Source organism: Plantactinospora sp. GCM10030261 (assembly GCF_042666615.1).
Taxonomy (GTDB): Bacteria; Actinomycetota; Actinomycetes; order Mycobacteriales; family Micromonosporaceae; genus KBS50.
Genome location: NZ_JBHTDD010000013.1, coordinates 1 through 114,278, shown reverse-complemented (window position 1 = coordinate 114,278; position 114,278 = coordinate 1). Strand labels below are relative to the sequence as shown.

The following is a 114,278-nucleotide window of genomic DNA, read 5'->3' as shown; positions in this document are numbered from 1 at the left end:
GGCAGCGTCGTGCTGGTGGTGGCCGCGGTCGGCAGCGTCCAGGCCGCCCTCGCCGGCCTCGTCACCGACACGGTTTCCGGTTACCAGGCGCTCCTGCTGTTCCGGCACTACCTGGTCGTCGTCGACGCGGGCCCAGACCTGCCCGTGCCGGCACATCCCCGTCCCGTGCCCGGGCTGCGGTCCACAATCGAGCTGCGCGACGTCTGGTTCCGGTACGCCGACGACCAACCCTGGGTCCTTCGCGGCGTGGACCTGCTGATCCCGGCCGGACGGACCACCGCGGTGGTCGGCCTCAACGGCGCCGGAAAGTCGACCCTGGTCAAGCTCCTGTGCCGGCTCTACGACCCCGACCGGGGGGCTGTGCTCTGGGACGGGGTGGACCTGCGGGAGTTCGATCCGGTCGAGTTGCGGGCCCGGATCCGTACCGTGTTCCAGGACGCCGTGGCCTACGACCTGTCGGTGCGCGAGAACATCGCCATGGGCGATCTCACGGCGTTGACCGACCGGGCCAGGATCGAGGGCGCCGCGCGAACCGCGGGCGTCCACGACGTCCTGCGCCGGCTACCCCGAGGGTACGAGACGCTGCTCACCCGAAGTTTCTTCGCCGAGCCGGGCGAGGACGACCCGGACGCCGGCGTGGTGCTTTCGGGCGGTCAGCAGCAACGCCTGGCCATCGCCCGCGGCGTCCTTCTCGACCGGGCGGACCTGCTCATCCTCGACGAACCGAGTTCGGCACTGGACGCCGAGGCGGAACACGACGTCCACACCAGGCTGCGCGCGGTCCGGCAGGGCCGCACCGGACTGCTGATCTCCCACCGATTGGGCGTGGTCAGGGAGGCCGATGTGATCGTGGTGCTTGCCGGTGGCGAGGTCACCGAACGCGGAAGCCATGCCGAGCTGATGGCCCTCGGTGGTGCGTACGCGGGTCTGTTCGAATTGCAGGCGGCGGGCTACCGCCCCATGACGGCGGAGGCCATGCCATGACGGCACCCCTGGTCGGCACGGTGCTACTGCTGCTCGTCGTCAGCCTGGTGGCGTTGCGCCGCCGGGTGGTCCTCGTCACGGTGACCGGGCTGAGCATGGCGCCGACGTTCCTCCCCGGCGACCGGTTGCTGGTACGCCGGGTGCCGACCGGCCGGATCCGGCGCGGTGACGTGATCGTGCTGCGGGTGGCGGAAACGTGTCGACGCGGCGACTCCACGGGGCGTCGGAGCGCGCCGTGGCTGGTGAAGCGGGTGGCTGCCGTGGCCGGCGACCCGGTGCCCGGCGTGCTGCCGGAGTGGTTGCGGGGACCCGGGGTGGTCGCACCGGCCACGTTCGTGGTGCTCGGCGACAACGCCCCGCTCAGCCGCGACTCGCGGCAGTTCGGGGCGGTGCCGGCCACGGGGGTGCTCGGGGTGGTGCGCTGCCGTATCGGTCGCCGATCCGCACCGGTCGGGGATCGACCAAGGGCGGGCGGCCGGTCCGCGACCGCCGAGCCGCAGTACGCCGCCGGGGCGTCACCTCGGCCGGGAGACTGAGAGTCCGGTCCGTGCCTCCGTCCGCACGCCGATGTTCGCCGCCCGGCGGCTGCCTACCGTTCGCACATGACCACAACGCTTATCGTTCGACGCACCGGCCGGGGAACGTGGGCGGCCCACGACGTGGCGGGCCGACCCGTCGGCACGATGCACACCGGCCGGGGACTGGCCACCGCCGAACTCCGCGCCGCGAGTGGTGTCTGGACGGCCCGGGCCGGTGCCCGTGGCCGGTGCCGGGTGACCGCAGGGCCGGCCGACCGGCCGCACCTGCGGCTCGAGCCACCGCACGCGCAGATCACCGGAGTGGGCGGTCCGGTCCGCTGGAACCTGGGCCGGAATCTGCGCCAGTACCGCGGCACGCTGGCGAGCGGCACGGGTCGGATCGCCGCTCGTACCCGGGCTTTCGCCGGTGGTGCCGTCGAGGCCGAGGTGGAGGGCCAATGGCCCGACCTGGTGGTACTCGCCGTGTGCTTCGCGGTGCTCACCCGCAAGCGCCGCGACCAGATGCTGGCTCTCCAGATCGCCGTGATCACTTCGCCCGGCCCGCGTTGACGGCCTCGGCGGTCACGCGGTGGGGTGGGGACCGTCGGGGTGTGGGCCGTGCCGGGTCGGCATGCCCTTGAGCACCAGCGGGGCCACCAGCGCCGCGAGCAGACCGCCGAGCAGTGGGAAGAGGATGAACAGCCAGAGCTGGGAGAGGGCCTTGCCGCCCTCGAAGATCGCCGGACCGAACGACCGGGCCGGGTTGACGGAGGTGCCGTCCAGGGTGATTCCTACCAGGTGCACCACGGCGAGTGCGATGCCCACCACGAGGCCGACGAAGCCCGCGTACTCCGTGCGACTTGTCACCACCAGCACCACGAGGACGAACAGGAAGGTGAGGATCGTCTCCAGCACCATCGCGCCGCCCATGTTGATGTTCGTCCCGTACGAGTTGGTGCCCAGCGCCCCGGTCTGGTCCACCACGTCACCCCAGTTCACCAGCCCCCAGAGGATGAACGACGCGACAAGTGAGCCGAGGAACTGGGCGATCCAGTACGCGATCGCGCCCTGAATGGTGATCTTGCCGCTGAGGAGTACGCCCAGGGTGACGGCCGGGTTGAGATGGCTTCCGGAGAGCGGAAAGAGCGTGTAGGCCAGCACGAGCATGATGAAGCCGAAGCTCAGAGCGACGACCACCACACCGCCCTCGACCAGGGCGGCGATGGCGCTGCCGACGCCGAAGAAGACCAGCAGCAGGGTGCCGAGGAACTCCGCGGCGTACCGGTTGGGGCTCTCCATGACGACCTCCTGGCGTCACACTAGGTGACGTCGGGGCCGTAACCAGGAAAAACACCGGATATTGCGAGGTGGTGTGCGGGCGCGGGTGGCGGCCATGGCGCGCGGCCCTGCCGGCCCGATTTGACGCATCCGGCGGCAGCGGGCATGGTGGGTTGCGAACGGCCGTTGATTTGCCCATTTCGATAACGAACGATCTTGCCCCTTTCCGGGCGCGGTGCGCGCCTGATGCCGGGCATTTCCCCGTGTGCTCGCCGAGGGCTACCGCAGCCCGTGCCGGGTGACCGTGAACGAGAACCCCCACGAGGAGACTTCATGCTTACGCTGACCGACAACGCCGTGCTGGTGATTCGTGATCTGACCACCCAGCAGCAGGTGCCGGACGGCGCCGGCCTGCGGATCGCCACCGACCAGCAGGCAGGCGCACTCACCCTGGCCCTCGCCGAGCAACCGGCCCAGGGCGACCAGGTGGTGGACAACTCCGGCGCCCGGATCTTCCTTGACCCCGACGCTGCCCAACTGCTCGATGACAAGGCCCTCGACGCGGCGGTTGACGAGCAGGGTGCCGTCCAGTTCGGCTTCGCCGAGCAGCCCCAGGCCTGACCGCGCGGACAGGCGAGCAAACTCGTCCGCCCGGTCTCCCCGGTTCCGGGGAGACCGGGCGGACGTATGTTGTCACCGGCTGCCGGTAGCGTGACGCGGGTGGCCGACGTGATCGACGGTGAGACATTCCGCGACCTGGACTGGTACGGCGAGGAGCTGGCGGACCGGGCGTACGCGAACTGCGAATTCCAGCGCGTTGACCTGAGCGAGGCCGATCTCCGCAGTTGCACCTTCACCGACTGCACCTTCGGCAACGTCACGTTCAACGCCTCCCGGCACACCGACTCGGCGTTCCTGCGCTGCACCTTCACTCGATGTAACCTCTTCGACGCCGAGTTCGCCGGGTGCAAGTTGACCGGCAGCGCGTTCGTCGACTGCGATGCGCGCCCGCTGCGGATCACCGGCGGCGACTGGTCGTTCGTCACGTTGTCCGGCGCTGACCTGCGCGGCGTCAGCATCCAGGCGGTGCGGATGCGGGAGGTCGACCTCAGCGGCGTCAACTGCTCCGAAGCGTCCCTCGTGGACGTGGACCTGTCCGGCGCCGTGCTGCGCGGGACCAACCTGTCGGGGTGTGACCTGCGGGGGAGTGACCTGAGCGCGCTCGACGCGCGCGCCGCCACGATCACTGGCGCGCGGATCAACCCCGAGCAGGCCGTGGTGCTCGCCCAGACGCTCGGATTCACTGTGGGTTGAGTCGCCGGCGGGTTCTCGCGACCAGTCGTCGCGCGCGCCGTGCAACTGGTGCCTGGGCAGAGGCGAAACGGGCAGTCAGGGCGGCGAACCCGGCTGAATCAGGGTGAATCTCGCATAGTCCGGCTAGTGGTCGATTCGAGGTCGTCGCCGCCGAACGCGTGTGCCGACCAGCCGGTTCTGCTGCTAGCTTCCTCGCGCCGACTTCGACATAGTGAAGCCGGACGTGGTGCTGGCGGACGATGTAAGGCGGGAGATCATGCGGACCTCGGCTGGCGTGCGGTGACGGCGACCGCCTCGGACTTCGATCTGGCCGCCCTCGGCGCGGCGGTCCGGACCGCCCGTCGCGCCCGCGGCATGACCGTGGAGGTGCTCGCCCGGGCCGCGAACGTCAGCGCCGGCCTGATCAGCCAGGTGGAACGCGGACAGGGCAATCCGTCGTTCCTGACGCTGCGCAAGCTGGCCGAAGCGCTCGGGCTGCCGGTGGCGCACTTCGTCCAGGGGCCGCCCAGCAGCGGCATGGTGGTCCGGGCCGGGCAGCGCAAGCGGTTGCACCTGCCGGAGGGGGATCTGGTCTACGAGTTGCTGACCCCTGGATTGCAGGGCAAGCTCGAAGTCCTGCGGACCCAGGTGCCGCCCGGCTGGACGAACCGGGCGAAACCGTTCCTGCACGACGGGGAGGAGTGCGTGCACCTCCTGTCGGGCCGGATCGACGTGGTGGTCGGCGGCGACCGGTACACGCTCGACGAGGGCGACTCGATCACGTACGAGGCGTCCCGGCCGCACTGGTACGCCAACCGGTCGACCGAGCCGGCGATCATCCTCGGGGTGGTCACGCCGCCATCCTTCTGATCTCGATCGGTTGACATCCACCCTGGTGGCGAGCATGATTCATCTTCATTATCTTGAAGGCCGAGGGGGGACAGTGCTGACGACGACGAGACACCGGTTGGCTGGCGCCGCGCTGGCGCTGACTCTCGGGGTGCTGGCCGGATGCAGCGGTGGCGAAAGCGTCGACGTCGACGGCGAGGGGGCGAACGGCGGCGGTGCCGGCGGAACCCTCAACGCCGCCATCGGCGGCGAGCCGGACCAACTCGACCCGCACAAGACCTCGGCCTACTACAGCTTCCAGGTGCTGGAGAACGTCTTCGACACGCTTGTCGAGCCGGACGCCAACCTGGAGATGAAGCCGTCCCTGGCCACCAAGTGGACCACCAGCGACGACCAGCTCACCTGGACCTTCACCCTGCGCGACGGGCTCACGTTCTCCGACGGCTCGCCGCTGACGTCCAAGGACGTGAAGTACTCGTACGACCGGATCATCAACGAGAAGCTGAACAACGCGTACAAGTTCGGCACTGTGAAGTCCGTGACCGCGCCCGACCCGGCCACCGTGGTCGTCGAGCTCTCCGCCCCGACCCCGAACCTGCTGGCCAACCTCGGCGGCTTCAAGGGCGTCGCGATCGTGCAGCAGGCCAACGTGGAGTCCAACGACATCACCACCAAGCCGGTCGGCAGCGGGCCGTTCCAGGTGGCGAGCTACACCTCCGGCGACAGCATCAAGCTGACCCGCAACGACAACTACTGGGGCGAGAAGCCGAAACTGTCCGGCGTCACCTTCAGCTTCGTGAAGGACCCGACGGTGGCCCTGCAGAACCTGCAGAGCGGGCAGGTGCAGTGGACCGACAACCTGCCGCCGCAACAGGTGCCCGCCCTCAGCGAGAGCGATGACATCACCGTCCAGCGGGTGCCCTCCAGCGACTACTGGTACCTGGCACTCAACCAGGCACGCAAGCCGTACAGCGACGTGAACGTGCGGCGGGCGATCGCCTTCGCGCTGGACCGGGAGGCGATCACCAAGGCCGCGAAGTTCGGGCTCGCCACGGTGAACCAGACCGCGATCCCGCGCAGCAGCGAAACCTGGTACTACGACTACGCGCCCTACAACCGCAATCTCGACCAGGCCAGGCAGTTGCTCGGCCAGGCCGGTGTCAGCGGGCTGACAATGGATCTCATGGTCACCAGCGAGTACCCGGAGACCGTCACCGCCGCCCAGGTGATCGCCGCTCAGCTCAAGGAGATCGGCATCACCGTCAACATCCGTACGCTGGACTTCGCGCAGTGGCTCGACGAGCAGGGCAAGGGCAACTTCGACGCCTTCATGCTCGGCTGGCTCGGCAACGTCGACCCGGACGAGTTCTACTACGCCCAGCACCACAGCAAGGGCACCTTCAACTTCCACAAGTACGCCAACCCCGCCGTGGACAAGCTGCTCGACCAGGCCCGCACGCAGACGGACCAGGGAGCCCGCAAGCAGCTCTACGACCAGGCGGCCAAGCAGATCGTCGACGACGCCAGCTACATCTACCTCTACAACCCGGACGTGGTGCAGGGCTGGTCGCCGAAGGTTTCCGGATACGAGGCCCGTACCGACCGGGCGATCCGGTTCCGCGACGTCGGCCTCGCCGGGTGAGCTGACGTACGACATGGGGCGGTTCATCCTGCGCCGGCTGCTCCAGTCGGCCGTGGTCCTGCTCGGCGTGACGCTTGTCGTGTTCCTGCTGCTGCAGCTGGTGCCGGGCGACCCGGTCCGGGTCGCCCTCGGCACCCGCTTCGACCCGGACACCTACCAGGCGCTACGCGACCGCGCCGGGTTGAACGACCCGATCCCCGTGCAGTACGTCAACTACGTGGGCAATGCCCTCACCGGTGATCTCGGCGTCAGCTTCCGCAGCGGGCAGCCGGTCAGCAGCATCGTGCTCGACCGGTTGCCGGCCACCTTGTCCCTCGCCTTCACCGCCCTCCTGCTCGCCGTGCTGATCGCCCTGCCGCTGGGCGTGCTCTCGGCCGTCCGCAGCGGTTCGGTGTTCGACCACGCGGCGCGGGTGTTCAGCCAGTTCGGGGTCTCGGTCCCCGACTTCTGGATGGGCATTCTCGGCATCCTGCTCTTCGCCGGGGTGCTGGGCTGGTTGCCCCCGTCCGGATACGTGGCGCTGACCGAGGACCCCGGGCGCTGGGCGTCCCACGTCCTGCTGCCGGCGGCCACCATCGGACTCGTCACCGCGTCGATCCTCACCCGGTTCATCCGCTCCTCGGTGCTGGAGGTGCTGGCCGAGGACTACGTCCGGACCGCCGAGGCGAAGGGGCTGCGGGCCCGGATCGTGGTGCTGCGGCATGTGCTGCGAAACGCCCTGATCCCGGTGGTCACCGTGGTGGCGGTGCAACTCGCCAGCATGCTCGGTGGCGTCATCGTCATCGAGGTGCTGTTCGCCTGGCCCGGCATCGGCCGGCTCACCTACGACGCCGTCCAGGCCCGGGACTATCCGGTCCTGCAGGGCGCGGTGCTCCTGGTGGCCGCCCTGTTCCTGCTCGTGAACCTGCTTGTCGACATCCTCTACGCCCGGCTCGACCCGCGGATCTCAGTGCGATGAGCGGGGGTGACGACAGCACCGTGGGGCAGGATCACGACGCCGCCGTGCGTCCGGGTCACGACAGCACCGCGCGCCGTGTGCTGTCCGCGCTGCGACACGATCCGCCGGCGGTCGTCGGCACCGTCGTCCTGGTCGTCCTCCTGGTGGTGGGCGTGGCCGGGCAGTGGCTGGCCCCGTACGGGATCAACGACGTGAACGTGGACCAGATGCTGCGGCCACCCACCTGGTCCCATCCCTTCGGCACCGACGAACTGGGCCGGGACGTGCTGAGCCGGGTCCTCGTCGCGGCCCGCGTGTCGCTACAGGTCGGCGTGGTCAGCGTCGGCATCGCCCTCGTCGTCGGGGTCTTCCTCGGCCTGGTCGCGGGTTACTACCGCGGCTGGGTCGACAACGTCCTGATGCGCTGCATGGACGTGCTGTTCGCCTTCCCGGTGCTGCTGCTCGCGGTGGCCATCGTCGCCGTCCTCGGACCGGGCCTGTCCACCGCGATGGTCGCCATCGGGGTCGTGTACACGCCGATCTTCGCCCGGGTCACCCGCGCCAGCGTGCTCTCCGTCCGCGAGCAGGTGTTCGTCCGGGCGGCGGTTTCCATCGGTACGTCCGACCTGCGCATCATGCGCCGTCACGTGCTGCCGAACATCACCGCGCCGCTCATCGTCCAGACCTCGCTGTCCCTGGCGTTCGCCATCCTGTCCGAGGCGGCGCTGTCCTTCCTCGGGCTGGGCATCCAGCCACCCGACCCGTCCTGGGGACGGATGTTGTTCGACGGACGCGGCTTCGTCACCGACGCCTGGTGGCTCGGGGTGTTCCCGGGCGCGGCGATCTTCCTCACCGTTCTCGCCTTCAACCTGGTCGGTGACGCGCTGCGGGACGTGCTGGACCCGCGGCAGCTCACCGTCAGCGAAGCGCGCCGGAGCACCACATGACGACCGAACCCGTGCTGTCCATCGAGGACCTCACCGTTACCCTCGGCACCCGCCGGGGACCGGCCCGCGCGGTGGCTGGCGTCGACTGGTCGGTGGGTCGGGGCGAGACCTTCGCCCTGGTGGGTGAGTCCGGCAGCGGCAAGAGCATGAGCGTGCTGGCCGCCACCGGGTTGGCTCCCCGTTCCGCCAGCATCACGGGCCGGGTGCGCCTGCTCGGCGAGGACCTGACCGCGATGCCGGCCGACCGTCGCCGCCGGATGCGCGGCCGGCACATCGGCTTCGTGTTCCAGGACCCGATGACCTCGCTCAATCCCGTGCTCACGGTGGGCCGGCAGGTCGCCGAAGCCGGCGAGGAACACCTCGGGCTCAGCCGGGCGCAGGCCCGGGAACGCGCCGTCGAACTGCTGGACCTGGTGGGCATTCCGTCGGCGCGGCAGCGGATCGACGCGTACCCGCACCAGTTCTCCGGCGGGATGCGGCAGCGGGTGGTGATCGCGATGGCGCTGGCCTGCGAACCGGATCTGCTGATCGCCGACGAACCGACCACCGCGCTCGACGTCACCACCCAGGCGCAGATCATCGAACTCGTCGCCGACCTGCAACGGCGGCTCGGCACGGCGGTCGTCTGGATCACCCACGATCTCGGCGTGGTGGCCGGGATCGCGGACACCGTCGCCGTCATGTACGGCGGACGGATCGTGGAGCAGGGGCAGGTGGACGACGTGTTCGCCAGCCCTGCCCACCCGTACACCCGGGCCCTGCTCGCCGCCCGCCCCGACCCGGCACATGCCGGCGGTGATCTGCCCGCGATTCCCGGTGCCCCGCCGAGCCCGCTCGACCTGCCCGCCGGCTGCGCCTTCTGGCCCCGCTGCCCGGTCCGCGGCGACGCCCGCTGCGAAACCGAGCTGCCTCCGCTCACCGAGGTGGGCCCGGGTCACCGGGTCCGCACCTTCTATCCGGGGAGGACGGCGTGACGGGCGAGGACCGGGGAACGGGTTCGGCCACCACGGGCGAGGACCGCGAGACGGGTTCGGCCGGCACGGGGTCGGCCGCTCCGGACGTCGTCGCCGAACTCGACGACCTGAAGGTGTGGTTTCCCGGGCGCGGTGGCGCGGTGCGCGCGGTGGACGGAGTGTCGCTGCGGATCCACCGGGGGGAGACGCTCGGGCTGGTCGGCGAGTCCGGCAGTGGCAAGTCCACGACCGGCCTGGCGCTGCTGCGGTTGGTGGATCCGACGTCGGGGCGGATCAGGGTGGCCGGCGAGGACGTTACCGGCTGGTCCCGGCGCCGGCTGCGCGGTTTGCGGCGCCGGGTCGCCATGGTGTTCCAGGATCCGCACGCCTCCCTCGACCCGCGCCGGACGGTGGCCGCCAGCATCGCCGAACCCCTTGTCGTGCACGGGCTCGCCGAGCGCGGCGCCGCCCGCCGGCGCCGGGTCCAGGAACTGCTGGACATGGTCGGACTACGCCCCGATCTGGCGGACCGGCACCCGCACGAGCTGTCCGGCGGCCAACGGCAGCGGGTCGGCATCGCGCGCGCCCTGGCCGGCGAGCCGGACCTGATCGTCCTGGACGAGCCGATCGCCTCCCTCGACCTCAGCGTGCAGGCGCAGATCATGAACCTGCTGCGGCGGCTCCAGCGGGACCTCGGGCTCACCTACCTGTTCATCGCCCACGACCTGGCGGCGGTGGAGCACATGAGCGACCGCGTCGCCGTGATGTACCTCGGTCGGATCGTGGAGACCGGTTCGCCGGCCCATATCTACCAGCGACCCGCCCACCCCTACACGGCGGCCCTGCTGTCCGCGGTGCCGGTGGCCGACCCGCGGGTCGAGCGGCAGCGCCAGCGCATCATCCTCACCGGCGACATCCCCAGTCCGGTCGACCCGCCGAGCGGCTGCCGGTTCCGTACCCGGTGCCCGCAGGCCCAACCGGACTGTGCCGAGACCGATCCGGTGCTGGCCGAGGCTCCGGGGCAGTCCGACGCGCCGGCCGGTGAGGAGCAGCGGGCGGCATGCCTGTACGCCGTCGACGCGGTCCACCGGATGCGCGCCTAGGACCTAGGGTCCTGGCCTGCCAGCGGCACCGGGTGGCAGGATGGGTGCCACATGACCAATCTTGACTTCTGTTTCGACAGCCTGGACGGGTTGTCGGTGGGCGACAGTCTGGGCGCCCAGTTCTTCGTACCGGGCAACTCGTTCGCGGACCTCGCCGCCGGACGGCTGCCTCCCGGGCCCTGGCCGTGGACCGACGACACCGAGATGGCCTGTTCCGTCGTCGCCGAGTTGCGGCACGGTGGGCCGATCGATCAGGACCGGCTGGCCGCCGCCTTCGCCGAACGGTTCGAGCCATACCGGGGGTACGGCGGTGGTGCCGTCGTCATCCTGCGGCAGATCCGTGCAGGGGTGGCCTGGTCGGAGGCTTCCCGGGCCGCCTTCGGCGGGCAGGGCTCGATGGGAAACGGCGCCGCGATGCGGGTGGCCCCACTCGGGGCGTACCACTGTGGTGATTCTCGTGCGGCGGCGCTGGAGGCGATGCGGTCGGCGCAGGTCACCCACGCCCACGCCGAGGCCGTGCTGGGGGCCGTCGCCGTGGCTGTCGCCGCGGCCGAGGCCGGCTGGGCCCGCCACACGCGCGACCGACCCGAGCCGGGCGTCTTCCTCGACCTGGTGCTGCCGTACCTGGTCGACAGCCGGGTGCGGACCGGGGTCGAGCGCGCCCACCGGCTGCTCGGCGCGAGCGTGGCGGAGGCGGCCTACGAGTTGGGCAACGGTTCCCAGGTGTTGGCGCAGGACACCGTGCCGTTCGCGCTCTGGGCGGCGGCCACGTTCCTCGACGACTATTCCTCGTCGATCAGCGCCTGCGTGGAGGCGGGTGGGGATGTCGACACCACGGCCGCCATCGTCGGCGGCATCGTCGGGGCGTACACCGGACCCGCCGGAATCCCCGCTGGCTGGCTGGACAGCCGGGAGCCGCTGCCGGACTTCGCCCACCGCCCCTTCCCGGTAGCCGGCGCAGCTGGCGGATGATGGCGCGGTGACGGGGGACGAGGCCCGGCCGGACCGAGGCGACATCATCGAGATCGGTGGACCGATCCGGGAGGACGGCACGCCCCGACGGCGGCGACCGCCCTGGTTGCTCTGGCTGCCGCTGGTGCTGCTGGCCGGCATCGGGTTGGCCGTGTACGCACGCACCGACGGCGGGCCGGAGCGACCGGTAACCACCCCGTCCGCCACCGGCTCCCCCGCGGTCCCAGGGGCGTCCACGGCCCCGACCGGGACCGCGCCGGTGGTCACCGAGGTGGGTCGCCCGCTGCTCGGGATCACCGACGGCTACGAGCTGTACGGCCGGGGGCCCGACTCGGTGGTCCGGATCGAGTTCGCCAAGGGCCGGGTGACGGTCACCCCGGTGCCGACGCTGGCCAGCAGCGGTGCGGTGAACTTCCTGGTGGGTCCGGATCTGGTGGTGATCCGGCCGCGCGACGCGGTGCCGGGTTACGTGGTCCCGGACGGCAAGCCGGCGGAACGGGCCCGCGAAGACTTCAACCGCAGCGGCCCGATGCTGCCTGGTCCCGACCCCGGGTCGGTGTGGGTGACTGCCGACGACGTCCGCGGTGCGATGCTCCTGGTTCGGTTCGACGGCAAGCACACGGGGGTCGCGGTCGCGGCCCCGCCCGGCACCGGCGGCTTCGCGGAACCGGACGGCGCGGGCTATCCGTCCATCGCCACCACCGGCGGCGTCTACAGCCTGCGGCCCGACGGGGTACGCCGGATGACCACCGGCGAGTTGCTGGCCGTCGGGCCGACCCACTGGCTGGCCCGGGAGTGTGACGAGCGGCTGCGTTGCGGCGGGGTCCTGATCGAGCAGCGCGGCGGCGCCCGCCGGCCGGTCCGGTTGCCGGCCGGCGGGGTCGGCATGTCCGGCGGTGTGGTGTCGGGTGACGCCGCCCGGGCGGCGCTGCTGGTCGCCGGCCCTGGCGGGTCGCCCCGGGTCCACCTGCTCGATCTGCGCTCCGGAGCCGACCGCCCGGTGGATCTGCCGGTGGACGCCAGCCTCAACCCGCTGGCCTGGTCGCCGGACGGCCGGTGGCTGTTCGCCGCCGGGCTCGACGGCCAACTGCACACCGTCGACCCGGCGACCGCCGAGGTGCGGGACCTCGGGGTGCGGCTGCCGCAGATCGGTCAGGTGGTCATCCGACCGGCCGCCCGGTGACCGCGGTGATCTCCACCTCGATCACCGCGTCCGGCAGGAACAGCTTGTTCACCTCGACCGTCGTGCTGGTCGGTGGGGGACCGGTGAAGTACCGGCGGCGCACCGCCGCGTAGCCGGCCAGGTCGCCCGCCAGGTCGGTCATGAAGGTGCGGATGTTGACCACGTCGGCGAATGTGGCGCCGTGGGCGGCGAGGATCCCCTCGATCAGCTTGAAGATCCGTTCGGACTGGGCGGTGATGTCGCCGGGCTCCACGATCGCGCCGGAGTCGTCGCAGCCGACCTGGCCGGAGAGCACCAGCAGCGCGGCGTCTCCGCCGAGGTCGACGCGGGCGACGTGGGAGAAGCGGTCGCCGAACGGCGCGGCGACGGCGGCGGGATTGTCCAGGGTGACGGACACGGAAGATCCTTTCGTGGGTTTCACGGGCCGTGGGTCGCTGGTTTCACTGACGAGGAGCGGAGAGTCGCCTCGCGGAGATGTCGTTTCACGGAACGAGAGCGGAGATGTCGGCGGTCGGGTCCGGGGCGTCGCGCAGCATCCCGGCCGCCGCCCACGCCACCGGCGTGGCCGCCTGACCGACCTCGGCCAGGGCCAGGTCGAGATCCTTGGCCGCGAGGGCGAGGGAGAACGACGCTCCGGTCATCCGGACGCGCTGGACCGCACCGCCCAGCGGGCCGGCGTCGAGGTGGCCGAGCGCGACGTCCCGGTCGAGGCCCACCGCGTCGGCGACGGCCAGCACGTCGGCCACCGCCGCCACCCCGGTGACCAGGGCGGTGTTCAGCACCAGTTTGAGCGCGCTCCCGGCACCCAGCGGGCCGCACGGGACGATCGTGCCGAGGGCGGTCAGCGCCGGCCTGGCCCGCTCGACAGCCGGGTCGGCACCTGCGGCGAGCACCCGCAGCGTGCCGGCCTCGGCGGCTCCGACGCTGCCGGCGACCGGCGCGTCGACCAGGTGGATCCCGGCTGGCAGCCGGGCCGCCACGTCGCTTACCTGCGCCGGGCCGATGGTGGACATCTGCATCAGGCAGGCTCCGGGGGAGAGGGCCGTCGCCGCGCCGTCGACACCGAACAGTGCCGCGTCGACGGCGATCGCGTCGCTCAGCATGGTGATGACGAATTCGGCGTCCCGGACCGCGTCGGCAGGTGCGGTGACCGCTCGTACGCCGGCATCGGTGAGGGCGGCGGCGCGGGAGGCGGTCCGGTTCCACGCCACGACTGAGTGGCCGGTGGTGGCCAGCCGGCGGGCCATCGCGGCGCCCATGTTTCCGGTCCCGAGGACCGCGATTGTCGTCATGCCGGACACGGTAGGCAGCGCCATGTCATGCGACCAACGAATGTGCCGCATGGTATCCATGCGTTGATAGCATGCCGTGGCATGCAGACGGAACTGCTTGAGGTGTTCCGCACTGTCGCCCGGCACGGATCCATCACCGCCGCGGCGCAGGAGCTGGCCTACACCCAGTCGGCCGTGTCCCGGCAGATCGCCACCCTGGAGGCGGAGGCCGGTGCGCGGCTGCTCGACCGGCTGCCGCGCGGCGTCGCGCTCACCGAGGAGGGGCGCTGCCTGTTGCCGCACGCCGAAGCGGTGCTGGACCGGCTCACCGCGGCACGCCGCGAGCTGGCAGCGGTCCGTGGCCTGACCGGTGGCCGGCTCCGGGTGGGCGCCTTCCCGACGTCGGTGGCGGCGCTGGTGCCCCGGGCGCTGGCCGCGTTCCGCGACGCGTACCCGAAGGTGGAGCTGTCTCTGGTCGAGGGCCGCACCCCCGCCCTGGTGGAGCGGCTGTGGGCGGGCGACGCGGACGTGGCGGTGGTCAGCGCCGCCCCCGACCAGCACCTGGACACCGCCCGGGTGGACCTGGAGCACCTGCTCGACGAGCGGCTGCTGGTCGCCGTGCCGCGCACCCACCGGCTGGCCCGAAGGCGCACCGTGCGGCTCACCGAACTGGCCGACGACGCGTTCATCGCCGGCTCGGCCACCACCGAGGAAACGCTGCTGCGGGCCAGCCTGCGGCCCGGTTTCCGGCCCCGGGTCGACATTGTCGCGGCTGAGTGGACCGGCAAGCTCGGTTGCGTGGCGGCCGGGCTGGGCGTCGCGCTGCTGCCGGCGCTCGCGGTCCGGGCCACTCCCACCGACATCAGCCTGCTGCGGTTGCATCCGGACGACGCGTCGGTACGCCGGATCTTCGCGGCCACGCCCGCCGGGCGCGGCCGGCCGGCGGCGGTCGACGCGTTCGTCCATCACCTGCACGAGATCGCCGGGCAGCTTGGCCGGCCGGCGCCGGTCCGATGATTCGTGCCACCGTCGCTCGGCGGGCGCCGCTGGATCGGCGACGGTAGCGTCAGCCGGATGCGCGTTGTGACGTGGAACGTCTGGTGGCGGTTCGGACCGCGGTGGCGGGACCGGCAGCCGGGCATCGCGGCGGTCTTGGCCGGTCTGCGTCCCGACGTGGTCGGACTCCAGGAGTCGTGGGCGACCGACCGGACGTCCCAGGCCGCCGAGCTGGGTGGCCGGCTGGGCCTGCACGCCGCGTTCTCGGGTCCGTCGCTGCCCCCGGTGCCCGTCCCACCCGAGCACCCGGAGCAGGCCGGCGTTGAGCTGGGGCTCGGCCTGCTCAGCCGCTGGCCCATCGACCGGGTAAGCGAACATCGGCTGCCCGCCACGCACCGCGAGCCGCCGGTGGCCATGGTGGCCACCCTCGCGCACCCGGACGGGCCGCTGCACGTGGTTGTCTCCTGTGTGGAGTGGGAGCCGGAGTACGCGGCCGACCAGCTCGCCCAGACCGAGGCCCTGGCGGCGCTGGCCACCGATCCGGCGCTGGACGGTCCGCTGCCCGTGCTGTTGCTCGCCGACCTGAACGCCCCGCCGGGTGTCGCCCAGGCGCGCCCGCTCTTCACCTCCATGATCGACACCTGGGTCGCCGGGAGCGGCGATCCCGGGGCCGTCACGCTCAGCTCGACCCATCCGTCCGCACCGGTGGAGGCGCGCCACCTGATCGACCGGCGGATCGACTACGTGTTGGCCCGGCCCGGGCGCCCGGGTACCCGGGTGCCGGTGCGCCAGGCGTTCGTCGCCGGTGACGGGCTCGTCGACGGGGTGCACCCGTCGGATCACTACGCGGTGGTGGCCGACCTCGACCTCGACCTCGACCTCGATCTCGATCGGCGTATCGATCCGTCATGGTGAATATCATCTCATATTGACCGATCTAGGGCTGATGCGTTCCTCGTACTGATTGATGGCCATAGTGTGCGGTTCGCCGGTCTGCCGGCCGCCCGAGGACCCGCGCGGCTCGGGCGGCCGGTCGGCCTCCCATCACCAGACGGAGGACGTCATGAAGAACCGCACCAGGGTCATCGGCGCGCTCGCCGCCGCCGCGACCGTGAGCACGCTCGTCGCCTCGGGGATCACCGGCGCTCCCGCCGCCGCCGACAACCGGCGCGGCTTCTCCTTCACCATGGTCCGTGCACAGGGCGCGGAGGCGGCCGACTGCCTGCGTGACGCGCACGCGTCCGTACGGATCTATCCGAAGCGCTTCAACGAGGTGATGACCATCCGGGCGGAGGGACTGCCACCCGATACCAACTTCGACCTGTTCATCCTGCAGTTGCCCAATTTCCCGTTCGGGGTGTCGTGGTACCAGAGCGACATGCGATCCAACCGGTACGGCGTGGCGTGGATAACCGTGGTCGGGCGGTTCAACGTGGAGACCTTCTCCCTCGCCCCCGCGCCCGGCCCGGCTCCCACCCCGCATCCGGAGGATGACGACGCCACCAACCCGGCGTTCGGGCCGATCCACATGCACCACGTCGGGTTCTGGTTCAACTCGCCGGAGGAGGCGGTGGCGGCCGGTTGCCCGGGCGCGCAGACGCCGTTCAACGGGGACCACACGGCCGGCGTACAGGCCATGAGCACGCGTAACTACCCCGACCTGGAGGGTCCGCTCGGACAACTCGTCCCCTGAGTCCGCGTTTGATCAAGAGGTTCGCGTCAGGATCTGCCCGGATCCTGACGCGAACCTCTTGATCGACCTGGATAGCGGCGGCTCAGGAACGGGCGGGCCGGGACACAGAGCGCGCGGCGCCGCCGTCAGGCGTCGCCGCGCTCTGGCCGTCTCCCACCGACGCAGCCGTTGCGGCAGTACACCAGCGGGGACCTGGCTCGGCCGGAGGTTCAACCGGCTCCACCCTTCCGACCAGCACCGATGTCCCCCGCCACGAACCGGTTCAAACCTGCTCGTGCCAGATGTCCCGGCCACGCGTCGAGTGGGCTCAACCGGGGTACCTCGCGAGGCATGGAGCACTACACGATCGCCACCGTCGCCGAAACGAGTCCGGACTTCCGGCGGGTCCTGTGGACCGGGGAGCACACCCAGCTGGTCATCATGACCATCCCGCCGGGTGGGGAGATCGGCGAAGAGGTGCACGAGGACACCGACCAGATTCTCACCTTCGTCAGCGGCACCGCCGAGGCGCGGGTGGCCGGCGAGAAGCGGGCGGTCGCCGCCGGTGACCTCGTCGTCGTCCCGGCCGGCACCAAGCACAACTTCGTCAACACCGGTCCCAACCCGCTGGTGCTCTACACCGTCTACGGGCCGCCCGAGCACGCCGACCAGGCGGTGCACGCCACCAAGGAGGAGGCCGACCGGCTGGAGGCCGCCGGCCAGGACGAACCCCCGGCCTCGTGACCGCCGAGCGGACGGGTGGGCGGCACCCACCCGTCCGCTAACTCCTGATCAGCAGCCAGTTCGGGGACCGGTGGCCGGCCTCGTAGCGACTGTCCCGGCGCTTGGCCACCAACCCGCCCAGCCCCTGCTCCCGGCTCGCGTCCAACGCGTACCGGCCGCCACCGGGGAAGAACGGCGGCGTCTGCCAGGCCGGCCCCGCCAGGCCCAGGCCGTCGAGCAACTCCCGCCGTTGGGCGTACGTCAATTCGACGCTTGGCGCGCCCTCCAGCCAGAGCAGATCCACAAGCAGGTACTGCGTGGCGTCGTCGAAGTCGACAAGCACGCCGTCGAGGACCGCCTCGGTCGGCGCCAACTCCTCGGCGAGCGCCCGCAGCTGCCGGTGTTCCCCGGTCAGGTCCGTCCCGTCCGCACCCACCAGCCGGAGCCGGCCGCCGTCCACGTAACCGATCGCGCGCCGCCCGGACCACCACATCTCGTACGCCCACTCGGTGTCGTCGGTGGGCAGGTCGTCGGCGGTCGTGGGCAGCATCGGGGAGATCCGCCCCGGCATCGGGCTCCAGCCGGCCGGTGGGGGATCCATCCGGCGGATCATCCAGTCCTTGCCGCCGGTGGCGAAGAGAACGTAGCGACCCGACACCCGGCGCCCGCTCAGGGTCACCATCACCTCGTCGTCGGTCCACTTCTCGCAGGTGTACCGGCCCCGGTCGAAGATGTTCATCCGGCCGCCGCCGTACTCACCGGCGGGGATGACGCCGGCGAAGTCGAGGTACTCCATGGGATGGTCCTCGGTGTGCACGGCCAGATGGTTGCGACCCTGATCGCGTGGCAGCCCCCGGGGAACCGCCCAGGAGACCAGCACGCCGTCACGTTCCAGCCGCAGGTCCCAGTGCAGTCGACGGGCGTGGTGCTGCTGGATGACGAAGCGGTCGTCGCGGCCCCGCCGGGGTGGTCGGGCGGGCACCGGCTCCGGGGTCCGCGTGGCGTCCCGCTTGCGGCGGTAATCCTGCAACCTGTCGGCCATGCCCGTATTGTCATCGGTCGCGGGCCGGGCCGCATCCATGCCGGCCGGGGCCGCGTCCGGGTAGCGGGGCCGCGACCGCGTGTGGCCGGGCCGCGTCCGGGTGGCCGGGCCTCCCCGTTGTCGACGGGCCCGGAGGTCGGCGGGCGGCCCGTCCGCTACGGAATCGACGAGAAGGGGCACTTCCTTGGGACAGCCAACCATCGACCTGCCGGGTGACGTCCGACTGCCGCTGGTCGGCTTCGGCACCTGGCAGCTCAGCGGCGAGAGCTGCTATCAGGCGGTGCGGACCGCCCTGGAGGCCGGCTACCGACACCTCGACACCGCCACCATGTACGGCAACGAGCGGGAGGTCGGACGGGCGATCAAGGACAGCGGAGTGCCGCGCGAGGAAATCTTCGTCACCACCAAGCTGCCCGCCGAGCGGGCGGGCCGGGAGCGGCAGACGCTGGACGCCAGCCTCGCCGCTCTGGGCACCGAGTATGTCGACCTGTGGCTCATCCACTGGCCGCCCGGCGGTCCCGGGGTGGAGACGTGGCGGCAGTTCCTCGCCGCTCGGGACGCCGGACTGGTGCGGGCCGTCGGGGTCAGCAACTACGACGCCGACCTGATCGACGCGCTGACCGACGCGACCGGGGAGCTGCCGGCGGTCAACCAGATCCGGTGGAGCCCGACCCTGTACGACGCTTTGATCGTCACCGAGCACCAGGAGCGCGGCGTGGTGCTGGAGGGTTACAGCCCGTTCAGGGCCAGTGACCTACGGCACCCGGTGCTGACGGGGATCGCCGAGACCCACGGGGTGAGCCCGGCCCAGGTGGTGCTGCGCTGGCACGTCGAGCACGGGTTCGTCGTCATCCCCAAGTCGGCCACCCCGGAGCGGATCCGATCCAACTTCGACGTCTTCGGCTTCTCGCTGAGCCCCGACGAGGTGAGTCAGCTAGACGCCATCGGTGGATAGGGGTATCGACGAGCGGCAGTCGACGGTGGCGCAGCAGGTGCAGGGCGCGGTCGCTTACCTGTTCGCCGAGTTTCACCGCACCGGCTCCGCGGTGGGCGTGATGCGGGCCTTCGCCGACACCGGCAGGTTGTTCCCGCAGCGTGCCTGGGGTGGGGCGTGGGCCGGGATTTAGGACCACCACGAGGGGGTACCTGACCTGGGCGCAGTACCTGGACATCGAGGCGAAGCTGGCAGCCAACAACACCCGCGAGCGGGCGCGGCCGGTGCGGGAGGGCACCGCGTTGGGTCAGGGCATCATCTTCTGCGGCGTGTGTGGTGGCCGGGTCGGCACCCGATACGACCGGCGGGACCGCAAGGTCACTTACAGCTGCCAGGTCAAGGACCACCGGCAAGGGCAAGCCCTTCACCGCCCTCGAGGCGGACACAATCGGCGGCACGTCGTGACGCAGCAGGGCAGCGACATGGCCGTGCACCGGTGAGCAGCGATGCCCCAGCCGGGTGGTGCGAGGGCGTCAGCGGTCGGGGAAGAACTCGGCACCCTGGACGTACTCCATCGCCTTGACGAACTCGGGATCGTTGAGCCGCTGATTCATCTCGTCCTCGGTCGGCTCCGCCACCCGCTGGTGGATCCACCACAGGTGCCCGACCGGGTCGCGGAAACGGCTGACCCGGTCGCCCCAGAACAGCTCGGTCGGTTTGGTGACAACAGTCGCGCCGCGTTCGACGGCTCGACGCAGCACCTCGCCGTCGTCGGCGACGTACAGGCGCAGGAAGGCCGGTGTCTGCGGCCAGTCCGGCTTGTCGAACATCATGACGACCGAGTCCCCAATACGGACCTCGGCATGGCCGATCACCCCGCCAACGTCCACACGAGCCAGTTCGGTGGCGTCGAAGACACCCACCACGAAGTCGATCAACTGTGCCGTGTTTCCCGGGGAGATCATCCACGGGGTCACGGTGTGGTAGCCATCGGGAACAACCTTCATCGCTCATCTCCTTTCGGTGCACCGTCCGCGCACCGTCAGAGACCACGCTAGAGCTGATGTAGGTCGGTATCGGTCCTACATCGCGAGGCACCATGGAAGTGTGAGTGACACCTCCGCCCGCCTGCTGCGACTGCTCTCCCTACTCCAGACGCCCCGGGAATGGCCGGGCAGCGAACTCGCCGAACGGCTCCAGGTCAGCCCACGCACCGTACGCCGCGACATCGATCGGCTTCGTGACCTCGGCTATCCGGTCCAAGCCACCATGGGCGCCCACGGCGGGTACCGGCTCGTGGCGGGCAAGGCGATGCCGCCGCTGCTGCTGAACGATGAAGGGGCTGTGGCCATCGCCGTCGGTCTGCGCACGGCGGCGCGGCAGCCGGTCACCGGCATCGCCGAGGCGTCCCTGCGAGCTCTGGTCAAGCTGCAGCAGGTGCTGCCGCCACGGCTGGGCCGCCGCGTCAGCGCCCTCACCTCGACCACACTGCCGACGCTCCCCGCGGCGGCCCCACTGGTCGCCCACACACAGCTGACCGTCCTCGCCGCCGCGGCCACAGCCAACGAACGGGTCCGGTTCGACTACCGCAACCATCACGCAGTCGCCACCCGGCGGCTCGTCGAACCACACCGGCTGGTCGTCGTCGGCCGTCGCTGGTATCTGCTCGCCTACGACAACGAGCGCGCCGACTGGCGAACCTTTCGCATCGACCGCATCGAAAATACCCAGCCCACCGGGACACGGGTACCGCCACGCCAACCACCAGCCGACGACCCAGCGGCGTTCGTAACCACCCAGCTCTACGACTTGGCTCCGGTCTTCCGGGCAGTGGTGACGCTCGCCTTGCCGACCTCGCAGGCAGCTACCCGACTGGGTGACTACGTCGGCGAACTGCAGCCCGTCAACGGCGAATCCTGTCGGTGGCACAGCCCGGAGGACACCGTCGACTGGCTCGCCGTCCGGCTGACCCTGCTCGGCTGCGACTTCACCGTCCACGAGCCAGTCGAACTGATCGACCACATGCGCCAGCTCGGCACCCGCATCACCCGGGCCGTGACACCCGACACCTGAGACGGCCAGCTGGATAGCACCGAATTGACCGGTACGCTTCCGATACCCGCAGCGGCCCGCCGGAACATCTGGCACCGCGGCCCCACCGCCCAGGAAACGCAGAGCACCACACCCGAACACCAACCACAGAGAAGGCAGGATGAAGCGCCCGTCGGGAACTGCCGCCGATCACGGGCATGCCGTTGCGGGCGGTAAGGCTGACGCCTGCTGCGCCACACCGTCCAACAGGGCCCGCAGGCCCAGTTCGAAGAGCCGGTCGAGGTCGAGGTCGTAGCCGTCCGGGCCGAGGTCGGACATCAACCGGGTGAACGCCGGGGACAGGCCGGATGTCGCGATCCGGTCCAGGTCAGGAGCGTTCTTCGCGATGTACTCATCGCCGGAGAGCCCCGACCTGGCCTGGGCGTCGATCTCCCACTCCAGGTGCACCGCCAGGCCCTGGACGTAGCTGTAGATCAGCACTTGCAGGTCGAGCCGGGCGACCGGGGCGAACCCGAGTTCCTGTAACGGACCCAGGATCTGCTCGCCGTGCATGAGGAGGTTGGTCAGCGGTAGTGGCCGGGTGAGCGGACCGATCTGAGCGAGCCAGGGGTGCTTGCGGTGCAGCGTCCACATGGTGCGGGCGGCACGCTCGATCCGAGCGCGCCAGCCGGTCGGATGTGGCGGCGGATATCCCTGCTCGCCAAAGGCCGCGTCGGCCATCAGCAGAACGAGATCTTCCTTGCTCGCGACGTGCCGGTACGTCGACATGGTGGCGATGTCGAGCCGGGTGGCGACGCCGCGCATGGAGAGGGCCGTGAGGCCCTCGGCATCGGCAATCTCGATCGCCGCGCGTACCACCCGGTCCCGGGTGAGGTCGGTCTCGACATCCGGCGGACGGCCGGGACGTCGGGCTGGTGCGCGGCCGGGCCGCGCGGGGTGGCCAGCCTCCTCGGTTCGGCCGGCGCGGCGGGGGCCCGGGCTCGTATCCCGCGGAACGGGCTTGCCTGCGCGGTCGGCGACGACCGTGCCGACCCGCGGCCGGGCACGCAGGTAGCCTTCCTCGCGCAGGGTGGCCATCGCCCTGGTGGCCGTCGCCAGGGCGACCCCCCAATCCCGTGCGACGCGTCGGACCGAGGGTGCCCGGTCGCCGGGGGCCAGTTCGCCGGCCAGGATCTGGCGCCGAAGCTCGGCGACGATGCGTCGGTACGGCGGGTCGGTAGGGCCGGTCATCCGCTCTTCCCTCCGGGCTTCTGTCCTAGCACAGACAACTCTAACGGCACCTTGCTGTCCTAGTACACGACGCGCCATCTATTTGAGATAGTCGTGTGTACGCCGTACTTTGAACAACGAGCGTACAAAGTACGGGAGGATCCGATGAGGACGGTGTTGATTTCCGGGGGCAGCGTGGCCGGTCCGGCGTTGGCCTGGTGGCTGCGGCGGCACGGCTTCGCCCCGACAGTGGTTGAGCGGGCCCCGGCGCCACGGCAGGGCGGGCAGACGATCGACGTCCGGGGCGCGGCGCTGGACGTGGTCGAACGGATGGGGTGGCTCGACCGGCTGCGGCGGATGCGGACCCGGACGCGGGGGATGTCGATGCTGGACGGCCAGGGCAACGAGCTGATGCGCTCCACCGAACACGCCCTGAGCAGCGGCCGGCTGGATTCCGAGGATATCGAGGTGCTGCGTGAGGACCTGACCGCGCTGCTCCACACCGGCACCCGGGACGACGTCGAGTATCTGTTCGGTGACTCAGTCACCGTGATCGAGCAGACGGACCACGAGGTGCGAGTGGAGTTCGAACGGGCCGTTCCGCGCGCCTTCGACCTCGTGGTCGGTGCCGACGGGTTGCACTCGACGGTGCGCCGGCTGGTATTCGGACCGGAGACCGAGTTCGTGCGCCACCTCGGCACCTACCTGTCCGTCTTCAGCGCGGACAACTTCCTGGAGTTGGACAACTGGCAGATCTGGTTCCAGGAGGGGGACCTCGGTGGCGCCGTCCTGCCGGTCCGCGACAACACCGAGCTGCGGGTCAATCTGGGCTTCGCGGCCGGGCGGCTGGACTACGACTACCGGGACGTCGACGCCCAGCGCCGCATGGTGGCAGACCGGCTGGGCGGGCTGGGTTGGGAAGTGCCCCGACTGGTCGCCGACATGTGGCAGGCACCCGACTTCTATTTCGACGCCATGGCCCAGGTGCGGATGCCCACCTGGTCCAACGGCCGGGTGACGTTGCTCGGCGACGCTGCCTACTGTCCGTCGCCGCTGTCCGGGCAGGGGACCAGCCTGGCCCTCGTCGGTGCGTACGTGCTGGCCGCCGAATTGGCCGTGACTGGAGGGGACCACCGACGGGCCTTCGCCGCATACGAGCATCGGATGCGTCCCTTCGTGGCGGCCAACCAGGCACTGGCCACCGAGAACCAGGGCGGCCCACCCAGTCCGGAGTCGATGGACCGGGCGAAATCAGCCATCACGCTGGATCAGAGGTAATCGCGCTCAGCCGTACTCCTTGGCGGCGGCGCGCAACACCGCGCGGGAGGCGGTTTCGTCGAGGGCGACGGCGCCGAGGCCGTCCCAGGCGGTGTCGTACGCCTCGATGTCAGCGGGTTTGTCGAGGTAGGACGCGGCGGTGAGGCCCTCGTGGTAGACGGTGGGTGGTTCGGCCTCGCCGCCGGGTCCGCCCGGTCCGCCGGTGAAGGTGAGGATCGTGAAGGTGCCGCCGGCGGAGGTGGCCGGGTGCAGCCCGGCGTCCAGTGGCAGCACCCGGATGGAGACGTTGGGGCGTTCGGCGAGGGCGACCACGCGATGGATCTGTTCGGCCATGGCGGCGCGGTCGTGCAGCGGGCGGCGCAGCACGGGCTCGCTGAGCACCACCTCCAGCTGGGGCGGTGGCGGGTCCTGCCGGGACAGGGCGGCCTGGCGTTGGGCGCTGACCGCGAGCATCCGGCGGACCGTCTGGTCGGTCAGGTCGGTCTGGGCGGTGCGGATGACCTCCTCGGCGTACGCGGCGGTGCGCAGCAGGCCGGGGACGACTTCGGGGGCGTAGGTGCGCAGCCGGGTGGCGGCGGCCTCCAGGCCGACGTAGAGCTCGAACCAGCCGGGGACGACGTCGGCGTAGGCGTGCCACCAGCCGCGGGCCCGGGTCTGCTTGGCCAGGGACATGAGCTCCTCGGTCACCCCGGCTGGCGCGGAATAGACCCGGCACATGGCCTCCACGTCGAGGGAGCGCATGGAGACCATGCCACCCTCGATGCGCCACAGTTTCGGCGTGGACCACTCCAGGGCGTCGGCGGCGGCCTTGACCGTGATCCCCGCCTCCTCCCGCAGTTGCCGGAGCCGACGGCCGAGCTGGCGGCGTGGCACGGTCGAGCCGGCATCGGTGAGCGTCGGCATCTCGCCACCCCCGCAAAAGATGAGTAACTGATTGCTCTCGCTATGTAACCGCACTTCTCGTCACCGATCAATGGATGTTTGCGGGGATGAATGTCCACAGTGAAGCGGGGTGATTCATCTCCGTGGTCAGGTCCTCGGTCCGCCGGGTCACCGGGCGGCGCCGAGGATCCTCCCGGATGGACTGTCGAGGTCCGCTGATCGCTGATCTGACCTGCCCAAACGGCTCGCCCGAGGGGTACCGGCGGATCCTTGCTCGCGCTCAGGGCTACCAACCGCGCGGTAGCTGAGGGTAGTGTCTTGCCTCCAACGGGTACGGCATTCGCGAAAGGCGTCGCCCCGATGATCGAGTCCTCCCTGCGCGTCCTCATCGTCGGAGCGGGTATCGCCGGCCTGGCGGTCGCCCGGGCGCTCCGGCTCGCCGGGCTCAAACCGGAGGTCGTCGAGCGGCAACCCGGGCCGGGGGCCGCCGAGGAGGGCATCTACCTCCCCGGCAACGCCGCTCGGGCGCTGCGCGAACTCGACCTGGAGGCGCCACTGCGGCCGTACGGGCAGGTGATCGAGCGACAGCGGTTCCTCGACGCGTGTGGCGGGCGGCTGTGCGAGGTCGATCTCACCCGGCTCTGGGCGGGCGTCGGGGAGTGCCGTGCCCTACCCCGTTCCGACCTGCACCGGGTCCTGCTGTCCGGGGCCGGCGGCGCCGTCCGTTTCGACACCGAGGTGTACGCCCTGCGGCCCGCCGCGTCGTCCGTCACCGTCACCTTCGCGGACGGCCGGGAAGGCCGGTACGACCTTGTTGTCGGGGCGGACGGCCAACGCTCCACGGTCCGGGCGCTGGCCGGCGTCGGTGGGCCGCCGCGGCCGACCGGGTTGGTCGCGTACCGCGGGGTGGTGATCGGCGGTCCGCCGCTGCGCGACTGGACGGTGCTGCTCGGCCAGCGGTCCGGCTTCCTCGTCATGCCGATGGGCGGCGGGCGGCTGTACTGCTACGCCGACGAGGCGTCGACCCGGCTCCCCGCCGATCCGCGGGCCCGGCTGCGGGAGCTGTTCGCCGGGTACGGCGGACCGGTGCCCGAGGTGCTGGACGCCGTCGACCGGGTGCACGCCGCCGTCATCGAGGAACTCGACCCGGGGTGCTGGTCCCCCGGCCGGGTGGTGCTGGTGGGGGACGCGGCCCACGCCTGCGCGCCGAGCCTGTGCCAGGGCGCGGCGATGGCCGTCGAGGACGCGGTGGTGCTGGCCCGGGCGTTGACCGCCGCCGGCACGGTCGAGGAGGGGCTGGCGGCGTACGAGAGCCGCCGACGGCCCCGGACCACCTGGGTGCGCAACCGGACCCACGACCGGGACCGGACCCGGGACGTGCCGCCGGCCCTGCGCGACCCGCTGCTGCGCGGCCGGGGCGGCCGGATCTTCGAGGAGCACTACCGGCTGCTTGTCGAACCGGCCTGAGCCCGGAATACGTTCCGCCGGTCGCGGAGCCACCCGGCGACGTGCGGTCCGGCCGCGCGGACTATTCTGCCTCGGAGGTACGCCAGCAGCTCCCGGTGTGCCAGTGGGACGAACGAGAACCGGAGGCCACTCGTGACCACCGTCGCACCAAAGCCGATCGTGACCCGGCCGTGGCCGGTCCACAAGCCGGTCAAGGGATCGGCCATCGCGCGGCTGCTGCGTACGACGGACGCGAAGCAAATCGGGATCATGTACATGACCACCGCTTTCGCGTTCTTCATGATCGGCGGGTTCATGGCCCTGCTGATGCGCGCCGAGCTGGCCCGGCCGGGGCTCCAGTTCCTCTCGCCGGAGCAGTACAACCAGCTGTTCACCATGCACGGCACGATCATGCTGTTGTTCTTCGCGACGCCGATCGTGTTCGCCTTCGCGAACTACATCACGCCGATCCAGATCGGCGCCCCGGACGTCTCGTTCCCTCGGTTGAACAGCTTCGCCTACTGGCTGTACCTGTTCGGTGGCTCGATGGCCGTCGCCGGCTTCTTCACCCCCGGTGGCGCCGCCGACTTCGGCTGGTTCGCCTACACGCCGCTGAGCAGCGTCGAGCATTCCCCGGGCGTCGGGGCCAACCTGTGGGTGATGGGCCTGGCGATCTCCGGTCTGGGGACCATCCTCGGCGCCGTCAACATGATCACCACCATCCTCACCCTGCGTGCGCCCGGCATGACGATGTTCCGGATGCCGATCTTCACGTGGAACATCCTGGTCACCAGTCTCCTGGTGATCCTGGTCTTCCCGCTGCTGGCCGCCGCGCTGTTCGCGCTCGCCGCGGACCGCCTCCTCGGCGCCCACGTGTTCGACCCGGCCACCGGCGGTCCGATGCTCTGGCAGCACCTGTTCTGGTTCTTCGGCCACCCCGAGGTCTACATCGTCGCGCTGCCGTTCTTCGGCATCATCACCGAGGTCATCCCGGTCTTCTCCCGCAAGCCGATCTTCGGCTACAAGGGGCTCGTGGGCGCCACCATCGCCATCGCCGCCCTGTCGATGAGCGTCTGGGCGCACCACATGTTCGCCACGGGCCAGGTGCTGCTGCCGTTCTTCTCGTTCCTCAGCTACCTGATCGCCGTGCCGACCGGCATGAAGTTCTTCAACTGGATCGGCACCATGTGGCGCGGCCAGATCAGCTTCGAGACCCCGATGCTGTGGTCCATCGGCTTCCTGGTGACGTTCCTGTTCGGCGGCCTGACCGGGGTGCTGCTGGCCAGCCCGCCGGTGGACTTCCACGTCTCCGACACCTACTTCGTGGTGGCACACTTCCACTACGTGCTGTTCGGCACCATCGTGTTCGCGGTGTTCGCCGGCATCTACTTCTGGTTCCCGAAGATGACCGGCCGGATGCTCGACGAGCGGCTCGGCAAGGTGCACTTCTGGCTGACCTTCATCGGGTTCCACACCACGTTCCTGGTGCAGCACTGGCTCGGCAACGAGGGCATGCCCCGGCGGTACGCCGACTACCTGCCCGGCGACGGCTTCACCACGCTGAACATGATCTCCACGGTCGGATCGTTCGTCACCGGTATCTCGACCCTGCCGTTCATCTGGAACGTGTGGAAGTCGTACAAGGCCGGTCCGGTGGCCGACATGGCCGACCCGTGGGGCCACGGCAACTCGCTGGAGTGGGCCACGACCTCCCCGCCACCGCTGCGTAACTTCGACCGGATGCCGCGCATCCGCTCGGAGCGGCCGGCCTTCGACATGAAGTTCCCCGAACTGGCCGCCGGCGGTCAGTCCGTGGCCGGACCACCCGAGGGTGGTGCCAAGCCGCTCACCCACGAGTCCGACGGTGGCGCCAGGTACGAGGAGAGCGACTCCCGCCAGTAGCATGACCGCACGTTTCTCACGGGCGCCGTACCCACCTCGGGGTGCGGCGCCCGTCGCCGTTCGCTCCGAACCTGGCGCCGTAGAGCCCGAGCCAGTCCGCCCGGCATTCGGCGGATCGTGGATTCCTGGTGCCCCTGGAGGGGCACCAGGAATCCACGATCTACGTCCCGCTGGCCGCGGACGGGATCCGGCGTCGGCCCAGCGAGCGCGAGACCCGGGCTCGTCCTAAGTCCGGTCCTCGCGAGGTCAGCCGTCAGTGGGACGTGGTCCCCGACGCGGTGAGCGCGGTCGGATCCTCTGGCACCTGCGTCTCGGCCGGCACCGGCACGATCGACTGACGCCGGCGCCGGCGTAGCTCGGCGGGCAGCGCGACAAGCACCGCCAGCAGGCCGATCACGCCGGTGGCGGCGAATCCCCAGGCCGGCGCGGAAGCGTCGATCACGGCGCCGGCCAGCGGGGCGCCGAGCGCGATTCCCACCGTGATGGCGGAATTGTGCAGCCCCATCGCCTCGCCGCGCACGGCCGCCGGGGCGAGCCGGCTCACCGCCTCCGCGGTCGCCGCCATGCTCGGTGCGCACAACGCGCCGGCCGGGATCAGCGCGAGGCAGAGCAGCCACCACTGGCCACCGCCCAGGCCGATCGGGACGGTGAACGCACAGAGCAGCGCGGTCAGCAGGTACGGCGACAGCGTCCGGTGCGTCGCGCCGTAGGCGAAGCCGCCGACCAGCGAGTACGCGGCCCATGCGGCGAGCACCACGCCCGTCCAGCCGACCTGGTCGGCCTCCCGCAGCACGGCCACCACGGCGACGTCGGTGCCGCCCAGCACCAGGGTGCCGGCGGCGCTGACGACCAGCACACCGACCAGCCGGCCGGTGAGCCACTGCCGGCGCGGGACCCGCACACCGCTGCCGGACGCCTCACCGGCCTGCCGGACCGGCGGGTTGAGCAGGAACAACGCGATGCCCGACCCGACGATGCCGGCGCCGACCGCGAGCATCGCCACCCGGGCCGACACGGCGGTGGCCAGCAGCACCGCCAGCGCCGGGCCGACCATGAACGAGACCTCGACGGACATCGAGTCCAGCGCGTACGCCTGCCGGCGCCGTTCCGTCGGCACCAGCGCGGCCAGTGACTGCCGGATCACCGAGAACACGGGCAGTGCCAGCAGCCCGCCGAAGAACGCCGCGACCAACAGCATCGGGTACGGCATGGCCTGCGCCGTGGACCAGAAGACCGCTTCCGCCAGGGTGGTGCCCAGCACGATCGGCCGGAGCCCGTGCCGGTCGATGAGCCGACCGACGAGCGGTGCGCCGACCGCCACGCCGACCGTCATCGCGGCGGCCACCAGGCCGGCCGCGGCGTAGCCTCGATCCAGGTCGAGGACCACGTGCAGGGTGAGCGTGACGCCGGCCGCGGTGAAGGGGACCCGGGCCAGCAGGCCCACCACCAGGAGCGAGCGGACACCGGGCAACGCGAGCGCGGAACGGTACGGGGCGAAGTTCATGGTCGGGCTTACCTCCGAGCCCATCATGGCCCCCGGGTACGACGCCCGTACCGCCGGGCCGACACAAGGCGGGGTCCCAGGTTGACGCTATCCGCGAATTACGGACCCCCGCCGCGCGTCAGGAGGCTGCGACCAGCGGTTTTCCGTCGAGTGTGACGCCCGCCTCAGCCATCTCGGCCAGCGCCGTCTCGGTGGTCGCCGCGGCGACCCCCGCGGTCAGGTCCAGCAGCACCGTGGTGGCGAAACCGGCCCGGGTGGCGTCCAGGGCGGTGGCGCGTACGCAGTGATCGGTGGCGATGCCGACGATGTCCACGGCGTCGACGTCCCGCTGGCGCAGCCAGTCGGCCAGCGACGCGCCGTCGGCGGCGAAGCCCTCGAAACCCGAGTACGCCGCCGCGTGCTCGCCCTTGTGGAAGACCTCCTCGATCCGGTCGGTACGCAGTTCCGGGTGGAACTCCGAACCGGCGGTGCCCACCACACAGTGCCGGGGCCACGAGGTCACGAAGTCCGGCGGATCGCCGAAGTGCGCCCCCGGATCGATGTGGTAGTCCTTGGTGGCCACCACGTGTCGCCACCGCTCCAGCGGCGCGGCCAGCAACCGGGAGATCGCGGCGGCCACGGCGGCGCCGCCGGTCACCGCCAGCGACCCGCCCTCGCAGAAGTCGTTCTGCACGTCCACGACGATCAACGCACGATTCATGATCACTCCTTGCCGCTGGTGGGTACCACGGTGACCGGGACGGCCGGATCACCGGCCGACAGCTTCAGCCCCTCCCAGGGGATCGAGATCAGGCACTGCCGCAGGTGTTCCCGCGACTCGTGGAGGGTGGGCAGCGGCGCGATCTCGCCACCAGCGACGTACGACCGTTGCAGGGCCCGATCGCCCGGTCGCCGCTCCGGCACGCCCTGCGAGACGATGATCTCCTCGGTGGCGGTGCCGGTCGGCTTGTGCCGCCGTACCGCGACCTTCCGCCCGCCCACCGTGGCCTTGTTCTCCGAACGCTTGACCACCGGCCGCCCGTCCACCTCGACCAGCTTGTAGACCAGGTTCGCGGTGGGCGCCCCGGAACCGGTCACCACCGATGTGCCGGCGCCGTACATGTCGACCGGCTCGGCCGCGAGGGCGGCGATCGCGTACTCGTCCAGGTCGCCCGAGACGATGATCTGCGTTTCGCCGGCGCCCAGGGAGTCGAGCAGTTCCCGGGACTGCTGGGCGATGACCGCGAGGTCGCCCGAGTCGATCCGGACGGCGCGCAGGTCGGGTCCGGCCACCGCGATCGCGTTCCGGATCCCCTGGCCGATGTCGTACGTGTCCACGAGCAGCGTCGTCGCCTTGCCCTGCGCCGCCACCTGGGTGGCGAACGCGGTCCTCTCGTCGTCGTGCAGCAGGGTGAACGCGTGCGCCGCGGTGCCGGCGGTCGGGATGCCGTACCGCTGCCCGGCGGCCAGGTTGGAGGTGAACCCGAAACCGGCGAGGTAGGCGGCCCGGGCGGCGGCGACCGCGGCCTCCTCGTGCGCCCGCCGGGAACCCATCTCGATGACGGTCCGCCCGCGCGCCGCGGTGACCATCCGGGCCGCCGCGGCGGCGACCGCGCAGTCGTGGTTGAGCACCGACAGGGCCAGCGTCTCCAACACCACGGCCTCGGCGAACGTCCCGGACACGGTGAGGATCGGTGAGCCGGGGAAGAACAGCTCACCCTCGGCGTACCCGTCGATGTCGCCGGTGAATCGGTAGTCGGCGAGCCACCGCGCGGTCCGCTCGTCCACCACCCCGCTGTCCCGCAGGAAGGCCACCTCGGCCGGGTCGAACCGGAAGTCCCGCAGCAACTCGATAAGCCGACCGACGCCGGCGACCACGCCGTACCGGCGACCGGCCGGCAACCGGCGGGCGAACACCTCGAAGACGCAACGCCGATCCGCGGAGCCGTCCCGCAATGCGGCGCCCACCATGGTCAGCTCGTAGTGATCGGTCAGCAGGGCGGGATGGTAGGAACTCACCGCACCAGCCTAGGCGTTGTCCCGCCGCCCCGACCGGCCATCCTGGTCCGGCAGCGCGCGCAGCGCGGCCCACAACTCACCCCGGCCGGAGACACCCAGCTTGCTGTAGACCCGTTGCAGGTGGTTCTCCACGGTGCGGGGCGAGAGGTAGAACCGCTCGGCGATGCTGCGGCTGGAGGTGCCGCCCGCCGCCAGCACGGCGATCTCCCGTTCCCGGTCGGTGAGCACCGGCTGCCGGCTGCTCAACGCCGGGGTCCGAACCAGGTCGCAATGCTGGAGGAGTTCACCGAGACGGAGATTGGCCGGCCCGGTGGCCGACGCGCGTTCGTCGCGCATCCGGGCCACCGCCATCGCGGCCGCCTCGGCGGCATACAGGTGGAGGTCCGCGGCGGCGAACTCGTCGGCCACGGCGAGCAGTTCGGCCCCGGACCCCCGGGCGGCGGCCCGGGCGTGCCGGGCCAGCAACGACGGCAATTGACCGTCGACCACCTCGGTCAGCATGGCCAGCCGGCGGGCCACGCTCAGCCGCGGGCCGTCCGGGCCGGCCGGACCGACCTCGATCTCCGCCAGGTCGAGCCGCACGAGGTCGTACAGGGCGAGCACCTCGTGCCCGGCGAATCCGTCCGCCCAGAGCCGGCCGACCAGGATGCGCAGCGTCTCAGCAGCCGCCGGCACGTCGCCCGCCGCCGCCTGGGTGGCGGCCCGGGCCTGTTCCAACCACGGGTCGAGCACCTTCATGCCGGGCATCCGCGCCGCGTCCGACTCCGCCATCGCGGCCTCCGCCTGCGCCACGTCACCCCGCAAGGCCGCCGCGTGCGCCCGCTCGGCCTGCGCCAGGCTGGTGTAGACGGCGCTGTTGGCCAGCACGGCACAGGCACTCAGGCTGGTCCGCAGGGCGTCCCCGGTCTGACCGCGCAGCCGGGCCGCCTGGGCGCGCAGGATGGACAGGTATCCGCTGCCGAGCCGGAAGTCCCCGGCGTCGGCGAGGTCGGCGAACTCGTCCGCGATGATCGCGTCGATGCCGGCCAGATTCCCGGCCAGGGCCAGCCCGGTGCCGCGGGCCAGCTCCAGGGCGAGTTGGAGGTATGGCATGTCGCCGCGCCACTGGGCGGCCTCGGCCGCGACACCGGCCACCGCCCGGGCGCTCAGCTCGAAGTGTCCCTGCGCCGCGTGCAGGTGCGCGATGGTGCAGCGGGCCAGTCCGCAGGCGGCCACCGTGGCGGCCGGTCGGTCCAGGACGGCCCGGCCGAGCCGGACCGCCTCCGTGGTCTCCAACCGCTGCAACCGCATGATCGCCTCGAAGGCGCGGACCCGGGCCCGGTCCGCCGGGTCGGGCAGTTCCTCGGCCGCCTTGCTGATCTCCTCCACCGTGGACTCCTGGCGCAGTCCCCAGTACGTGACCATGCCGCGCGCGGTCAGCCAGCGCGCCCGCCGGGCACCGGTGGTGCACTGGTTGGCGACCGCGTCCAGCACCCGGATCGCCTCGTCCGGCTGGTCGCTGAACATCAGGATGGTGGCCAGCAACTCGGCCGCGTCGAATCCGCCGCCGGTGTCCATCGCGGCCCGGGCCAACCTGGCGGCAAGCGGTACGTCGTATCGGCCGAACGCCTGGGCGGCGGCGGCGAGCAGCAACGACGGCTGCTGCGCGGTGCCGGAGTCGAGCCGCCAGACCGCCACCCGCAGCAGGTCGTCGCGGCGGCGGGCGCCCACCGACTCGATGAGTTCGGCGAGTTCGGCCTTCAACCGCCGGGTCCGGGAGACCGGGCACCGGCTCCGGACCACCTCGCCGTACAGCGGGTGGGCCAGGCGGACATTGTTACGCCGGTCGTGCGGCACGATGGCGATCAGCCCACGTTCCTCGGCCAACTCCACGTCCTGCTGCCGGGTGGCGCGGGTGATCAGGTCCAACCCGATCGGCTCGCCGAGGGCGACCAACTCGACGACCGCCTGCACACCGTGATCGAGCTGGCCGATCCGGGCGTCGATCAGGTCGTTGAGGCTGGGTGCCAGTTCGAGCCGCCCGGTCCACCGCCACACGCCGTACGTCTGAGTAAGCTCGCTGCCGATCTGCGCGGCCATCACGAGCTCACGCAACAACAGCGCGTTGCCGGCGGAGAGCCGCCACAGCCGGTCGGCGGACGACTTGTCCACCGAGCCGCCGAGGATCTCCCCGAGCAGTGCCTCGGTGTCCGGCCGGCTGAGCGGTTGCAACTCCGCGTACTCGACCAGGTCGTCGGTCCACAGCGCGCGTACCGGAAGTGGCACCTGCTCGCCGTTGCGGACGGTGCCGAGCACGGTGGCGTCGTCGGTGCGGGCGATCAGGTAGACCAGCGCGGCCGACGACGGGTCGAGCAGGTGCACGTCGTCGATGGCGAGCACGATCGGCCGACCGGCGGCCTGTTGGTGCAGGGCGTCCACGGCCCAGCGGAGGATGCCGGCGGGGGACAGGCCGGCCGGCTGGTCGGCCGGCAGCACCTGCACGAGACCACCGAACGGCAGCCCGGCGGTGGCGATGTTCGCGGAGGCGAACCAGACCGCGTATTTGTCGGTCGGCAGCGACTCCACGCCCTCCCGCAGCAGCCGGCTCTTGCCGATGCCGGCCGTCCCGCTGAAGATGAGTCCCCGCCCGCTGGTGCCGCTTGCCGCGGCGACCAGCCGGTTGAGCTCATCAGTCCGGCCGACGAACCTCCATGGACCCATCGGGCCAGCATATCGATGAAAGTTGCACCTTGCGGTGGTTCGCACACGGTAAGTTGAGTAGCGCGACAGTTTCCGGTAAGTACCGGCGTTGCTCGTTCGGCCCGCGCGGGGACACGTAGCGTTTCGCATACGCCGACCACACCGGACACGGTGTGCGTCGCGCCTCGATCCCGTGCACCCCATGCCTCAGGGAGGCAGATGTGAACCCCGGACCGGTCCGCACCGTCGCGGACGGGGGTGTTGTCCCGATCGCCCGGCAACGCCGACCACAACGCGGTCCGCTGCGCCTGCCTCCGAAGGCGGTGGACGTCGTGCCCGACGAGCCCACCGCCGTCGTCCTCGTGGGACCGTCCGACGAGGCGCGGGCGGCGCTGCGCACCGTGCTGATCGGCGAGGTCCCGGTAGCGCGGCCGGGGAACGGCGGCCTGTTGCTGGTGCGGCACGGCGCGGAAACCGCCGGCCTCGCCCACATCCCGGGTCATCGGCAACCCCGCCCGTGTACGGCGGAGGCCGTCGACGGGCCGGTGCCGGCCCGACCGCCACGGCGGGTGGAGGTCACCCTGTCCGACCCGCTGCTGCGGCACTTCTCGCTTGTCGACACGCCCGAAACCGGAAGTCTCGGGATCGCCGGCACGCGGGTCGTGCTCGACGCGGCGACCCGCGGTGGCGCGATCCTCTACGTCACCTCCGCGACCCGCCGGCCCGCGCCGGCCGACCTGGACCTGTTGGCCGGCGCGGCGCGGGCGGGATGTGACCTGTTCTTCGCGGTGCTGCCCGAGGTCGGCGGCTGGGTGCACCACGGCCGTGACGTGGTCCACCCGACGGAGCACCCGGCGACCCTGGCCATCCGCCGACACCGGGAGTCGGTCGAGGCGGCGGTGCCGGCGGCGGTCGGCCTGCCCTGGTACGCCGTGGACCCGGCCACCGGGGACGTGGCGTACCTGCGCCGGGCGCTTATCGAGTGGGCTGACCGGGAGGGTCTGGCCCGGGCCAGCGTGGATCGTCCGCCGCCGCACCATCTGGGCCGCACCGTCCGGGTGGCCCGCGACGCGCACGAGTCGGACTGGGCGGACCGGCTGGAACGTCAGCTCCGCAACCGGGCCCACCGGCTTCGCCAGCACCTCGCCATCGAGCTGGCGAACATCCACCTGCGCTGTGTTCAGCAGATCGTCTTCGGGGCGGGCCCGACCGCGTTGCCCGAGGCGTTGGACCGAGAGGTCGAATCGCTGTCCCTGCTGGCGGTGAACGAGGGCGACGCAGCGGTGGCCGCGATCGTCGACGAGGCAGTCACCAGAGTCTTCGGTGAAGCTCCGGACGAGGGCGTGCGGAGGCGGGTCGCCGCAGCCGTGCGGCGGGGCTTCGCCGATCACCGGTTGGCCCGGGACCTGGACCGGGTCCTCCTGGTCACCAGCACCGGCGGGGTGGCCACGGTGACCGGACCGGAGGCGGTGGCGGCGTTGGCCGCCTATCCGATCACGCCGGGTCGGACGATCCTCCCGCCGATCGGAGTCGCCCTGTCCGGTGGGTGTTACCAGTTGTGGCGCAACCCCGGCCACGACGAGCCGGGTCAGGCCCGATCCTGGCTGCAACGCGCCCTGCGGGAGATCGAGAACGAGCTGACGCGTGAGGTCACCCGCCGATTCGAGGCGGTGCGGCTCTCGCTGACCGCCGTGCTCGCCGATGCCGTGGATCACGGCATCCTGCTGTCCTGATCGTGCCGGTTTCACGGCGGCATGCCGGCGCCGGCCCGCCGCGTGGCGAACCGGTGCGTCAGTCGCTCGGATCCGATGGCACCATGGGAGGCATGGCGGCTCCACAGGTCGTTCCGGTCGAGACGCCGGACACCGACGAGGTGCCGGTCTCCGACCGGCCGTGGGTGACGATCGTCTGGGACGATCCGGTCAACCTGATGTCCTACGTGACGTGGGTCTTCCAGAAGCTGTTCGGCTACAGCCAGGAGAAGGCCGAGAAGCTGATGCTGGACGTTCACCACAAGGGTCGGGCTGTGGTGTCCAGCGGGGCCCGGGAGCGGATGGAATCCGACGCGTCCCAACTGCACGCCTACGGTCTCTGGGCGACCGTCGACCGCGGCTGACCGCGCCGATGTGGCCGGTGTCGGCGCCGGCTCCCGGGTGCCGGTGTCGCCGGCGGTCAGCCGGACGCCCAGTGTCGTGGGTGTCCGTGGCGGTGTCGCGTCGCCGCCGTCAGGACCGGTCGTCGGCGGGCCAGGTTTGCCAGCCCCGCCGTGGCGCGCAAAGGTAAAGCCGTGAGCATGTTCCAGCGCCAGGGGGCGCACTGCGTGGCCACGTTCGCCCCGGACGAGGTCAAGGTTCTGCGCCGAGTGGCTGGCGAGGTGGTCGGTCTGCTGACCGACGGCTTCGATCACACCGATCCCGTTGTCGGCCGGCTGTTTCCGGACGCCTATCCCGACAACCCGGACGACACCGCCGAGTTCCGGCGGTACACGGAGGGTGACCTCAAGACCAGCAAGATCGACCAGGCGGGCGCGATCCTCGCCGCCCTGCCGGACGACTTCGATGGCGAGGTCCGGCTGGATGCCGAGGCGGCCGAGGCCTGGCTGCGGGCGCTGAACGACGCCCGACTGGCGATGGGGGTGCGGCTCGAGATCGCCGACGGCACCGACATCGGGGAGGAACTCGACCGGGCGATTCTCACCGACCCGAAGTCCTCCCGGGTCTTCCAGCTCTCCGTCTACGCGTACCTGGGCTACCTGCAGGAATCACTGCTCAACGCCCTGATCGATTGACCACCATCGGCACTGGCCGGCTGGTCAGCTCGCCGCGTACCCGGCGGTGGGCCGGGCGAAGCCGTCCGCACCGTGGCCGGCGTCGTGCGGTCGCGATGCCGTGTGCCTCCCGTCACCGTCAGGCGTGACGGGCGCCACGCGGTGGAAGCGGCCGGCGGCGGTACGCGGTAGGCTCGTCCCGTGCTGAGCATCGACCGCTCGATCGTCGACGCGATCGTGGCGCACGCCCGCCGGGACCACCCGGACGAGGCGTGCGGTGTCGTCGCGGGGCCTGTTGGCAGCGACATGCCGAGCCGGCACATCCCGATGGACAACGCGGCCCGCTCCATGACCTTCTATGAGTTCGACTCGATGGAGCAGCTGCGCGTCTGGCGCGAAATGGACGACAACGACGAGGAGCCTGTGGTCATCTACCACTCGCACACCGCCACCGAGGCGTACCCGTCGCGTACGGACATCTCGTTCGCCGGCGAGCCCAACGCGCACTACCTGCTCGTCTCCACCCGCGAGCCGCAGACGGAGGAGATCCGGTCCTACCGGATCGTCGACGGGCAGGTGACCGAGGAGCCGGTCCAGATCCGGGATGCCGCGGTGGACCCGCACGCGGTCCAGTCCTACATGTTCGGGCAGAGCCCCGCGACGGTCGACTACGAGTGTTCGGGCCGCTGACTTTCGTTCCGCGCCCAGCATCATCAGTCAACCCACACCGTCGTATCGACAGGAGCCTCCCAGCATGGCCATCGAAGTTCGCATTCCCACCATCCTGCGCAGCCACACGGGCGGCGCCAAGATCGTCGAGGGTGCCGGCAACACCCTTGGCGAACTGCTTACCGACCTCGACAACAACCACTCCGGCTTGCGCGGCCGGCTGGTCACCGAGTCGGGAACGCTGCACCGGTTCGTCAACGTGTACGTCAACGACGAGGATGTCCGTTTCCTCGGCGCCCTCGACGCCCCGGTGAAGGACGGCGACACCGTCACGATCCTGCCGGCCGTCGCGGGTGGCGCGTTCGGCTTCGCCGCGGCAGCGGCGATCGTCCAGCACCGCGCCGCGGCAGCGGCGATCGTCCAGCACCGCGCCGCGGCAGCGGCGATCGTCGGGCACCGCGCCGCCGATCGTCACGACGCCCTCGGCTGAGCCACCGCCATGGCCAGGTACGACAGTCTCCTGGACGCGTGCGGCGGCACCCCGCTCGTCGGGCTGCCGCGGCTGTCGCCACCGGTGGAGCCCGGCGCTCCGCCGGTGCGGCTGTGGGCCAAACTCGAGGACCGCAACCCCACCGGCAGCGTGAAGGACCGGCCGGCCCTGTTCATGGTCCGCGAGGCCGAGCGGGCCGGGCGACTCCGTCCGGGCGCCACCATCCTGGAACCGACAAGCGGAAACACCGGCATCTCGCTTGCCATGGTGGCCAAGCTGCGCGGCTACCGGCTGGTGTGTGTGATGCCGGAGAACGTCTCCACCGAGCGGGTTCAACTGCTCCGCATGTACGGCGCGGAGATCATATTCTCGCCGGCGGCCGGCGGCTCCAACCAGGCGGTCGCCACCGCGAAGCAGATCGCCGCCGAGCACCCTGACTGGGTAATGCTCTTCCAGTACGGCAACGAGGCGAACGCCCGGGCGCACTACGAGACCACCGGGCCGGAGCTGGTGCAGGACCTGCCGACCATCACGCACTTCGTCGCCGGACTGGGCACCACCGGAACGTTGATGGGTACCGGGCGGTACCTGCGCGAGAAGGTCGAGGGGATCGAGATCATCGCCGCCGAACCGCGATACGGCGAACTGGTGTACGGCCTGCGTAACATCGACGAGGGATACGTCCCGGAATTGTACGACCCGGACGTGTTGACCCGGCGGTTCTCCGTCGGCACCCGGGACGCCGTGCTGCGTACCCGCCAGCTCGTCGAGGTGGAGGGCATCTTCGCCGGATTCTCGACCGGAGCGATCCTGCACGCGGCGCTCGCGGTGGCCCATCAGGCGGTTCGCGACCGGCGGCGGGCCGACGTGGCTTTCGTCGTCTGCGACGGTGGCTGGAAGTACCTGTCGACCGGCGCTTACGGCGGCAGTCTCGCCGATGCCGAGGACGCCCTGGAGGGTCAGCTCTGGGCCTGATGCGAGGAAGGACCCCCGCACAAGGGGGTCCTTCCTCGCGTTCAGCGGTCGGTGGCGAGCTTCGCGCCGAAGCCGAGTAGCGCCGTCCCGGTGGCGGCGTCCAGGGCGCGGCGGACCCGGCGCCGGGCCAGCGCCCGACGGGCCCGGTGCATCGCACCGACCAGCACGAACAGGTACACCAGGGACAGCACGGCATGGCTGAGCGCGAAGGCCAGCAGCACCGGGATCGGCGCGGAGTGCCCGACGAACTGCGGCAGCACGGCCAGGTAGAAGGCCAGCACCTTCGGGTTGGTGATGTTGGACAGGAAGCCCTGCCGCCATCCCGCCATCGCCTGGCCGGGTACGTCTTGCTCACCGGGCTCCGGTGGCGATGGGTACCGGCCGGCTCGGGCCGACCGGATGGCCTGCACACCGAGGAAGGTCAGGTAGGCGACGCCGGCCCAGCGGATCGCCTCGAACAGCGGCTGCGAGCGCATGATCACCGCGCCGAGGCCGGCGGCTGCCGCGCCGCCCTGCACCGCGTTCGAGGTGGCGACGCCGACCGAGCACCAGAGCCCTCGGCCCCGTCCGGCGGCGAGGGTGTTCTTGGTGACGACCGCGAAGTCAGGGCCGGGTATCAGGATCAGCAGGACGGCGAAGGCGAGGAAGGTGCCGTACGCGGTCCACGTCATCTCTCGACCCTAACCCCGGGTGCGCAAGGTCACAGCGCGGTGACCGTCAGTCCGACGTTTACCAGCAATGGCACCGTGGCGAGGCCGAGCAGCAGCCACGGCAGGCGATCCCGGCGAACCACCGCGAACGCCGCCACGGTCAGCCCGACGCCGAGGAGGCCGACGGCGGCCAGGGTCGGTTGATACCACCCGGGAGCCGCTCCCGCCAGGATCACCAGCACGCCCCGCAGCGCCGAACCACTGCCGATCAGCCCGAGGATTGTCGCCCAGACGCACAGCCACAGCATCCGGTCGCTGGCGCCGAGCGGGTCGGTTCGTCGTACCGGGAACGGGCACTGTGATCCAGGCAGCGGCGGCGGTGGGATCGTCAATCCCCGGACGGCGGGCACCCGGTCGTCCGGTCGCTCCGTCCGGGGTCGGTCCTCGGGAGGAGCGACCGGTGCGGGTCGTGGCTCGGCGATCACACCCTGTGCAACGGGTGGCGGTAACGGGGCGTAACGGCGGAACCTGGATCGGAAGGGTGTCACGTTGATGACATCTGTTGTCGGATCGTTCTTGCGCCGGTCCCTTCCGGCGTAGGCTGCGCCTCGTGACCGACTCGTCGCCGACCTTCACCGTGCTGACTGGTCACGGCGAGGAGATAACCGACAGTAATCGCAGGATAGCCGGATGAGACTGACCGTCCTGGGGTGCGCGGGAAGCTTTCCCGGACCCGACTCCGCCTGCTCGGCGTACCTGGTGGAGGCCGACGGCTTCCGGCTCCTGGTCGACTTCGGTTCCGGCTCGCTGTCGGCCCTGCAGCGCTATGCCGGGCTGTCGGCCGTGGACGCCATCCTGCTCACCCACCTGCACTTCGACCACATCTCCGACGCCGTCGACTACGTCGTCGTCCGCCGCTACGCCCCCGACGGCTCGTTGCCGGCCCTGCCGGTCTATGCCCCGGCCGGCGCGCCGGACCGGATCGCCGCTGCCTACAGCCAGGACGAGGGGGGCGTGGAGGACGTCTACACGTTCTATGGCCTGCAACCCGGCAGCTTCCCGATCGGCCCGTTCACCGTCACCGTCGACCGGATGAACCACCCGGTCGAGACGTACGGCGTGCGCCTGGAACACGATGGACGTGCCCTGTGCTACTCCGCGGACACCGCGCCGTGCGAGGCGCTGCTGCGGCTGGCGGAGGGCGTCGACCTGTTCCTCTGCGAGGCCAGCTACCTCGACGGTGCCGACAACCCGCCGGATCTGCATCTCACCGGCCGGGAGGCCGGCGAGATCGCCACCAAGGCCGAGGTGGGCCAACTGCTGCTCACCCACCTGGTGGCGGCCTGGGGCAGCGAGGCGATCACCTTCGACGCCGCGGCCACCGCCTTCGCGGGGCCGATCGAGATCGTCCGACCGGGCGCCAGCTACCAGATCTGAACGAGGGGTGGGGAGTGGGCGCTCCGCGCCGACACCTAGGCTGGCCCCCATGGCGCGACCAGACGGGCGAGGGCCCGACCAGCTCCGACCGGTGCGACTGACCCGCTCGTGGAGCATGCACCCGGAGGGCTCGGTGCTCGTCGAGTTCGGCGATACCCGGGTGCTCTGTACGGCCAGCGTCACCGAGGGCGTTCCCCGCTGGCGCAAGGGGTCCGGGCTGGGCTGGGTCACCGCCGAGTACGCGATGCTGCCCCGCGCCACCACGACCAGGTCGGATCGGGAGAGTATCAAGGGCCGGGTCGGTGGGCGGACCCACGAGATCTCCCGGCTGATCGGCCGGAGCCTGCGCGCCTGCGTCGACCTGAAGGCGCTCGGCGAGAACTCGGTGGTGCTCGACTGTGACGTGCTGCAGGCCGACGGCGGCACCCGGACGGCGGCCATCACCGGAGCCTACGTGGCGTTGTACGACGCGGTGACCTGGCTGGCTGGCCGCAAGGCGCTGGCCGGCAAGCCGGAGCGGGTGATGCACCGCTCGGTGGCCGCCGTGAGCGTCGGCGTCGTCGCCGACGAACCCCGGCTGGACCTGTGCTACTCCGAGGACGTGACCGCCGAGGTGGACATGAACGTGGTGTGCACCGGGACCGGCGACTTCGTGGAGGTGCAGGGCACCGGCGAGTCCGGCGTGTTCGACCGGGCCCGATTGGACGAGCTGCTCGATCTCGCGGTGGCCGGCTGCGCCACCCTCGCCGCGGCGCAGCGGGAGGCGCTGGCCTCATGAGCAAGGTGCTGCTGGCCACGACGAACGCCAAGAAACTTGTGGAACTGCAGCGCATCCTGGACGCCGCGCTGGGCGCGGGCCGGGTCGAGCTGACGAGCCTGACCGACGTACCGGATTATCCGGACGTCCCGGAGACCGGCCTCAGCTTCGGCGAGAATGCGCTGCTCAAGGCGCGGGAGGGGGCCCGGCGCACCGGGCTGCCCACCATCGCCGACGACTCCGGGTTGGCGGTCGACGCGCTGAACGGCATGCCCGGCGTGCTCAGCGCCCGGTGGTCGGGTCGGCACGGTGACGACCGGGCCAATTTGCAGCTGGTGCTCGCCCAGCTGGCGGACGTGCCGGACGAGCAGCTCGGCGCCTCGTTCGTGTGTGCGGCGGCGCTGGTGCTGCCCAGCGGTCGGGAGCATCTGGTCGACGGGCGGCAGCCCGGACGGTTGATCCGCTCACCGCGTGGCGCCGGTGGGTTCGGCTACGACCCGATCTTCGTGGGTGACGGCACCTCCAGCACCAACGCCGAGCTGTCGCCGGAGGAGAAGGATCGGGTCAGCCACCGCGGCATCGCGCTGCGCGCCCTGGCCAAGGTGCTCGCTAAGGAACTCCCAACCCTCCCCTCCTGACCCCCCAGACCCCCCGGGACCCGCCGTCCCTCTCCAGCGATCTTGCAGTTGGGGTTGGTATTTCGCGGCTTATAAGCCCTTTGTCGCAGCCCAAACTTCAAGATCGCGAGAGGGGGAGGACGGGTCAGGTCAACGGGCCGGTGTCGCGTTCGATGGCGGCGCGTAGGTCAGGGCCGGCGACCACGGCGCGCGCGGCCTCCATGGCAGGAGCCAGGAAGACGTCCGGGCCGGGCTCGCCGACGAAGCCGGCCACCGCGGCACAGGCGGCCCGTCCCGCCGGAGACGGCCGCAGCGGATGCCGCAACTGCAACCCGCGTACGGCGGCCAGCAGCTCGACAGCGAGCAGGCTGGTCACGTTGTCCAGGACGGTGCGCAGTTTCTTCGTCGCGGCCCAGCCCATCGACACGTGGTCCTCCTGCATGCCGCTGGTCGGCAACGAGTCCACCGAGGCCGGCGCGGCGAGCCGGCGGTTCTCCGCCACGATGCCGGCCGCCGTGTACTGGGCGATCATGAGGCCGGAGTTCACGCCCGGATCCGGGGTGAGGAAGGCGGGCAGCTCCCGCGACCGGGTCACGTCCAGCAGCCGGTCCACCCGGCGCTCCGAGATCGCACCCACCTCGGACAGGGCGATCGCGAGATAGTCGGCGACGAACCCGAGCGGCGCGCCGTGAAAGTTGCCGGTGGACTCGACCCGGCCATCGGGCAGCACCACCGGGTTGTCCACCACCGACAGCAGTTCCCGGCCGGCGACGGCGTCCGCGAAGGCCAGCGTGTCCCGGGCCGCCCCGGCCACCTGCGGGGCGCACCGCATCGAGTACGCGTCCTGCACCGCGTGCGCCAGGTCGTCGCGGTGCGAGTCCATGATGGCCGAGCCCTGTAGCAGCCGGTGGATGTTCGAGGCCGACACCGCCTGGCCGGGATGGGGGCGGATGGCGTGCAGTTCCGGCAGGAACGGCCGCTCCGAGCCGAGCATCGCCTCGATCGCCAGCGCCGCCGTCACGTCCGCCATGGTGAGTAGATGACCGGCGTCGGCGATCGCCAGCAGCAGCATGCCGAGCATCCCGTCGGTGCCGTTGATCAGGGCCAGCCCTTCCTTGGCGGCCAGTTCGACCGGTCGCAGCCCGGCCGCGGCGAGCACCGGCGCGGCGTCCGCCCGCTCGCCCGAGTCGTCAAGCACCCAGCCTTCGCCCATCAGCACCAGGGCACAGTGCGCCAGCGGCGCCAGATCGCCGGAGGCGCCCAGCGAGCCATGCTCGGGCACCCACGGCGTGATGCCGGCGTTGAGCAGATCGACAAGCGCCTGGACGACCATGGGCCGCACGCCGGAATGGCCACGAGCCAGCGACCGTACGCGCAGCACCATCATCGCGCGCACCACCTCGCGCGGCATGGGGGCGCCCACGCCGGCGGCGTGCGAACGGATCAGCGCATGCTGCAACTCGGCCCGGCGTTCGGGTGCGATGAAGGTGTTGGCCAGCGCGCCGAAGCCGGTGGAGACCCCGTACACGGGCCGGCCGTCCCGTTCGATGGTGTCCACGATGGATCTGCTGGTCGCCATCGCGGCGACGGTCGCGGAATCGAGCACCACCTTCGCGTCGGCGCGGGCCACCGCGGCGACGTCGGCGGGGGACACCCCGGAGGGCAGGATCGTCACGTGGCTCATGTCGGTACTCCGTTGTGCAGGACCTGGCGGATCAGCGGGACCCCCGGCCGATAGGCCAGGTGCAGGTGGGTCGGGGCGTCGAGGATGGTCAGGTCGGCCCGTACGCCGGGGCGCAGCACGCCGACGTCGTCGCGCCGCAGCGCCCGCGCGCCGCCGGCGGTCGCCGCCCACACCGCCTCCGCCGGGGTCATGCCCATCTCGCGGACCGCGAGCGCCACACAGAACGGCATCGAGGAGGTGTACGACGAGCCGGGGTTGCAGTCGGTGGCGAGCGCGACCGTGACGCCCGCGTCGAGCAGCCGGCGGGCGTCCGGGTACGGCGACCGGGTGGAGAACTCGGCACCGGGCAGCAGGGTGGCGACCGTCGTGGTGTGCCCGCCGTCGCCGTCCGAGCCGTCGACCCGGGTGGCGGCGAGCGCGTCGATATCACCGTCGGACAGGTGGGTGCAGTGGTCCGCGCTCGCCGCGCCCAACTCCACGGCGAGCCGCACGCCGGGACCCGGCCCGAGTTGGTTGGCGTGCACCCGTACGCCCAGCCCGGCGGCCTGCCCACAGGTCAGGATCGCCCGCGCGTGGTCGGCGTCGAACGCCCCCCGCTCGCAGAACACGTCGATCCACCGGGCGTGCGGGGCCGCCGCCCGCAGCATCGGACCGCACACCAGCCCCACGTAGTCGTCCGGTCGGTCCGCGTACTCGGGCGGCACCAGGTGCGCGCCGAGGAACGTGGTCTCGTCGCTGGCCTCGGCGGCGATGCGCAGCGACCGGACCTCGTCGGCGACCGTCAGGCCGTACCCACTCTTGATCTCCATTGTGGTGGTGCCCTGCCGCAACGCCTCCGCGCGGAGCCGGCGCACGGTCTCCCGCAGCGTGTCGTCGGAGGCCGCGCGGGTGGCCGCCACCGTCGTCCGGATGCCACCGCCGGTGTAGGGCTGCCCCGACATCCGGGCGGCGAACTCGGCCGCCCGGTCCCCGGCGAAGACCAGATGGGCATGGCTGTCCACGAACCCGGGTAGCACGGCCGCGCCGTCGGCATCGACGCGTCGGTCGGCCGCCGGTGCGATGGCCGCCGGCCCGACCCAGGCCACCCGACCCTCCTCGACCAGCACGGCGGCCCGGCGCCGGATCCCGAGGGGTCCGCCCTCGCCGGCGCCAGCCACGTTGGTGACCAGCTCACCGATGTTGTCCACCAACAGGCTTCCGCTCATGGGATGACGCCCTTCGTTCGCGACTGCGGGGCTCGCAACCCCGGCTCACTCCTCGCACTCACGGGATGACCAACTCCCGGATGGCTCGGGTCAGCTCGGTCGGTACGTCGATCGTGGCGTGCCGGCCGTCGTCCACCACGAGCCGGCCGTCCACGATCACTCTCGTCACGTCGGCCGCGGTCGCCGCGAAGAACACCCCCACCGGCGGTACGCCGGCCGTGCGCGGGCTGTCCAGTCGTACGGTGACCAGGTCGGCACGGGCGCCGGTGGTGATCCGGCCGGCGTCGGTCCAGCCCAGCGCGGCGTGCCCGGCGGCGCTGGCCGCGGTGAGCAGCTCGGCCGGGGCGAAGTGGCCGCGCGTCTCGGTGCGCAGCCGGTCGTCCAGTTCCATCGCGCGGGCCTCCTCGAACGGGTCGACGATCGCGTGGCTGTCACTGCCCAGGCTGAGCGGGCTGCCGGCGTCGGCCAACTCGCGGGCCGGCCCGATCCCGTCGGCCAGGTCGCGTTCGGTGGTCGGGCACAGGCACACCCCGGTCCCGCTCGCACCGAGCAGCCGCTGGTCGGCGGCGGTGAGGTGGGTGGCGTGCACCGCCGTGGTCGACGGGCCGAGCACCCCGTGGTCGGCCAGCAGCGCGGTCGGGGTGCGGTCGTACGCGGCGAGGCACGCCTCGTTCTCGGCCCGCTGCTCGGACAGGTGGACGTGCAGCGGCTCGCCCCGCTCGTCCGCCCAGCCGACCACCGTGCCGAGCTGGTCGGCCGGCACCGCGCGTACCGAGTGGATGGCCGCGCCGACCCGGACCTGGTCCGGCCAGGGCGCGAAAGCCGCGGCCCGCTCAGCCCACCGACCGGCGTCACCGTCGCCGAACCTGCGCTGCACCCCGGCCAGTGGCTGACCGTCGACCGAGGCGGTCAGGTACGCCGTGTCCAGCAGCGTGAGCCGGATCCCGGCCTGCGCGGCGGCCTCGGCCAGCGCCGCGCCCATCGCGTTCGGATCGTGGTAACGCCGCCCGTCCGGGCCGTGGTGCAGGTAGTGGAACTCGCCCACGCAGGTGAACCCGGCGAGGGCCAGCTCGGCGTACGCGGCGCGGGCCAGCGCCAGGTAGCTGTCCGGGTCGAGCCGTCCGGCCACCGCGTACATGGTGTCCCGCCAGCTCCAGAACGTGCCGCGACCGCCGTGGGTGCGTCCGCGCAGCGCCCGGTGGAACGCGTGCGAGTGGGCGTTGGCCAGACCGGGCAACGTCAGTCCGGGCAACCGCGTCGTTCCGGCGGGCGGTTCGGCGACGTTCGGGTCGACAGCGCCGAACCGGCCGGCGGTGATCTCGATGAGCACGTCCCGGGCCGGCTCGGTCGCGTCCGGCAGCCAGGCGTACTCGGCGTGGAAGCGGCTCGTCCCGGCCGTGCCGTACCGGACGATCGCCGGCGGACTGGTCCGCCCGCTCATCGGGTCGCCAGGTCCGCGAGCGCGTCGGCGAGGGCGAGCACACCCACGGCACAGTCGGCGTCGGAAGCCGTCTCGGCCGGCGAGTGGGACACCCCGCTCGGGTTGCGCACGAACAGCATCGCGGTGGGCAGGTGCCCGGCGAGGACCCCGGCGTCGTGGCCGGCCGCCGTCGGCAGCACCGGCGAATCCAGCAACCCGGCCAGCCGGCCCCCCAGGTCCTCGTCGAACCCCACAAGCGGCGTCGCGGACTCCTCGACGACCGTCACCGTGGTGCCGTCCCGCCGCGCACGGTCGGTGGCCTTCGCCCGTACCGCCTCCACCAGGGCGGCGAGCGTCGCGGCGTCGGCGGCGCGGGCGTCCAACCAGGCACGCGCCCGACCGGGTACGGCGTTCGTGGCGTTCGGTTCGACAAGCACCCGACCGACGGTGGCGTGCGCGCCGCGCAACCGGGCCTCCTTGTTGGTGGCCAGCACGGTGAACGCCAGCGTCAGCATCGGGTCCCGGCGGTCGGCCATCCGGGTCGTGCCGGCGTGGTTGGCCTCCCCGGTGAACTCCAGCCGCCACCGCCCGTGCGGCCAGATACCACTCGCCACGCCGACGGGCGCACCGAGGTCGACCAACCCACGGCCCTGCTCGACGTGCAGTTCGACGTAGGCGCCGAGGCGGTCGAGCAGGTCGGGGCGAGCACCGGTCGGCGGCCCGCCCAGGGACTCCGCGAACGTGACGCCGTCGGCGTCGGTGAGCGCCGCCGCCCGGTCCGGGTCGATCGCGCCGGTGAACAGTCGCGAGCCGAGGCAGGGTACGCCGAACCGGGCGCCCTCCTCCTCGGCGAACGCGGCCACCCCGATCGGCCGCGCCGGGGTGACGCCGCGCTGCCGCAGCTCGTCGACGGCCAGGAAGCCGCTGACGATGCCGAGCGGGCCGTCGTACGCCCCGCCATGCGGCACCGAGTCGAAATGGCTGCCGGTGAGCACGGCGCCGGTGCCGTCCCCGGCCCTGACGGTGTCCAGTTCACCCCACCAGGCGAACAGGTTGCCGTTGCCGTCGGCGTCCACCGGCATGCCGCGGCGAGCCGCCTGCTCGGCGAACCAGTCGCGTAGCCGCAGTTCCGCCGGACTCCACGCGTACCGCAGGTAGCCGCCGCTGGCCGCGTCCCGGCCGATCGGCGCGAGCTGGTCCCACAGCTCCCGGAACCGTTCGACCAGGGGCTCTTCCACCCCGGAGTGCGACGACAAGGGGCCCGTCCTCACCGCTCGGCCATGGGGGTGCGGACGCCGGTGGCGGCGGCCACCTCGCGGGCCGCGTCGTAGCCGGCGTCGACGTGCCGGATCACGCCCATCGCCGGGTCGTTTGTGAGCACCCGCTCGATCTTCTGCCCGGCGAGCGCGGTGCCGTCGGCCACGCAGACCTGACCGGCGTGGATGGACCGGCCGATGCCGACGCCGCCACCGTGGTGGATGGACACCCACGATGCCCCGCTGGCCGTGTTGACAAGCGCGTTCAGCAGCGGCCAGTCGGCGATGGCGTCCGAACCGTCGGCCATCGCCTCGGTCTCCCGGTAGGGGCTGGCGACGCTGCCGCAGTCCAGGTGATCGCGGCCGATCACCACGGGCGCCGACAGCTCGCCGGAGGCGACCATCTCGTTGAACCGCACCCCGGCCCGGTCCCGCTCGCCGTACCCCAGCCAGCAGATCCGGGCGGGCAGGCCCTGGAAGGCGACCCGCTCGCCGGCCAGCCGGATCCACCGGGCGAGGGACTCGTTCTCCGGGAAGAGGTCGAGGATCGCCCGGTCGGTGGCGGCGATGTCGGCCGGGTCGCCGGACAGCGCCGCCCACCGGAACGGGCCCTTGCCCTCGCAGAACAACGGCCGGATGTACGCCGGCACGAAGCCGGGGAAGGCGAACGCCCGGTCGTACCCGCCGAGCTGCGCCTCGCCCCGGATCGAGTTGCCGTAGTCGAACACCTCGGCGCCGGCGTCGAGGAAGCCGACCATGGACGCGACGTGTTTCGCCATCGACGCGCGGGCCCGCTCGGTGAACTCCGTCGGCTTCGCGGCGGCATAGTCGGCCGCGTCGGCCAGCTCCACCCCCTCGGGCACGTACGACAGCGGGTCGTGCGCGCTGGTCTGGTCGGTGACAATGTCGATCTCGACGCCCCGACGCAGCAACTCGGGGAAGACGGTGGCCGCGTTGCCCACCACCCCCACCGACAACGCGCGCCGGTCCCGCTTCGCGGCGAGCGTCCGGTCGACGGCCTCGTCCAGCGAGCCGGCCACCTCGTCGAGGTAGCGGGTGGCGACCCGGCGGTGCAACCGCGCCGGGTCCACGTCCACCACCAGGCAGGCGCCGCCGTTCATGGTGACCGCGAGGGGCTGCGCGCCGCCCATGCCGCCGCAGCCGGCGGTGAGCGTCAGCGTGCCGGCCAGACCGCCACTGAACTTCTTGGCGGCCACCGCGGCGAACGTCTCGTAGGTGCCCTGGAGGATGCCCTGGGTGCCGATGTAGATCCACGATCCGGCGGTCATCTGGCCGTACATGGTCAACCCGAGCTGCTCCAGCCGGCGGAACTCCGGCCAGGTGGCCCAGTCACCGACCAGGTTCGAGTTGGCCAGCAGCACCCGCGGCGCCCACTCGTGGGTGCGCAGCACGCCGACCGGTCGTCCGGACTGCACGAGCATCGTCTCGTCGTCGCGCAGCGTCGTCAGCGTGCGCACCAAGGCGTGGTACGACGGCCAGTCGCGCGCCGCCCGACCGGTGCCGCCGTACACCACCAGGTCCTCGGGCCGTTCGGCCACCTCCGGGTCGAGGTTGTTCATCAGCATCCGCAGCGCGGCTTCCTGGGTCCACCCGGCCGCGGTACGGGTGGTGCCCCGCGCGGCGCGAATCGGCTCGGGCATCGGCGCTCCTTTCTGGGCTGGCGTCGGTCGGGTCCGGGTTGGCGTCGGTCGTCAGTCGACGAAGAGCTGGCGGCGGGTGGCGGCGCGGTCGAACTCCTCCAGTCGTCGTTGCGCCTCGCCGGGGGTGGCGTCGCAGATCGCCTGCAGCAACGCCATCGCCATCGCCATCGGAGCGGCGTGCAGATCGAACACGAGTTGCGCGCCGACTGGAGCGGGCAGCACGAGGTCGGCGTGTTCGGCCGCCGGGCTGACCGGGGAGTCGGTGATGACCAGGACGCCGAGCCCGGCATCGCGGGCTTCGCGCAACGCCTCGACCGCCTCCCGCGGGTAGCGGGGGAGCACGATCGCCAAGAGCGCGGACGCGCCGGCGGCGACCACCTGGTCGAGCCGGTCGGCGAGCAGGCTGCCGCCGGTGTCCAGCACCCGTACGTCCGGGTGCACCTTGGCGGCGAAGTAGGCGAAGTACGCGGCCAGCGGCGCGGCGGCCCGCAGCCCGAGGACCGGCAGCGGACGGCTGGCGGCGAGTAGCGCGCCGGCCCGGGTCACGCGTTCCGGGTCGCCGAGCCGGTCGGCGAGCTGGTGCAGGTTGTCCACCTCGATGCGGATCGCCCGCTGTAGGGGGTTGTCGCCGGCGACGACGGCGGTGACCGGCTGGGCGCCGACGGTCAGCTCCCGGAGTCGCCGACGCAACGCGGGATAGCCGTCGTAGCCCAGCGCCATCGCGAACCGGGTGACCGAGGGTTGGCTGACGCCGGACAACTCGGCCACCTCGGCGGCGGACAGGTAGCCGGCCGCCGTGGCGTGCCGGGCCAGGCTGTGCGCGATCCGCCGCTGGGTGGGCGTCAGCCGGACGCCGTGCAGCAGGTCGAGCAGCCGGTCCCCGGGTGCCGCGACAACCTCGCCATTCATGGTCCGACTCTATGCATGAAAACTTTCGCCGAGCAAGCCGTGGGGAAGAGCCCCTTATCAGTGCAATGCGGCAATAAGAAGCCCTTCCTTGCAGGTAGGCGGTGGGGGAACAGTTGTGCGGCAGTCGGTACTATCCGCACAGTCGTCGAGCAAGGAGTTGGGATGCAGCCGGGGGGCCCGTACAGACTGACGCACCTGATGGGTGAAACGTCAGTGGGGAAGGCGTGGGCCGGTGCCGACGAACAGGGACGATTCGCGACCGTGGCGGTGCTTGACGCCGCTGTGGCCGCCGCGCCCGGGTGGCGGGAGGCGTTCGCCAACATCGCGAACTCACTCGCGCAGGATCCCGGCGGCATGCCGTTCGCATACGCCGACTTCTCGGCGGCCGAGCCATGGGTCGCATACCCGGCGGAGGCGGGCCGCGGTGCGGAGAACCTTCTCCGTGCCCTAGGAGTGGAGTACACCCCGGCTCCGCACGCCGAGTCAGCGGGCTCCGCCTCGCCGGTCTCCTCAGCACCGGCGTCCGGTGGTCCGCAGCCGTTCTCCGCGCCGCCGGAGTCCGGCTCAGGCGGTGGTCCGCAGCCGTTCTCCGCGCCGCCGGAGTCGAGTTCCGGTCCGCCATTCTTAGGGTCACCGGCCAGCGGTTCCGGGCACGGATCGTCACACGTTCCCTGGGCGGCCCAGGTGAGTCCGACGTCCGGCCAACCGGTGTCCATGGGGCCGCAGCCTGTGTCGGGGTCGGCGACCGTACCGCCCCTGTCGACGCCATACCAGGCCAGCGGAGGTCCCGCGTCGCCAGCACCATCCACCTACGACCCGTTGGCCCCCGACCCGTCTGTCCGCCGCATCTCGCCTACACCCCAGCAACCTCGACGTCCCCGGAAGGGCCTGTTGATCGGAATCGGCGCGCTCGTCCTAGTCGTGCTCGTCGGCACGGCCGCTGTCGTCTTCTGGCCGGAGTCCGACGAACCCGGGCCAGGGACCCCGGTTGCGTCCGCGACGGTCCCGACGGGCCCGAATTGGTCACCGACCGGCCCTCCACAGCAGCCCGGCATCGAGCCGCCCAGGCCGGGGGACTGGCCCAGGTGGCCCGTCTTCGGCACGGGCGATGCGGTGACCATGCTCAATCCGGAGGGCCTGGGCTTCGGGTTCACCGCTCCCGCCAACTGGACGTGCAACCCGGCCGGAAGCGCGGAGGGGGAGGTCAAGTACAACTGCGGTGGGTCCATCGGGGACAACCAGGAGATCGGCGGCGAGCTGATCGTCCGGGAGTGTCCTGACTGCGACGAGGCGCGTCGCGTCGCCCTTCGCCAGGCGGAGGAGGCGTGGGGGCAGCAGTGGCGCAGCGGCGGGCCCTATGTCGTGCTGGCAGAAACCACGAAGCTGGACGGCGCCAACGCGTACGGGGTCGTCGTGGTTGCGTTCTGGCGTTCGAATCCGGACGGGGCGATCGACCGCCAGCTGGTGCTGCGGATGACCTCGCCGGTGGAGTGGGTGGACGTCATCCGGCGCGTGGTCGGCTCGATCCGTGCCAACGCCCGTTTCTGAGCCACCGTCCACCGGCTGCCCGTCGGCCGGCATCGGGACGACGGCCTTGCGTGGCTGTCTCGTCACGCCTGGGTTTGGGCCTATGGTTCGTCGCTGACACCGGATCTATGATGAGCGCGCGAAGCCCGGCTTCGGCCCGACCGGTCCGTCATCGGTTCTGGCTTCCGTTCCGCCGTCAAGGCGTGAGCGAACCCGCACGACGGCACGACCAGCGCCACTCTCTGGGCCGCTGGCCGATCAAGGCTGATACGGAGATGTGATGTTCACCGGCGCGGCCCACGACCATCCCCAGGGTGACCGACGCCATACCTCGGCGACGCGGATCAGCGGCGGTCAGGAGCCGACGAGGACACCCGTGGCGTCGGCACGGGAGGCTGGCGCAACCGGACCGGGGCGGGTGGGTCGGCTCCAAGCCCTAAGATCGGCCTCGCGCTTGAGCCGGGGCGGCCGGACACTCGCTGCGGGCCTCCGGTCGGATCCTGACCAGCGCGTCGTGGCCGCGTTGGCGCTCCTGGTGGCGACGCTCGGCCTGATGCCCGTCGCGCTCGTGCCCGCCGACTCCGCAATCTACGCCGGCGTGGCCACCGGAACGCCGACGCTCTACACATACACGGTGGCCATCGCGGTGGTGTTGGTGGTGGTGGCGATGCGCACCCCTCGTCGACTCGGCCGCTCCCTTTTTCTGTGGGTGCCGTTCCTCATCTGGATGGCCGTGTTCGCTGTGCTCTCCTGGGACGCCTCGCCGCGTACCGTGAGCGGTCTGCTGCACCTCTCCCTGGCGGCGGTCGTGTTCGCCATCGGCGCCGCGGCCGAGCGTGCGGACCGTCGACACTCGATCCTGCTCTGGGCATTCGCCGCAGTGGCGTGGATCCAGCTTCTCGCGAGCATCGCGGCAATCGCCGGTTTCCCGCTGCGGCGTATCTCCGGGCAGCAGGCGCTTGACGTGTTGGGCCGCGCCACGGGTCTTACGAGCCACCCCGGCGAGCTGGCGAAGCTCCTGTTCTTTTGCGGCCTGTGCGCGCTGACCCTGCCGCAGCGCGCGGTACGAGACCGGTGGGTGGCCTGGACGACGCTAGGCGCCGTGCTGGTCGGCGTCTCCCTCACCCAGAGCCGCACGGTCCTCGCGGCCGTGGTCTCCATGGTCGTCATCCTGGTGCTGCTCGAGTTCGTCACCGGGCGTTGGCAGAAGAGGTACTTCATTGTCCTCGGCCTCACCGCACTCCTCGCCTTGGTCTCGCTGCCGTGGCTGATCGAACGGTTCACAGCGGATCCGGGCGGCGGTTCCCGGCAACACCTCCTCGGGGTCGCGTGGACGGTGATCCGGGACAACCCGTGGACCGGGGTGGGACCCAACAGCTACGTTGCGGTCGTCGGCACTATCGATCCGCTGACCGCCAGCGGCGTCCCCGTCCACAACGCGTTCCTACTAAGTGCCGCCGAGCTGGGTATCCTCGGCGCGGTGCTGCTGTGGCTGCCGTTCGCACGGACCGCGACGGTGGCCGTCCGCGCCGTCTTCCGGACGCGAACTCCCGAACTGGCCCCTCGCGTCTTGGTCAGCGCACTGCCGGGCCTCGTCCTCATCGGTATGACGGGTTGGGGTCTCATGCAGGGCCCCTACTTTCTTACGCTGGCCCTGGTGACAGGTTACTTCCTGGCCCGTACCCGATCCGGTGGAGTCGCGAGCGGCGATGGTCGCGACTGAGACGGCGGCGCGACGCCCCTCCCTGACGGTCGTCTCGGGGCTGCTGGGTCTCTCCGCCCTGGCCACGCGGTTGACCACTCTTGTGGTCATGGCGTTCCTGACCCGCGGCGCCGGCGTCGAGGCGGTCGGCCTATACGGGCTCGCCACGCTCACCGCGTCCTTCACCGCCGCCGCGCTATCCCTCGGCCTGCCGACATACCTGACGAGGGAGGCCGCCGCCGGGACGGTCGCACCGCCGGTGGTCGCCCGGATCCACTGCGGTCGGTTCGCCGCGTTGCTGTCGGCGGCCCTCGTCGCGTACGGCGTGATCGGCGTACTCCTTCCCGGGGAAGCGCAGCTCGCCATTTTTCTGATCTTCGTCGCCAGCCTCCTCGAACAGTGGAACGAGACGGCGTGGGTCCTCATCCGAGGCAGACCCAAGGCATGGGCCGAACCGCTGACGAACTCGTCCGCCGGTCTCCTGCTCGTCGGCGCGTGCGCGGTCGACACTTGGCTACTGGACGGGCTCAGCCTCGATGACGCGGCCGTCTACTTCCTGACGGCGGCCGTTCTCCGGTCGGTCGCCGCGCTCCTCGTCGTGCGGATCCTGCCATCGCTCCGCGCCTCCCGGGGGGTCCGCTCCGCCCACCATGCCCGGCGCGCGCTGCCGTACTTCGCCAGCGACCTGCTCGGCCTGTTCTACTTCCGCGGCGACGTGTTCGTGCTCGCGTTCTTCGTCACCGCCGCCGAGCTCGGCGAGTACGTGTCGGCGACGGCGATCATCGGGCCGGCGGTCCAGGTCGCGGCATCCATGGGAATCGGCGCGCTCGCCTATGCCGCGCCGCGCCGCGCGGCCGGGGCCGGGGCCGATCAGTCGAACGATCCGCTCACGGTCTTCCGGTTCTTCGGGGTCGCCGGTCAGGGCGCCGCCGGCGTCATGCTCCTCGGCATCCCGATCGCGACTGCGCTGCTCTTTGGCGACCAGGCCGGCGGCATCCCGACCCTGGCGATGGTGCTCACCCTGTTCCTCGCCATGCGGTTCGCCAACTTCGGCCTGTCCGCCCTGCTGCTGGCTCGGGGTCGCGCCACCAGCCGGCTCGTCGTCCTGGTGCTGAGCATCTGCGGCAGCGTCGGGCTGAACCTCGCGCTCGACGGCCGGTACGGTGCGTTCGGCGCCGCCTGGGCGATGGTCCTCAACGAACTGGTCGTGGCGGGATCGCTGATGTGGTTCCTGCGGCTCCGTGAACTCCTGCGACCCGTCGCGGTCTCGTTCGGCATCGTCGCCGCCGCGGCCGTGGCGCTCGTCGGTCTGCTCGCCGTGCTGGATTCCGCGTCGGCGTCCTTCATCCTCGGCGGGGCGATGCTCGTGCTGGCAGCCGTCCGATTCCTGGCTCAACGACGTGCCGTAGGCCAACTGGACGCGGCAAGGACGGAGGACACTTGAGGGTCGGAATAGTCGGGTGGTTCGGGTCGGACAATCTCGGGGACGAGATCCTCCTCCACTCGCTCATCACAAGCGTCCGCGCGGTCAAGGAGAACGCTTCGTTCGTGGTGTTCTCCCCGAAGCCGGACCGCGTCGCCGAACTCCACGGCGTCGACACGGAAAACATGCCCGTACTGCGGGCCCGTGGCGCGTCCGGGCGTCAGGTCGCGGTGCAGCGCGCGATCAAGTCGTGTCAACTGCTGCTTCTCGGCCCCGGGACCGTTTTCCAGGAGCGCTCCCCCCACCTGTCCTGGCCGGGCACCCTGCCGATGTTCGCCCGAATCATCGCGATGGCGAAGCTGGCGGGAACCCCGGTCGCGGCGGTCGGTGTCGGAGTGCGCGAGGGAGGAACCCTGGTCGGCCGGCAGCTGCTCCGGCTCGTCGGCGCCTGGTGTCTCGCGGTCGGGGCGCGCGACGAACGGACCGCTTCGCACTTCGGCTCCGGCGCGGAGGTCATCGGCGACATGGCATACGCCCTGCCGCTACCCGATGTAGCAGGGGCCGATTCTGGTCGCCGTTTCGCGCTGTCGATGCGCCCCCTCGCGCCCGGCCTGGAGGCCTCGCTGGTGGCGGCCACCTCCGGCTGCGCGGATCGGCTCCGGCGGGAAGGTTGGTCCGGCACCTTCCTCCCGATGGCCTTCGGTCGGGGAGCGAACGGCGAGGACGATCGGGTCATCTACGAGCGGGCCTTTCGCGGCCTCCTGGACCTGGATTCCACTCCGTTGGACGGCAGCCGGCCGCTCGCCGGAGCGCTCGGTGATTGGTTGCGGTCGCTCGCGACGAACCAACTCGTCCTCGGCACCCGCCTGCACGCCGCCCTGATGGCCGTGGCGCTCGGGGTACCCACGGTGGCGATCGCGTACGAGCGCAAGGTTCACGACGCCTTCGTCGACTTGGGGCTCGCCGACTACGTGATGAGCCCCGACGTCGACGCCGAGACGCTCCACCAGGCGGCGACCAGGGCGGTCGCGTCGACCGAGCAGTTTCAGCAGGCGGCGGGCCGGGTCGCCGCCCAGGGCCGGGTCGCACAAGCCTTCGTTACGGCGCTCGTGAAGCGGCTCGGCTGATGCGCGTCCTGCTGCTCACCCCGTTCGCGCCCGACGCCCATCACCACCATGCCGCGGCCGACACGATCGTGCAGCTCACGCCGCGCCTGGCCGAACAGGTTGAGCTCTTCGTGTACTCGCCGCAGCACAGCGGCGGCGCCCAGCGGGACGACCTGAAGTACACGGTCCTGCCCGCCACCGTCACCACCCGTCCGAGCTACCTGGACCGGTTCCGGCCGGAACCGGCCTGGCTCCGCCAAGCGTGGCCGCGGGAGGCGACGCGGGAGGCAGCCGAATTGATCCGCCGGATTCGGCCCGATGTCGTCCACGCGGAGTATCTGCAGTCCGCCGAAGTGGTCAGCGTCGACCCGGCATCGGTTCTGGGGTTGCACGACATCACCGAGAAGGTCATGGTGGAGTCGTACCGGGCGTCGTCCGGCCTGGAACGGCCGTACCGGCTCGCCGAGGTGGTACGCACCCGGCGGTTCGAGCGAGCGGCGATCCGGCGGGCGGCCGCCGTCATCACGCTGTCCGACGCCGACCTCGTGGTGGCCGCTAGGTACAACCCCCACACCCTGCTTGCCCGGCCGGGGATCCACGTCGACGACCGGTCCTGGTCGCCCCCGGCGGCCACCAGCCGGCCGCGCCTGGTGTTCGCCGGGGCGATGTGGCGGCGGGCGAACGTCCTCGTGGCCCAGTTCCTCGTTCGCGACGTGATGCCCCTGGTGTGGCGGGACATGCCGGAAGCCGAACTCCGCATCGTCGGAGCGGAACCCGCAGCCGACGTGGTCGGTCTCGGCGGGAGCGACAGCCGGGTGGTGGTAACCGGTGCGGTGCCGGACCTCCGGGCGGAGATGCTCGCCGCCCACACCGTCGTCGTGCCCTCGATCGTGGGCGGCGGTGTGCTGATGAAGGTCGCGCACGCCATGGCCCTCGGCTGTCCCGTCATCACGTCGAGCGGGCCTGCCGACTCGGTTCGCGGTGACGCCTCGATGCTGTACGTTGCGTCCACCGCCGGCGAGATCGCGGCCGCCGTCCGGGCGGCGGTGGAGGCGCCGGCCGACGCCGCGAAACGCGGCCGGCGTGCCCGCGCCCACATCGAGCGGACCTTCCGTTGGGACGACACGGTGCGTTCATACCTGGACGCCTACCGGATAGCGGGTGAACAGTGAGGGTCGCGGCCATCGTCGTCTCCTATAACTCGGCCGGCGAGCTTCCCCTGAGCCTGAGTTGCCTGAAGGCACTGCCGGTTGATGACGTCGTCGTCGTGGACAACTCCTCTGCCGACGACAGCGTCGAGGTGGCGGAGTCCTTCGGGTATCCGGTCGTCTCGTTGCCGAACGTCGGCTTCGGCAAGGCGATAAACGCCGCGGCGGAGACCCTCCCGGACGCCGACGCCTACTTCCTCCTGAACCCCGACTGCCACATCGCGCCCGAGTCGTTCGGCCACCTGACGGAGGCCCTGGAGGCCGGTCCCCGGTTGGGAGTGGTGGCGCCGCTGATGCGATACCCCGACGGGCGGTTCGGGATCTCCTCGGGTCCGGCGCCCAGCATGGCGAAGGAATGGCTGGCCGCGTTGAAGGTCGACCATCTCGTGCCGCGCGGGCTGAAGCGGTACCTGGCGCGCGCGACACCGCTGCGCAAGAAGTTCCAGATGCTGGAGTATCTCGACGTCGAGCCGGTGCGCCGGGTACGCGACGCAGCATGGGTGTCCGGCTTCTGCATGCTGGTCCGGGGGGAGGCCTTCCGGGCCGTCGACGGATTCGACCCCGGCTTCTTCCTCTACTTCGAGGACGTCGACCTGTGCACGCGGCTGCGCGCGAACGGTTGGGGCGTCGCGTCGGTCGGGACGAGCGTCGCCGAACACAAGGAGAGCGCGAGCACCGCCGCGGCCGGAAAGACCGGCCTGTACCGGTCCGGGATGTACGTCTATTTCACCAAGCACGGCACGCGAGGCGAGCGATTCCTCGCCTCGGCCCTGAGGAGGCTGCCGATTTGAAGGTTCTGTTCGTAGCGCCATGGATTCCGGCGTCGTTCCGGCCACGTAGCCTGGTGCTCCTCGACATGCTCGCCGCCGAGCACGACATCCGCTTCCTCGGGCTGGTGCACGACGAGAGGGAGGCGCGGCTGGCGGAGCAACTTCCGGTCCAGCACCGGGTCCTGGTTCCCAACACGCGCGTCGGTTCCCTGCTCCGCTCCGCACGGGCAGCCTGCACCGGGGTCTCGCTGCAGACTGGGTACGCGAGCCCCAAGGCGCTCACCGACGCGCTGCGGCGGGAACTTGACGAGTTCCAGCCGGACGTCGTGCACCTCAACGTCTTCCGCACCGTGCACTTGGTCGAGGCGTGCGGCCGGACGCCGGTCGTGGTCGACCTGGACGAGTTCCGCAGCGAGTACTACGAGCAGTTGGCCTCCCACGGGTCCAACTTCGCCTGGCGGGCGCTGGGTCGGGTGGAGGCACCGAGGATGCGAGCCCGGGAGGACAAGCTGCTCAGCATGGGTGTCCCCCTGATGCTGTCCGCGCCAACCCCGCCCGGGCAGGAGCGGCCCAACACCTTCCTCGTCCGGAGCCCGTGCGACTTCTCAGTGCAGCGGCAGGCGGGGCCGATCGGCAGGACGGTCCTGTTCGTCGGCCGGCTCAGCTACGAGGCGAATGTCAGCGGTCTCATGTGGTTCGTGCGCGAGTGCTGGGACGGTATCCGGAAACTCGTCCCGGATGCGCGGCTCAGGATCGTCGGCTCGGACCCGCCGAAGGCCGTTCAGGCATCGGTCGGCAACGGCATCGAGCTCTATCCAAATGTGCCGGCCGTGGAACCACACTATTCGGACGCCGCCGTCGCCATCGCGCCGATCTTCCGGGGCACCGGCGTCCAGCTGAAGCTCATCCAGGCGATGTCGGCCGGGGTTCCGAGCGTTACCACAAGCACCGTGGCGGACCGCGCGGGAGTGGTGGACGGTGTGCACGTCCGCGTCGCCGACGACCGTGCCGGCTGGATCACGGCGGTCAGCGAGCTGCTGTCCTCGCCGGAGACCGCTGAGCGGCTCGCCGTCAACGGACGCGGGTGGGTCGTGGAACACCACAGTTCGGCGGCGGTCCGCCGGCAGATGCGCGCGGCATACGCGTCACTGTCGCCGGAGGCGCAGCTGGATGCCGGCTCCGATCGCTGAGCCGGGCCGGCGGCGTCGTCCAGGTGAGCTGGCGTCTCCGGGACCGTCGGCCCCACAGCGCGAGGCCGGCATCGGCTCAGGTCGGTGCCGGCCCAGGATTCGTCGGCGCACCGGCGTCGCATACATTGGCTGACATGGCCGCGGACGTCTCGCTACTGCTTCACCGCGCCGGCTTCGGTCCCACGTCCGCGGAGCTGGCTGCGGCACGGACGGTCGGGTATGCGGCGACCGTCGCCGCCCTGACCGCTCCGACGGCGCCAGACCTGGGAGCCCCGCAGGCTCCCCTCCCCGAGCTCGGCCCGGATCCCTTCGCTCGATTACGTGCTCCGACCCTCGCCCAGCGGGCGAAGGCGGACGAGGAGCGGCGGCAGCAGACGAAGCGGATCACCCTGTGGTGGCTGGACCGCCTCACGGTCGCGACGCACCAGACCCGCGAGAAGCTGTGGTTCTTCTGGCACGGGCATTGGGCGACCTCAGTGCGGAAGGTCATCCGTCCGCAACTGATGCTGACGCAGCACAAGAGCCTGCGCAGCTCGTTCGACTTCGGGGTGATGGCACACCGGATGATCAGCGATCCGGCACTCATCTACTGGCTCGACGGGCAGCTCAACACCCGGACCGCCCCCAACGAGAACCTCGGTCGGGAGCTTCTGGAACTCTTCATGCTCGGCATCGGCAGATACACCGAGCGGGACGTCAAGGAGGCGGGTCGCGCGCTTACCGGCTGGAAGATCGACTACGACGGGGGACGGGCCCATCTCAGTCCTGCCTCGCACGACGGCGGACGGAAGACCATCCTTGGCGTGACGCAGGAGTTCGACGCGCACTCGCTCGTCGACTTCCTGCTCAGGCAGGAAGACTGCTCGGTCTTCGTAGCGGAGCGGCTGTGGTTCCGGTACGCCTCGTCGACCGAGCCGATCCCGCGATCCACCCGGGACGCCATGGTGCGGGCATTCCCAGACTCGATGTCGATGTTGCGGAAACTCTTCGAGGACGACGCGTTCCAGGCCACCGCCGGTGGTCTGGTGAAGCAGCCGACAGAGTGGTTCGTCGGCGCTCTGCGGCAGCTGGGTCTGCGCCCGGCGAAGCTGTCCGACGACATGCAGACGTACTGTCTCAACGGTTTGGATCGGCTGGGGCAGTTGGTGTTCGCGCCCCCGAGCGTCGAGGGGTGGCCCGCGGGTGCCGACTGGTTGACGGTCGGCGGCGCCCAGGTCCGCCTCAACCTCGCGGGCCGGATCGCGCAGTTGGTGCCGGTTGGGCGGCTGACTCCGGAGGGCGTGGCGCACCTCCTTGCTGTCGATACATGGACCAACCGGACGTATACGGCCATGAAGGGCACGACCGACCCGCAGCGTTTGTTGACCCTGGGCCTGGCGAGCCCCGAATATCTGGTGACGTGACATGGACGCACTGACTCGGCGTAGGTTCCTGCTGGCTTCCGGCGTCACCGGCGGCGTCGCCGTCGCGGCGGGTGCGGGGTGGTTGGGCCTGGCGGATCTCCTGCGGACCGCGAGCGACGTGTCCGCGGCCGAAGACCACAGGAAGACCCGCAAGCTGGTCATTGTCACGTTGTACGGGGGCAACGACGGCCTGAACACGGTAATCCCGTATGCGGATCGGGCGTACTACGATGCGCGACCTGAGCTCGCCCACGAGCCCGACCGGGTCCTTAGGCTGGACGACTCGCTCGGCTTACATCCCGTGCTGAAAGGCCTGAGTCGGCTGTGGAGTGACCGGCGCCTCGCAGTCGTGCTCGGGGCCGGATACCCCAATCCGGACCGCAGCCATTTCCGGTCCATGGACATCTGGCAGACCGCCTCGCCCAAAGATCCGGCCACCTCCGGCTGGGTCGGCCGGTGGCTGGACGGCACCCGGGCCACCCCGGAGGCCGCGGTCAGCTTCGAGCCTTTCCTTCCGCCGCTCCTGGTGGGGGAGAGCCGCACTGGGGCCTGTGTGAGCATCGGTGGGCTCAAGTTGCCAGCCGGAGTCACCACGGGCATGATCGGCGTGCTCGGGCGGCCGGAGCCGAACGAGTCGGAGATGCGGGCGCGGGCGGCTGACTCCTACGCCAACCTAGTCAAGATCGACCAGCTCATCAGGGACGCCGAGGCGGCGGAGGCTCCGGACGCCACCGCCGAGCTGGACACTCCGGCCACTGCGACGGGCGGGGCGGGCGTACTCTCCGCACAGCTCTCCCGCGTCGCTCAGTGCGTCGAGGCCGGCGTGCCCACCCGGCTGTACTCCGTGAGCCTGGGTGGGTTCGACACGCACGCGGCAGAGCGCTCCGGTCACGAGTTGCTGCTGGGCCAGCTTGACCGGGCGTTGACCAGCTTCGCGGACCGGCTGGCCCGGACCGAGGCCGGTCAGCGGGTGACGGTGGTTGTCTACAGCGAGTTCGGCCGTCGGGTCCGGGCTAACGCGTCGGACGGCACCGACCATGGCACCGCCGGCCCGGTCCTCGTCCTTGGGCCACAGGTCGCGGGTGGGTTCTACGGCGAGCAGCCGAGCCTGACCGACCTGGACGACGGCGATCTCAAGGCGACGACGGACTTCCGCGACATCATCGGTACGCTGCTGGCGTCGGTCCTGGACGCGGACCCGGCACGTTATCTCGGCGGCGGGTACTCCCCGAAGCTGCTGCCGCTCCTCACCGGCACCTGACCTCCAGCGCTTCGTCCCCGGTCCTCCACACCGGGCCTACTTTCCGAGGCTCAGGATTTCGGGCACGGCGTCCCGGCGGACCGCGTCGTAGAACGCCTTCGCCTTGTCGGTGTTCGCGAAGACGACGCTCTCGCCGCCGACCCGTCCAGTGCCCTTCGTCGGGCTGGTCAGGAACGTCAGGTTGCCGCTGCGCAGGTTTCGCATGTCGGTCGCCATGTCCAGCATGGACATCTTCTCGTCCACCGACACCGAGTTGGATGACGCCCGGACGAACGAGTTGAGCCGTCCCGGGTTCGTGACGATCCCACCGGACACCGCCTTGTCCAGGATCGCCCGGATTACCTGCTGCTGATGCCGGATGCGGGCGAAGTCCCCGTCGGCGAACTGCTTGCGCTGCCGCGAATAGTCCAGTGCCGCCTCGCCGTCCATCCGCTGAATGCCCTGGTTGAAGGTGCGGTACGGCGGGTGGATCGAGGTGAAGGATTTCTCCACGTCCACCTCGATCCCACCTAGCGCGTCGATGATCTCCTTGAACCCGGCGAAGTCGATGATCATGACGTGGTCGATCCGCGCCGAGGTGAACTTTTCCACCGTCTGCACCATTAGGGGCACCCCGCCCCAGGCGTACGCAGCGTTGATCTTGGCATCTCGGCCTCCCCGGCTGCCGTCCTTCGAACGCGGCACCGACACCCAGGTATCCCGCGGGATCGAGATGAGCTGCGCCGCCGACCGATCCTCCGGGAGGTGTGCCAGGATGATGGTGTCGGTACGGGAACCCGATGTCCTTTCTGGATCGCGGGAGTCGCTGCCGAGTATCAGAATGTTCATCGCGCCCTTGGCGACCGTCTGAGGACGGCTCTCCTCCGGCACGTCCTGGAAGGCGTCGACACGGTCGATGTCGGACTCGACGGATCGCAGGTACAACGCGCCCGCGATCAGACCACCCCCGCCGACCAACGCCAGCACGAGGAAGGTGATCAGAGCGACCCGTTGCCACCGTGGACGCCGTCGCTTGTCAGCAGGCTTCGGTGCGTCCTGGATGTCGTGCGACTGGGTCTCGGGCTCCGCGTGCTGGCGGCGAAAGGGCATGGCGTGATGCTAGCGATTCACGTTCCGCGCCGAGTACCCCCATCCGGCCCGGCCGGGACCACCAATCCAGGAGATTGCACGCGGCCGGACGGGCCAGGTCGGGTGCGGCGTCGGCCGCGGGCGCCCCGCTGCTCGCCGCGCCGGATGTCAGCGGCCACCGCCGCGGACAACCTCCGCGACGGTACGGACGACCACCTTGGCATCCAGCCAGAGCGACCAGTTCTCGATGTAGTAGTTGTCGAACCTCGCCCGGTCGGAGATCGGTGTGTCACCACGCAGGCCGCTGACCTGCGCGAGCCCGGTGAGCCCGACCGGAACCCGGTGCCGCGACGCGTAGTTCGGGTACTCCTCGGAGAACTTCTCCACGAAGTACGGCCGTTCCGGCCGCGGCCCGACCACGCTCATGTCGCCGCGCAGGATGTTCCACAACTGCGGCAGTTCGTCGAGAGACGTGCGGCGCATGAACCGGCCGGTGAGACTGACCCGCTTGTCGTGTGCGATCGACCAGTTGGTCTGGGACTCCCGGTCGTCCGCGGGGCGCATCGTCCGGAATTTGATCACCTTGAACGGCTTGCCGTACCGGCCGATCCGCTCCTGGCGGAAGAAGATGCCGGGGCCGCCGTCGACGAAGGTCACGATGGCGCAGAGCAACAACACGGGGCTCAGCGCGAGTAACGCGACGCTGGCGAACAGCACGTCGGAGGCGCGCTTGATCGCCCACCGGGGCCCGGAGAGGGAGATGTCATGGATTTTGGCGATCGGGATGGCCCCGATGTGGTCCGGATATCCACCCTGCGATCGGGAACCCCACAGTCGCGGTACCACCCAGAGGTCACACCGGGCACTGAAAGGCCGGAGCAGGGTGTCCATGAGTTCGGCCTCCATACAGTCCGGATCCGCGATGACCAGGACCTCGCACTCGGTCAGTTCGACGAGCCGATCCAGGTCACCGAGTGTGCCGATCAGCGGCTGGGAACCGACGACCTGGCGCGACGGGGCGTCGACGAACCCGACGAACCGGAGGCCGTACCGGGGATAGCGGCGCAGTAGCCGGGCGAGGTCGACGCCGATGGGGCCGCTGCCGATGACGATGGCGTTGTGTTCCACCCACCGGCGCTTACGCAGCAGCACCGTGAGGTATCGGCTGACCGCGCGGCCCAGGAGCACCAGGCCCGCGGACAGCGCGACTCCCCGCATGAATCCGGCTACGTAGTCGACCGACGAATGCCGTTCGGCCGCGATGATGGCCACGACCGCGGCGGACGCCAGCAGCCGGCCGGCCAGGACGGGCAATTCATCCAGGATGCTCAGGTGCCGGCGGGCGCGGTAAAGACCACCGATGGCGAACAGGGTCACCGTCAGGGCGGCGTTGGCGAGGGTGCCGCGCCAGTAGTTCTGGGACAACAGCAGCGGGGCGAGCAACGCGACGACGTCGATCGGTAACGTCAGCATCCAGGCCCTGGACCAGCTGATCCGGGACGACGCGCGGGATCTGGCATACGGCAGGACGGCGGTGGTTTCCAGACCGGTCGGGACCGGGACCGGCGGTCCACTCGCCGGAACCGGCGGGTGTCCGCCGTCTCCGAGGCCGGCAATGACCTCGTGTGATGCCACGCCTCCCTGCGATGTCTGCGTGGTGGTGCGAGCCGTCGCCGGATGGCTGGGCACTGGTGGACCTCCCCGTGAGCGCCCGGTCAACGTGTGAGGACCCAGACGTCCAGAGAATACGGTCGGGCCGGATGCGCCACTATATCTACCAGGTTGGTTTCGGTTCCTACTTTGGGACGACCGGAACGGCTGGTACGTCGCGGCGGACCGGGTCAAAGACCTGGCCGGGCTTGTGTTCGTCGACCAACACCACGCCTTGCGACCCGATGTGGCCCGTGCCCCGGGTGGGGCAGGTCAGAATCGCAGGTTCCCGCTGCGCAGGCGTCGTATCTCCGAGGTCACGTTCCACGGTGGATGTTGACTTATCCACCGTGACGGCGTCGCCGTGGCGCGGACGAGCGGGTTCAGCTTGGCCGAGCTGGTCAAGGTACCGCCGAAGATCGGCTTGTCCAGGATTGCCTCTATTTACTGCTGCTGGTGCAGGATCCGGGGGTATGGGCCGCTCGCGAGAATTACTACGATCACGGCTATGAGCCGGGTGGCCCGCTGCGACCGCTGGCGGTGACGAGAGGGCATCCCGGTCGGCTCCGGCGTCTGATCGACGGTCGAGAACCGAGCTCACGGGCTCCGCGTAGATCGGGCGATCGGGCATGTCGTGATGCTATTGAGTTTCGCTTTTGGCGGTGCACCCCCGTTCGGGCCGAACGAACCGTCCCGTGAATGAAAACTTTCACACCACCGGGCGGGCCCATCCTGGTAGAACCACTCCCGTGGACCGAATCAGAATCCGGCGCGCCATCGCCCGTACCCCGCTCGCGCCGGTCGCGGCCTTTCCCAAGCGACTGCGGGCGGTCGCCCGCCACGACGCGAAGCTGCTGGGCACCTCGGCCCGCTGGCTGGTGCGGTCCCGTGAGCACCACAACTACACGTACGACCTGACCCCGCTGAGCCGCGAGCACCTGGCCTGGTTCGTCAGCCTCGTCTGTGCGGTCCCGGTGGACCGGGTGCGCGGATACCTCGCCGAGATCGAGGGCGACGAGGAGTTGCGCCGGCACATCCTGCGGACCACCACGGCCTCCGCGCGGCGCGGGCTCGCCGACCGCGAGGTCCGCTACGCGCGGCGCATCGGTTGGTACGCGATCGTGCGCGCCAGGCAGCCCCGACACGTGGTCGAGACGGGCGTCGACAAGGGGCTCGGCAGCGTGGTACTGGCCTCGGCGCTGCTGCGCAACGCGGCCGAGGGACACCCGGGTCGACTCACCTCGCTGGACATCAACCCGGAGGCCGGTTACCTGGCCAAGGCCGAGCCCTGGTCGACGGTGACCGACCTGGTCATCGGCGACTCGATCGCCTCGATCGGCGCGCTGGACCGGCCGGTGGACCTGTTCCTGCACGACAGCGACCACAGCGTCGCGCACGAGCGGCGCGAGTTCGAGGCAGTCGAACCCAGGCTCGCCGAGGGCGCGCTCCTGCTGACCGACAACGTCACCACCACGAACGTGCTGCCCGCGTACGCGGAGAAAACCGGACGCCGGTTCCTGGCCTATCGCGAGACACCGGCCGGCCACTGGTTCCCGGGCGACGGCATCGGCGCGAGTTGGTGAGAATACGACTCGCGTCCCTGCACACGTACCCGGTCAAGGGCTGCCACCGGCTCGACCACGACACCGCCGTGACCCAGCCGTGGGGGCTGGCGGGTGACCGGCGCTGGATGGTGGTGAACGACGCCGGCGTCGGGGTCACCCAGCGCGAGGCGACGGGCCTGGTCCGCCTGCGCGCGGAGCCCCGTCCCGGCGGCCTGGTGCTGCGCGCCGCCGACCGGTCGGACCTGGTGGTGCCCGAGCCGGTGGGATCAGGTCACGTGCCGGTGCGGGTATTCAACAACCGGATGGCGGTGCCCGCCCGGCCCGCCGGCCCGGCGGCCGACGAGTGGCTCGGCGACCTGCTGGGTCGCCCGGTCCGGCTGGTGTGGCTGGGCGAGCCGACCCGGCACCTGCCCGACGGCAGCCGTCCGGTGGATCCCGGGGATCGGGTCAGCTTCGCCGACGCGTACCCGATTCTGCTGGCGAACCAGGCGTCACTGGCGGCGCTGAACGGCTGGCTGGCGGACGACGGCGACGAACCGTTGCCGATGGCGCGGTTCCGGCCCAACCTGGTGGTCGAGGGCGCCGAGCCGTGGGCGGAGGACGGGTGGGTCGGAAAACTGATCCGCGTCGGAGCCGTGGAGTTCCTGGTGGCCGGGGGATGCGACCGGTGCGTGGTGACCACGACAGACCAGGAGACCGGGGTACGCGGCAAGCAGCCGCTGCGGGTGCTGGCCAAGCACCGCAGGTTCGGCCGGGATCTGCTGTTCGGCGTGCATCTCGTGCCCCGGCCGGTAGCCGGCGATCTGGTCGGCACGCTCTCCGTGGGCGACCCGGTGCTTGTCGAAACCGGTTGACCGGGTCGGTGGCGCTGGCGAGAACCCCGGGGCGGCGTTACCGCCGGTGTGCCCCTTAACTTTGGGTTAGCGGAATTGCCCTGGCCGGACGCGCTCGGGCAGCATGGCCCGGTGTGACCGACGAGCCGCAGACCGCAAGCCAGCAACCGGCCCGTGGCACCCGCCGCGCCCCGCACCGCTGGTCGAGGCGCTGGCTCGTCGGTGGTGGGACGGCGGTGCTCGCGGCGGTGGTAGGGGTGGCCGTGGCGGTGCAGGCTGGGGGCGCCCCCGCCTGCGCGGCGGCCCTGAGCGCCCCACCCACCGGCGGCACCGCCCACCAGGGCAAGGCCACGTTCTACGACTCGAACGGCGGGGGTGGCAACTGCTCCCTGCCGGCGGCGCCGGCCAACCGGATGTACGTGGCGCTGGGCCCGGGCGAGTACGTCGGAGGCGCCGCCTGCGGCGGCTACCTCGATGTCTCCGGCCCCAAGGGCAAGGTCCGAGTGCTGATCATGGACCAGTGCCCGGAGTGCCCGACGGGACACATCGACCTGTCCAAGGAGGCGTTCGCCCGGATCGCCGATCCTGTGCGGGGCATCGTGCCGGTGACGTACCGGGGCGTGGTGGACCCCACGTCGGTCGGCCCGCTGACCTTCCGGATGAAGGACGGGGCGTCGCGGTACTGGTTTGCCGTGCAGGTCGGCAACCACGGCAACCCGTTGCGGTCGGTTGAGGTCCAGCCGGCCGGCGGCGGTGCCTTCCGATCCGCCGTCCGGCACGACTTCAACTACTGGATCGTCGACGCGGGCATGGGCCCGGGTCCGTACGCGATCCGGGTGACCGACGTGTACGGGCACCGCGCCACCGCCACCGGCGTCAAGATGCTGCCCGAACAGGTGCAGCTGACCGGTACGTACCTCTACGGGAGCGGGGCCGGTCGGGGCGCGGCCCGGCCGACGGCGTCACCCACCCGCCGGCCGTCGCCATCCCCGTCGGTCACCGTCCCGGCGTCGTCCCCGACCGCTCCGGCCCCGAGCACGACCGCGGGCCTGCTGACCGGGATCGGGCCGGCCACCCCCACCGGCGCGTCGGCCTGCGGCTGACCCTCCCGGTGCCGGTGCCGGTGCCGGTGCCGGTGCCGGTGATCGGGTGTCCGGTCACCCTGCCCCGACATCGCCGATGTCGAGTCGCGCGGCGTCTTGATCATGTGGTGCGGGAGGGGGGTTTCGAACCCCCACGTCCTTTCGGACACAGGCTCCTAAGGCCTGCGCGTCTGCCGTTCCGCCACTCCCGCCGACCCGGTGATTCTAGTGCCTCCCTCGGGGCTGCCGCCCGAGCCGGGGCCGGGCCAGCCGGCCCGACCGTGCGCGAGCCGGGGTTGCCCGTCGGCCGCCACGGCGTTGGCGGCGGTCGGGGAATCGCCTGAACCCCGGCGAACAGTCAGTCCAGGCCGAGGTCCCGGCGCAGCTTGGCCACGTGGCCGGTCGCCTTGACGTTGTACAGCGCCTGCTCGATCCGTCCGTCGGCGTCGATGACGAATGTGGAGCGGATGACTCCGGTCACCGTCCGGCCGTACATCTGCTTCTCGCCGTACGCGCCGTACGCGGTCAGCACCTGCTTGTCCTCGTCGCCGACCAGGGGGAACGTGATGGCGTCCCGGTCCCGGAACTTCGCCAGCTTGGCCGGCTTGTCGGGGGAGATCCCGATCACCTCGTACCCGGCCGCCTGGAGCGACGCCAGCGAGTCGCGGAAGTCGCACGCCTGCTTCGTGCAGCCGGGGGTCATCGCCGCCGGGTACGCGTACAGGATGACCTTCCGGCCCCGCAGGTCGGCCAGGTGCAACGGGGCGCCGGTGTCGGTGGGCAGGGTGAAGTCCGGCGCGGGATCGCCGGGCGACAGGCGGGGGGTGGGCTCGGTCATGCCGGTGACCATACCGTGCCGTGCTCGCCCGAGATCGACTCGATGTCGGCGGCGTTGGGGGGGTCGCGGTGACGGAGCCGCAGCACGCTGCCCGTGAACCAGCGCCGCGCTGTTGCCATATATTGGCAACAGCGTAAGAGTGGTGATGCCGTCCAACCGCCGGGGACCAGGGGAGGTCGCGTGGACACAGTCGCGATGCACATCTCGAACGGGATCATCAACGGCTCCGTTGCCGCGATCTTCGCGGCGTTCGCGCTCGCCGTGCTGACGCTCTGCGTCGCCCGCGGCCGGCGGGACCTGGACGACCGGCTGGCCCCCATGGCCGGCCTGGTCGCGGCCTTCGTCTTCGCCGTGCAGATGCTCAACTTCCCGATCTTCACGGGCGCGGTCAGCGGCCACCTGCTCGGCGGTGCCCTGGCGGCCATGCTTGTCGGCCCGTGGGTGGGCGCGCTGTGCGTGGCGGTCGTGCTCGTCGTGCAGTCGCTGGTCTTCGGCGACGGCGGCGTGGCGATGCTCGGCCTGAACGTCACGAACATGGCGCTCATCGGCACCGCGGTCGCGTACCTGCTTATCGCTCTGCTGCTGCGGGTGCTGCCGCGCACCCCCGCCGGCCTGGCGATCACCGCCTTCGTCGCCTCGGTGGTCAGCGTGCTGACCGCCGCGATGGCCTTCGTCGTCCAGTACGAACTGGGCGGCACCACCGATCTGGGCGGCGGCATCGGCGCGCTGGCCGGCACGATGGCCGGCTTCCACCTGGTCATCGGGGTCGGCGAAGGGCTGATCACCGCCACCACCGTGCTCGCCGTCGCTAAGGTGCGGCCCGATCTCGTGTACGCGTTGCGCGCACTGCGCCGCCCGCCGGTCAGTGCGCCGGCGCCCGCCACCGTCCCCGGAGGTGCCCGGTGAACCGCCGATCCTGGACCTTCATCGCCGGCGGACTGCTGGTCGCGCTGCTGCTCGCCGGTGTGGTCAGCAACCTCGCCTCGCCGCACCCGGACGGGTTGGACTCCTCACTGCGCGAGGGTTGCACCTTCGACGCCGAGGACAACATCACCGGCGGTGACTGCCCGGCCAGGGCGGCCCAGGACCACGAGCTGGCGGACAGCCCGCTTGCCGACTACGGCATCCGGGGCATCGAGAACGCATACCTGTCCACCGGCCTGTCGGGGGTGGCCGGCGTGCTGCTCACGTTCGCGGTGGGTGGTGGCGCGTTCTGGCTGATGCGCCGCCGATCCGTCCTGGCGGCCGACGCCGACGGGACCGGCCGGGCAACCGACGCCGAGGTCAGTTCCGGGCCCGACGCCGACCTCGGGTCGGGGGCCAACCCCGGGGCCGGGTCCGGCACGGCGGGCGGCGGCCCGGACGGCCGGTCGTCGAGCGCGGGAACGCGAGGCTAGGCGTCGGTGGGCGCCGGCCACGCACACGTCCTGCACCTCGATCACGACTCACCGGTGCACCGGCTGGCGCCCGAGGTCAAGATCGTGGCGATGGTGGCCTTCACCCTCGCGGTGGTGGCCACCCCCCGGCACGCGTTCTGGGCCTTTGTCGCGTACGCCGTGCTGGTCGCCGTCGTCGCCAGGCTCGCCGGGATCGGCGCCCGTTGGCTGCTCACCCGGTCGTTGATCGAGGTGCCGTTCGTTCTGTTCGCCGTGGCGCTGCCGATCATCGGAACCGGCGAGCGGGTCGACGTACCAGGGATGTCGCTGTCCGTGGATGGCTTGTACGGCGGCTGGAACATCGTGGCCAAGGGCACGCTCGGCGTGCTGGCCTCGTTGCTGCTGGCCGCCACCACCTCGATGCGGGATCTGATCGTCGGCCTGGACCGGCTGCGCTGCCCGCAGATAATCACCCAGATCGCCACCTTCATGCTGCGGTACCTCGACGTGCTGATCGGCGAGGCCCGCCGGATGCGGGTGGCCCGGATCTCGCGCGGTGACGACCCGCGCTTCCTCTGGCAGCTGCGCGGCTTCGCCGCCGGTGTCGGCGCGCTGTTCCTGCGCGCGTTCGAACGCGGCGAGCGGGTCTACCTCGCGATGGTGTCCCGCGGCTACACCGGGCGGATGCCGGCGGTGTGGCGGTCGGCCGGCGCGGCGACCGTCGAGCAGTGGGCCGTCGGCGCCACGGTGCCGGTCATCGCGGCCGGCATCGCGGTGGGCGCGCTGCTGCTGCAATGATCGCCCCTGTGGAGACCGTGGCCTCGCTGGACGTCCGTGGTGTCCGGTACGCGTACCCGGACGGCCATGTCGCGCTGCACGGCGTCGACCTCACCGTGGCGCCGGGCGAGCGGGTGGCCCTGCTGGGACCGAACGGCGCCGGCAAGACGACCCTGGTGCTGCACCTCAACGGCATCCTCACGCCCATCGAGGGAACGGTGAGCGTCGGCGGGCTGGCCGTGCGTCGCGACCGGGCCACCCTCGCCGAGATCCGCCGCCGGGTGGGGATCGTCTTCCAGGACCCGGACGACCAGCTGTTCCTGCCGACGGTCGCCGAGGACGTGGCGTTCGGCCCGGCCAACCTGGGGCTGCGCGGCGCCGAACTGGCGGCCCGGGTGGACGAGGCGCTGGCCGCGGTGGGCATGTCAGAGCACCGGGACCGGATGCCACAGCACCTGTCGTTCGGTCAGCGCCGCCGGGTCGCGGTGGCCACCGTGCTGGCGATGCGACCGGAGATCCTGGTGCTCGACGAGCCGTCGTCCAACCTCGATCCGGCGTCCCGGCGGGAGCTGGCCGCCATCCTGCGCGGGCTCCCGGTGACCATGCTGATGGTGACCCACGACCTGCCGTACGCGCTGGAGCTGTGCGACCGGTCCGTGGTGCTGGACGGTGGCCGGATCGTCGCCGACGCGCCAACCGCCGACCTGCTGCTGGACGCCGAGTTGCTGGCTCGGCACCGGCTGGAACTGCCCTACGGCTTCGATCCACGGGTGGCCGGCGCCGGCCCGCGCTGATCGCCGGCGTCGCCGCGCTGGTCGTCGCCGTTCCCACGCTGGTCGTCGCCGTTCCCACGCTGGTCGTCGCCGCGCTGGTCGGAAGCCGGTGCCGTGGCGGCGGACAGTCGGGCCGCGCGTAGCCGCAACACCCCGGCCAGCGCCACCCCGTAGCCGAGCACCACCATGGCGAGGACCAGCCACCGGTACGCCGGGGCGGGCCAGACCGAGGGGACCACCGAGTTGGCGAACGCCGCGCCGTTTGCCACGCCGGCGAAGGTGCCGACGCACACGCCGGTGAGGGCGAACCCGAAGCCGGCCGCGGAGCGGCGGGTCATCGCGTACCCGGCGACGACGAGCGCACCGAGGCCGCTGAGGGTGGCCCATCGGGGGCCGGTGAACAGCCCGGCGAGGACGGCGGGAAGCCCGTCCGCGGTGCCGTCGGCCACCCGGCCGACGGCGAGCGCGATGGCGCCCAGCCCGGCGACCGCGCAGAGCGCGGCGAGCGCGACCCGGGCCGGACCCCGCCCACTGGCCCGGCCCTGCCCGTCGGTGGTGTCCCGCCCGCCGCCGGTGGTGCCCTGCCCGCCGGTCGTGCCATGCTCGCCGGCCAGGTCGAGCGGGTGTCGGGACGGCGTTCCGGGCGGGGCCGGCGTGCCGCGGAGCCCCGGCGTGCCGACGGCGCCCAGCAGGCCGATCAGCCCCGCTCCGATCAGGCCGGCCAGCCACCACCGGCCCGGGCTGGGCGGCGGCAACCAGTCCAGGGTGCCGCGCAGGTCGACGTTCCGGGTGCCGTCGCGTAGCGGCACCACCCAGTCGGCGACCCGGTGCGGCCGACCGGGGTCGGCCCGTACCGGATCCGGAAGCCCAGCACCCACCCAGCGGGCCCGCTGGTCGTGCCAGCGGGCCACCGGTTCCTCGGCGACCTTGCGCCACCGTGGCGGGCTGGCCGGATCGGCCTCGGCCGGGACGGGTGTGTCGCCGGCCAGGGTGCGATTGGTGTACGCCGCGGGGGAGCCGGCGTTCTCGTACACCCCGTCGGGGCGGATTTCCAGGTATGGCTCGCCCGCGTAGCCGAGCACCTCGATGGTGCGCCCGGTGTGGTTCGTCAGTTCCAGCCGGGCGCCGGCCTCGATGGCGCGTGCCCGCAGGCCCGGCACCGCGGGCCGAAACCCGACGACGGAGCTGCGGAAGTCGGTCCCGGCCGGCGCGTCGGCGCCGTGGGCCAGTGCCGGGGCGGCGGCACCGGCTGAGTCGACCGCCAGCGCCGGGGCGGCGGTCACCGCCGTGCCGGCCAGACCGATGACCAACCCGACGAGCAGCCGGACCACGCGACCGGTCACCTGATGGCGTCCGCAACGGCCGCGGCGAGGTTGTCCGGCGTGGGATTCTCCAGGGCCTTGCCGTTGACCAGGACCGTCGGGGTGCCGCTGACGCCGTTCTCGCTGGCCGTCTCGGTGGCCTGCCGGGTCCACGGCTGGTATTTCTGGTCCTGGACGCAGCCCTCGAACCCGTTCGCCGTGATCCCGGCCTGCCGGCCGATCTCCACGAGCCGCTCGTTCGTCAACCCCGCGGTGCCCTCGGGTGGCTGCTGGGCGAACAGCTCCTTGGCGTACTCGCGGTACTTGTCGTACTCGGCGGCGCAGCCGGCGGCGGCCGCCGAGCGGGTGGAGTACTTGGTGGTGGAGGCCCGGTCGAGGATGGCGATCGGGTGGTAGCGCACCGTCACCTTGTTCTCCGCCAGCAACCGGTCGATTGTCGCCCCGGACGCCTCCTCGAAGCGTTGGCAGGCGGGGCACTGGAAGTCCTCGTAGATGTCGATGGTCACCGGACCGGAGCCGAACGCCAACGCGGTACCGCCGTCGACCGCGCCGGGCGGCGGGGTGACCTGCGACGAACGCTGGCTGGCCCACACCCCCCAGCCGACGAGCCCGGCGATCACCAGCACCGCGACCGCCGCGACGGAGGTCCAGACCGTCCGCCGGCGGCGCCGTTCCCGGGCGAGTTGCTCGCGGACGACCCGCGCCGAACGCTTCTGATCCTTGCGACTGCTCATCGCGTCTCCTCCACGGCGTCGTCCTCATCAACGGTCGGAACATCCTCGTCGGCGCGACCCAGCGCGCCGTCGACCGACCAGGCGGTGCGGGGCCAGGTCAGCAGGAACCCGGCGAGCACCAGGAAACCCAGGTCACGAACGATCTCGGACCCGTAGTTGGGGCTCTCGCCGGGGCCGAGCTGGCCGCCGTCACCGAAGCAACCGCAGTCGATGGACAACCCCCGGGACCAGGCCGCGGCGATCCCGGCGATGAAGAGCACCAGCAACACCGCCGACACCCCGGCGGCGAACCGGGTGGCCAGGCCGACGAGCAGCAGCAGACCCAGCGCCAGCTCCACGAACGGCAGCGCGGCACCGATCACGGTCGCCACGTCGCCCGGGAAGATCTGGTACGCGTTCACGGCACGCCCCGAGGCGGCCAGGTCACCGACCTTGGTGCCGCCGGCGATCAGCCAGACCGCGGTCAGACCGAGCCGGACCAGCGTGCCGAGCCACGGCCGGCCGGTGTGCCACCGCAGGGCCCGCTTCGACGGTTCGGTGGTCAACTGGCCATCGCCTGGCTGACCGCCGCCACGAGGTCGGCGCGGGCCCGGGCCACCCGGGAGCGGATGGTGCCCACGGGCACGCCCTCGATCTCGGCGGCCTCCGCGTACGACAGGCCGAGCACCTGGGTGAGCACGAACGCCTCGCGGCGGTCGGCGGCCAGGGTGCGGAGCAGGTCCGCGGCGCCCAGCTGGCCGGCGGGATCCGGGTGCGACACGTCGACCTGGGCGTGTGCGGTGAGCCGGGCGTCGAGCCGCCGGCGGCGAACCACGGTCCGCAGGTGATCCGCGCAGGCGCGGCGGGCGATGCCGAGCAGCCAGGTGCGGACGCTGGACCGGCCGGCGAACCCCGGCAGAGCGCGGAACGCCCGCAGGTAGGTTTCCTGGGTCAGGTCGTCCGCGCTGTCCGGATCGACCAGGGCGGCGGCAAATCGCCACACGTCGGTCTGGGTGGCGCGGACGAAGGCCGCCTGCGCCGCCGGATCACCCTCCCGGGCGGCCAGCGCGTACCCGGTCACCGGGTCGACCTCGGCCGGGTCATCGCTCGCGCGCCTGCCGGGACTGCCCGGCTCGTACTGGGCGGGAATCACGTCAATCGAGACTACGCGTGCCGACGGTGGGTGGCAGGGCCCTTGGTCCCATCATGTCGTAGCTAACGTTCGGGAACTTTCCGGCCCGGGGACGCGACTACCCGACGTGCATTGTGGCGAGGTTTCGGCGGCGGCGTTCGGCCCGGATGACGCCCCGCCGGCGACCTCGCCGCGCGGGGACACCGGCGGATCGGCGAGCATGTCCGTCATGACCCCTGCGAAGCACGTCCGGCCGCCGTGGCCCGCCGTGGCCCCGCCCGCCCCGGTCCGCGTCCGGTTGTCGTGGTCCGCCGTGGCCCGGGGCCTGCTCGCCAGCCTGCTGATGACCGCCCTCACGGTGCTGCTCGGACCGATTTCCCCGGTGGCCGCCCACGCCGTCCTGTCGAGCAGCAGCCCGGCCAACGGCGCGGTGTTGGACAACGCCCCGGCGGAGGTGGTGCTCACCTTCAGCGAGAGTGTGCGCAAGGTGCCCGACCGGATCCGGGTGATCGCGCCCGACGGTAAGCGGGCCGACCGCGGTGAGCCGACGTTCGCCGGCGCCGTGGTGACCATTCCGGTCGATCCGTCGGGATCGAACGGCACCTACCTGGTGACGTACCGGGTGGTTTCCGCCGACAGCCACCCGGTGTCGGGCGGCTACACGTACTCCGTCGGCGCGCCCTCCACACCGCCCGCCGACACCGGGGACGCGGGCGGCGACCAGATCGATCCGGTGGTTTCGACCGGGGTAAAGATCTTCAAGTACCTGGGGTACGCGGGGCTGGCCCTGCTGATCGGTTCGGTGCTGGTGGTCACCCTGCTGTGGCCGCGCCGGCTGTCCCGGCAAGGTCCGGCCCGGGTCGCCTGGACCGGGCTGGCGCTGGTCGGCGTGGCCACCGTGGGCGGGCTCTGGTTGCAGGTGCCCTACACCGGCGGCGGAGGCCCGTTCGCGGTGAGCGGTGCCGCGCTGCGCGACGTGATGAGCAGCACGTTCGGCACGTCCCACCTGGTCCGGCTGGGGCTGCTGGTGGCGATCGGCATCCTGCTCCGCCCGGTCCTCGTCGGTCGGGCCGGGCGGACCGACCTGGTGCTGCTGGCCGTGCTCGGACTGGTCGGGCTCGGCACCTGGGCACTGGCGGGTCATCCGGCGGCCTCGCCGGTCCCGGTGGTGTCCGTGCTCGCCGACACCGTGCACCTGGCCAGCATGGCGGTCTGGCTGGGTGGGCTCGCCATGCTCGCGGCGTTCCTGCTCCCCCGGGCCACCGAGCGGGAACTGACGGCGATTCTGCCGATCTGGTCGCGCTGGGCCGCCCTGGCGGTGACCACGTTGCTGCTCGCCGGCACCGTGCAGGCGCTGATCGAGGTGAGTACGCCGGCCGCGCTGGTGGAGACCGCGTACGGCCGGCTGCTGATGGTGAAGATCGGCCTGTTCACCCTGGTGATCGCGGTGGCGGCGGTGTCCCGCACGGTGGTGCGTCGGCGGCAGGCGGCGGCCTGGGCCGAGGAGGTCGCGGCGCCTTCCGACGCCGAGCCCGACATCGAGCCGGTGGCCGATGCCGATGACGACGCCGAGCTTGCTGCCGACGTGGAACCTGACGCCGACGCCGAGCTTGCTGCCGACGTGGAACTTGACGCCGACGCCGATGCCGAACCGGTGGCCGACCACGGTGACGCGGCCCTCGACACCGACGTCACCGCGGGCACGCCCGACGGGCCGGCGGTGGCCGGTGCCGTCGGTGCCGGCCGGCCGCGCGGGCTGCGCCGGCTGGTCGTGGCGGAGATCGCCGTGGTGCTGGTGGTACTCGGCTTCTCGGCCGTGCTGGTGCAGGAGACCCCGGCCCGGACGGCGATCGCCAACGAGGCCGCCGCCGGCAGCCGGCTGTTCAGCACGACGGCTACCAGCGACCTCTACTCGCTCCAGGTGGAGGTGGATCCGGCCCGCACCGGCAACAGCACCATGCACCTGTACGCGTACAGCAAGGACAACAAGCCGCTGCCGGTGGTCGAGTGGAAGGCCACCGCGGCGTTGCCGGAGAAGGGCGTCGAACCCATCGAGGTGCCGCTGCTGCCGATCACCGACAACCATGCCGCCGGGGATCTCAGCCTGCCCGCCCCTGGCGCCTGGCAACTCCGATTCACCCTCCGGCTCTCAGACATCGACCAGGCGACGGTGACCGTCACCGCGCCCATCACCTAGGAAGGAACTCCCCATGCTCCGTTCCCGGCGTACCGCGGCCGTCGCGGTTGCCCTCACCCTCGGTGCCGGCACCGCCGGTGTGTTCGGTCTGGCCGCACCGGCCGCCGCGCACGTCTCGGTGAACCCCAAGGAGGCGACTCAGGGCGGGTACGGCCGGTTGGCCTTCCGGGTGCCGACCGAGAGCGACACCGCGTCCACCACCAAGGTGCAGGTGGTGCTGCCGGAGAACGCGCCTGTCGGGTCGGTGTCCACCATGCCGGTGCCCGGCTGGACGGTCAGCGTGGCGAAACGCAAGCTCGACCCGCCGATCGAGGTGCACGGCAGCCAGGTCACCGAGGCGGTGTCCGAGATCACCTGGACGGCCACCGGGGACGCGGCCATCAAGCCTGGCGAGTTCCAGGAGTTCCCGGTGTCCATGGGCCCGCTGCCCGAGGTGGACAAGATGGTGTTCAAATCCCTGCAGACGTACTCGGACGGCTCGGTGGTCCGCTGGATCGAGGAGCCGCAGGCCGGTGCCGAGGAGCCGGCGAACCCGGCGCCGGTGCTGACGCTGACCGCGGCCTCGCCGTCCCCGGGCGCGAGCGGTGCGCCCGCGCCCGACGCGGCCCGGGACGACGACGGTGACGGCGATGACGACGACGGTGGCGGCGCCGCGGTGGGCCTCGGGATCGCCGGGCTGGTGGCCGGCCTCGGCGGCCTCGCCCTTGGTGGTCTGGCCTTCGCGCGGACCCGCCGGAGCGGCACCCCGTCCGTGGCGAGCGGCGGTACGACCACGGGCAGCGGCGGCCCGACCAGCGCCTGAGCCTGCCCTGCCGGTCTCGAAGGCTGATTGACCGGCGACCGACCGGCGAGTGGCCCTCCGTGCTGCCGACGCGGAGGGCCACTGTCACCGGGGGATCGGTGCGGGCAAATCGCCCCGGATCAGCCTAGCCAAATCGCCCTCTTAAGGGTAGTTCAGTGCGCTCTATGCGATTTCGCCGCCGTCCGCTGGCCAGTTGCCCGTTTTCGACGGCGAGTCGGCTCGAACTCCCCCGTGTTCTCCGCTGGAGACGTAACACGCAGTAGTCGCGGCTTCCGCTCTGCTTACCGGTCAGATCGCGGCAGGTGGGTGCGGGGCCACGTCGAGACGGGGAAAGGTGAGGTCAGGGGTGGCCGCGGCGTAGGGCGGGATCCGGAACGTACGGGTCGACCTCCGGGCGACGCTGAGCGTCGTCAGCTCCGTCGGCCCCGTCAGCTCCGCCGGCCGGGTCGACGCTGGAGTCCGGGGCGGGGCGACGCGCCGGCAGCAGCGCCAGCAGTACCAGCGCCAGCACCACGTACAGGTTGCGCCGCAGGAACGCGTCGGGATCCTCGGTGCGGTCGAAACCGATGCCCCAGTCGTGGTACGAGACCACGCCGTAGACGCTTCCCGCGTACACCAGGAACGCCAGCGCGAGCAGCCCGCGCCGCCGCCACCGGGCCGACCTCGACGGTGCCGGCGTCCCCGGACGCCGCCACCCGGCGTCGACAAGCACCACCACCGCCGGGATGAACCAGTAGACGTGGTGTGTCCAGGTGATCGGGCTGACCAGGGCGCCGACCAGCCCGGCGAGGGTCAGCCCGGCCAGCTCGTCGCCGGCCCGGGCCAGGCGCGCCGCCCGCCACAGCCCGAACCCGGCCACCACGACTACCAGGGCCAGCCAGAGCCACCGCTCGGGTTCACCGGGCACGGTAAACCGGATCAGCATGCCGGACAGCGACTGGTTGCCGGTGTAGTCCGGTCGGCCCACCCGGTTGGTGAGCCACAGCTCATGGGTCCAGAACCGCCAGGACTCGCCGGGGGTGACGGCGGCGGCGAGCAGCGTCGCCCCGGCGGCCACCGCGCCGGCCACCAGCGCCGCCCGCCACCGCCGGGTGGCCAGCAGGTAGATGATGAAGATCCCGGGGAACAACTTGAGCGCCGTCGCCAACCCGATCCCCACGCCGGCCCACCGCGATCGCCCGGGTACGGCGATCAGCAGGTCGGCGAGGACGAGCACCACGAGCAACATATTGATCTGACCGAGGGTCAACGTCTCCCGGATGCTCTCCACCGCGAGGACCAGCGGTACGGCGACGCCGAGTGCGAACCACCAGGGCAGTCGCCGGCGGCGCGTGACCGGCCGGATCAGCCACCAGGTGGTGACCAGCACCGCGATCGAGGTCAGGATCGTGAAGATCACGATGGTGGCGCCGACGGGGAGGGCCGCGAACGGGCGCAGCAGCAGTGCGGTCAGCGGGGGATAGGTGAAGTACAGCGCGCCCTGGAGGAAGTCGGACTGCACGTAGTCGTACAGCGGATGGCCGGCCGCCCACCAGTCCATCGCCTTCATGTAGATCTTGAGGTCGTAGAAGCCGTGCGGGGTGCCGAGCAGGTACGCCATGGGCACCGCGGCCAGCAGCAGGACCACGGTGACGATCCGGCGAGCGGTCCGACCGCCGGCCCCGTCCTCGTTGACGGTCAGCGGTACGGCGGATTCGGGTGGCACGCAGAAACCCTAGCGGTCCGGTCTGTCGAGCGTGCCGAGGCGCGGACCCTTGATGGCGTGCGAAACGGACCGTGACGGTGCCGAGGCGGGGACATTCCGGGTGCGCGTACGCTGTGCCGGTGGCGGATCTCCTCGTCTGGATCGACTGTGAGATGACCGGCCTCGACCTGGGCAAGGACAAGCTCATCGAGGTGGCTGCTCTGGTCACGGATCCTGATCTCAATGTCCTCGGCGACGGCGTCGACATCGTCATCCATGCCGATGAGCACGCGCTCGCCGGCATGCCCGAGATCGTCCGGACGATGCATGAGAAATCCGGGCTGACCGAGGAGACGCGGCGGTCAACGGTCACTCTTCCGGAGGCCGAGCAGATGGTGCTCGACTATGTCGCCACCTATGTCAAGGAGCCTCGTACCGCCCCGCTGTGTGGCAACTCCATTGCCACCGACCGCGGCTTCCTCGCCCGGGACATGCCTCGCCTCGATGCCCACCTGCACTACCGCATGATCGACGTGTCGTCGATCAAGGAGCTGTGCCGGCGCTGGTATCCCCGGGTCTACTTCGGCCAGCCCACCAAGGGGTTGGCGCACCGGGCGCTGGCCGACATCCGGGAGAGCATCCGGGAGCTGGAGTACTACCGGCGGACGATCTTCGTGCCGCTGCCCGGTCCGGACGTCGACTCCGCCAAGGCGATCGCCGCCCAGCTTACGTAGGTCCGGGCCGCAGGTTGCGGTGCTTCTTCTTGGCCAGGCGCTTGCGGCTTGGCCAGGCGCTTGCGGCGCTTCTCCCGGACCCGAGAGCAAGGCGGTCCGGCGGTATCCCGGTCCGGGGCGTGACACCGGGACCCGTCGATGTGCGCCGCGACCGGCCCGACGGACCGAGGTAGGGAACCCTGTCGACGGCGGCCGTGGGGCTATGGCTATCATTGGTCGGCGTCGGCCCGGCAGGATCGTGGGCGCGATGACATGGTGGCTGTAGCTCAGTTGGCAGAGCACCGGGTTGTGGTCCCGGGTGTCGTGGGTTCAAATCCCATCAGTCACCCCAGAAAACTGGCTGATTCCCTTCACTGTTGGGGGATCAGCCAGTTCGCGTTGGGCGACCGTACGCAGCCGCCCGCAACAAGTAACCATACGATACGTAGCATGGCTACTCCCAACGCGCGTTCCTCGCCACCCGTCACCGTCATCCTCGCCGCCGTCCTGGTTCTGCTCGGCGCCCTGCAGGGCATCATCCGCACCATCGGCTCTCCGGACGGCACCGCACGGGTCGCCGCAGGTGTCGTCGGCATCCTGATATCTCTCGCCATCGCCTACGGGCTGTGGGTCGGCAACCGCATCGCCTGGATCGCCGGCCTCATCGTCGGTGGCCTGGCGATCCTCAGCGTCTTCAACGGTGACTGGCTGTCGGTGCTCGCCGGCGTGCTCATGCTGGTGCTCCTGCTGCTTCCGCCGTCGCGGGCCTGGACGAGTCGCCGGTGACGGCGACGGGCTGGGTCACCCGCTCTCCACAAGGGTGAGCCAGCCCATCGCCGTACGCGACGCTCCTCGCTCAGGCGGCCGGCGACGTGGACGGGTCACCGCTCTCCGCCGCTCCGCCCGGCTGGTACGGCAGGGCGCTGCCCTTGACGTACTCGTCCCAGCTCATGTTCCAGTCGGTCCAGCCGTTGCCGTTGCGCAGGGCGCGCTCCGTGCCCTTCACGGTTATCGGGTCACCGAGCCGGGTCTGGTTGAACAACCAGGCGCCGTCCGCCATCGAGATGTTCACGCAGCCGTGCGAGACGTTCACCGATCCTTGCTTCCCCTCCGACCATGGCGCGGCGTGGATGAACTCCCCGCCGTACGTGATCCGCTGGGCGTAGTCGATGTCGATCCGGTAGCCGTCCTCGGGCCCCAACTCCTCCCGGGTGTCGAAGACCGTCTTGCGGTGTTTCTCCATCACCACCATCGTGCCGCTGGACGACGGTGTCTTCGGCTTGCCCAGACTCACCAGGATCGTCTTCACCACGCGGCCGTCCTTGGCGACGGTCATCCGCTTCGTCTTGTTGTCCACCGTCATGACCAGCGCCGGGCCGATGGACATGTCGACGGTCAGGTCCGATCGGCCGTACCAGTTGCCACCCAGCGGCAGGCCCTTCGCCTGCACCCGGTACGAAATCTTGGTGTTGGCCTGCCAGAACTCCTTGGGCCGGTAGTGCACCTCGGTCGCGCTGATCCACCGCCAGATGCCCTCCTGCGCCGGCGTCGACGTCACGGTCATCCGGCGCTGGACGTCGGCGCGGCGATCCTCCGGGATCTCGCGGCCGAACTTCACGATCAGTGGCATGCCCACCCCGACCACCTGGCCGTCGCCGAGGTGGCTGGTGACCCGTACCTGGTTGGCCGGCTCGGCCATGGTGGTGAAGGTGCTGGTCGCCGTCGCCGGCTTACCGTCGTCGCCGGTCGCGGTCACCGTCGCCGTGTACGTGGTGCCGTAGGCCAGGCCCTCCGCCGGTAGCCAGGTCTTGCCGTCGTCACCCAGGGCGCCCTCGACGGCGTTGCCGGCGGCGTCCTTGAGCGTCACGGTGCTTTCGGCGGCGTCCTTGGTGGTGAATGCGATCGCCGTCGACGCCGGAACGTCCTTGGCGTCGGCCGCCGGTTCGCTGATCGTGGCCGACGCCTTGGGTGCCGGCTCGCCCTCCTTCCAGGCCGACCCGCCGCCCCCGCCGCCCCCGCCGCCCGAACAGGCGGCCACCGCAAGCAGCACGCTGGCGAGCAGTGCCGCCAGTGCGGACCGTACCTGGGCTGGTCGCCGGATCGGCGGTCGCAGGATCCGTTCGTCCCGGCTCGGTTCGCGCTCGTTCCGGTTCGCCAACATCGATCCCCTCGCAGTTCGTCCCACGACCCATCGTGCCTGAATGACGCGGAATCGGCCGACCGGGATCCGTCGGGTGAGCCAGAACACGGCTGGTCGCCAGCTCGGCTCAGACCCGGAGCGATAGGCTCAGCCCAGGCCGGGAGGCACCGGCAGCGCACTGCCCTTGACGAACTCCGACCAGGACATGTTCCACGCCGTCCAGCCGTTACCCGGTTCGAGCTTGCGTTCGGTCCCGATCACCGTGATCGGATCACCGATCTTCGTTTTCCCGAACAACCAGCGGGCGTCGTTCGTCGACATGTTGACACAGCCGTGCGACACGTTGCGCCGGCCCTGGCTACCCACCGACCACGGTGCCGCGTGGATGTACTCGCCACCCCAGGTCAGCCGCTGGGCCAGGTCGATGTCGATGACGTACCGGTTGGCGGGGTCCGGTGCGTCCCGCGTGTCGAAGGTGGTGTTCTCCTTCTTCTCCATCACCACCATGGTGCCGCTGGACGACGGAGTGCTCTTCTTGCCCAGGCTGACCGGGATGGTGCGGGCGACCTGCCCGTTGACGAGTACCGTCATCTGTTTGGTGGCGTTGTCCACCTTCATCTCGAACCGGTCACCGATCTTCGCGGTGGCGGCGCGGTCCGTGTTTCCGTACCGGCCGTTGCTCAGCGGGATCCCCTCCAGACCAAGTCGCACGGTGAGCGTGGTGCCCGGCTGCCAGTACTCCGGCGCCCGGTAGTACGCCTGGGTACCGTTGGCGACCCAGTGCCAGGCGCCCGGCTGCGGGGGGTCGGTCTTGACGAACATCCGCTTCTGCACGGCGGCTCGATCCTTGGCCGGGATGCCGGGGGTGAACTCCGCCACCACCGGCATCGCCACGCCGTACGTCTTGTCGTCGAACAGGTAGAGCCCGGAACCGATCGTCCGGCCCGGCTTCTTCATCGTGGTGAAGGAGGTGGTCTGCGTCACCGCGGGGCCCGCGCCGCCCGCCGTCACCGTCGCCGTGTACGCCGTACCGTAGGCAAGCGGTTTGGCCGGCACCCAGGCTGAACCGTCGTCCCGCATCGCGCCCGCCACCGGCCGTCCGTTCTTGTCACTCACCGTGACCGAACTCACCGAACCGTTCGCCAACTGGATGCCGATCTCGGTGCTCACCGGCAGCTTCGTGGCGCCCGATCGGGGGGTGACCGCCAGCGACGGCGGGGTCGCTGGCGTGGGGGAGGTGCTGGTGGTCGGGCTCGGGGACCCGCCCCCGGCCGTGCCGTCGGTCTTGTCGTCGCTCCCGCAACCCCCGACGGCCAGCAACGTCACCGTCGTCAGGGCAGCCCACAGCGCCCTGGTCCCCCTGATCGTGCGCAAACCCCACCCCGTTCGTCGAACCCGGACGCACCATCCTGCCGTACCGGGGTGACGCTTCCTGTCCCCGAAACGAGTCCGGTGTCCCTTTGAAGACGTTCGGGAGGGAGTTTCGGGTTGCACCGGTACACAGCGGTGACCGTTGGTGTGGATCATGGTCGCCGTCCGGTTGGTGGGTGCTGCCCGGTGGGCTGGCGGCGCTCGCCGACCTTGGTTAGGGCTTCTGTGGGACTGGTCCGCCGCCGGTCGCGGAGGGTCAGCGGAGGCCGGGTATCCGATTGGAGGGCGGTCGTCGGGGCGTGTTAAGGTTTCTCCCGTTGTCAGCGAGCGCCGCTAGCTCAACTGGCAGAGCAGCGGACTCTTAATCCGCGGGTTCGGGGTTCGAGTCCCTGGCGGCGCACCAACGATCAAGGCCCTGACCAGTCACTTCTGTGCCGGTTGGGGCTTTTCGTGTTCGTGGTGGGCGGGTCGGTGCTTCGGTGGGTGCTCGGGAGCCGATGAACCGGTCCGGCGTTGTCCGGGACGCGGCGCGGTCGTTGTGGACGCCGACGGGCGTGCCGCGGTGTTGTGGGGCTTGTGCGGGCTCGGGGCCGCCGGTTCGGCTGCCGGGGCCGCGTCGGAGGTGTGCTCTGCAAGACTCGCTGCCGTGGAATCTGGACACGATGACAAGTTGTGTATCGACGACTTTGTCCCCGCTGATGGCGGTGAGTGGTACGGGTTGCTGTTTGACAACCCATCCCTGGATCTGCCACCACGCCTGACGTGGTGCTTCAACTTCCCCTTCAAGGATGTGTCCCGCGAGGACGACAGTCCGCTCAGCCTCAACGTGGAGTGGCTTCCCGTTCCAGCGGATAGTTGGCGACGCCTCACCGGGCGCCACCTGACAAGCGCGCACTTCGGGGAGCCGGCCGAAGCCAGCATCTACTACTACCTGCACCATCGTTTCGACTCGCTTGACCTGGACCTGGTCGAACAACGTGGTCGTTTGCTGCGGGCCGTCGCAACCGTGTCCGGCGACATCGATCACCTCGGTATCGATCCGGTGCGCGCCGATGCCTGGCTTACGTTCACCGGCATACTTGTCTCGCTCCACGACGCGGTCTCACCCGATGCCGCCCTGGCCCGGCTTGGTCAGTTCACAGATACGAACGGCTTGGCGCTCGAGCCCGACGGCTCAGACGCGGCGCTGCGATTCATCGCATTGCCGGACTGACGCCGATCCACCTGGTGCGTGCGGGGGACCGGCACGGTCACGGCAAAGCGTAGGCAAGGCCGTTCTGACCAAGATCAGGTGTCCGCTCTGGTCGCGATCCGGTCGGCGATAGCGCCCAGTTCCGGTGACGGTGCGCTTGATCGCGTCCGCCCCGGTGGTTGCGTTTTCGTCGCCTTCGTGACGGGGATTGCCGCACGCTGTGGGATCGGGGGCTTACTGAACGTGCGGGGGTTCGATAGGGTTCAGCGCGGTTGAGCCGCAGGGTCGTCGTAGGGAGGGACTGCGGTGGGCGCTGTCGCGCAGTTCTTCGGTCGTGCCGTCGGTTGGCATCGTCAGGCGTTGGGGTTCCTGCTGGATGCCGAGGCGGAGCTGCGGGCGTTGGAGTCCGACGATTTCACGGCTGCGACGGCCGATGTGGAGCAGCGGCGGCGGGTGGCGCGGTTGCACAGCCTGGCGCAGTCGGGGTTGCGGGGCTGGTTGGGTGCCCGGCTGGACGGGTCGGCGGTGGAGCTGCCGCTGGGCCAGGACGCGGTGCCGGATCGGCCGATGTTCCTGCGGGTCGGCGATGCTCAGCCGACGTCGGACACGGTGTTCTGGGTGGTGGCGCCGTTCATCGGCGCGGGACACCTGGCTATCGACTCCGACGTTCGTGACCCGGCGACGGCGGCCTGGCTGCGTGGGGTGCTGCTGCGGGTGATGGCCACGTTGCCGGATGGCGCGTTGCGGGTGCTGCCGGTTGACGGCGCGACCCTCGGTTCAGTGTTCGCGGCGTTCCGGCCGATGGTGGAGGCGGACGCGTGGGCGCCACCGGCGACCGACCTGGCCCGGTTGCGGGTGGTGTTGGAGGAGGCCGAGCGGCAGATTAGCGCGGTGCAGGCCGGTGAGCTGGACAACCCGCCGGTGCTGCTGGTAGCCATCGCCGCCATGCCGTCGGGCTCGAGCCGGGCGGACTGGGCTCGGTTGGCAGCGGTGGCGCACGCCGGACCGTCCGCCCGGGTGCACTTGCTGGTGGCCGGTTGGCCGCCGCCCACGTACGGGGAATCAGCGCCCCGGCTGGACCACACCACCCACCTGACGGCGGCGGGTGACGGCTGGTACCGGATGTCCGAGCCGCCGGGGCCGCAGCGGCTGTCCGCCGACGGCACCGGCCTGGCGGCGCCGGTGCGGCTGGATTCCGGAGCCAGCGAGGGCCTCGTCGCGCAGGTGTGCCGGCGGCTCGCCGTCACCGCTTCCGGATCCCGGCGTACGGATTTCAGCTCGTTGATGCCCGCCCAGATCTGGCAGGAGTCCTCCGCGGCAGGGCTCAGCGCGATGATCGGCCGCGACGGACGGGCACCGTTCACCCTGTCGCTGGATGACGCCACGCCGCATGTGCTGCTGGCTGGCCGTTCCGGGGCCGGTAAGACCAACGTGCTGCTGGTGCTGCTCTACGCCCTGGCGTCGCGTTACTCGCCGGACGAGTTGGGTTTGTACCTGTTGGACTTCAAGGAGGGTGTCTCGTTCGTCGAGTTCACTCCCACAGCTGCGGACCCGTCCTGGGTGCCGCACGCCCGCACTGTAGGTATCGAGTCCGATCGCGAGTACGGCCTCGCGGTGCTGCGGGCGCTGGCCCGGGAGATGAATCGTCGTGCCGGGGCGCTGAAGAAGGCCGGCGCGACCAGCCTCACCGGTCTGCGTGCCCGCCAGCCGGACACGGTGCTGCCCCGGTTTGTGGTGGTGATCGACGAGTTCCAGGTGCTGCTGGGCGGCAACGACGCGATCGCCCGCGAGGCCGTTGCCGGGCTGGAGGACCTGGCCCGCAAGGGCCGCTCCTACGGCATCCATCTGATCCTGGCCTCGCAGACGATCGCCGGTATCGAGGCGCTGTACACGAAGAAGGACTCGATCTTCGGGCAGTTCCCGCTGCGGATCGCTCTGCCCGGCGGGTCCGGCATCCTGGACACCGGCAACACCGCCGCCGACGCCCTGCCGGTCGGTACGGCGATCGTCAACCCGGCCGCGGGTGTGGCCGAGGAGAACCGGACCGTCCGGTTCCCGTACGCCGATCCGGCCTCGGTCGCGGCGCAGCGGCACGTCATCTGGGAAGCCCGGCCGATCATCAGCGACCCGCCAGCCGTGTTCGCCGGCTACGCCGAACACCATATCGACGACGATCTGCTCTATGCGGCGTTCACTCCGCAGGTCCGCCGCCGTCAGGCCCTGGTCGGCCGCGCGGTCGACGTCGGGCTGCCTACCGTCGGCTTCGCGCTCGATGCCGTACCCGGGCGGCATCTCGCCGTCCTGGGCACCTCGCCGGTCGGCGCGGACATCCTGCACGCCGCCGCTCTCAGTCTTGCCCGCCAACACGACCCCGGCACGGCGCGGTTCGTCATCGCCAGCTTCGCCGCCGTGGCCGACCCTGTAGTCGACGATTTGGCCACCAGACTCACCCACGCCGGGCACGACGTCTCCGAGCTGGACGCCGGGCAGCTGCGGGCGCTGCTGCCCGAACTCGCCACCACCGATTCCGGGCCGACGAGTAAGCCGACCTATCTGCTGACGTTCGCCGCGGACGTGGTCGCTCCCATGCTCTCCGAACGCGGCCCCGATCGCCGTACCGGCCTGGATGACCTGCGGGCCGTCCTGCGTAGCGGACCTGGCCGGGGGATCCATCTGCTCGGGTGGTGGCGCATCGCCCGCAGGTTCGCCGAAGCCCTCGGCGGATCATCCGGCCGCGAAGACGTCGCCTGCCTTGTCGCGCTCAACGTCCCCGGAAACGAACTGGCCTCACTCCTGGGCGACCACACCTTGACCTGGCAACCCCGCACCAACCGGGCCCTGCTCATCGACCGGCACGACCAACGCGCCCGGCTCATCGTGCCGTTCGTCCGTCCCGGCCGGCACGACGACACTGAGGAGGCCGGGCTGCCCTGACGAGGTTCTCCGGCGACGCGACCCGGAGGCTAGCGACCGTTCACATCCATAAGGAGGGCCGCGACCAGCGAATACGCCGGCCGCGACACCGGGGGAGGAGCCAGAACCACCATGTCCGCCATCGACGAGGTCATCGCCGCACTGCAATCGGTGATCGACGAACTCAACGACGCCAACAACGCCGTCGGCACCGCCCGGACCGAGGCCGACGAAGCTGTCACCCAGGCGGTCGCACTCGGCGCCACCCACGCCATCGCCGGCCTGTCCGCCGTCAAGGACTCCATCGACAGACTCAGCCAACAGGTCGCCGCGACCGTCGACGTCGCCAACGACGCGATCAGCAACGCCAAAGCCGTCGCCGACGGCACTTGAAGAGGAGGTAGCGGTACGACCAGCGCCGGCTCTCAAGCGTCAGCCTCCCTGTCGTCGCGGCAGGCGTCTCCCAAACAGCGGCTGACGCCTGCTGGCCGCGAAAGGCAGCACGACCAAGCGCCCCGAGAGCGGCCAAGAGAACGCCTAACCAGCGAATCAGTAGGTTGGTGGACGTCGGCTGCTGCAGCGGGCTACGCAACGTTTTCGGAACTTCTACCTATCCTTCCAAAGACAATAGCCGGCACGCTACTCGCCGGTGGAGCGGCGTTTTCCGCCTTCAAGGCATGGAAAGCCAAGCGTGAGAAGAAGGGTCACCAAGAGTGATAATCGACGATCAGATTGAGCCGCGGGTTCGACGAATCCTGGGCAACGTTGTCAGACGTGAGGAGGATGAATTCGATTCGTCTCTCCGGGCACTAGCAGACCCAGAGAGTCGGGCGAAAGCGATCGAACTCGCGCTGACGATCTGTGCCTTCGCCCTCCATGACACCTTCGATGGCAGACCATCGTCGGAAGATGTTCGCTCAGCTGCAGAGACAGTCGCGGACATGGAACGGTGGGCCACTCTGACCCCTGAAGAGGTGGCCGCGTTCCTAACTGCCGTGCTGGACGGCAAACCCCTGAACGAGGTGCTCGATGACGCCACTGCCGTGATGTCTACATTCATCATTACGGGAAGCCTTCTAGCGGCTTCTCCGAAGGTCGGAGAGAACGAGTGGTGGTTCAACTATTTGGACCGAATTGAGGCGGCAATTGAGGCTGCCCCCGCCTCATGACTATCTGAACTTCGTGCGTCGCAGTGAAGCGTGTTGGTGGCGGGTGAGCCGAAGGCTCCCCGCTCCTCTGTCTGGCTCAGGTAATGTCCTTCTGCGGCAGCGGCGAATTCTGTTGCCTCGCGCTCGTGATGTCATCAGGTGGAACTTATGGACGTACCGGAGTCGGTGAAGGAGACGGGGCCAGAGCCATGAGCGATACGAGCGCACCATCAGGTGGTAGGGCGCGTATGCCAGGAGCGAGCGGACCGAGTGAGAAGGTAGCCGACGACTACCCGCCTGAGTGGGTTCAGTACTGCGAGGCCGCGCAGCAACTCGGCCGACTGCTCGACGGCGAACGGAAACGCCAGCCTCTCGGTCATGCCGCGGCTGGCGCCGACGCCGCAGCCCGTGAGCAGAGGCCGCATGGACTGGGCTGGGGTCCCGATGCGTTGGAGTGAGTACGCAGACGCGGCTCGAGGTCTGGCCGCGATCCGCGCCGAGGAGGGTGCCCGCCGCGCCGCTGTCGGGAAGCGAACGGCGGACGGCCGGGCGGCGGTGGAGCAGTTGCGGCAGCGGCTGACCGCTCAGCGCGACTATCTGGCGGGGTTGGCGACGCGACTGGGAGAGCCTCCTCCGTCGTTCGAGGGGGTGGCTCGGGCTGGGCTGACCGATGTGGACGAGGCGTTGCGGCGGGCCTGGCAGGCGGTGGAGCAGGCGGACGTGGAGGCTCGCCGGGCCGAGGATCGGGGCAACCAGCCGGCGTTGCTGCCGGGCATGTCCACCACCGGCAGGAACGTGCTGGTCTACGCGGCGGCCACCTTCGTGGCGTGGTTGGTGTCGCTCGGCCTGTACGTATTCAGCCCGGACGCCGGTACCGGGTCGGTGGGGCTGCTGGCGTGGTCATTGTGTGGGTTGCCGGCGGTGGCGTTCTTCGCCGGGTACACCACGATCGCCGTCTTCGGGCGACCGCGTCTGCGGCCCGGCGCTACAGCGAGTCATTCGGTGCGGCTCGGCGGGCTGATCTGCTTCGTGGGTATGTGGGCAGGCTGGGTCCTCTTCCTGGCGGCGACGTCGCTGCTCTGACCGGCTCCCCGTATTCGGCGCATCTCCTTCGTGCTCGAGGCAGTTCGGTGACCCGGCCGGCCAGAGTCGGGTCTCGGGCCGGCCGGGGTGGTGCGGGACCAGGCGTAGGGACCTGGCCCTTTGGCGGGCGGCTCCAGGTTGCAGACCGGGGGAGACGACCCGCAGACGAAGATAGGCTATCTAGATAGCCTAAGTCAACGACGTCTAGTGATACCTTGCTCGCCCAGGTTTTCCTGTGATGCAATGGCGGTTGCAGACCAGGGAGACGTAATGCCCACGACCGCCAAATGGGTGTGGTTGGCTGACCGCATCCGGGAACAGATCGCGTCCGGTGCCCTCGCGCCCGGGGCGAAGCTGCCGTCGATGGCCGAGTTCCGCCGGGACTACGGCGTCTCCCAGATGGTCGTGCGCAACGCGGTGCTCGTGCTCAAGTCCGAGGGCCTGATCTACGGGGTTCCCGGCGTCGGGGTGTACGTGGCGGACCACGAGGAGCCCGCGGCGAACCGAACGACCGACGAATAATCCCCGGTCGCCAGCTTGTCGAGGGTTTCCGGCAGTGCGGCCGGCTCCGCTTGGCGCAGCGGGAGCCCGTCGACGTTGGGTAGCTGGCAGAGCAGGAAGCCGTCGGTGACGTGGAACCAGCCGAAGCGTGAGTGCAAGGTGATCTCGCTGGTGCACCAGCGGCAGGTCGAGGACATCAGGATCCGCCCGGCTCCTGGCTGGGGAAGGTAGCTGCGACGCTGGCCGCCGGTGTCGTTGACTGCCCGCAGGGCCATGCGGCGAACGCCGAAGGGAGATGGCTCGCGGCAGACCGTACGGATGCGGCGGCCCTTGGCTCCTGACGCCTGGGCCCGGCACAGGTAGGGTGACTGCCGTCGGAGCGGGTCGAGGCACCTTGCGACCGGCTCCACCGACGGGGCAGCGGGGTCGAACGGCATCCGACGGCGGCCGACCATCGCATCGAGATCTGGCCCGGCAGTTCGCTTCCTCATTGCCGTCCCGCCGCCGACGCGAACCATGCCCAGTTGGTCGCCTCGGGCGGCGCAATGCTGGCCAGGCCGGGCCGTCGACGAGGTAGCCGCCCGTACCGAACGAAGGTGGCCGCTGCTGCCGTCCGACCGGGACACGGCTCGGGTTGCCGGCACGTCGCGCACCGGCCGTCGAATCCGGTGACGAGGTGCCGCTCAAGCTCGGCCTGGGCACCGTCGACCTGGTCCAGCGCCGCCCGCGTCAGGTAGATGCCGGTCATCGCGTACTCCTGGGCTGCTGGCGGCGTAGCGCGCTGAGCCGGACGAGTGCCTTCCGTGGATATGGCCTGCGGGACGTCCCGTCCTCTCCCAACTCGATTCCGGACAGGTCCAACCACGGACCGTCAGCGAGCTGCTCGACCTGCCCGACCGCGGTGACCCGCAGGATCAGCTCGCCGGTGCCGTACCGGTAGTCCGGCTCCGGAATGTGGACCACCTGGCCCACCGCCACCTCGGGTGCCCTCACGCGAGCGCACCCCCGTTCGCGCCGCTGGCCGGCTTCGACGCTCGGCCGCCGCCGCCCCGGCAGCCTGGACAAGCGAGCGTGTTGCCGCAGGACGGGCACCACCGCTGGGAACGTTTGAACGTCCACATCCCGGCGACCCAGCCGAACAGAGCGGCGGCAACGGCCGCCATGGCGACAGACATCGTCAGCTACCTCCTCACGATCACAACCATCTACTCGAAGAGGACTAGAGCTATCTTGATAGCCTAGGTTATTCGATCCGAGGCTACCGATGGACTCCTGTTTTGGGAACCCGCTGCGGGTCGTGTTCGCACGACCCGCATCAGGAGCCGCCGTCGGTGATCAATTCAGAGGCGGTGAGAGGTGCTCAACCCGACCATCCAGCGACGGCGGCTGGGTAACGCGTTGCGCCGGGCCCGTGAGCGCGCGGGCAAGACTCAGGATGAGGCGGCCGAGCGTATCGACGCCGCCGCCAGCAAGATCAGCCGGCTGGAGCTGGGACAGAGCGGCATCAAGCTCACCGACCTCGCCCTCCTGCTCGACCTCTACGGCGTACGCGATGAACAAGCCGACTCCATGCGCGAGTTGGCCCGCGCCGGCCGCCAACGCGGCCGGTGGAGCGGCTACCGCGACGCCATCCCCGACTGGTTCCGGCAGTACGTCGACCTGGAGGCCGACGCGTACGAGATCCGCTGGTACCAACCCGAAGTGATCCCCGGCGTCCTCCAGGTCGAGCCGTACATCCGCGCCATGAGCAGCACCGCCCACCCTCGCCCCACACCAGGGGAACTCGACCGGCAGGTCAAACTCCGCCTCGAACGGCAAGCGAACCTGCACCGGGCCGACGGGCCAACCCTCGGCTTCGTGCTCAGCGAGTCCGCCCTGCGCCGCAACATCGGCGGCCCCGCCGTCATAACAGCCCAACTCGCCCACCTGGCTGAGATCAGCCACCGCGTGGAGCTACAGGTCCTGCCCTTCGACGCGCAGACCTACGAGACCGCCTCGTACGGATTCATCATCCTGCGCTTCGACCCGGCGACCGACACCGACGTCATCTACCTGGAGGACTACACCGACGCGGCCTACCTCGACCGCCCCGACGCCGTGCGGGCCTACACTCGCCTTTACAACCGGCTCTGTGCAGCCGCACTCGGGCCGGCCGAGTCACGGCACCTGATCCAACAGGTCGCCGACGACCTCCAGCGGCGAGCTACCTGATCAGAAGGCCCGACATGAACAGCCCAGACCTCTCCACCGCGGTGTGGCGCAAGTCCAGCCGCAGCGACAACAACGGTGGCGCCTGCGTCGAAGTCGCCTTCCTCGGCCACGCCGTCGCGGTCCGCGACAGCAAGAACCCCGACGGTGGCGCGATCCTGCTGAAGTGCAGCCAGTGGAGAACTTTCATCGCCGGCTTCCGCGCCGACACGGCTGCCGGCCGCAATCGCTGACGCTATCGGCTACCGGATCGATGGGGCAGTGGCCGCGGCACGGAGCGGGCGGCCGTGTTCGTGGCGGGCACCCTCCATGGTTCGGCCGTGTCGGCTAACTGGGCAGGAGCGCGGCACCGTCTTCGAGGTAGACGCCGCCGCGCCCGATTGCGGCGACCGCCGCGGCGACCCGTCGAGCCAACCGGGGGATCAACACCTCGCCCAGGCGAGCTGGCTCGACGAACTCGAACCGGTCAAGCTCCTGGGGGCACAGTCGCATCATCGCGATCTGGTCGTCTGTCAGTACCCCGCCGTCGAAGATGAACATGAGCCCGCCGTCCCACGGCGGGCTCGGCGGCACCCAGTCGACGCACAGCAGTTCTCCCGGGCGCACCGATAGGCCCAGTTCCTCACGGACCTCGCGCACGCAGGCGTCCGCAGGGGACTCGTCCGCCTCGACCATGCCGCCTGGGATCTCCCATACGTCCTTGTACGTCGGATGGACCAGCAACACCCGGCCGGCTTGGTCGCGGAAGATCACGCCGGCCGCCGCGCGGACCCGCGTCACGTTGGCGATGTAGGCCAGTTCAGGCTCGGTCCTCGTCTCGGCCACGCGCCCGACCCTACGGGCTCGACTCTGGCAGGAGGCCCGTTACCGAGGAAGGGACCCATCGGGGCGACTGAGGGTCCGCTGCCGATGTTCCGTCGGGAGGTTCGGCCTTGCGAGCCCAGGATTGGCCGTTCCGCCGTCCGATAGGACCCCCGGTTGGGAGCAGGTGTCTCATAAGGTGAGACACCGCGCCGGTAGGCCAAGATTTTTCCGGCCTGTTTCGGCGGTGAATCCGTGCCACTGGATACCAGTACGGGTCAACGGGTGCTACCACGTCCGGCTGGGTCCGCAAGCGTCTTGATCGGCGGCCGGTGATGTTGGTTGACAGGGTGCTGGCGGTGGAGGCGTACTGGTAGGCACGTGACCGCGTGGCGGTCTACCCGCCGAGGTTGATCGAGCAAGTTGGTGGCGCTCCTTCGGGAGCGTCGCCGGTCGTTCGGGGACCCAGGGGTGGGTTGGCCGTCGATGGTTCCAGGTGACAGGGGGTCGCCATGAAGGATGTTGCTCCGGCGGGTTGAGTCGACGCCCTACCCGGCCGTCGGCGTCGTCGACGGTTCGTGGGAGTTCCTGTCACGGGTTGAGGCGGGCCCGCTGCCGGTGCGGCACCTGGCCGCTCCGTCTACCGCCACCGTTCTTCCTGTTGTCCGCGACCGCCCATTCCGGCTGTCGTGTCGATCGCTGCTGCCCGGATCCTTCCAGCTCGGCCGGTACGCCGGTCCGCATGTTGGTTGACAACTCCACAGTGCACGTTGCTTGAGCCGTCGCACCTGCCGCGCGGCGGATCCGGCAGGACCATCCCCGTTGACTTCGCCACGGCGCCGTGACTGTCGGCGCCATCCCGATTTCGATCAAGGAGTTGCTGTGTTCTCCGTACATCTCGTCTGTGCGCGCCGGTCTTCGGCCGGTGGCGGTGACAGATTCCGTGTCGATCCCCGTTGCGGGGTCCGGGTTGGTGTCCGTGTTGGGGTCAGTCTTCAACCGGACCCCCGGACGGACCCCCTGTTTCGTCTCACACCGCAGGCCGGTCCGGCTGTCCATGCCGGGCCCTTGTCCTGCGACAGACCCTGTCTGGTCTCGGGTCTCTCCCCGGCGGCCGGCATCCGTATCAGGAAGGAGGTGGTAGCCGGTGGATGATCCGGTCCTTCGTGTCCAGTCCCAGTTGACCCGCCGTGACCGCGTGTTGCTGGGCTGGTTGTACGACCACGGCGTGCTGACGTCGTTCCAGATCGCGCATGCCCTGTTCCCGTCGCTGGACTTCTGCCAGCGGCGGCTGCGGACCCTGTACCGGCTGCGCCTCGTCGCCCGGTTCCGGCCGCAGCGGGCCGATGGCGGCTCGTACCCGTACCACTACGTCATCGACCAGCTCGGCGCCGAGGTCGTCGCCGCGGCCCGGGACGAGCGGCCACCGCGGCGGGATCACGCCCGGGTGGAGCGGCGACGCTGGACCTCGACCCGCAGCCTGGCGCACCGGCTCGGAGTGAACGGCTTCTTCACCGACCTCGCCGGCTATGCCCGCACCGGTGTGGGCGCTGGCCTGGTGGAGTGGTTGCCGGAGGCGGCGTGCCAGCACGCCGGTACGTTCACCAGCGGGCAGGATCCGTTGGTGTGGGCGTACCGGCCGCGGGTGCGCCCCGACGGCTACGGCCGGTGGGTCGAAGACGGTGTCGAGGTGCCGTTCTTTATCGAGTACGACACCGGCGCCGAGCAGTTGTCGGTGCTGGCCGGCAAGGTGGCCGGCTATCGGGAGTTGTTCGGCACGATCGGCCGAGTATGGCCGGTGCTGTTCTGGCTGCACTCGGCTGCCCGGGAGCGGAACCTGCGCCGGGTGCTGGCCGACACGGCGCCGCCGCTGCCGTTCGCTACCGGTGCCCGCGACCACGCCGCGACCGCGGGCCTGTCCCCGGCCGGCGCGGTGTGGGCTATCGCCGGTGGGGCAGGGCAGCGGCTCCGGCTTGCCGACCTGGCCGGGTACGTTCTCGACGTCCGGCCACGGGCGGGTGAGGCGGCGTGACGCCCGGCGACGGTACGACGGCGGCGGACGGTACCTCGCCCGCGCGGCGGGCAGCAACGGCCGGCGTCTGTCACGGATCTGTCGGCGCCCGTTCGGTCGGTGCTGACAGATCCGGGCGAGCACCAGCCGTCCGCTGCGACCGTGGCGGGACGGGGGTTCGGTCCGCCGTCCCCATCGGCCGGTCCGCGAACGGTGTCCGGTCCCCGTCCCCGGCGTGGTGTCATGTCGGACCGGTCTGCGGACCGTCCCAGCGTTCTGCGTCCGGCGGACCGAGCGTCGCCCTGGTCCGGGTCGGGGAGGTGGTCCGCCACGATTACACCGGTCCCTGACCCGGACGCCGGTCCGCCCGGCAACCGGATCGAGGGCGGCGTCCAGATCGTGATCATGCTGGCGATCGGTGGGGCTGCCGGGGCGGCCAGCTTCACCCATGTCCACAACGTCGCCGCCGCGCACGGCCAACCCGGCTGGCTGGCCTGGGCCGACGCGATCGTCCTGGAACTCATGTCGATCGCCTCCGGCCTGGAACTACGCCGACGCAAACGCGCCCACACCTCGACGGTGTTCCCCGCGACCGTGCTGGCCTGCGCGGTCACCCTGTCCCTGGCCGCGCAGGTGGTGGAGGCCGAGCCGTCACCGATCGGCTGGATCGCCGCCGCCGTACCCGCGCTCGGGTTCCTCGTCATGGTCAAGGTGGCCCTCGGCTACGCCGCCACCACGACACCAACCACCGCAGCCGAGGCCGCCGATTGTCCGCCGGACCGGACCGTGACAGATAGCGGTCCGGATGAGACGACCCGGTCCGGCGGGACAGCGGGGGAGCGGTCCGCCACCCGGACCGTCCGCGTCCCGGATGCTCGCCGCCAGCATCGCGGACGGGACCGACACGGGCGAGTGAACCGGGGACGGTCCGCCCAGCACCCCGGCGATGTGGCCGAACTGCTGCCGGCGGCACGACGCGTCCAGGACCGGCTCTCTGCGGACGGACAGCCACTAACAAGGGCAGCACTCGCCGAAGCCCTCCGCACAGCCGGCCACACCGTGTCCAACACCCGAGTATCCGAACTACTCAAGGCACTCAAGACCGAGACGCCGACGGCACCCGAGCCGATCGTCGACCCAGTCGCGCCGACCGACAGGAAACCGCCAGCTCTCTCACCGGACAGGCGCGCGGGCGCCGTCACCGACGTCCCGCAGCCGGTCGACTCCGGCGAAATCCTCCCGCTCGAATCCGTACAGCACAGCCATCCCTCTCATGACCAGGAGAAACCTGAACATGAACACGCACCCGAACCCCGCTGACCAGACCACCCACACCACGACCGACAGCACCGCCGCCAGGTCCACGCCCAACGGAGGGCAGGTTTGGACCGTCGAGCGCGTACGTGCCCTCGGCGTCACCACCACCCTCGCCACCACCGCCTCGGTGCTCGGGATCAGCCGATCCCAGGCGTACCGGCTCGCCGCTGCCGACCGGTTCCCGCTACCGCTGATCCGGGCCGGCAGCCGGATCATCGTCCCGGTCGCCGCCCTGCTTCACCTCCTCCAACCCGACCCCGCCGCGGCCGGCGGCGGGCGACTTGATGCGTACGCGAAGGTGAGCGTGGATGCGACGACCCCGCCACCAGCGGATTCCACCCGACACCGTTGGCGGCACCAGACGGAGCACCCAGGAGATGACGAATGAAGGGATCAATCTTCAAACGCTGCGGCTGCCGCGACAGCGTCACGGGCCGGCGGCTGGGACGTTCCTGTCCCCAGCTACGCCGGCCCGGCGGCGGCTGGTCCCGCACCCACGGCCACTGGCACTGGCAAATCGAGATCCCCGCCCGCGCTGACGGCACCCGCCGCCCACTGCGCCACGGCCCGTACGCCACCCAGGCCGATGCTGACGCCGTCCTGGACCGCATCCGGGCTGCGCTCGCTGTCCCCGACGCCACCGACCCGCACGCTACCGTCAAGACCGGCGATCTGATCGAGACCGCCGTCAAGGCTGGCGCGCCGATTCCCAGCCCGGATCAGGTCCGGCGGGCGCTGCACCTGGACATCACTCCGACGGACCTGCCGACGATGGAGATGTACCTGACCGACTGGCTCGCCGGGCGCAAGAACATCAAGGCCGGCACCCTGCGTTCCTACGAAGGGCACGTCCGGCTGTACCTGATCCCGTACCTCGGGCATCTGCGGATCGACCGGCTCCGTCCCGGACACATCGATGCCATGTACGACGCCATCGCCGAACGCAACACCACTATCGCCACCCTGCGCGCGAGCCGCGACCCCGCGAAACGCGACCAGGTCAAGAACCAGCGGATCGTCGGCAATCGGACCCTGCACGTCATCCACGCCACCCTGCGCAAGGCCCTCAACGACGCGATACGCCGCCACCGCTACATCGACACCAACCCCGCCCTCATGATCGAACTACCCACAACCCGACCACCCAAGCCCACCGTCTGGACCGACCAACGTATCCGCACCTGGCGCGACACCGGCAAGACCCCCAGCCCCGTCATGATCTGGACCCCCGAACACACCGGCAGATTCCTCGACCACACACACGACGCGAACGACCGGCTCTACGCCCTCTACCACCTCATCACCTTCACCGGCCTGCGCCGAGGCGAAGCATGCGGCCTGCACTGGGACGACCTCGACCTCGACGCCGCCACCCTCACCGTCCGCTGGCAACTCGTCCAACACGGCTGGACCACCACCATCGACACACCCAAAACCGCCGACAGCGAGGCCGCAGTCGCCCTGGACACCGAGACCGTGGCGGTGCTACGCGCCCACCGCGCGAGGCAACACCGCGAACGCCTCGCCGCCGGTACCGCTTGGACCGCTACCGGGCTCGTGTTCACCACGCCCACCGGTGGTCGGCTTCACCCGGCCGACGTCACCGACCACTTCCACCACCTCACCACCCAAGCCGGCCTCCCACCCATCCGACTTCACGACCTCCGACACGGTGCCGCGACCATGGGGCTGGCCGCCGGTGTGCAGATGAAGGTCATCTCCAACCGGCTCCGCCACTCCAGCCCACACTTCACCGCCAAGTTCTACGGCGACGTCCTACCCGAACTCTCACACGCCGCCGCCGAAGCAACCGCATCCGTCGTCCCGCGTCGGCACGGCGTAACAAGGTCGGCTTAATCGCAGGCTGTGTGCCGTTCTCGGGCAACGCTGTCCAGGCGGACCCATGGCCAGCGCCTCAACGCCGAGGATAAGCAAGGCGTGATCCTTCTTCAGCATGCGCGTGCCTCCGAGTGGTCAAGGAGCGCGACGAGGTCGAGGAGTTCGGCGCGGAGCCGAGTCAGCTCGGCTGCGGTGACGCCGAGTTCGTAGTGGTGGTGGTGACCGGCGCGGGACAGCGCCCACCACAGGTAGCTGGCCCGACGCCCAAGGTCGGGGCCGGCGTAGTGGGCGAGCAGCAGCAGCTTCGGCCGCTGCACCCGGGTCCGTCCGATCTCCGGGCAGACGCGAGCCCAGTACCGGTCCATCGCTGCTTCCAGTTCGTGGCGAAGCAGCCACGCGCACGCACGGGGCCAGGCTCCACGGGTGCCTCGGATGACGCTGCTGAGCATCCGGTCGGCGGTGGCGAGGTACAGCGACGTCGTCATCGCAACCGCCCCACGAGCGCAGCGGTGTTGGCGACCATCGCCCGGACGGGCATGCTCCGGTGGCCGTGGACCGCATCCGCCACCGCTTTGACCGTCCGGGTGGCCTGCGTGCCGTAGTCACGGTCGAGACGAGCGAAGAGCTCCGGTCGGGGTACGAGGCGGCCGAAGAGCCCGAGGCTGAGCCGGTCCTTGACGGTGTGCGCCCGGCTTAGCCCTTCCTGGATCTGCTGGTAGGGCGTGCCGCGCCGATGCTCGGCGGCCCGGTAGCGATCCATACTCACCGACTCGATCGCGGACCGGCAGAACCCGGCGACCATCAGGTACTTCGCCTCGTCCGCGATGTCCGCGGCGACCAGGGCGCGGGCATCATCGAGGTAGCGGTCCGCTGGGTCGCAGACCTTGCGGATCTCGACGATCGAGCCCTGGCGGCGAGTGACCTCCCGGACGTCGGCCTCGATGTCGAGGCGGCGGATCGCTTCCGGCAGCCGGTCGTCGTGGGTGAACACGATGACCTGCCGGGTCAGGGCGACCTCCCGCAACACCTCGGCCAAGCCGTCGATCTTGGTGGGATCCATGCTCTGCACCGGGTCGTCGATGATCACGAATCGGTACGGGCTGGTGTCGGCACAGGCACGGGGCAGGAAGACCGCGAGGCCGAGGGCGTGCAGCTCACCCTGGCTCATCACCGCGAGCGCGCTGGTCTCGACGCCGTCGGCGGCTACGGGGAACAGGACCCGGCGGGTGTTGTTCACTCCTTCCATCCGCAGCCGGCGCAGCTCGACGTTGCTCTCCTGCCGCAGCTTCTGCCAGATCCGGTCCGACTGCGTGGCGAAGCTGCCCAGTCGGTCGGCACGGATCGCCTTCTCGGCGGTGTCGAGAGCCGCACGAGCCTTGGTGAGCAGAGCCAGGGCCGGCGCCTCGGCGCGGACCATGGCCGCGGTGTCGGCCCACCGGCGGATCGCGGCGCCGGGCTCGCGCCAGGCGTCGTGACGCTGGGCGAGCCAGCCGGCCGCCGCCTTCACGAGGGTGGTGTGCGCCGCGACGACACTGTCCCAGGCGACCCGATCGGGGCCGAGGCCGGCGAGAGCTTCGCGCATCGCCGCGCTCTCGCCGGGGATGTAGGGCGCCAGCGTGGCAGCGGCCGGTTCCAGTAGCCGGTGGATGTCGCCGAGCAGCCCATCGACCGTACGCCGGGCGTGCGCGTGAGCCTGCTGGGCCGCGCGTGCCGCCGCAGCGACCGCGGCCATCCTGGCGAGTTCCTCCTCGGCCTGCGCACGCCAGTCCTGGTCCAGGGTCCCGACGCGGCACACGGGGCAAGGGCCGTTCCCACGATCGTGGTGCACGTCGAGTGCGGCCCGCAGCAGCCGAGCGCTCCGATCCGCGGTGCCGCTGTCGGTCGCGGTCGCCTCACGCATCGCCTCCGCAGACTCGGCGAGGGCAACCAGCGCCCCATGCAGGTCGGGCAAGTCCTGCTCGGCGAGCCGCCGGGCGGCTGCCGCTGCAGGTTCCTCCGACGTGGCGGTGTCGCCGCAAGCGAGGTCAGCCAGCAGGGTCAGGTTTGCGCGGAGCGGACGGGCACCGAGCGCGCTCAGGGCGTCGCGGGCGCGGTCGTCGTCGATCTCACCGAGCTGTTCGCGCAGCTCGGTGAAGGCCGCCTTTAGCACCTTGGCACGGTCGTCGTAGACCTTGCGCCGCTGCTGCAGCCGGGCGTCGGTGTCGCGCAGCGAGCCCAGGCCGAGGATCGGCGCGATCGCGTCGTACAGTTCGGCCGGCTTCGCGGTGATGACCCGTTCGAGGTCGCGGGCCGACAGGAACGGCCGGTACCTGGCGGCCTGACCGACCCACTGCGGTACCTGACCGGGCGGCATCGCGGCGCCGCCCGTGGTCGTGGTGACCGTCGCGGAGGTCAGATCCGTGGCCCCAGCCGGCCAGGTGCGATGAGTCGTCACCTGCTGGCCGGAGTCGAGCCGAAGGTTGAGGCGGATCTCCGATGCGCCGTCGTGGTGCAGGTTCCGCCAGCCTTCGCGGAAGGCCGGCGGGCGCTGCGCCCAGCGCAAGGAGTCCTCGGTCAGCGCGTACTCGACGGCCTCGGCGATGCTGGACTTCCCGGAGCCGTTGCGGCCCACGAACACGGTCAGCCCGGTCTTGGGCAGCCGCCCGACCGTGACCTGCTGGCCGATCCCGCGGAAGCCGGCAACCCGGACCTCTTCCAGGAATGCCTGCGGCGTTGCACCGCCCGCCTCATCCGGCTCGGGCGACGGCGGAAGGGCCTCACCTCGCAGTACGGCATCGAGAACCTGCTCACCGTGGAAGGCGGCAAGAACCAGGTCGCTGACCGGGCCGGGCACCTGAGACCGCTGAAGGCGGTCGGTGAGCTCCTGGTAGAGCGTGAGCGGTTCGTTCATCAGACCCCCTGATGTCGTTGGCGCATCGAGGGAACCGCAGATTGGTCGCTTACACTGCCCTACACAGTGTTATCCCGGGATAACAGATTTACGTTTTTCTCCGAGAGTCCAGGACTCGTACCGTGACCGCCAGAGCGAGGAGGTGAGCCATGGAGGCGGAGTTGATGTCGCAGCGCGAGATCGCGCAGCTCGCGCGGGTCAGAAAGCCTGCGGTCACAACTTGGCGCCGGCGGCACCCCGACTTCCCTGCACCTGTGCCGGGCAACCATGGACAGCCGCTGTTTCCCGCCGACGCGGTCGTGGCTTGGCTACTCCAGACCGGGCTCGGCCACGCCGACGCGGACACCCTGCGCGCCGAGCGGTCCATGCACACACTGGCGGCGTACGCCCGGCGGCACGGCGGCCGACGCACGATCGTCGTCCTCGGCGCCGCGCTCTGCCTCCGCCACCTCACCGGCCAGGCACTGCCAGCCGATCCTCTGCCGTTGGCTCGACGCCTCGATCCCGATGACGAGTTTCTGCTGCACGAGCTGGCTGACGCCCCGGAACCGACCGGGCTCGCCCAACTGGTCGAGCAACTGATCGAGGGGGCCTTCGACCCCTGGCACAGCTGTCAGTTCCTGCTCAGCTCCGCCAACCGCCTCGGCTGGCCCGAGCTAACAGCGGACGCACTCACCCCGAAGACGGTGGCCCTGATCCGTCGGGTGGCCGACGTGCCGACCCGGCTGCGCGCCCATCGCGCCGTGACCATCGCCGACGGCAACGCGGGCGCAGGCGACCTACTGACAGCGCTGGTAAGCGACCAGGACCGCGACAATCTGCGAGTCAACGCGGTCGTCGCCGACGAGGAACTCGCCCGCCTGGTGCGCCGGCAGTTACTCCTCGCCGATTTGGCCGAGTTCCAGTTCGACGTGCGCGCCGATGAGCTGAACGAGGAGTTCGCCGAACCGGACCTCATCGTCACTCGGCTCCCCTACCAACCGGCGGAGAGCCGAGAAGCCCTCGCCGACCTCGACCGGGTTGAAGCGATCGCCGATCTGCTCGGTCCGAGCCGCACGGCCATCGTCGTCGGCCCTGCCAGCAGCCTCGTCGACCAACTACGAGACGGGCCAGCGGCGTTGCGCCGGTCCGCGCTGCTGAGCAGCGGCATCGTCGAGGCAGTTGTGCAACTGCCGGGCGGCGTCTACCCGGCCAGACCAGGTCATCGCGCCGCTCTGTGGCTGCTGACCCGAGACCCGCTCCCCACCACCAAGGGCCGCGTGCTACTCGCCGACCTCAGCGGTCACGCGCTTGACCACCCCACTGTCGAGTCCGCAGCCGAGGACATCCTCCTCTGGCGCGCCGAGGGGCACCGCAGCGACGGCCACGACCCGCGCACCGGCCGAATCGTCCCACTGGAGAACCTCGACCTACGTCGGGCCGCCGCGCTCCGGCCGCCCGGACCAGCTTCGGTTACCCTCCGCGCCCGCCTGGCCGCCGACCGCCCCGCACTCGTCGGCGAGATCGAGGGGCGTCTAACCGACGCTGAGCAAGAGGCCGTCCGGTACGGGAAGGAGAACGGCTTCCTGAACACCGGAGCGGTGCAGCGCGAGGGAAGCAGGCCGAAGGAGCTTTCTTGCGAGGCGCTACGAACGGCTCGCCGGGTCCGCCCCCTCACCGGACACCGCCTGAACCCCGAGCATGTCGGCCCGCAGGGCCACCATCGGGTCATCGGCGCGACAGAGGTACTGGCGCAGTCGTCCAAGCGCTGGATGGACAGGCTCACCCTCGCCGCGCAGTACCCGCAGGTCGCTTTCACCGAACCGGGTGACCTCGTAGTCACTAGCGTCCCCCGGTTCGGGGTTCTCCTCGATAACGAAGGCTTTTCGGTGATCGAGTTTCCGGCCAGCGGCCTACGTATCTCCTCTAGCGACCCGCTCACTCCCCGAGTACTGGCGGCGCTCCTGGGCACTGCCCGCAACATGGCGCGCAGCCCTGGTGCAGTGCGGGGGCCGCGACTGATGGACGCCACGATCCCCGACCTGACTCGTGAGGAGGCGGCCCGCTTGGACGACGTGCTGCGCCGTCTGGAAGAACGCGAGCACCTACTGCAGCGGCAGGCCGACCTCCTGGCGACGTTGCGCGAACTCATCGTGACCGGCTTCGCCGACGGCACCCTCACGACTTTGTACGGTACGAACTCCTGAACGAGAGAACGGAACACCTAGTGCCCCCACGTAAACGCGCCAACGGACAGGCCGAGCTGTTCGGCGTGTCCAGCACCAAGCAGATCCAGGACATCCTCTGGAAGGCCGCCGACAAGCTGCGCGGCTCCATGGACGCCGCGCAGTACAAGGAGTTCGTCCTCGGCCTGGTCTTCCTCAAGTACGTCTCGGACGCGTTCGCCGAGCGCCGCGATCAGATCGCCGGCAGCCTCTCCGACATCCCGGAGAACCGCCGCGCCGAGTTCCTCGACGACCGCGACGAGTACACCAGCGCCAACGTCTTCTGGGTCCCGGAGAACGCCCGCTGGGACTACCTGGTGGAGAACGCGCCCAGCGGTGTCGGCGAACTGCTCGACGACGCCATGGACGTGATCATGCGGGAGAACCGGGCGCTGACCGGCGTCCTCCCGAAGATCTTCAACCGGGATAACGTCGACCAGAAGCGGTTGAAGGAGCTCGTCGACCTGATCAGCGACGCCCGCTTCACCGGCCACGGCGACCGGAAGGCACAGGACGTCCTCGGCGAGACGTACGAGTACTTCCTGGAGCGATTTGCCCGCGCCGAGGGCAAGCGCGCCGGCGAGTTCTACACCCCGTCCAGCGTGGTGCGGATTCTTGTCGAGGTGCTGGAGCCCTATGAGGGCCGGGTCTACGATCCGTGCTGCGGATCCGGCGGCATGTTCGTACAGTCCAAGAAGTTCGTCGAGGCCCGCGCCGGCCGTGACCACACCCACGACATCGCCGTCTACGGGCAGGAAGCCAACGAGCGCACCTGGCGGCTGGCGAAGATGAACCTCGCCATCCACGGGATGGACCCAATCGGCATCGGCGACCGCTGGGCCGACACGTTCGCCGATGACAAGCACCCGGACCGGCGGGCCCACTTCATCATGGCGAACCCGCCGTTCAACATGAGCGACTGGGCGCGCCGCGAAACCGACCCGCGCTGGCGGTACGGCGTGCCGCCGCAGAGCAACGCCAATTACGCCTGGCTCCAGCACATCCTTTTCAAGCTGGGCGACCGCGGCAGTGCGGGCGTCGTCCTCGCCAACGGCTCGATGTCCTCCAAGCAGTCCGGCGAGGGCGAGATCCGCCGGGCGATGGTGGAGGCGGACGTGGTGGCCTGCATGGTCGCCCTCCCGCCGAACCTGTTCCGCACCACCGCCATCCCCGCCTGCCTGTGGTTCCTCACCAAGGACAAGACCCCGCAGGGCGCGAAGGCGCTGGCCGACCGGCGCGGCGAGATCCTCTTCATCGACGCTCGCGCCCTCGGCACGATGGTCGATCGCACCGAGCGCGTCCTCACCGACGACGACATTGCCAAGATCGCCGACACCTACCACGCCTGGCGCGGAACCAAGTCCGCCAAGACCAAGAGCCAGACGTACGAGAACGTTCCCGGCTTCTGTTACTCCGCGAAGCTCGACGAGGTTGCCGCCCACGACCACATCTTGACGCCCGGCCAGTACGTCGGCGCCGCCGAAGCCGAGGAAGACCCGGATGCCGAACCGCTCGCCGACCGCATCGAACGCCTCACTAAGGAGTTGTACGCCCACTTCGAAGAATCGTCTCGCCTCGAGAGCATCATTCGCCACCAGCGTGGGGGCTTGGATGTCTGAATGGCGAGCTACAACGCTTGACGACCTTGTCCGCCTCCAGCGTGGACATGACCTGCCCACTTCTGCACGGCGGCCAGGCGACATCCCGGTTGTTGGCGCAGCCGGTCCAAGCGGATTCCACGACACGGCACGCACTAAAGGACCCGGAGTCGTGTTGGGGCGGGCTGGAGCCTCGATGGGCCATGCCACATATTGCCCTGACGATTTCTGGCCCCTGAACACATCACTGTACGTCACGGATTTTCTTGGCAATGACCCGAGGTTCGTCTACTACCTGCTCAACCAGATCGACTTTTCCGGTTACAATTCGGGCGCCGCGCAGCCGATGCTCAATAGGAACTACATCAAGCAGATACCCATCATCCTGCCTCCCGTATGGGAGCAACGGCGAATATCGGCCTGCCTAGGTGCGCTGGATGACAAGATCGCGGTCAACGACCGCATCGCTTACACCACTCATATGCTGGCGGCTGCCGAACACGCTCGCGTAGCACAACAAACCGAGCGAGTATCCACCCTCGGTGATGTGATCGAGTTGGCTTATGGAAAAGCCCTTCCAGCAGCGCAGCGCCGCCCTGGTCCGGCAGCAGTCTATGGTAGCGGCGGCCTTTCAGGCTGGCACGACCAGCCTCTCGTACGCGGTCCCGGCGTCATCGTTGGCCGCAAGGGGACCGTAGGCTCGGTTTACTGGTCCCACGGCGACTTTTTCCCAATCGATACAACTTACTACGTCAGGATGACTGACGATCGACTCACCACTGAGTATGCGTACTTCCTGCTGACGGGCCTGGGCTTGAGTGAGATGAACTCCGACTCAGCCGTCCCTGGTCTAAACAGGTCAAGGGCCCTGGCCATTCCGGTGCATCTGCCTAACGAAGGGGCCATCGCTGAGTTCACCGAACGCGCTCGACCGCTGTTCGCGATGCGGGAGCAGAAGTCCCGGGAGAACCACACGCTCACCGAGCTACGCGACACGTTGCTGCCGGAGTTGATGTCAGGGCGGTTGCGGGTCCAGGACCTGGAAAAGGTTGTTGAAGAAGCGCTTTAGGTAGAGAAGGTCCACGGGGAGGGGATGGGATTGGACGGGCGGATGAACGAGGCGGGCTGGGAGGCGCTGGCGCTGGAGCATCTCGGCGAGCTCGGATGGGAGCCGAGTGCTGGGAAGGATTTCGCGCCCGGCTCGGGGCAGCGGCGAGACTGGGCTGATCTGGTACTCGTCGAGGACCTGCGGGCGGCGGTCGAGCGGCTCAACCCCGACCTGCCGCCCACGGCGGTCGCCGACGCGGTGCGGGCCGCCACCGACGTGGCCTCCTGGGAGGCGTTCGCCGAGAACCGGGCGGCGCACGAGCGGCTGGTCCACGGCATCCGCTCGGTCACGTACACCGACGCGTTCGGTGCCGAGCACAACCCCACCGTACGGCTGGCCGACCTGGACGACCCCGGCCGCAACGTCTACCGGGCGATCAACCAGGTTACGATCGTCGACGGTGACTTCCGGCGCCGGTTCGACATCGTGCTGTACCTCAACGGTCTACCGGTCGCGATCGTCGAGCTAAAGAACGCCGCTGACGAGAATGCCACCCTGACGGGCGCGCACGCCCAGCTTCAGGCGTACCTCGCGGAGTTCCCGCTCGCCTTCCGGCACGCCGTCCTGTGCTTGATCTCCGACGGGGTCACCGCGAAGTACGGCACCCCGTTCACCCCCTACGAGCACTTCTCGCCGTGGAACGTCGACGACGAGGGGGAACGCGTCGACACCACCTCGCCCGACTACGACGGCCCGGAAGCGCTCACCGTCGCCCTCTACGGCCTGTTCAACCAGCGGCGCTTCCTGGAGCTCACCGGCGGCTTCGTCAACTTCACGCCAACGGCGAAACGGATCGCGAAGGCGCACCAACACTTCGCGGTCGTGCGGGCCGTCGAATGCATCGTTCGGGCCTCGCAGAGCGACGGGAAGGCGGGCGTCGTCTGGCACACCCAGGGTTCCGGCAAGTCCGAGGAGATGGTCTGCACGGCGGCGCTGACCGCCCGCCACCCCGCCCTGAAGAACCCGACCATCGTGGTGCTCACCGACCGCACCGACCTCGACGACCAGCTCTTCGACACGTTCCTCGACAGCCAGACGCTGCTGGGCCAGGAGCCGGAGCAGGCCGACACCCGCGCCGAACTGCGGGACAAGCTGTCGAACCGCAACGCCGGCGGCATCATCTTCACCACGTTGCAGAAGTTCGGGCGTACAAAAGAAGAGCGCGACGCCGGGAGGCCGCATCCGCTCCTTTCCGGCCGGCGCAACATCCTGGTGATCGTCGACGAGGCACACCGCAGCCACTACGACAGCCTGGACGGCTACGCCCGGCACCTCCGCGACGCGCTGCCACACGCCACGTTCATTGCCTTCACCGGCACCCCGATCGCCACCGCCGAGGTGAACACCCGCGCCGTCTTCGGCGACTACATCGACGTGTACGACCTCAAGCGTGCCGTCGACGACGAGGCGACCGTGCGGGTCTACCACGAGCCGCGGATCATTCCGGTGTCGCTGCCGCCGGACATCGACCCGGAGAGCATCGACGAACAGGTGGAGCAGCTCACTGCCAGCCTGGACGACGCGGAGCGGCGTAGGGCCGAGGCGTACGCGGCCACCATGAACACCGTCTACGGCGCCCCCGACCGGGTCGAGACCCTCGCCAAGGACCTCGTCGAGCACTGGGAGAAACGACGCGAGCTGATGCGTCCGCAGCTCGGCGGCCCGGGCAAGGCCATGCTCGTCTGCGCGACCAGGGAGATCTGCGTCCGCGTCTTCGACGCCCTCAAGGAGCTGCGGCCCGACTGGGCGGACCCTGCCGTCGACAAGGGCAAGATGAAGGTCGTCTTCCATGGGGTGCCCAGCGATAAGGAGGCGCTACGCCCGCACCACCTGCGCCCGTCGCAGCAGAAGACCATCCAGGCCCGCGCCAAAGACCCGGACGACGAGCTGGAGCTGCTGATCGTGCACTCGATGCTGCTGACCGGCTACGACGCGCCGCCGATCCACACCATCTACATGGACCGGCCGATGAAGGGCGCCAACCTGATGCAGGCGCTGGCTCGGGTCAACCGCCGGTTCCGGGAGAAGCAGGACGGCCTGCTGGTCGGCTACGCCCCGCTGACCGAGAACCTGCGCAAGGCGCTCACCGAGTACACGCCCAGCGATCAGGAGGACCAGACCCTCGGCCGCGAGATCGAGCGGGCGATCAGCGAGGTGTTCAACGAGATCTCCGTCCTCGAGGCGATGCTGGCCCCGGTCAAGTGGCGGGAGATCCTGGACGACGAGACGGACCCGACCCGCTGGCGCCGGGCGGTGAAGAAGGCCGCCAACTTCCTGCGCAACCCGCGGACCCCAGGTAACGACGTCGAGCCCGGTACGAAGCCGCTGCACCGGCGGTTCCGTGACTCGGCGGGCCGGCTGGAACGGTTCTACACCCTCTGCGCGACCAGCCGCGACTTCGTTGAACGTGCGGGTGACATCCGGCGGATGCGCAGCGACATCCGCTACTTCCGCGACGTCCGAGTGTGGATCGTCAAGGAGGAGGCCGCCGACCGGGAAGCCAAGGGCCTGCCCAACACAGCCGAGGTGGAACGCTACCTGTCCCAGCTCGCCGCCGAGGTGGTCGACGCCGCCGACATCACCGACATCTACGAGGAGGCGGGCCTCGGCAAGCTCGACATCACCGAGCTCAACGGGGTGGCATTGCAGCGCCTGCAGGACTCCGAGACCCCGCACCTGGCCGCCGCGGCGCTGCGGCGGCTGATCGAGCGGAAGATGCGCGAGGTCACCAAGCACAACGTGGTCCGTCAGGAACGCTTCTCCGCTCAGCTCGAGGACCTGATGAACCGCTACATGCGTCAGCAGCTGACCAGCGCGCAGCTGATCGTCGAGTTGGTCGAGCTGGCCAAGCAGGTGTCCGCGGACGCTCGGCGCGGCCAACAGTTCGACCCTCCGCTCAACCATGCCGAACTGGCCTTCTACGACGCCGTCGCCCAGAACGGTGCAGCTACGGAGCTCATGGGCGTCGGCACCCTGGCGGAGATCGCCCGGCAGTTGGTCAAGTCGATCCAGTCGTCCATCACGGTGGACTGGTTCTCCCGTGAACCGGTACGAGCCAAGCTCCGCAGCCATATCCGCCGCCTTCTGGCCCGCTACGACTACCCTCCGGATCACGAACGCGCCGCCGTCGACCTGATCATCCGTCAGATGGAAACCTACGCCAGCGAGTGGTCGCCTGGAGCGACCGCGAAATAACTGCTACGGAACTCGCACCTCGGCCGATCGCAGGGAGGCACAGTGGGTGGCCGCCAGTTGGGGATAGTCTTCGCCGACGATGCGTGCATGTCGTATCTACAGGAAATCGCTGACCGGCGAGTACGAGGCGCTGGTTCGGGTGACTGCCGAGTTTCCTTCCCGATCCGGTCGCGGGTCGGTGCCGCCGTAGTCCTAATTTTATATCGACAAGCCGTACATTTCATGGCGGGCGTCGATGACGACAGTAGGGCCGATGACATCCGCTGGGCGTTTCAGATACGAGAACTGACTCAACTCAAACGTCCGTTGGAAATGAGTCGCCTGCGGGCCGCACTTCGGAAGGATCAGCGGCAGCCGCTGGAGCGTCAGGGCAAACTGACTGTCAAAGCCAGCAAGGCCGTACTCGATGTCCTGATGGCCGAGGACCCTGAGCTGGATCCAGTAATTGGGTCACTGTTCGGCAACAGGGACATTAATCTGCCGCCGCTGCGCAAGGCGGCGCTGGCGGAGGAGCGGGACTCCTACGCATCTCTGTGTGCGTTCACTGGCGCTCCCAATTTGCTGCCAGCAAGCGGTTTTCTCACGGAGGACGAGGCCTGCAGCATCTCCGACCGCGACTCCTTCCTTCCCACGATGCAGGGCATCACGCCACGAGAAGATCCGATGGTAGAGCACGACGCGACCACGTTTCTCGGCTGGACCCGACAAGAAAGCGACAGACTTGCTGTTCGGAGATTCACCGACGGTAATGGGCGTACGCTGGAAATCATGAACGTCAACCGGTGGCCGGTCGAAACGCGGCTCGGTACCGACCTCATCTACTACCACAAGCAACGGCGCAGCTTTGTTCTGGTCCAGTACAAGCGGATGGTCCCGGACGGTTCGTCCTGGCGTTGTCGTGTCGACGACCACTTCCGCCAACAACTCGACGTAATGCGGACCCTCGACAACAAGTGCGGGCAGGAAGAACCAGGTTATGAGTACCGCATGGTCCCGACGCCCAGCTTCTTGAAGATCTGTCAGCTCGACACCCTGGATGTCGATAGTACCTCGATGATCTCGGGGATGTGCATGCCGCGCGAGCAGGTCGAGAAGCATCTCCAGCGCCCAGGTGCCCCCAATTACCTGGACTTCCGCACTGTCAGAGATTATCTGACCAGCACCTTATTCGCTCAACTTGTGGCATTGGGTTGTGTCGGCACGAGTGGTTCCGCCACGACAATCGTCGCGCGGGAGATTGAACTGTCGCTGCAACAAGGAAAGTCCGTAAGCGTAGGCGTTTTCAGCGACGAATCCGGGCGGCGTCCTTCGTGGCGTACGTCGGGCAGCAGGCCCTCCGTGATGAGCCGAGCAGCACCCCGGACGCAGAACAGTCAACAGGCACCACTTTGGTAGTGGGCCACTCCGGACCCCTGCCGTCTGAGCGAGTCCTGCCTACCGCACCCGCCCTGACCTGCAAGATCAGATTGGAAAGACTCATGGCGAGGTGATAAAAGAACCGGAGACACTTGGAGCTACCGGTGGGAACCTCACCGAAAGGTCAGCGGGATTGTGTAAAGCCTGGCCGCCTTGCTAGGCGCGGAATCGCCCCGGAGGGATTCGCCATGACCGAAGCTACGAAGGACGCCGTCGACGACGACGCCGGGAACGATGCCGACCGGGAGGTTGTCGAGCGGGAGCGGGCTGAGCTGCGCGAGTTCATCAAGGGGCTGAGCCCGGACGACATCAGATCGGGCGGCTGGTTCACCAAGCTCATTGCTCAGGGCCTGCGGTCCTACACGGAGAAAGTCGACTGGCAGTACTTCCAGGAGCGGTATAGAGGCGTACCCGCGGATGCCATTGTCGATCAGCAGATCAAGATGGCGGCTCGCTACGCCGCGCTCGAAGGTGGGCTCTCTGCCGGAGCCTACTCGGCGGCCGTCATCGCCACCCTCGGGAGCCTCGGTGGTGCCTCGTCGGCGACTGTCCCGGCCGCCATCGCGACCTTAATGGTCGACGTCGCGTACATCACCCGGCTCCAGCTCCGCCTGGCCTACGACATCACAGTCCTCTACCGAGTCCCGCTAGACCTGTCCGACCCCGATGACATGTGGAAGCTCATCCGGGTGGCTTTCACGATCAAGGGCGGGGAAATGGCCCGCGAAGGCGTGGTCAAGGCGGTCCCGGTCGTAGTGCGACCACTGATCAAGCGCTTTTACTCTGGGGCGGTCCTGAACGCCGCGAAGAGCCTCCCCATCGTTGGAAAGTTCCTTCTGCAACGCAACGTCATCAAGATCGGTATCCCCGTGGTCGGCGTTCCACTTGCGGTGTTTTTGAACCGCTATACGACGCTGCTCGCGGGCCGGCACGCGCGAGCCGTCTTCCGAAACGAGGCGCGGGTGATCGAACTCGCTGAGGGTCTGAGCAAGCGGAGTCAGCACCCCGAGTTGATGCTGTGGGTCGCGTGGCTCGTCATTACGGCGGACCACAAGATTGCGGACGACGAGACGCTGTTGATGCGGCACCTGGTGAGGCTGGTCCGGGATCAGCATCAGGTGATTGATAGACAGCTCGAGCAGGTTGTTGATCTCGACCCCGCCGAGGTGTGGCGACGCCTGGACGCCGAGCAGGGAGAATTGAATGACGTCTTCGACGCGGCCGACCTCGTGGCCGCTGTGGATGGTGCCGCCAACGTGCTTGAAAAGGCAGTCATCTCCGAGCTTCGGAATCGCTGCCGCCGAGCCTGACCTGGTGAGACGGAATGCTGACGGGGTCCATCAAACGAGCATCTCCAAGACGACCGTCTCAATTTCGAGCGCGGGGTGGTGCTGGCGCCGCGATACCTTCCTGCTACTCAACATCGCGCCGCGCGACTACGCGTACACCTGGGCCGCGTAGCGGCTCTACACGCTGAACACGGCAACGCGGGCGCTGGAGGTCCGCAACGTCGTCGCCATCGAGCAGCTCACCCCGGCGCTGGAGAAGGCCGCAGCGGAGGCGCCCAGCCTGCCTTTCGGCCGCTACTCCGACACGGTGCTGCGTCACCTCGGCATCGATGACCAGGTGCTGCGGGCGGTACGCACGATCATCGACAAGCGCCAGCTCGACGCGTTCGGCACGCTGCTGCCCGAGGACCAGTTCGAGGTGCTGTAGTACCTCGCCGAGGGCTTCACGCCCGACGAGGTCTACCGCGACGTCGTGGCCGAGCGCCGGCCGGTGGATGCGACGCCGGAGCCGAGCGAGAGCCTGGAGATCGCCATCGCCGACACCCGTCGCCGCGGCCGGCCTCTACGCCCACCGCTTCGAGTGGCATGGCCGGCCAAGCACCGGTTCTGCTCAGCTGACTTATGGTCCTCCGGGACGCGGTACCCGGCTGCTCGCGGGGTGCTCGCGCGCCATGGACGACGGGCATCCGGTGGTACACGGCGACCCACAGGCATGGACTGATAGGGAATATTCGACTACCAGCGCCGTGTGGGACCGATGAGCACGGCATCGATGGAGCTAGGGTCCGCTCGTTCGACGATCTTGATGTTGCGATTATCCAGGCGAGGTTGGCGGAAACAGGTCGGCTAGCACACCAGCGGATGCCGTCAGGCAATCGAGAAGCTGGTCATCCACCCTTTCAGCCGACTCGAGCACCCGCTGCCCGTGGCCGGGGAGGAAAGCGATCGTTTCACCTGTGTCCAGGGAGAGCCGCCAGTCGGAGTCGACCGCGTAGACCGCGACGCCGCGACAGCGACGGTATTGGCGGGTCGCGGTGAGGAGCCGGGGCAGGCGCGGGTCGAGCAGCGGGTCGCTGACGCCGCGCACGTCGAAGGCGGGGGTCTGTCAAGTTAACGGCTGATCTTGGTTGTTGAGGTGGTCAGTTGTTGGCCGGGGTGAGCCGGCCTTCGAAGGCGATCTGGAAGGCGTTCAGGG

Annotated in this window: 103 protein-coding genes, 3 tRNA genes and 2 pseudogenes (1 of these 108 running past the window's edge); 73 read left to right on the top strand and 35 right to left on the bottom strand. The window is 70.3% G+C overall.

Translation table 11 applies throughout. The annotated features are described in order from the left end of the window. The 3 genes from ACFQUZ_RS17245 to ACFQUZ_RS17235 all read left to right on the top strand — a co-directional run. Positions 1-984 carry the 3' portion of an ABC transporter ATP-binding protein gene (locus ACFQUZ_RS17245; protein ID WP_377443265.1) on the top strand. Its footprint begins 837 nt before the window's first position, so the window shows 984 of its 1,821 coding nt (coding positions 838-1,821); its start codon lies off the left edge, out of view; the stop codon is at positions 982-984. Next, entirely contained in the window at positions 981-1,520 is a 540-nt protein-coding gene (locus tag ACFQUZ_RS17240; protein ID WP_377443263.1) for a S26 family signal peptidase, read from the top strand. Before ACFQUZ_RS17245 ends, ACFQUZ_RS17240 begins: the two co-directional genes overlap by 4 nt. 66 nt (positions 1,521-1,586) lie before the next feature. After that, entirely contained in the window at positions 1,587-2,072 is a 486-nt protein-coding gene (locus ACFQUZ_RS17235) for a hypothetical protein (RefSeq protein WP_377443261.1), read from the top strand. A 12-nt stretch (positions 2,073-2,084) separates the two neighbouring features. On the opposite strand, the gene ACFQUZ_RS17230 is transcribed toward ACFQUZ_RS17235, so the two are convergent. Beyond that, the gene (locus tag ACFQUZ_RS17230; RefSeq protein WP_377443259.1) at positions 2,085-2,801 is read right to left on the bottom strand and encodes an MIP/aquaporin family protein; all 717 of its coding nucleotides are present in this window, start codon (positions 2,799-2,801) and stop codon (positions 2,085-2,087) included. Positions 2,802-3,113: 312 nt separating this feature from the next. On the opposite strand from ACFQUZ_RS17230, the gene ACFQUZ_RS17225 reads away from it, so the two are divergent. From ACFQUZ_RS17225 to ACFQUZ_RS17180, 10 genes are all read left to right on the top strand, one after another. Continuing rightward, positions 3,114-3,401 (top strand): HesB/IscA family protein, encoded by a 288-nt coding sequence (locus ACFQUZ_RS17225; RefSeq protein WP_377443257.1) that lies wholly within the window; start codon positions 3,114-3,116, stop codon positions 3,399-3,401. A gap of 99 nt (positions 3,402-3,500) precedes the next feature. Next, positions 3,501-4,094, top strand: coding sequence for a pentapeptide repeat-containing protein (locus ACFQUZ_RS17220; RefSeq protein WP_377443255.1), 594 nt, complete (start codon positions 3,501-3,503; stop codon positions 4,092-4,094). Between the two features lie 279 nt (positions 4,095-4,373). Further along, positions 4,374-4,943, top strand: coding sequence for a helix-turn-helix domain-containing protein (locus tag ACFQUZ_RS17215; protein ID WP_377443253.1), 570 nt, complete (start codon positions 4,374-4,376; stop codon positions 4,941-4,943). 76 nt (positions 4,944-5,019) lie between these two features. Next, positions 5,020-6,564 (top strand): ABC transporter substrate-binding protein, encoded by a 1,545-nt coding sequence (locus ACFQUZ_RS17210; protein ID WP_377443425.1) that lies wholly within the window; start codon positions 5,020-5,022, stop codon positions 6,562-6,564. A 13-nt stretch (positions 6,565-6,577) separates the two neighbouring features. Continuing rightward, on the top strand, positions 6,578-7,522 hold the full coding sequence (locus ACFQUZ_RS17205) for an ABC transporter permease (protein ID WP_377443251.1): 945 nt from the start codon (positions 6,578-6,580) through the stop codon (positions 7,520-7,522). Beyond that, positions 7,519-8,448 (top strand): ABC transporter permease, encoded by a 930-nt coding sequence (locus ACFQUZ_RS17200; protein ID WP_377443249.1) that lies wholly within the window; start codon positions 7,519-7,521, stop codon positions 8,446-8,448. Before ACFQUZ_RS17205 ends, ACFQUZ_RS17200 begins: the two co-directional genes overlap by 4 nt. Further along, positions 8,445-9,422 carry an ABC transporter ATP-binding protein gene (locus tag ACFQUZ_RS17195; protein ID WP_377443247.1) on the top strand — a complete coding sequence of 326 codons (978 nt, stop codon included), beginning with the start codon at positions 8,445-8,447 and terminating at the stop codon, positions 9,420-9,422. Before ACFQUZ_RS17200 ends, ACFQUZ_RS17195 begins: the two co-directional genes overlap by 4 nt. Before the next feature lie 107 nt (positions 9,423-9,529). After that, positions 9,530-10,504 (top strand): ABC transporter ATP-binding protein, encoded by a 975-nt coding sequence (locus ACFQUZ_RS17190; RefSeq protein WP_377443423.1) that lies wholly within the window; start codon positions 9,530-9,532, stop codon positions 10,502-10,504. A 51-nt stretch (positions 10,505-10,555) separates the two neighbouring features. Then, a complete protein-coding gene (locus ACFQUZ_RS17185) occupies positions 10,556-11,476 on the top strand; it encodes an ADP-ribosylglycohydrolase family protein (RefSeq protein ID WP_377443245.1) in 921 nt (306 codons plus the stop codon). Positions 11,477-11,483: 7 nt separating this feature from the next. Further along, a complete protein-coding gene (locus tag ACFQUZ_RS17180; RefSeq protein ID WP_377443243.1) occupies positions 11,484-12,659 on the top strand; it encodes a hypothetical protein in 1,176 nt (391 codons plus the stop codon). Here the strand turns inward: ACFQUZ_RS17180 and ACFQUZ_RS17175 are convergent. Together ACFQUZ_RS17175 and ACFQUZ_RS17170 are read right to left on the bottom strand one after the other, a co-directional pair. After that, a complete protein-coding gene (locus ACFQUZ_RS17175) occupies positions 12,637-13,056 on the bottom strand; it encodes a RidA family protein (RefSeq protein ID WP_377443241.1) in 420 nt (139 codons plus the stop codon). The genes ACFQUZ_RS17180 and ACFQUZ_RS17175 overlap by 23 nt on opposite strands. 85 nt (positions 13,057-13,141) lie before the next feature. After that, positions 13,142-13,951 carry an NAD(P)-dependent oxidoreductase gene (locus tag ACFQUZ_RS17170; RefSeq protein WP_377443239.1) on the bottom strand — a complete coding sequence of 270 codons (810 nt, stop codon included), beginning with the start codon at positions 13,949-13,951 and terminating at the stop codon, positions 13,142-13,144. A gap of 81 nt (positions 13,952-14,032) precedes the next feature. On the opposite strand from ACFQUZ_RS17170, the gene ACFQUZ_RS17165 reads away from it, so the two are divergent. The 4 genes from ACFQUZ_RS17165 (at position 14,033) to ACFQUZ_RS17150 (ending at position 17,342) form a co-directional block, all read left to right on the top strand. After that, entirely contained in the window at positions 14,033-14,947 is a 915-nt protein-coding gene (locus tag ACFQUZ_RS17165; RefSeq protein ID WP_377443237.1) for a LysR family transcriptional regulator, read from the top strand. 57 nt (positions 14,948-15,004) lie between these two features. Then, entirely contained in the window at positions 15,005-15,841 is an 837-nt protein-coding gene (locus ACFQUZ_RS17160; protein ID WP_377443235.1) for an endonuclease/exonuclease/phosphatase family protein, read from the top strand. Positions 15,842-15,989: 148 nt separating this feature from the next. Then, entirely contained in the window at positions 15,990-16,619 is a 630-nt protein-coding gene (locus ACFQUZ_RS17155) for a hypothetical protein (RefSeq protein ID WP_377443233.1), read from the top strand. A gap of 330 nt (positions 16,620-16,949) precedes the next feature. After that, positions 16,950-17,342: a cupin domain-containing protein gene (locus ACFQUZ_RS17150; RefSeq protein ID WP_377443231.1), complete on the top strand. Its 393-nt coding sequence runs from the start codon at positions 16,950-16,952 to the stop codon at positions 17,340-17,342. 37 nt (positions 17,343-17,379) lie between these two features. Here the strand turns inward: ACFQUZ_RS17150 and ACFQUZ_RS17145 are convergent, their stop codons facing one another. Further along, positions 17,380-18,363: a DNA polymerase ligase N-terminal domain-containing protein gene (locus tag ACFQUZ_RS17145; protein ID WP_377443229.1), complete on the bottom strand. Its 984-nt coding sequence runs from the start codon at positions 18,361-18,363 to the stop codon at positions 17,380-17,382. A 184-nt stretch (positions 18,364-18,547) separates the two neighbouring features. On the opposite strand from ACFQUZ_RS17145, the gene ACFQUZ_RS17140 reads away from it, so the two are divergent. Genes ACFQUZ_RS17140 through ACFQUZ_RS17130 form a run of 3 tightly spaced genes read left to right on the top strand, consistent with a single transcriptional unit; the run spans position 18,548 to position 19,797 of the window. Then, positions 18,548-19,318: an aldo/keto reductase gene (locus tag ACFQUZ_RS17140; RefSeq protein ID WP_377443227.1), complete on the top strand. Its 771-nt coding sequence runs from the start codon at positions 18,548-18,550 to the stop codon at positions 19,316-19,318. Continuing rightward, the gene (locus ACFQUZ_RS17135; RefSeq protein WP_377443225.1) at positions 19,311-19,490 is read left to right on the top strand and encodes a hypothetical protein; all 180 of its coding nucleotides are present in this window, start codon (positions 19,311-19,313) and stop codon (positions 19,488-19,490) included. Before ACFQUZ_RS17140 ends, ACFQUZ_RS17135 begins: the two co-directional genes overlap by 8 nt. Continuing rightward, positions 19,468-19,797: a hypothetical protein gene (locus tag ACFQUZ_RS17130; RefSeq protein ID WP_377443223.1), complete on the top strand. Its 330-nt coding sequence runs from the start codon at positions 19,468-19,470 to the stop codon at positions 19,795-19,797. The genes ACFQUZ_RS17135 and ACFQUZ_RS17130 overlap by 23 nt, the downstream gene beginning before the upstream one ends. A gap of 33 nt (positions 19,798-19,830) precedes the next feature. Here the strand turns inward: ACFQUZ_RS17130 and ACFQUZ_RS17125 are convergent, their stop codons facing one another. Beyond that, positions 19,831-20,304, bottom strand: a complete 474-nt coding sequence (locus ACFQUZ_RS17125; RefSeq protein ID WP_377443221.1) for a VOC family protein — start codon at positions 20,302-20,304, stop codon at positions 19,831-19,833. 100 nt (positions 20,305-20,404) lie between these two features. Here ACFQUZ_RS17125 and ACFQUZ_RS17120 point away from each other — a divergent pair, with 100 nt between their 5' ends. Next, positions 20,405-21,370: a helix-turn-helix transcriptional regulator gene (locus ACFQUZ_RS17120; RefSeq protein ID WP_377443219.1), complete on the top strand. Its 966-nt coding sequence runs from the start codon at positions 20,405-20,407 to the stop codon at positions 21,368-21,370. Between the two features lie 168 nt (positions 21,371-21,538). Here the strand turns inward: ACFQUZ_RS17120 and ACFQUZ_RS17115 are convergent, their stop codons facing one another. Further along, positions 21,539-22,579: a TetR/AcrR family transcriptional regulator C-terminal domain-containing protein gene (locus ACFQUZ_RS17115; RefSeq protein WP_377443217.1), complete on the bottom strand. Its 1,041-nt coding sequence runs from the start codon at positions 22,577-22,579 to the stop codon at positions 21,539-21,541. A 144-nt stretch (positions 22,580-22,723) separates the two neighbouring features. On the opposite strand from ACFQUZ_RS17115, the gene ACFQUZ_RS17110 reads away from it, so the two are divergent. Then, complete coding sequence (locus ACFQUZ_RS17110) at positions 22,724-23,836, top strand: FAD-dependent monooxygenase (protein ID WP_377443215.1); 1,113 nt, start codon at positions 22,724-22,726, stop codon at positions 23,834-23,836. A 6-nt stretch (positions 23,837-23,842) separates the two neighbouring features. Here ACFQUZ_RS17110 and ACFQUZ_RS17105 read toward each other — a convergent pair whose 3' ends face one another. After that, entirely contained in the window at positions 23,843-24,739 is an 897-nt protein-coding gene (locus ACFQUZ_RS17105) for a helix-turn-helix domain-containing protein (protein ID WP_377443212.1), read from the bottom strand. Between the two features lie 339 nt (positions 24,740-25,078). Between ACFQUZ_RS17105 and ACFQUZ_RS17100 the strand changes: the two genes are divergently transcribed. Both ACFQUZ_RS17100 and ctaD read left to right on the top strand, forming a co-directional pair. Next, positions 25,079-26,185 carry an FAD-dependent monooxygenase gene (locus ACFQUZ_RS17100; protein ID WP_377443210.1) on the top strand — a complete coding sequence of 369 codons (1,107 nt, stop codon included), beginning with the start codon at positions 25,079-25,081 and terminating at the stop codon, positions 26,183-26,185. Positions 26,186-26,317: 132 nt separating this feature from the next. After that, entirely contained in the window at positions 26,318-28,066 is a 1,749-nt protein-coding gene (ctaD, locus tag ACFQUZ_RS17095) for a cytochrome c oxidase subunit I (protein WP_377443208.1), read from the top strand. Positions 28,067-28,319: 253 nt separating this feature from the next. Here the strand turns inward: ctaD and ACFQUZ_RS17090 are convergent, their stop codons facing one another. The 4 genes from ACFQUZ_RS17090 to ACFQUZ_RS17075 form a co-directional block, all read right to left on the bottom strand. Next, positions 28,320-29,594: an MFS transporter gene (locus tag ACFQUZ_RS17090; RefSeq protein ID WP_377443421.1), complete on the bottom strand. Its 1,275-nt coding sequence runs from the start codon at positions 29,592-29,594 to the stop codon at positions 28,320-28,322. 94 nt (positions 29,595-29,688) lie between these two features. Further along, the gene (locus ACFQUZ_RS17085; RefSeq protein ID WP_377443206.1) at positions 29,689-30,270 is read right to left on the bottom strand and encodes an isochorismatase family protein; all 582 of its coding nucleotides are present in this window, start codon (positions 30,268-30,270) and stop codon (positions 29,689-29,691) included. 2 nt (positions 30,271-30,272) lie between these two features. Beyond that, positions 30,273-31,568: a nicotinate phosphoribosyltransferase gene (locus ACFQUZ_RS17080; RefSeq protein ID WP_377443204.1), complete on the bottom strand. Its 1,296-nt coding sequence runs from the start codon at positions 31,566-31,568 to the stop codon at positions 30,273-30,275. A gap of 9 nt (positions 31,569-31,577) precedes the next feature. Then, a complete protein-coding gene (locus tag ACFQUZ_RS17075; RefSeq protein WP_377443203.1) occupies positions 31,578-34,268 on the bottom strand; it encodes a LuxR C-terminal-related transcriptional regulator in 2,691 nt (896 codons plus the stop codon). Positions 34,269-34,468: 200 nt separating this feature from the next. Here ACFQUZ_RS17075 and ACFQUZ_RS17070 point away from each other — a divergent pair, with 200 nt between their 5' ends. From ACFQUZ_RS17070 to ACFQUZ_RS17045, 6 genes are all read left to right on the top strand, one after another. Further along, complete coding sequence (locus tag ACFQUZ_RS17070; protein ID WP_377443201.1) at positions 34,469-35,980, top strand: hypothetical protein; 1,512 nt, start codon at positions 34,469-34,471, stop codon at positions 35,978-35,980. A gap of 92 nt (positions 35,981-36,072) precedes the next feature. Then, a complete protein-coding gene (clpS, locus tag ACFQUZ_RS17065; protein ID WP_377443199.1) occupies positions 36,073-36,363 on the top strand; it encodes an ATP-dependent Clp protease adapter ClpS in 291 nt (96 codons plus the stop codon). Between the two features lie 177 nt (positions 36,364-36,540). Continuing rightward, positions 36,541-37,035 carry a DUF2017 domain-containing protein gene (locus ACFQUZ_RS17060; RefSeq protein WP_377443419.1) on the top strand — a complete coding sequence of 165 codons (495 nt, stop codon included), beginning with the start codon at positions 36,541-36,543 and terminating at the stop codon, positions 37,033-37,035. 180 nt (positions 37,036-37,215) lie between these two features. Beyond that, a complete protein-coding gene (locus ACFQUZ_RS17055) occupies positions 37,216-37,704 on the top strand; it encodes a Mov34/MPN/PAD-1 family protein (protein ID WP_377443197.1) in 489 nt (162 codons plus the stop codon). Positions 37,705-37,768: 64 nt separating this feature from the next. Beyond that, positions 37,769-38,173 (top strand): MoaD/ThiS family protein, encoded by a 405-nt coding sequence (locus tag ACFQUZ_RS17050; protein WP_377443195.1) that lies wholly within the window; start codon positions 37,769-37,771, stop codon positions 38,171-38,173. A 9-nt stretch (positions 38,174-38,182) separates the two neighbouring features. Further along, the gene (locus tag ACFQUZ_RS17045; protein ID WP_377443193.1) at positions 38,183-39,148 is read left to right on the top strand and encodes a PLP-dependent cysteine synthase family protein; all 966 of its coding nucleotides are present in this window, start codon (positions 38,183-38,185) and stop codon (positions 39,146-39,148) included. A gap of 41 nt (positions 39,149-39,189) precedes the next feature. On the opposite strand, the gene ACFQUZ_RS17040 is transcribed toward ACFQUZ_RS17045, so the two are convergent. Further along, complete coding sequence (locus ACFQUZ_RS17040; protein WP_377443191.1) at positions 39,190-39,819, bottom strand: LysE family translocator; 630 nt, start codon at positions 39,817-39,819, stop codon at positions 39,190-39,192. Between the two features lie 29 nt (positions 39,820-39,848). Further along, entirely contained in the window at positions 39,849-40,190 is a 342-nt protein-coding gene (locus tag ACFQUZ_RS17035) for a hypothetical protein (RefSeq protein ID WP_377443189.1), read from the bottom strand. A 298-nt stretch (positions 40,191-40,488) separates the two neighbouring features. Between ACFQUZ_RS17035 and ACFQUZ_RS17030 the strand changes: the two genes are divergently transcribed. Genes ACFQUZ_RS17030 through rdgB form a run of 3 tightly spaced genes read left to right on the top strand, consistent with a single transcriptional unit; the run spans position 40,489 to position 42,630 of the window. Next, positions 40,489-41,235 (top strand): MBL fold metallo-hydrolase, encoded by a 747-nt coding sequence (locus tag ACFQUZ_RS17030; RefSeq protein ID WP_377443187.1) that lies wholly within the window; start codon positions 40,489-40,491, stop codon positions 41,233-41,235. Between the two features lie 49 nt (positions 41,236-41,284). Next, positions 41,285-42,013 (top strand): ribonuclease PH, encoded by a 729-nt coding sequence (rph, locus tag ACFQUZ_RS17025; RefSeq protein WP_377443185.1) that lies wholly within the window; start codon positions 41,285-41,287, stop codon positions 42,011-42,013. Continuing rightward, a complete protein-coding gene (rdgB, locus tag ACFQUZ_RS17020; RefSeq protein ID WP_377443183.1) occupies positions 42,010-42,630 on the top strand; it encodes an RdgB/HAM1 family non-canonical purine NTP pyrophosphatase in 621 nt (206 codons plus the stop codon). Before rph ends, rdgB begins: the two co-directional genes overlap by 4 nt. Positions 42,631-42,754: 124 nt before the next feature. On the opposite strand, the gene hutH is transcribed toward rdgB, so the two are convergent. The 6 genes from hutH to ACFQUZ_RS16990 are packed head-to-tail and all read right to left on the bottom strand — an operon-like array spanning position 42,755 to position 50,744. Beyond that, entirely contained in the window at positions 42,755-44,293 is a 1,539-nt protein-coding gene (gene hutH, locus ACFQUZ_RS17015) for a histidine ammonia-lyase (protein WP_377443181.1), read from the bottom strand. Then, positions 44,290-45,498 carry an imidazolonepropionase gene (hutI, locus tag ACFQUZ_RS17010; protein WP_377443179.1) on the bottom strand — a complete coding sequence of 403 codons (1,209 nt, stop codon included), beginning with the start codon at positions 45,496-45,498 and terminating at the stop codon, positions 44,290-44,292. The genes hutH and hutI overlap by 4 nt, the downstream gene beginning before the upstream one ends. Positions 45,499-45,556: 58 nt before the next feature. Continuing rightward, a complete protein-coding gene (locus tag ACFQUZ_RS17005; protein WP_377443177.1) occupies positions 45,557-46,939 on the bottom strand; it encodes a formimidoylglutamate deiminase in 1,383 nt (460 codons plus the stop codon). Then, a complete protein-coding gene (locus ACFQUZ_RS17000) occupies positions 46,936-48,156 on the bottom strand; it encodes an allantoate amidohydrolase (RefSeq protein WP_377443175.1) in 1,221 nt (406 codons plus the stop codon). Before ACFQUZ_RS17000 ends, ACFQUZ_RS17005 begins: the two co-directional genes overlap by 4 nt. Before the next feature lie 29 nt (positions 48,157-48,185). After that, entirely contained in the window at positions 48,186-49,835 is a 1,650-nt protein-coding gene (gene hutU, locus ACFQUZ_RS16995) for a urocanate hydratase (RefSeq protein ID WP_377443173.1), read from the bottom strand. A 51-nt stretch (positions 49,836-49,886) separates the two neighbouring features. Further along, entirely contained in the window at positions 49,887-50,744 is an 858-nt protein-coding gene (locus ACFQUZ_RS16990; protein ID WP_377443171.1) for a MurR/RpiR family transcriptional regulator, read from the bottom strand. A 1,113-nt stretch (positions 50,745-51,857) separates the two neighbouring features. Here ACFQUZ_RS16990 and ACFQUZ_RS16985 point away from each other — a divergent pair. The 9 genes from ACFQUZ_RS16985 to ACFQUZ_RS16945 all read left to right on the top strand — a co-directional run bounded on the left by ACFQUZ_RS16985 (position 51,858) and on the right by ACFQUZ_RS16945 (position 62,334). Then, positions 51,858-52,292, top strand: a complete 435-nt coding sequence (locus ACFQUZ_RS16985; RefSeq protein ID WP_377443169.1) for a hypothetical protein — start codon at positions 51,858-51,860, stop codon at positions 52,290-52,292. Positions 52,293-52,551: 259 nt separating this feature from the next. After that, positions 52,552-53,994 carry an O-antigen ligase family protein gene (locus ACFQUZ_RS16980; RefSeq protein ID WP_377443167.1) on the top strand — a complete coding sequence of 481 codons (1,443 nt, stop codon included), beginning with the start codon at positions 52,552-52,554 and terminating at the stop codon, positions 53,992-53,994. Further along, complete coding sequence (locus ACFQUZ_RS16975; protein WP_377443166.1) at positions 53,981-55,417, top strand: lipopolysaccharide biosynthesis protein; 1,437 nt, start codon at positions 53,981-53,983, stop codon at positions 55,415-55,417. Before ACFQUZ_RS16980 ends, ACFQUZ_RS16975 begins: the two co-directional genes overlap by 14 nt. Next, entirely contained in the window at positions 55,414-56,523 is a 1,110-nt protein-coding gene (locus ACFQUZ_RS16970) for a polysaccharide pyruvyl transferase family protein (protein ID WP_377443165.1), read from the top strand. Before ACFQUZ_RS16975 ends, ACFQUZ_RS16970 begins: the two co-directional genes overlap by 4 nt. Continuing rightward, complete coding sequence (locus tag ACFQUZ_RS16965; protein WP_377443164.1) at positions 56,523-57,674, top strand: glycosyltransferase; 1,152 nt, start codon at positions 56,523-56,525, stop codon at positions 57,672-57,674. The genes ACFQUZ_RS16970 and ACFQUZ_RS16965 overlap by 1 nt, the downstream gene beginning before the upstream one ends. After that, positions 57,671-58,501, top strand: coding sequence for a glycosyltransferase family 2 protein (locus tag ACFQUZ_RS16960; RefSeq protein WP_377443162.1), 831 nt, complete (start codon positions 57,671-57,673; stop codon positions 58,499-58,501). The genes ACFQUZ_RS16965 and ACFQUZ_RS16960 overlap by 4 nt, the downstream gene beginning before the upstream one ends. Then, positions 58,498-59,670 (top strand): glycosyltransferase, encoded by a 1,173-nt coding sequence (locus ACFQUZ_RS16955; protein WP_377443160.1) that lies wholly within the window; start codon positions 58,498-58,500, stop codon positions 59,668-59,670. Before ACFQUZ_RS16960 ends, ACFQUZ_RS16955 begins: the two co-directional genes overlap by 4 nt. Before the next feature lie 134 nt (positions 59,671-59,804). Continuing rightward, positions 59,805-61,073 carry a DUF1800 family protein gene (locus ACFQUZ_RS16950; protein WP_377443158.1) on the top strand — a complete coding sequence of 423 codons (1,269 nt, stop codon included), beginning with the start codon at positions 59,805-59,807 and terminating at the stop codon, positions 61,071-61,073. Position 61,074: 1 nt separating this feature from the next. After that, on the top strand, positions 61,075-62,334 hold the full coding sequence (locus ACFQUZ_RS16945; protein WP_377443156.1) for a DUF1501 domain-containing protein: 1,260 nt from the start codon (positions 61,075-61,077) through the stop codon (positions 62,332-62,334). Between the two features lie 36 nt (positions 62,335-62,370). On the opposite strand, the gene ACFQUZ_RS16940 is transcribed toward ACFQUZ_RS16945, so the two are convergent. Beyond that, the gene (locus ACFQUZ_RS16940; RefSeq protein ID WP_377443154.1) at positions 62,371-63,423 is read right to left on the bottom strand and encodes an LCP family protein; all 1,053 of its coding nucleotides are present in this window, start codon (positions 63,421-63,423) and stop codon (positions 62,371-62,373) included. A gap of 147 nt (positions 63,424-63,570) precedes the next feature. After that, on the bottom strand, positions 63,571-64,875 hold the full coding sequence (locus ACFQUZ_RS16935; RefSeq protein ID WP_377443152.1) for a sugar transferase: 1,305 nt from the start codon (positions 64,873-64,875) through the stop codon (positions 63,571-63,573). 926 nt (positions 64,876-65,801) lie between these two features. Between ACFQUZ_RS16935 and ACFQUZ_RS16930 the strand changes: the two genes are divergently transcribed. From ACFQUZ_RS16930 to ACFQUZ_RS16920, 3 genes are all read left to right on the top strand, one after another. Then, positions 65,802-66,635 (top strand): class I SAM-dependent methyltransferase, encoded by an 834-nt coding sequence (locus ACFQUZ_RS16930; RefSeq protein ID WP_377443150.1) that lies wholly within the window; start codon positions 65,802-65,804, stop codon positions 66,633-66,635. Between the two features lie 2 nt (positions 66,636-66,637). Then, positions 66,638-67,471 carry an MOSC domain-containing protein gene (locus tag ACFQUZ_RS16925; protein WP_377443417.1) on the top strand — a complete coding sequence of 278 codons (834 nt, stop codon included), beginning with the start codon at positions 66,638-66,640 and terminating at the stop codon, positions 67,469-67,471. Positions 67,472-67,584: 113 nt separating this feature from the next. Continuing rightward, on the top strand, positions 67,585-68,553 hold the full coding sequence (locus tag ACFQUZ_RS16920) for an expansin EXLX1 family cellulose-binding protein (protein ID WP_377443148.1): 969 nt from the start codon (positions 67,585-67,587) through the stop codon (positions 68,551-68,553). Positions 68,554-68,658: 105 nt separating this feature from the next. Here the strand turns inward: ACFQUZ_RS16920 and ACFQUZ_RS16915 are convergent. Continuing rightward, a tRNA-Leu gene (locus ACFQUZ_RS16915) sits at positions 68,659-68,744 on the bottom strand. Between the two features lie 146 nt (positions 68,745-68,890). Next, positions 68,891-69,370 (bottom strand): thioredoxin-dependent thiol peroxidase, encoded by a 480-nt coding sequence (gene bcp / locus ACFQUZ_RS16910; RefSeq protein ID WP_377443146.1) that lies wholly within the window; start codon positions 69,368-69,370, stop codon positions 68,891-68,893. A gap of 180 nt (positions 69,371-69,550) precedes the next feature. Here bcp and ACFQUZ_RS16905 point away from each other — a divergent pair, with 180 nt between their 5' ends. From ACFQUZ_RS16905 to ACFQUZ_RS16890, 4 genes and pseudogenes are all read left to right on the top strand, one after another. Further along, a complete protein-coding gene (locus tag ACFQUZ_RS16905) occupies positions 69,551-70,276 on the top strand; it encodes an energy-coupling factor ABC transporter permease (protein WP_377443144.1) in 726 nt (241 codons plus the stop codon). Continuing rightward, a pseudogene (locus tag ACFQUZ_RS16900) lies at positions 70,273-70,674 on the top strand (PDGLE domain-containing protein); the annotation flags it as partial. The gene ACFQUZ_RS16905 and the pseudogene ACFQUZ_RS16900, both read left to right, overlap by 4 nt. Positions 70,675-70,773: 99 nt before the next feature. After that, positions 70,774-71,544, top strand: coding sequence for a cobalt ECF transporter T component CbiQ (cbiQ, locus tag ACFQUZ_RS16895; protein ID WP_377443142.1), 771 nt, complete (start codon positions 70,774-70,776; stop codon positions 71,542-71,544). Further along, on the top strand, positions 71,541-72,317 hold the full coding sequence (locus ACFQUZ_RS16890) for an energy-coupling factor ABC transporter ATP-binding protein (protein ID WP_377443140.1): 777 nt from the start codon (positions 71,541-71,543) through the stop codon (positions 72,315-72,317). Before cbiQ ends, ACFQUZ_RS16890 begins: the two co-directional genes overlap by 4 nt. On the opposite strand, the gene ACFQUZ_RS16885 is transcribed toward ACFQUZ_RS16890, so the two are convergent. The 4 genes from ACFQUZ_RS16885 to ACFQUZ_RS16870 are packed head-to-tail and all read right to left on the bottom strand — an operon-like array spanning position 72,275 to position 75,412. Further along, positions 72,275-73,639: a hypothetical protein gene (locus ACFQUZ_RS16885; RefSeq protein ID WP_377443138.1), complete on the bottom strand. Its 1,365-nt coding sequence runs from the start codon at positions 73,637-73,639 to the stop codon at positions 72,275-72,277. The genes ACFQUZ_RS16890 and ACFQUZ_RS16885 overlap by 43 nt on opposite strands. Next, positions 73,636-74,352: a DsbA family protein gene (locus ACFQUZ_RS16880; protein ID WP_377443136.1), complete on the bottom strand. Its 717-nt coding sequence runs from the start codon at positions 74,350-74,352 to the stop codon at positions 73,636-73,638. The genes ACFQUZ_RS16885 and ACFQUZ_RS16880 overlap by 4 nt, the downstream gene beginning before the upstream one ends. Further along, the gene (locus ACFQUZ_RS16875; RefSeq protein WP_377443134.1) at positions 74,349-74,897 is read right to left on the bottom strand and encodes a MauE/DoxX family redox-associated membrane protein; all 549 of its coding nucleotides are present in this window, start codon (positions 74,895-74,897) and stop codon (positions 74,349-74,351) included. The genes ACFQUZ_RS16880 and ACFQUZ_RS16875 overlap by 4 nt, the downstream gene beginning before the upstream one ends. Next, positions 74,894-75,412 (bottom strand): sigma-70 family RNA polymerase sigma factor, encoded by a 519-nt coding sequence (locus ACFQUZ_RS16870; RefSeq protein ID WP_377443415.1) that lies wholly within the window; start codon positions 75,410-75,412, stop codon positions 74,894-74,896. The genes ACFQUZ_RS16875 and ACFQUZ_RS16870 overlap by 4 nt, the downstream gene beginning before the upstream one ends. Before the next feature lie 394 nt (positions 75,413-75,806). On the opposite strand from ACFQUZ_RS16870, the gene ACFQUZ_RS16865 reads away from it, so the two are divergent. After that, on the top strand, positions 75,807-77,660 hold the full coding sequence (locus ACFQUZ_RS16865) for a copper resistance CopC/CopD family protein (protein ID WP_377443413.1): 1,854 nt from the start codon (positions 75,807-75,809) through the stop codon (positions 77,658-77,660). Between the two features lie 13 nt (positions 77,661-77,673). Next, positions 77,674-78,462 carry a YcnI family protein gene (locus tag ACFQUZ_RS16860; RefSeq protein ID WP_377443132.1) on the top strand — a complete coding sequence of 263 codons (789 nt, stop codon included), beginning with the start codon at positions 77,674-77,676 and terminating at the stop codon, positions 78,460-78,462. 454 nt (positions 78,463-78,916) lie between these two features. Here the strand turns inward: ACFQUZ_RS16860 and ACFQUZ_RS16855 are convergent. Continuing rightward, positions 78,917-80,167: pseudogene (locus tag ACFQUZ_RS16855) on the bottom strand (glycosyltransferase family 87 protein); the annotation flags it as partial. A gap of 113 nt (positions 80,168-80,280) precedes the next feature. Here ACFQUZ_RS16855 and orn point away from each other — a divergent pair. The 3 genes from orn to ACFQUZ_RS16840 all read left to right on the top strand — a co-directional run bounded on the left by orn (position 80,281) and on the right by ACFQUZ_RS16840 (position 81,645). Continuing rightward, positions 80,281-80,880 (top strand): oligoribonuclease, encoded by a 600-nt coding sequence (orn, locus tag ACFQUZ_RS16850; protein ID WP_377443411.1) that lies wholly within the window; start codon positions 80,281-80,283, stop codon positions 80,878-80,880. 255 nt (positions 80,881-81,135) lie between these two features. Next, positions 81,136-81,211: transfer RNA gene (locus ACFQUZ_RS16845), tRNA-His, on the top strand. Positions 81,212-81,309: 98 nt separating this feature from the next. Next, positions 81,310-81,645 (top strand): hypothetical protein, encoded by a 336-nt coding sequence (locus tag ACFQUZ_RS16840; protein WP_377443131.1) that lies wholly within the window; start codon positions 81,310-81,312, stop codon positions 81,643-81,645. Positions 81,646-81,715: 70 nt separating this feature from the next. Here ACFQUZ_RS16840 and ACFQUZ_RS16835 read toward each other — a convergent pair whose 3' ends face one another. Continuing rightward, positions 81,716-83,020 carry an Ig-like domain-containing protein gene (locus ACFQUZ_RS16835; protein WP_377443129.1) on the bottom strand — a complete coding sequence of 435 codons (1,305 nt, stop codon included), beginning with the start codon at positions 83,018-83,020 and terminating at the stop codon, positions 81,716-81,718. Positions 83,021-83,146: 126 nt separating this feature from the next. Next, complete coding sequence (locus tag ACFQUZ_RS16830) at positions 83,147-84,373, bottom strand: Ig-like domain-containing protein (RefSeq protein ID WP_377443127.1); 1,227 nt, start codon at positions 84,371-84,373, stop codon at positions 83,147-83,149. A gap of 324 nt (positions 84,374-84,697) precedes the next feature. Here ACFQUZ_RS16830 and ACFQUZ_RS16825 point away from each other — a divergent pair. The 7 genes from ACFQUZ_RS16825 to ACFQUZ_RS16795 all read left to right on the top strand — a co-directional run bounded on the left by ACFQUZ_RS16825 (position 84,698) and on the right by ACFQUZ_RS16795 (position 91,228). Continuing rightward, positions 84,698-84,773, top strand: a tRNA-Lys gene (locus tag ACFQUZ_RS16825). Positions 84,774-85,040: 267 nt separating this feature from the next. Then, positions 85,041-85,583 carry a hypothetical protein gene (locus ACFQUZ_RS16820; protein ID WP_377443125.1) on the top strand — a complete coding sequence of 181 codons (543 nt, stop codon included), beginning with the start codon at positions 85,041-85,043 and terminating at the stop codon, positions 85,581-85,583. 285 nt (positions 85,584-85,868) lie between these two features. Continuing rightward, positions 85,869-88,496, top strand: a complete 2,628-nt coding sequence (locus tag ACFQUZ_RS16815; protein ID WP_377443123.1) for an FtsK/SpoIIIE domain-containing protein — start codon at positions 85,869-85,871, stop codon at positions 88,494-88,496. Between the two features lie 111 nt (positions 88,497-88,607). Further along, a complete protein-coding gene (locus tag ACFQUZ_RS16810; RefSeq protein WP_377443121.1) occupies positions 88,608-88,868 on the top strand; it encodes a hypothetical protein in 261 nt (86 codons plus the stop codon). Between the two features lie 320 nt (positions 88,869-89,188). Then, the gene (locus tag ACFQUZ_RS16805) at positions 89,189-89,644 is read left to right on the top strand and encodes a hypothetical protein (RefSeq protein ID WP_377443119.1); all 456 of its coding nucleotides are present in this window, start codon (positions 89,189-89,191) and stop codon (positions 89,642-89,644) included. A gap of 423 nt (positions 89,645-90,067) precedes the next feature. Next, positions 90,068-90,706 carry a hypothetical protein gene (locus ACFQUZ_RS16800; protein WP_377443117.1) on the top strand — a complete coding sequence of 213 codons (639 nt, stop codon included), beginning with the start codon at positions 90,068-90,070 and terminating at the stop codon, positions 90,704-90,706. A 270-nt stretch (positions 90,707-90,976) separates the two neighbouring features. Continuing rightward, on the top strand, positions 90,977-91,228 hold the full coding sequence (locus ACFQUZ_RS16795) for a winged helix-turn-helix domain-containing protein (RefSeq protein ID WP_377443115.1): 252 nt from the start codon (positions 90,977-90,979) through the stop codon (positions 91,226-91,228). A gap of 466 nt (positions 91,229-91,694) precedes the next feature. Here ACFQUZ_RS16795 and ACFQUZ_RS16790 read toward each other — a convergent pair whose 3' ends face one another. Continuing rightward, positions 91,695-91,955 carry a hypothetical protein gene (locus tag ACFQUZ_RS16790; RefSeq protein ID WP_377443114.1) on the bottom strand — a complete coding sequence of 87 codons (261 nt, stop codon included), beginning with the start codon at positions 91,953-91,955 and terminating at the stop codon, positions 91,695-91,697. After that, positions 91,952-92,200, bottom strand: a complete 249-nt coding sequence (locus ACFQUZ_RS16785; protein WP_377443112.1) for a hypothetical protein — start codon at positions 92,198-92,200, stop codon at positions 91,952-91,954. The genes ACFQUZ_RS16790 and ACFQUZ_RS16785 overlap by 4 nt, the downstream gene beginning before the upstream one ends. Positions 92,201-92,563: 363 nt before the next feature. Here ACFQUZ_RS16785 and ACFQUZ_RS16780 point away from each other — a divergent pair, with 363 nt between their 5' ends. Further along, positions 92,564-93,418, top strand: coding sequence for a helix-turn-helix domain-containing protein (locus ACFQUZ_RS16780; protein WP_377443110.1), 855 nt, complete (start codon positions 92,564-92,566; stop codon positions 93,416-93,418). 14 nt (positions 93,419-93,432) lie between these two features. After that, positions 93,433-93,648, top strand: a complete 216-nt coding sequence (locus ACFQUZ_RS16775) for a DUF397 domain-containing protein (protein WP_377443108.1) — start codon at positions 93,433-93,435, stop codon at positions 93,646-93,648. 94 nt (positions 93,649-93,742) lie between these two features. Here ACFQUZ_RS16775 and ACFQUZ_RS16770 read toward each other — a convergent pair whose 3' ends face one another. Further along, the gene (locus ACFQUZ_RS16770; protein WP_377443106.1) at positions 93,743-94,240 is read right to left on the bottom strand and encodes an NUDIX domain-containing protein; all 498 of its coding nucleotides are present in this window, start codon (positions 94,238-94,240) and stop codon (positions 93,743-93,745) included. Between the two features lie 1,123 nt (positions 94,241-95,363). On the opposite strand from ACFQUZ_RS16770, the gene ACFQUZ_RS16765 reads away from it, so the two are divergent. The 4 genes from ACFQUZ_RS16765 to ACFQUZ_RS16750 all read left to right on the top strand — a co-directional run bounded on the left by ACFQUZ_RS16765 (position 95,364) and on the right by ACFQUZ_RS16750 (position 99,401). Continuing rightward, a complete protein-coding gene (locus ACFQUZ_RS16765) occupies positions 95,364-96,248 on the top strand; it encodes a replication-relaxation family protein (RefSeq protein ID WP_377443104.1) in 885 nt (294 codons plus the stop codon). Between the two features lie 384 nt (positions 96,249-96,632). After that, positions 96,633-97,547, top strand: a complete 915-nt coding sequence (locus tag ACFQUZ_RS16760; RefSeq protein WP_377443409.1) for a DUF2637 domain-containing protein — start codon at positions 96,633-96,635, stop codon at positions 97,545-97,547. Then, positions 97,522-97,932 (top strand): helix-turn-helix transcriptional regulator, encoded by a 411-nt coding sequence (locus ACFQUZ_RS16755; RefSeq protein WP_377443102.1) that lies wholly within the window; start codon positions 97,522-97,524, stop codon positions 97,930-97,932. The genes ACFQUZ_RS16760 and ACFQUZ_RS16755 overlap by 26 nt, the downstream gene beginning before the upstream one ends. Then, entirely contained in the window at positions 97,929-99,401 is a 1,473-nt protein-coding gene (locus tag ACFQUZ_RS16750; protein ID WP_377443100.1) for a tyrosine-type recombinase/integrase, read from the top strand. Before ACFQUZ_RS16755 ends, ACFQUZ_RS16750 begins: the two co-directional genes overlap by 4 nt. Before the next feature lie 92 nt (positions 99,402-99,493). Here the strand turns inward: ACFQUZ_RS16750 and ACFQUZ_RS16745 are convergent, their stop codons facing one another. Further along, entirely contained in the window at positions 99,494-99,868 is a 375-nt protein-coding gene (locus tag ACFQUZ_RS16745) for a hypothetical protein (protein ID WP_377443099.1), read from the bottom strand. Next, positions 99,865-102,273 (bottom strand): AAA family ATPase, encoded by a 2,409-nt coding sequence (locus tag ACFQUZ_RS16740; protein WP_377443097.1) that lies wholly within the window; start codon positions 102,271-102,273, stop codon positions 99,865-99,867. Before ACFQUZ_RS16740 ends, ACFQUZ_RS16745 begins: the two co-directional genes overlap by 4 nt. Before the next feature lie 254 nt (positions 102,274-102,527). Between ACFQUZ_RS16740 and ACFQUZ_RS16735 the strand changes: the two genes are divergently transcribed. The 6 genes from ACFQUZ_RS16735 to ACFQUZ_RS16710 all read left to right on the top strand — a co-directional run bounded on the left by ACFQUZ_RS16735 (position 102,528) and on the right by ACFQUZ_RS16710 (position 113,104). Then, a complete protein-coding gene (locus ACFQUZ_RS16735) occupies positions 102,528-104,459 on the top strand; it encodes an SAM-dependent DNA methyltransferase (protein ID WP_377443095.1) in 1,932 nt (643 codons plus the stop codon). 20 nt (positions 104,460-104,479) lie between these two features. Then, on the top strand, positions 104,480-106,096 hold the full coding sequence (locus ACFQUZ_RS16730; RefSeq protein WP_377443093.1) for a type I restriction-modification system subunit M: 1,617 nt from the start codon (positions 104,480-104,482) through the stop codon (positions 106,094-106,096). Further along, the gene (locus tag ACFQUZ_RS16725) at positions 105,978-107,144 is read left to right on the top strand and encodes a restriction endonuclease subunit S (protein ID WP_377443091.1); all 1,167 of its coding nucleotides are present in this window, start codon (positions 105,978-105,980) and stop codon (positions 107,142-107,144) included. Before ACFQUZ_RS16730 ends, ACFQUZ_RS16725 begins: the two co-directional genes overlap by 119 nt. Before the next feature lie 24 nt (positions 107,145-107,168). After that, entirely contained in the window at positions 107,169-110,378 is a 3,210-nt protein-coding gene (locus ACFQUZ_RS16720; protein ID WP_377443089.1) for a type I restriction endonuclease subunit R, read from the top strand. A 42-nt stretch (positions 110,379-110,420) separates the two neighbouring features. Next, a complete protein-coding gene (locus ACFQUZ_RS16715; RefSeq protein ID WP_377443087.1) occupies positions 110,421-111,773 on the top strand; it encodes a hypothetical protein in 1,353 nt (450 codons plus the stop codon). Positions 111,774-111,982: 209 nt separating this feature from the next. Beyond that, positions 111,983-113,104 carry a hypothetical protein gene (locus tag ACFQUZ_RS16710; protein WP_377443085.1) on the top strand — a complete coding sequence of 374 codons (1,122 nt, stop codon included), beginning with the start codon at positions 111,983-111,985 and terminating at the stop codon, positions 113,102-113,104. Positions 113,105-114,278: the final 1,174 nt, after the last annotated feature.

Excerpts from the sequence above, each read along its gene's own strand:
- ACFQUZ_RS17165 (WP_377443237.1), top strand. The coding sequence starts at position 14,033 with ATGCAGACGGAACTGCTTGAGGTGTTCCGCACTGTCGCCCGGCACGGA.
- ACFQUZ_RS17150 (WP_377443231.1), top strand. The coding sequence starts at position 16,950 with ATGGAGCACTACACGATCGCCACCGTCGCCGAAACGAGTCCGGACTTC.
- ACFQUZ_RS17160 (WP_377443235.1), top strand. The coding sequence starts at position 15,005 with ATGCGCGTTGTGACGTGGAACGTCTGGTGGCGGTTCGGACCGCGGTGG.
- hutU (WP_377443173.1), bottom strand. The coding sequence starts at position 49,835 with ATGCCCGAGCCGATTCGCGCCGCGCGGGGCACCACCCGTACCGCGGCC.
- ACFQUZ_RS16710 (WP_377443085.1), top strand. The coding sequence starts at position 111,983 with ATGACCGAAGCTACGAAGGACGCCGTCGACGACGACGCCGGGAACGAT.
- ACFQUZ_RS16865 (WP_377443413.1), top strand. The coding sequence starts at position 75,807 with ATGACCGCCCTCACGGTGCTGCTCGGACCGATTTCCCCGGTGGCCGCC.
- ACFQUZ_RS17105 (WP_377443212.1), bottom strand. The coding sequence starts at position 24,739 with ATGCCGACGCTCACCGATGCCGGCTCGACCGTGCCACGCCGCCAGCTC.
- ACFQUZ_RS17195 (WP_377443247.1), top strand. The coding sequence starts at position 8,445 with ATGACGACCGAACCCGTGCTGTCCATCGAGGACCTCACCGTTACCCTC.
- ACFQUZ_RS17030 (WP_377443187.1), top strand. The coding sequence starts at position 40,489 with ATGAGACTGACCGTCCTGGGGTGCGCGGGAAGCTTTCCCGGACCCGAC.
- ACFQUZ_RS16725 (WP_377443091.1), top strand. The coding sequence starts at position 105,978 with ATGCCGAACCGCTCGCCGACCGCATCGAACGCCTCACTAAGGAGTTGT.
- ACFQUZ_RS17205 (WP_377443251.1), top strand. The coding sequence starts at position 6,578 with ATGGGGCGGTTCATCCTGCGCCGGCTGCTCCAGTCGGCCGTGGTCCTG.
- ACFQUZ_RS16945 (WP_377443156.1), top strand. The coding sequence starts at position 61,075 with ATGGACGCACTGACTCGGCGTAGGTTCCTGCTGGCTTCCGGCGTCACC.
- bcp (WP_377443146.1), bottom strand. The coding sequence starts at position 69,370 with ATGACCGAGCCCACCCCCCGCCTGTCGCCCGGCGATCCCGCGCCGGAC.
- ACFQUZ_RS16720 (WP_377443089.1), top strand. The coding sequence starts at position 107,169 with ATGGGATTGGACGGGCGGATGAACGAGGCGGGCTGGGAGGCGCTGGCG.
- hutH (WP_377443181.1), bottom strand. The coding sequence starts at position 44,293 with ATGAGCCACGTGACGATCCTGCCCTCCGGGGTGTCCCCCGCCGACGTC.
- ACFQUZ_RS17230 (WP_377443259.1), bottom strand. The coding sequence starts at position 2,801 with ATGGAGAGCCCCAACCGGTACGCCGCGGAGTTCCTCGGCACCCTGCTG.
- ACFQUZ_RS16950 (WP_377443158.1), top strand. The coding sequence starts at position 59,805 with ATGGCCGCGGACGTCTCGCTACTGCTTCACCGCGCCGGCTTCGGTCCC.
- ACFQUZ_RS17155 (WP_377443233.1), top strand. The coding sequence starts at position 15,990 with ATGAAGAACCGCACCAGGGTCATCGGCGCGCTCGCCGCCGCCGCGACC.
- ACFQUZ_RS16790 (WP_377443114.1), bottom strand. The coding sequence starts at position 91,955 with ATGACCGGCATCTACCTGACGCGGGCGGCGCTGGACCAGGTCGACGGT.
- ACFQUZ_RS17085 (WP_377443206.1), bottom strand. The coding sequence starts at position 30,270 with ATGAATCGTGCGTTGATCGTCGTGGACGTGCAGAACGACTTCTGCGAG.
- ACFQUZ_RS16795 (WP_377443115.1), top strand. The coding sequence starts at position 90,977 with ATGCCCACGACCGCCAAATGGGTGTGGTTGGCTGACCGCATCCGGGAA.
- ACFQUZ_RS17050 (WP_377443195.1), top strand. The coding sequence starts at position 37,769 with ATGGCCATCGAAGTTCGCATTCCCACCATCCTGCGCAGCCACACGGGC.
- ACFQUZ_RS17090 (WP_377443421.1), bottom strand. The coding sequence starts at position 29,594 with ATGGGCTCGGAGGTAAGCCCGACCATGAACTTCGCCCCGTACCGTTCC.
- ACFQUZ_RS16860 (WP_377443132.1), top strand. The coding sequence starts at position 77,674 with ATGCTCCGTTCCCGGCGTACCGCGGCCGTCGCGGTTGCCCTCACCCTC.
- hutI (WP_377443179.1), bottom strand. The coding sequence starts at position 45,498 with ATGAGCGGAAGCCTGTTGGTGGACAACATCGGTGAGCTGGTCACCAAC.
- ACFQUZ_RS16800 (WP_377443117.1), top strand. The coding sequence starts at position 90,068 with ATGCGTTGGAGTGAGTACGCAGACGCGGCTCGAGGTCTGGCCGCGATC.
- ACFQUZ_RS16990 (WP_377443171.1), bottom strand. The coding sequence starts at position 50,744 with ATGAATGGCGAGGTTGTCGCGGCACCCGGGGACCGGCTGCTCGACCTG.
- ACFQUZ_RS16965 (WP_377443164.1), top strand. The coding sequence starts at position 56,523 with ATGCGCGTCCTGCTGCTCACCCCGTTCGCGCCCGACGCCCATCACCAC.
- ACFQUZ_RS17185 (WP_377443245.1), top strand. The coding sequence starts at position 10,556 with ATGACCAATCTTGACTTCTGTTTCGACAGCCTGGACGGGTTGTCGGTG.
- ACFQUZ_RS16840 (WP_377443131.1), top strand. The coding sequence starts at position 81,310 with ATGGCTACTCCCAACGCGCGTTCCTCGCCACCCGTCACCGTCATCCTC.
- ACFQUZ_RS17240 (WP_377443263.1), top strand. The coding sequence starts at position 981 with ATGACGGCACCCCTGGTCGGCACGGTGCTACTGCTGCTCGTCGTCAGC.
- ACFQUZ_RS17045 (WP_377443193.1), top strand. The coding sequence starts at position 38,183 with ATGGCCAGGTACGACAGTCTCCTGGACGCGTGCGGCGGCACCCCGCTC.
- ACFQUZ_RS17005 (WP_377443177.1), bottom strand. The coding sequence starts at position 46,939 with ATGAGCGGGCGGACCAGTCCGCCGGCGATCGTCCGGTACGGCACGGCC.
- ACFQUZ_RS16760 (WP_377443409.1), top strand. The coding sequence starts at position 96,633 with ATGCTGGCGATCGGTGGGGCTGCCGGGGCGGCCAGCTTCACCCATGTC.
- ACFQUZ_RS17170 (WP_377443239.1), bottom strand. The coding sequence starts at position 13,951 with ATGACGACAATCGCGGTCCTCGGGACCGGAAACATGGGCGCCGCGATG.
- ACFQUZ_RS16810 (WP_377443121.1), top strand. The coding sequence starts at position 88,608 with ATGTCCGCCATCGACGAGGTCATCGCCGCACTGCAATCGGTGATCGAC.
- ACFQUZ_RS17225 (WP_377443257.1), top strand. The coding sequence starts at position 3,114 with ATGCTTACGCTGACCGACAACGCCGTGCTGGTGATTCGTGATCTGACC.
- ACFQUZ_RS17110 (WP_377443215.1), top strand. The coding sequence starts at position 22,724 with ATGAGGACGGTGTTGATTTCCGGGGGCAGCGTGGCCGGTCCGGCGTTG.
- ACFQUZ_RS17060 (WP_377443419.1), top strand. The coding sequence starts at position 36,541 with ATGTTCCAGCGCCAGGGGGCGCACTGCGTGGCCACGTTCGCCCCGGAC.
- ACFQUZ_RS17125 (WP_377443221.1), bottom strand. The coding sequence starts at position 20,304 with ATGAAGGTTGTTCCCGATGGCTACCACACCGTGACCCCGTGGATGATC.
- ACFQUZ_RS16890 (WP_377443140.1), top strand. The coding sequence starts at position 71,541 with ATGATCGCCCCTGTGGAGACCGTGGCCTCGCTGGACGTCCGTGGTGTC.
- ACFQUZ_RS17200 (WP_377443249.1), top strand. The coding sequence starts at position 7,519 with ATGAGCGGGGGTGACGACAGCACCGTGGGGCAGGATCACGACGCCGCC.
- clpS (WP_377443199.1), top strand. The coding sequence starts at position 36,073 with ATGGCGGCTCCACAGGTCGTTCCGGTCGAGACGCCGGACACCGACGAG.
- ACFQUZ_RS16935 (WP_377443152.1), bottom strand. The coding sequence starts at position 64,875 with ATGCTGACGTTACCGATCGACGTCGTCGCGTTGCTCGCCCCGCTGCTG.
- ACFQUZ_RS16750 (WP_377443100.1), top strand. The coding sequence starts at position 97,929 with ATGAAGGGATCAATCTTCAAACGCTGCGGCTGCCGCGACAGCGTCACG.
- ACFQUZ_RS16775 (WP_377443108.1), top strand. The coding sequence starts at position 93,433 with ATGAACAGCCCAGACCTCTCCACCGCGGTGTGGCGCAAGTCCAGCCGC.
- ACFQUZ_RS16980 (WP_377443167.1), top strand. The coding sequence starts at position 52,552 with ATGTTCACCGGCGCGGCCCACGACCATCCCCAGGGTGACCGACGCCAT.
- ACFQUZ_RS16755 (WP_377443102.1), top strand. The coding sequence starts at position 97,522 with ATGAACACGCACCCGAACCCCGCTGACCAGACCACCCACACCACGACC.
- ACFQUZ_RS17145 (WP_377443229.1), bottom strand. The coding sequence starts at position 18,363 with ATGGCCGACAGGTTGCAGGATTACCGCCGCAAGCGGGACGCCACGCGG.
- ACFQUZ_RS16740 (WP_377443097.1), bottom strand. The coding sequence starts at position 102,273 with ATGAACGAACCGCTCACGCTCTACCAGGAGCTCACCGACCGCCTTCAG.
- rph (WP_377443185.1), top strand. The coding sequence starts at position 41,285 with ATGGCGCGACCAGACGGGCGAGGGCCCGACCAGCTCCGACCGGTGCGA.
- ACFQUZ_RS16975 (WP_377443166.1), top strand. The coding sequence starts at position 53,981 with ATGGTCGCGACTGAGACGGCGGCGCGACGCCCCTCCCTGACGGTCGTC.
- ACFQUZ_RS17235 (WP_377443261.1), top strand. The coding sequence starts at position 1,587 with ATGACCACAACGCTTATCGTTCGACGCACCGGCCGGGGAACGTGGGCG.
- ACFQUZ_RS16745 (WP_377443099.1), bottom strand. The coding sequence starts at position 99,868 with ATGACGACGTCGCTGTACCTCGCCACCGCCGACCGGATGCTCAGCAGC.
- ACFQUZ_RS17100 (WP_377443210.1), top strand. The coding sequence starts at position 25,079 with ATGATCGAGTCCTCCCTGCGCGTCCTCATCGTCGGAGCGGGTATCGCC.
- ACFQUZ_RS16940 (WP_377443154.1), bottom strand. The coding sequence starts at position 63,423 with ATGCCCTTTCGCCGCCAGCACGCGGAGCCCGAGACCCAGTCGCACGAC.
- ACFQUZ_RS16880 (WP_377443136.1), bottom strand. The coding sequence starts at position 74,352 with ATGAGCAGTCGCAAGGATCAGAAGCGTTCGGCGCGGGTCGTCCGCGAG.
- ACFQUZ_RS17075 (WP_377443203.1), bottom strand. The coding sequence starts at position 34,268 with ATGGGTCCATGGAGGTTCGTCGGCCGGACTGATGAGCTCAACCGGCTG.
- ACFQUZ_RS16835 (WP_377443129.1), bottom strand. The coding sequence starts at position 83,020 with ATGTTGGCGAACCGGAACGAGCGCGAACCGAGCCGGGACGAACGGATC.
- ACFQUZ_RS17115 (WP_377443217.1), bottom strand. The coding sequence starts at position 22,579 with ATGACCGGCCCTACCGACCCGCCGTACCGACGCATCGTCGCCGAGCTT.
- ACFQUZ_RS17040 (WP_377443191.1), bottom strand. The coding sequence starts at position 39,819 with ATGACGTGGACCGCGTACGGCACCTTCCTCGCCTTCGCCGTCCTGCTG.
- rdgB (WP_377443183.1), top strand. The coding sequence starts at position 42,010 with ATGAGCAAGGTGCTGCTGGCCACGACGAACGCCAAGAAACTTGTGGAA.